Source organism: Streptococcus atopicus, from assembly GCF_049166725.1.
GTDB lineage: Bacteria > Bacillota > Bacilli > Lactobacillales > Streptococcaceae > Streptococcus > Streptococcus hominis.
Map to the genome: position 1 here is coordinate 57,672 of NZ_JBMHFC010000001.1, position 115,343 is coordinate 173,014.

The window sequence follows — 115,343 nt, forward strand, 5'->3', positions numbered from 1 at the left end:
TTATTGGCGAGACCGATCGCACAGGAACAACTGTTCATTTTACACCAGACCCAGAAATCTTCACAGAAACGGTTGAATTTGATTTTGAAAAATTAAATAAACGGGTGCAAGAACTAGCATTTTTGAATCGTGGCCTGCGAATTTCTATTACCGATAAACGGGAAGGATTGGAACAAACAAAAGATTACCATTATGAGGGTGGGATTGCTAGCTATGTCCAGTATATCAATGAAAATAAAGATGTTATCTTTGAAAATCCGATTTATACAGACGGAGAAATGGATGATATTACTGTTGAAGTAGCTATGCAGTATACAACAGGCTATCACGAAACTGTCATGAGTTTTGCAAATAATATCCACACTCATGAAGGTGGGACGCATGAACAAGGTTTTCGTACAGCGCTCACACGTGTCATCAATGACTATGCCAAGAAAAATAAGCTTCTGAAAGAAAATGAAGACAACCTGACTGGTGAAGATGTCCGTGAAGGATTAACAGCTGTTATCTCTGTAAAACATCCTAACCCACAGTTTGAAGGACAAACAAAGACGAAGCTTGGAAATAGTGAAGTTGTTAAAATTACTAATCGTCTCTTTAGCGAAGCTTTCTCAGATTTCCTTTTGGAAAATCCTGCGGTTGCTAAGAAGATAGTAGAAAAGGGAATTTTGGCGTCCAAGGCTCGGATTGCAGCAAAGCGTGCACGTGAAGTGACCCGCAAGAAATCAGGCCTTGAAATTTCAAACTTACCAGGTAAATTGGCAGATTGCTCCTCTAATGATCCACACGAAACAGAATTGTTTATCGTGGAAGGAGATTCAGCTGGTGGTTCAGCCAAGTCTGGTCGAAATCGGGAGTTTCAGGCTATTTTGCCAATTCGCGGTAAGATTTTAAATGTTGAAAAAGCTAGCATGGATAAAATTTTAGCCAATGAAGAAATTCGTAGTCTCTTTACCGCAATGGGAACAGGCTTTGGAGCGGATTTTGATGTGAGCAAAGCTCGTTATCAAAAATTAGTCATTATGACCGATGCCGATGTTGATGGTGCGCATATCCGAACCCTTCTTTTGACGTTGATTTATCGTTATATGAAGCCTGTTTTGGAAGCAGGTTATGTCTATATTGCTCAACCGCCTATTTATGGTGTGAAAGTCGGTAGTGAAGTGAAAGAATACATCCAGCCCGGAGCCAATCAAGAAGAAGAGCTACAGTTGGCATTGGAGCGTTATTCTGAAGGGCGTTCTAAACCAAGTATTCAACGTTACAAAGGCTTGGGAGAAATGGACGACCACCAACTTTGGGAAACAACGATGAACCCAGAACATCGCTTAATGGCGCGTGTCTCAGTCGATGATGCAGCAGAAGCGGACAAGATTTTTGATATGCTAATGGGTGACCGTGTAGAACCTCGTCGTGAATTTATCGAAGAGAACGCCGTATATAGTACATTGGACGTTTAAAAAAATCTGAAAAAATTCACATTTACCAAGAAAATTATGATATAATAATCATGATTATTTTCAAGTAATATTTTGAAGGAGTTTTACATGTCTAACGGACTAATCATACTAATCATAGTGATAGCAGTTCTCTTGATTGTTGCTTACATAACTGCTGTCTTATTAAGAAAAAGAAATGATGCTTTACTTGCTAAGTTAGAAGATCGCAAAGAAGAACTTTATAATCTTCCTGTAAATGATGAAGTAGAAGCGGTTAAAAACATGCATTTGATTGGACAAAGTCAAGTGGCTTTTCGGGAATGGAATCAAAAATGGGTTGACCTTTCTTTAAATTCTTTTGCAGACATCGAAAACAACCTTTTTGAAACAGAAGGTTACAATAATTCGTTTCGGTTTCTAAAAGCAAAGCATGGTATTGATAAAATTGAGAGCCAAATTGACTTGATTGAAGAAGATATTACTGCTATTCGCAATGCACTTGCTGAATTAGAAAAACAAGAGTCTAAAAATAGCGGTCGTGTCTTGCATGCTTTGGATTTATTTGAAAAGTTACAAGTGTCTGTGGCAAATGATACAGAAAGTTATGGCTCAGCGCTTCCTGAGATTGAAAAGCAATTAGAAAAAATTCAATCTGAATTCTCTCAATTTGTAACTTTAAACTCATCAGGAGACCCTGTTGAAGCAGCGGAAATTTTGGATAAAACAGAAGATCACATCCTTGCTTTAACGCATATTGTTGAAAAAATCCCAGAGCTTGTATCAGAATTAGATCAAAAGTTACCAGAACAGTTGGAAGATTTGGAGTCTGGTCATCGCAAATTACTGGAATCCGGTTATCATTTTATTGAAACTGATATTGAATCTCGCTTCCAACAGCTGCATACTAGTTTGAAACGCAACAGTGAAAACATTGCCAGTTTAGAATTGGACAATGCACAATATGAAAATACGCAAATCCAAGAAGAAATGGATGCTTTATATGACATGTTTAATCGTGAAATCAAGTCACATAAAGTAGTTGTCAAATTAGTTAATAGTTTACCAGGTTATTTAGGTCATACAAAAGAAAACAATCAAAATCTTTTAACAGAGATTGCCCGCCTTTCAAAATTGTATCTCTTGACAGAAAGCGATACGAATCATGTTCGTCGACTTCAAAGTGAACTTTCTAGCTTAGATGATGTTGTTTTAGAAGCGATTGAAGATTCTTCAGAAAGAAAACAAGCTTATTCTGTTCTTCAAGAAAATCTTGAAACCATTCAAAAACGTGTGAAAGAAATTGAAGATGAGCAGTTAGTGTTGAGTGAAAAATTGGCTAAAATTGAAAAAGATGATGCCAATGCTCGGCAAAAAGTTAATATTTATATCAACAAATTGCATACGATTAAGCGTTATATGGAAAAACGCAATTTGCCGGGTATTCCACGGAGCTTCCTGACCACTTTCTTTACTGCAAGTGATAACACAGAAGCTTTAGTAGCAGAATTGGAACAGTATCGTGTCAATATTGAATCAGTAAATCGTATGTTAGAGATTTTGACAAATGATATGAATGAACTGGAAAATGAGACTTACCGGATTGTTGAAAATGCTACTTTGACAGAGCAATTGTTACAATATTCAAATCGCTATCGTTCATTTGATGAAGGAGTTCAAACTGCCTTCAACCGTGCACTAGAGATTTTTGAAAATGAGTTTGATTATCAAGCATCGTTTGAGGAGATCTCGCAAGCATTGGATGTAGTAGAACCTGGTGTAACCAATCGTTTTGTTACATCGTATGAAAAAACGCGAGAAAATATCCGATTTTAAATTAAAACAATAAAGAGACAAGGTTTCATTTCCTTGCCTCTTTTTATTATGTTCTTTTCGTCAGTATCGTGATGTTCGGTATAAAATTGGCGACTAAAGCAGACGGTCGTGCTCCCTAATACAATTACTTGCAAATGAATAGAATCTGGGAAGATGACATATAGACAACAAAAAATCCCAACCATAGGCGATTGGGATTAGTCTCTTAAGAAGAGATTAATGAGTAAAAGCAACACAAACACCTTCTGGAACAAAGAAATCATGTGAGATTTCTGTTAGTTTTCCTGTTTCTGGGTCGCGTTTGAGGACAGTGGCATTGTCTGAGTCCTGATGAACTGCAATAATATACTGTTGATCTGGTGTAATATTAAAATCTCGTGGATTTTTTCCGTTAGTTGGAACAATTTCTACAAGTTCAAGAGTTCCGTCTCCTACCACTTTGTAAACAGCAATTGAATTATGCCCACGATTAGAACCGTAAAGGAACCGACCATCTGTAGATAAACGAATAGCAGCTGTTCCATTAAATTCTGAAAAGTCTTCTGGTAAGGTTGAAATAGTTTGTAGGCGTTCAAATTGACCATCACCATCATAAATTAAAACTTCAATGGTAGAGTTTAATTCACAAATAAGATAAGCGATTTTGTAATGAGGATGAAATACGATATGACGTGGACCAGCACCAGATGTCGCGTGATAGGTATCTAATCGGATTAACCGACCATAATCACTAATGTCATATGTAATGACTTCGTCAGTCCCCAAATCACACGTAACCAGATAGTTATCTGGTGTCAAATCTGCAAAATGCACATGAGCAGCAGCTTGGTTTTCATGCGGACCATACCCAATGTGAACATCAGAGTCAACTAATTTTAAGCTGCCATTTTCTTGTCGTCTATAAACTAAGACTTGCCCCTTATGATAGTTTGCTCCGTAGACAAGACTTCTTGTTTCATCGACACTCACATAGCAGAGAGGAGCTCCCTCAGCTACAACATGGTTGAGTAATTGGAATGTTTTATTGTAAGCTGCAATACCTCCTTCCCCATATTCAGCTCCGACAGAGTACAGGTGATGCTGCTTGTCAAAAGCTAAATACGTAGGATTTGGCTCTTTTACAATAAGTGTTAAATTTGCCAGTTCTCCTGTGCTAGTATCAAAATCAGCTTTGTAAATTCCTTCTGAGCTACGACGTGTATAAGTTCCAAAATAAACTGTTTGTGTCATCATTCACCTCGAAATATTTGATACTTTTATTATAACACAAAAAGAAATGAAATGGTTTTCACAAATGAAAGCTGCTGTCAGTTTTATAATGAAAAAATAGATAAAAAATAGATTCGAGATAGGATGGGAACAGATAACTTTGATACAATAAAAATAGATTTGTGGGTGTTTGTGCTAACAATTATGGTTGTCTGTTTGACTTCTGAAAAATGTTTAGTTTTTTGGAAGAAAGTTTTTATCCTACATCACAGTTCAATCTTTGTAAGTTCACTATTTTGTTGTATAATAAAAGTAATCTTTACATTGATTAGCAGTCATTTAATTTTATATCTATATTTTAAGGAGTAAGAAATGCATAAGATTTTAGTAGTAGAAGATGACACTACGATTAATCAAGTGATTTGTGAATTTTTGAAAGAAAATCATTATGAGGTGACACCAGTTTTTGACGGGGCAGAAGCTCTACGTGAATTTGAGGAAAAATCGTTTGACCTCATCATTTTGGACGTTATGTTGCCCTCTATGAGCGGTCTGGATGTGTTGAAGGAAATCCGGAAGACGTCGCAGGTACCAGTTATGATGTTAACTGCACTAGATGATGAATATACTCAGCTGGTCAGCTTTAATCACCTTATCAGTGATTATGTTACCAAACCATTTTCGCCACTTATTTTGATGAAACGCATTGAAAATATTTTCCGGAGTACTGTGACAGAATCAGAGATTGTCGTTGGAGACTTGCGTGTTTCAATTGATGATTGTACCGTTTATTGGCAAGAAGAAAAAATGTCTCCTACTAAAAAAGAATATGAAATTATCCAAGCTTTAGCTAAAAGAAAAAATCATTTGGTAACGCGGGATCAATTGATGAATACAATTTGGGGTTATAGCGAACTGGATAGTCGTGTTTTGGATAACCATGTAAAAAATATTCGGAAAAAAATTCCTGGAATACCTCTTAAAACGATTACTGGTATGGGTTATCAACTTGGAGGAGAAGAAGAGTGAGAATTGCTAAAAAGCATTTTCTTTTGACAGGAACAATAATTTTTATTGTCGTGACAACGGTTTTAACAACACTCTATTTTGTGATGCCTGTTTATTATGAGCAAGTCAAGCATCGAGAAGCTAAAAGTGAGTTCTTTCAGATTGCTCAGCAAGTTCAAGGAAAACCGTCAGATGATATAGGAAAGCTTTTAAGTGACTACAATCGAAAGAATACACGCGTCTGGTTTAGTATATTAGATGCGAAAGGAAAACTTATTTATCCACATATTGATTTAGCTAATGAAAAGGGAGAATTCCAATTAACAATTTTACCTTCTGACATGAGTTTGAATAATCAAACTAAAAGTATGAGCAAGAAGATAAGAACGGCAGAAGGGACCACATTGACCTTACGTGGGGAATATTCGCTCCAACCAATATCGGATGCTACTTACGTGTTGTTAAGTCTTTATCCTTATATCTTATTCTTTTCGTTAACGTTAGGTGGTATAGTGGCTTTTCTTTATAGTCGATTTGCAACCAAACGCATTACAGATATTTCAGAGAGCACGCGAAAAATGGCAACTCTTTCTCCAGATGTGGCTTGTCCTGTCAAAGGGCGGGATGAAATTTCCACACTCGCTCAAGATATTAACAGTCTGTATAACAATCTTTTGACAAGTATTGAAGCGCTGCGATTGGAAAATGAGAAGGTTGCTGAAAGTGAACGGGAGAAAGCAGAATTTCTACGGATGACTTCTCATGAGCTGAAAACGCCGATTACCAGCATGATGGGAATTGTGGATGGTATGATTTATGGTGTTGGTGATTTCAAAGATAAAGATAAATACCTACATAAATGTCGTGAAATTTTGGAAGAGCAATCAAAACTTGTACAGTCTATCTTGGCAATTTCTAAAATTGAAATGCGGATAGAAGCGGAAGAGGAAGAATTTTCACTTAATCAGCTCTTGGAGGAAAACTTGAGCAGCTATAAGATGTTAGCTGATGTGAAAGGCTATCAATTTACTGTACAGTTAGAAGAGCTTCAAGTGCATGGCAACAAGACTTATTTGCTGAAAGCTATTAAAAATTTACTAGATAATGCTTTCCATTATACAGTAGCTGGCGGAGAGATTCTTTTAATGATTAAAGACAATCAGTTAATCATTGAAAATGATGCGGAACATGTGTTGGATGAACAGCAAATCCAGCAAATATTTCAGCCATTTTATCGTCCGGATTACAGTCGTAACCGCAAAGATGGTGGAACAGGTCTGGGACTCTTTATCGTGCAACAGATTTTGGAAAATCATCATTTGCACTATCTCTTTGAAGCTGTTGATGACAAACGAATGCGGTTTACAATTTTTTTCTCAGATAAAGAAAGTTAAAAGTGGGAATCCGTTCATGAATTGAATGGATGACCGCTTTTTGTGTTTGACTCGAGCGTAAGAAGGAAATTCATAAAGGACTACCCTTTCTTCAAGAATTTTTTGGTGAAAAATGCTACAATGAGATAAATAAAGAAAAGGATGTCTGTATGGAACACAAAAAGAAGGATTTCAGCCTATCATGGTTTTTTCGGTGGTTTTTAGACAATAAAGCAATCACTGTTTTTTTAGTGACCTTATTGTTGGGGTTGAATATTTTTGTATTAAGCAAAATTAGTTTCATTTTCATTCCTGTTTTAGAATTTATTGGGGTTATTATGCTGCCAGTTATTTTAGCAGGACTTTTGTATTATTTATTAAATCCGATTGTGGATTGGATGGAAAAACATAAAGTCAATCGTTTAGTTGCGATTACGATTGTTTTTATTTTGATTTCATTGCTTTTGATTTGGGGATTGGCTGTGGCAATTCCAAGTTTGCAACATCAGATAGTCAGCTTTGTTAAGAATTTACCAGCTAATTTGAAAAAATCAAATAAAATTATTCAAGATTTTTTAGAAAATCGAATTTCTGATGATGTTAAGCCTCAATTGGAAGAGATTGTGAATAATTTTTCAGATCAAGTGACAGCTTGGGCGAGTAATTTCTCATCTAAAGCGGTGAACTGGGTTAGTACATTAATTAGTACAGCTTCGCAAGTGATTGTGGCTATCATTATCATGCCATTTATCCTCTTTTATTTATTGCGAGATGGGAAAAATTTGAAATCTTATTTGACAAAATTCATGCCAACTAAGTTTCGTGAACCTGTTGGGCAAATTTTGACAGACGTCAATACACAGCTTGCTAACTATGTTCGTGGTCAAGTGACTGTTGCGATTATCGTAGCAATTATGTTTATTATTTTCTTTAAGATAATCGGTCTTCGTTATGCCGTAACGCTTGGGGTGACGGCAGGGATTTTAAATTTGGTTCCCTACTTAGGAAGTTTTCTCGCGATGTTACCGGCTCTTGTTCTGGGGTTAATTGCTGGACCGCTTATGCTCTTGAAAGTCATTGTTGTCTTTATTGTAGAGCAAACGATTGAAGGGCGGTTTGTGTCGCCATTAATTCTCGGTAGCCAATTGAACATTCATCCGATCAATGTTCTTTTTGTCCTCTTGACAGCTGGTTCTATGTTTGGTATCTGGGGCGTTTTGCTGGGAATTCCCGTTTATGCGTCTGCAAAAGTTGTGATTGCTGCTATTTTTAAATGGTATAAGAAAGTCAGCGGCTTGTATGAAGAAGAATCCGTAGATGAGACAGGAGAAGAAATTGAACAACAGTGAGAAAATGGTTGCTTCTTTGCAAAAGCAGGATTTGGCACATGCCAATAAATATTTTGAAAGAGCTCTAACAAATGATACAGAAGAAGAATTACTTGAATTAGCCGACTACTTAGAAAGTATCGGCTTTTTCCCTCAAGCTAAGCAAATTTATGAAAACTTAGCTCCCCACTATCCAGAATCCTATATTAGTTTAGCACAGATTGCTAGTGAAGATGGACAAGTGGAAGAGGCCTTTGCCTATCTGGAAGAAATTACTTCTGATAGTGACTGGTATGTGACAGCACTCTTGGTCAAAGCCGATTTATACCAAATGGAAGGGTTACCGGACGTTGCAAGAGAAAAATTAGCCGAGGCAAAGCAATTGTCTGACGAGCCGTTAGTGACTTTTGGCTTGGCTGAAATAGATTTTGAATTGGGAAACTTGAATCAGGCTATTAAAGAGTATGCTAGTTTAGACAATCGCCTGATTTATGAGCAGACGGGTGTTTCTACTTATCAGCGGATTGGCGTTTCCTATGCAAGTTTGGGGAAATTTGAAGTAGCGATTGAGTTTTTAGAAAAAGCTTTAGAGATTGAATACGATGATGCTGTAGCCTTTGAACTAGCGACTATTTTGTATGATCAGAAAGAATATCAAAAAGCCAATCTGTATTTTAAGCAAATTGATACGATTTCGCCGGAATTTGAAAGCTATGAGTATGGTTATGCTTTGTCGCTTCATGCAGAACATCAGACGGAAGAAGCATTGCGCCTTACACAACAAGGCTTGTCGAAAAATCCATTTGATACACGTCTTTTGTTGCTAGCTTCGCAGCTTTCTTATGAACTTCATGATGAGCAAAAGGCAGAAGATTATCTTTTGAAAGCAAAAGATAATGCGGAAGACTTGGAAGAAATTGCATTGCGTTTGTCTAATCTTTACTTAGAGCAAGAGCGTTTTGATGAAGTTTTGAAATTTGAGGAGCAAGACATAGACAATGTACTGACTAAGTGGAATATTGCGCGTGCCTATCAGGCTTTGGAACAGACAACAGCAGCTTTGGAGCGCTATCGTCTGTTGCTCTCGGATTTAAAAGAAAATCCAGAATTTTTAGAGCAGTATATTTATCTACTTCGTGAAATGGGGGATTTTGAAGAAGCAAAACACCAAGCAGAGTATTATCTTCACTTGGTTCCGGATGATATGGAGATGCAGGAATTGTACGATAGTTTGTAAAAAGAATAACAAGCACAATCCTATAAGACGCATGGGAATTATGATATAATGATGAGCGTGATATTCAGGAAGGACGAAGAAAATGACTGAAAAATTTGGTGCTGATCTAATTGTAGATAGTTTAATTAATCATAAAGTGGATTATGTGTTTGGGATTCCGGGTGCAAAGATTGACCGTGTGTTTGATACCTTAGAGGACAAAGGTCCACAACTGATCGTGGCTCGTCATGAACAAAATGCTGCTTTTATGGCACAAGGAATTGGGCGGATCACAGGAGAGCCAGGTGTCGTGATTGCAACCAGTGGACCAGGCGCTTCAAACTTGGCAACGGGCTTGGTTACGGCGACCGCAGAAGGGGATCCTGTACTAGCTTTAGCCGGTCAGGTCAAACGAGCTGATCTTCTCAAACGTGCACATCAGTCCATGGATAATGCTGCACTATTTAAGCCGATTACCAAGTATTCTGTCGAAGTGCAAGATGGCAATACTCTTTCAGAAATTATTGCCAATGCTTATCGTCATGCCAAATCAGGAATACCGGGGGCAAGTTTCATTTCCATTCCACAGGATGTGGTGGATAGTCAGGTGCAAGTGAAAGCAATTAAACCGCTGACGGATCCGCAGTTGGGTTCTAGTTCTGTGGCAGACATTAACTATCTAGCGCAAGCGATTAAAAATGCTGTGTTACCGGTTCTTCTCTTGGGGAATGGTGCTTCAAGTGCCAAAGTGACGGCTTCTATTCGTCAGTTATTGGAGCAAGTACAGTTACCTGTTGTGGAAACATTCCAAGGGGCTGGGATTGTGTCTCGTGAATTGGAAGAAGCTACGTTCTTTGGACGTGTCGGACTGTTTCGCAATCAGCCGGGTGATATGCTTCTGAAAAAATCTGACCTAGTCATCGCTATCGGCTATGATCCGATTGAGTATGAAGCACGCAACTGGAATGCTGAAATTTCTGCCCGCGTTATTGTGATTGACGTAGAGCCAGCAGAGATTGATACTTACTTTCAACCGGAGCGTGAGCTGATTGGAGATATTGCAAATACTTTGGATTTATTGCTGCCAGCGATTAACGGCTATCAATTACCAGAAGGCTCGCGGGAATATCTGCAAGTGCTGCGAAATAAAATGGACGGTGATGTGAAATTTGATCGCAGCCAAACTGAAACAGGACGACTACACCCGCTGGATATTGTCGAAGTCTTGCAGGAAAATACGACAGATGATATGACAGTTACAGTAGATGTGGGTACGCATTATATCTGGATGGCACGTTATTTCAAGAGCTATGAACCAAGGCATCTACTTTTTTCAAATGGGATGCAAACGTTAGGAGTGGCATTACCCTGGGCAATCTCAGCAGCCTTGGTTCGTCCCAACACAAAGATCATTTCTGTGTCTGGCGACGGCGGTTTTCTCTTTTCGGCCCAAGAGCTAGAGACAGCAGTTCGTCTACAATTACCAATTGTTCATCTTATTTGGAATGACGGTCATTATAATATGGTAGAATTCCAAGAAGAAATGAAATATGGACGTTCATCTGGAGTAGACTTCGGAGCTGTTGATTTCGTTAAATATGCAGAGAGTTTTGGTGCGAAAGGATTCCGAGCAACATCTCCAGCAGAATTAACACAGTTGCTCCAAAAAGCCTTAAAGGAAAATGGACCGGTTATCATTGATGTGCCAGTGGATTACAAGGACAGCAGCACGCTGGGAGAAACCATTCTGCCAGATGAGTTTTATTAAAGAAGAAATGGGAAAGAACCCGAAATTTTTAAAAGAGTTCGTTTTCCACTGTTTTTTCAAGGAAAGATAGTAAACATTGTCTAGGAGGAGAAATGGCAGAGCTTGTAACATTATTTCACTACAATACTTTGGGGGCTTTGATGGCGGGGCTTTACAAGGGGACGATGACGATTGAAGAATTGCTTCAACATGGCGATTTAGGGATTGGTACTTTAGACTCTATTGACGGAGAGCTGATTGTGCTTGACGGTAAGGCTTATCAAGCCAAGGGAATAGGAGCAAGTCCTGAAGTGATAGAAGTTTCAACAGATAGGACGGTTCCTTATGCTGCAGTGGCTTTCCACCGAGCAGAAGTGCGTTTTCGTCAGGACATTGAGCTGACTGATGAAGCGTTGAAGAAGCGCATAGAAGCTAGCTATGTCGGGGAAAATCTTTTTCACTCAATCAAGATTCATGGTGAATTTAGCAGCATACATGTGCGCATGGCTCCAAAAACCTCTCCGGGAAAGAAGTTCGCAGAAATCGCAGCTCATCAGCCTGAGTACCAGGTAGAACACATTTCGGGAACAATCGTTGGCTTTTGGACGCCAGAGCTGTTTCACGGTGTCAGCGTAGCTGGTTTTCATCTTCATTTTCTATCTGATGACCACCAATTCGGCGGACATGTCATGGATTTTGTCATGAAAAATGGAGAGGTTGAAATCGGAACGATTGCAGCATTGGAGCAGCGTTTTCCTGTTCAAGACCAAGAGTTTCTCTCTGCCAAATTGAATGTGGCAGAGCTAAAGGAAGATATTGAGAAATCGGAATAAAAAACAGTGGACAAAGTTAGACAAAAGCTTAAATTCCATTCAAAATTCAAAAGAATGATGCCAAAAAGGCTTAAAATCGTGTTGTTAAAAGCACTGATTTTAAGCCTTTTACTTTTCTAAGAAGTCCTTGTAATGAGAATAAGTTCGTAGCTGTCGCCTCGGTCGACAAAGTGAACGAGAACTGGTTTAAGCTGTCGTCCCGGTCGACGGAGTGAATGAGAACTAGTTTAAGCTGTCGCCCCGGTCGAAGAAGTGAACGAGAATTGGTTTGAGCTGTCATTCACATTGACGACCTGCTTGAGAACTGATTTACTCTGTCCGAGGGTCGGACAGAGTGCCTGAAAAGAGATTCATTCCGTCCGAGGGTCGGATAGCTTGCGTGAAAAGAGATTCATTCCGTCCGAGGGTCAGACAGCTTACCTGAAAAGAAATTCATTTCATCCGAGGGTCGGACATATAAAAAATAGTCAGAAAAAGGTACCAGTTAGTAGACACCTTACATCTTCATGGATTTAATTTTGGCTTCATCAGGAGTAACGCGTAGGGTCTTTTGCCCCGTGTAGGTTACAAAACCAGGTTTACCACCTGTTGGCTTGTTAAGTTTTTTGACTTCAATCATATCCACCTGAACGAGATTGGACAATCTCGCCTTAGAAAAGTATGCCGCCAATTCCGCAGCATCTGTCTTGACCTCATCACTTGGTTGCAGATTGCCTGTGATGACCACGTGACTGCCGGGAATATCCTTGGCATGAAACCAGAGTTCCTCTTTTTTCGCCATTTTAAAGGTCAACTCATCATTTTGCAGATTGTTTCGTCCAACCAGAATAACTGTCTGTCCATCAGTAGACAAATATTTCTCTGGTTTTTTCCGTTTTTGGATTTTTTCACGCTGACGTCGACGAATAAAGCCTGTCTGAATCAATTCTTCTCGGATTTCTGTAATTTCTGTGAGATTAGCTTGTGACAAAGCTGTTTCTACACTCTCCAAATATTGAATGGTTTCTTTAGTTTCTTCAATCAGTCCCGTTAAATGCTTGACTGCTTCTTTCAGCTTTTGGTATTTCTTAAAATAGCGCTGAGCATTTTGGTTAGGGGTCAAAGCTTTATCCAACACAATAGTAATTTTCTCACTTGTGTAGTAATTGTCCAGTTCTACTTGGTCTTGATTGTTGGGAACTTGGTGCAAAAAAGTAGTGAGGAGTTCTCCTTTTTGGCGAAATTCCTCCGCATTTTCAGTCGCGACTAATTCCTGCTCTTGTTTTTTTAATTTCTTGCGGTTTTTTTCTAATTCATTCTCTACTCGATGAATCAGTTCACTGGCTTGCTGATTAACGCGATCACGTTCCGCCTTGTCTTGATAGAAATCGTCTAGTAGCTGCGATAAGCTCGGAAATTCTTTCTGACTGTCCGAAAAAAGAATGGGGGCAAAGGATTTGGTTGTCAGATGAGCTTGTGTGGGACTGGCAAAGAAAGCACGGAAGGTTTTTAGTTTCTCACTCGTTAAGCGCTGACTGAGCTCGGTCGCTGTATCGCGCCCCAAGCCTTGGAACAGCTTTTGTAAAGAATGAGCTGATAAATCCTCTGTCTGGAGAATTTCAAATAACTTTTCATTAGAAATCGTAAATGGATTACGGTTACCTGTTTGAGGTGGAGCGACATAGGTCGAGCCCGGCAGAATCGTGCGGTAACTATTCTGCGAGAAGCCCACATGCTTAATGGCCTCAATGATATTACCACTTGCCTTGTCCATTAAGATGATATTGCTGTGTTTACCCATGATTTCGATGACTAGAGTTGCTGCCACGCTATCTCCAATTTCATTTTTATTAGAGACAGAGATTTCCAAAACTCGGTCATTGTCAATCTGTTCAATGCTTTCAATCGTAGCGCCTTGCAAGTATTTCCGCATGACCATAATGAATGTATTAGGCACTGCAGGATTTTCAAAGCTGGTATTGGTTAGTTGAATGCGACCAAAAACAGGGTGAGCGGATAAGAGCAATTTGTGATTTTGCCGATTGCTGCGGATTTGCAGCACTAATTCCTGCTCAAAAGGTTGGTTGATTTTTTGAATGCGACCATATAGCAACTGTTGCCGCAATTCCTCTGTCATGTGGTGTAAAAAAAATCCGTCAAAGGACATGGTTTTCTCTCCTTGAATGATACTAAAGAAGATTATAACAAAAAATAGCAAGAAAAGGTTGGAAAATTATTGTCAGAAAAGTTTGACAAAACACTTGACATTTGTTTCAGAAACCTCTAAAATAATATCAAATTAGAAAAGTAATAAAATAGTTGTTGACAGAGAGCTTGTGGTTGGTGAAAACAAGCAGCAGCGTTTTATGAAATTGGGCTAATGGATAGAAGTTGAATTTGAAACGATAAAAATTCGGTGAGCACACCTTACAGTGCAACTTGTTGTTAGACAAGATTGAGATGTGGGATAAGTCTATTATTTTTCCCATAATTGAGGTGGCACCGCGATTTACGCCCTCACACAGGATGAACTGTGTGTGGGTTTTTCTTTTATTGTTTCAGTCTCGTTAATGGAGGTAAAAATATGTTTAAACGATGGCGACTCTGGCTTTTACTTGAATAAAAATTAGAAAATACGAAATGGAGAACAGATATGAAAAACAAACGGTTAATGGGAATGATTGCTCTTTTGGTGGTATTAGTTGTCGGAGGCATTATTTATTCTAGTGTAAATGGCGAGAAAGCGACGAAGACAAGCAATACAACAAAAACAGTAAAAGTTGGTGTGCTGCAATATGTCAGTCATCCGTCACTTGATTTGATTTATAAAGGGATTCAAGAAGGATTGGCACAAGAAGGTTATAAAGGCAAGAAGATCAAGATTGACTTTATGAATGCAGAAGGTGATCAAAGTAAAGTGGCAACAATGAGCAAGCAATTAGTCGCAAATGACAACGACGTGCTGATTGGAATCGCAACGCCTGCGGCTCAAGGGTTGGCTAGTGCAACAAAAGACAAGCCAGTTGTTATGGGAGCAGTGACTGATCCAGTTGGGGCGAATTTAGTAAAGGATTTGAAAAAGCCGGGAGGCAACATTACAGGTGTGTCTGACCACAATCCAGCTAAGCAGCAATTGGAGCTCATCAGACAATTAACACCGAATGTGAAAACAATTGGCGTTCTTTATTCAAGCAGTGAAGACAATTCAAAAACGCAGGTAGAAGAATTTACAGCTTTGGCTGAAAAAGCAGGTTATAAAGTGCTTCCTTATGCTGTACCTTCTACAAATGAGATTGCTTCAACCATGAATGTGATGACAGGAAAGGTAGATGCTATTTGGATTCCAATTGACAACACCATTGCTTCAGCTTTTTCAACAGTTGTTTCCAGCAATCAAACGGCTAAAAAACCTATCTATCCAAGTGCGACAGCTATGGTAGAAGAAGGCGGTCTGGGCTCGGTTGTTGTCGATCAAAAAGATCTTGGAGTGGCGACTGGAAAAATGACAGCGAAAATTTTGAAAGGTGCCAAACCAGCAGACACAGCTGTTGAAATCTTTGCTACTGGCAAATCAGTTGTGAACAAAAAAATGGCTGCTCAGCTAGGAATAACGATTCCAGATGATGTTCTGAAAAAAGCAGGACAAGTCATTGAGTAATCCGATTGATAAGAAACGATATTTTTAAAAGTTAGGACAACAGTATGATTATTTCAATTGTCTCACAAGGACTTGTTTGGGCTATTTTAGGCTTGGGGATTTTTATGACTTTCCGCATTTTAAATTTCCCTGATATGACTACAGAAGGATCTTTTCCATTGGGCGGAGCAGTGGCAGTTACGCTAATTAGTAAGGGAATCAATCCTTTTCTAGCAACTGCTGCTGCCATTCTAGCTGGCTGTCTGGCAGGCATGGTAACAGGGCTTCTCTATACTAAGGGGAAAATTCCTACTCTCCTTTCAGGGATTTTGGTCATGACTTCCTGCCACTCCATTATGCTCATGCTAATGGGGCGGGCTAATCTTGGACTTCTCGGAACGAAGCAAATTCAGGACTTTTTGCCATTTTCTGTCGAATTAAACAATCTTCTGACAGGATTGATTTTTGTTAGCTTGGTAATTGCAGCATTGCTCTTTTTCTTAGATACAAAATTGGGTCAAGCCTATATTGCCACGGGTGATAATCCGGATATGGCAAGGAGTTTTGGCATTCACACAGGACGAATGGAGTTAATGGGGTTGGTGCTGTCTAATGGCGTCATTGCCCTAGCTGGTGCTCTTATTGCCCAGCAAGAAGGTTATGCGGATGTCTCGCGTGGGATTGGTGTCATCGTTGTGGGGCTTGCCAGTCTCATTATCGGAGAGGTGCTTTTTACCAGCCTGACATTGGCAGAACGTCTATTGACGATTGTTGTCGGGTCTATTTTCTATCAATTCCTGATTTGGGGCGTGATTGCGCTTGGCTTTAATACCAGCTATCTTCGCCTTTACAGTGCGGTTATCTTGGCAATTTGTCTCATGATTCCGACTTTCAAAAATAAATTCTTTAAAGGAGTCAAGTTAAGCAAATGACAGCAATTGTAGAATTAAAAAACGCGACAAAAATTGTCAACACAGGTATTGAGGAAGAAAAAGTTATTTTAAATGATGTTTCACTGGATATTTTTGAGCATGACTTCATTACCATTTTAGGTGGAAATGGGGCAGGGAAATCCACGCTTTTCAATGTCATCGCAGGAACATTGCCATTGACGAGTGGCAGCATTTATATTCTAGGTGAAAATGTGACCAGTTATTCGCCAGAAAAACGGGCTAAGTATCTATCGCGCGTTTTTCAAGACCCAAAGATGGGAACAGCTCCGCGCATGACGGTGGCAGAAAACCTATTGATTGCTAAATTTCGTGGTGAAAAACGCCGTCTAGTGCCACGCCGTCTGAGCCATTATCGCAAAGAATTTCAGGAGACGATAGACAAAATCGGCAATGGTTTAGAAAAACACTTAGATACGCCGATTGAATTTCTCTCTGGCGGACAAAGACAGGCATTGAGTCTTTTAATGGCGACTCTCAAACGCCCTGAGCTGTTGCTTTTGGATGAGCATACAGCAGCGCTTGACCCCAAAACCAGTGTGGCATTGATGAGTCTGACAGATGAATTTGTGAATCGTGACCAACTGACTGCTCTCATGATTACTCACCACATGGAAGATGCTCTTAAATACGGCAATCGCTTGATTGTCATGAAAGACGGACAAATTATCCAAGACTTACATCAAGAAGAGAAAGCGAAAATGACAATCGCGGATTATTACAGCTTATTTGAATAAAAAAATTCCAATCTCCTAGTTGAGGTTGGAATTTCTTTTTTGCGCTTCTCTGATAGTGTTGGGAACCAGACGAATCCGCTTAATATCTGAAATACGAATAATCGTTGACATACTTTTCTGGAAGTTTTTAACAATCAATTGCTGACGCTCTTTGTCATATTTGACAATATCACCAGTAAAACTTTTATCTGAAAAAATGACATGTACACCCGATTTTTTTTGCAAAGCTGTTTCAATCGTTTGCAAAATATTGGCATTGTCTTCCTCTACCTCTTGCGTATCCTTTTTGTAATTGATAAATTCACTTGCTCGCTCTAAAATCATTTCGAGAAATTTTTTCATAGCTAAATTCTCCATAACTTGTTACAATATATTATATAACAAACTCGCTAAAAAAGTAAATTTTTTACGAATAAATCAAGAAAGAAGAAAAAGGAGACAAAAATGTCAGAATTCAAATTTGAGATAGAAGAAAAGTTATTGGTGTTATCAGAAAATGATAAAGGCTGGACGAAAGAGCTGAATCGAGTGAGTTTCAATGGTGCGCCAGCTAAATATGATATTCGTAGTTGGAGTCCTGACCATACAAAAATGGGGAAAGGGATTACGCTCTCCAATGAAGAATTTCAAGTATTAGTGGATGCTTTTAAAGCTTAGTAAAGCGCAAATAGAATCAAGGCAAGAGAGTGAGAGGCAGTCGCACTGTGGGCAATTGTTGATGGCTCTCTTTTTGCTGTAGAAAATAAGGGAATTTTACACAAAAACTTGAAAATGCGCTTTCAAAATGTTATACTATTAAATATAGAGATTGTATATATACATATAGTGAGCTTAGAATTTTAGGAGGTTTAGGATGCTTGAAATTCAGAAGTTAGAAAAAAGTTTTGGGCAAAAACAAGTGCTATTTGGTGTTGATTTCAGGGCTGAATCAGGACAAATCCTCGGTCTGATCGGAAAGAATGGTGCTGGAAAAACAACGATTTTCCACAGTATTCTGCATTTTTTAGAATACAGCGGAAACATTACATTTGATAAGCAACCGATTTCTCAGGAGACTTATCGGAAAATTGGTTATTTGCCAGAAGAGCGAAGTCTGATGCCTAAGTTAACCGTTTATGAGCAAGTGCGGTATTTGGCAAACTTAAAGGGAGTGCCAAATGCAGTTGTGAAAGAAAAATTGCCTCAGTGGATGGAGCGCTTGCAAGTCAAAGGCAAAGTGACTGATAAAATCAAGAGCTTGTCCAAAGGGAATCAACAAAAGGTTCAGCTGATTATCACACTCTTGCATGAACCAAACTTGATTATCCTAGACGAGCCATTTAGTGGTTTGGATCCTGTGAATACCGAGATTTTGAAACAAGTTATTATTGAGGAAAAAGAGCGAGGAGCAACCATTATTTTCTCTGACCATGTGATGACCAATGTGGAAGAATTGTGTGATGATGTTGTCATGATTCGTGATGGGAAAGTCATTTTAGATGGCAGCGTGCAAGAAGTTCGTAATCAATACGGCAAAACACGTCTGTTTGTGTCTAGCTCGCTGTCTCAAACGGAATTAGAAGCACTTCCTCACGTAAGTAAAGCCAATCTAACCAACCAAGGAACATGGCGATTGATATTAGATGACGAAGCAGCTGGTAAGGAATTGTTTGACTTGTTGACTAAAGGACAATATATTGAAACTTTTGACCAACAAGCTCCAACAATTGATGAAATCTTTAAGTTAGAATCAGGGGTGGAAGTATGAAACAGACTTTAATTGTTATCAAAGAAACCTATCTTCGTCATGTCAAGTCATGGAGTTTTGTCTTCATGGTTCTTTCTCCTTTCATCTTTATTGGTCTTAGTTTTGGAGTTGGGTATCTTTCTTCCATGTCAAGTAGCAATTCTAGTCGGGTCGCAGTTGTATCAAACAATGCTCAAGTGAAGGAAGTTTTGAAAGATACTAAGAATCTGGACATCAATTATAAAGATGAAGCAACAGCTAAGAAAGCTGTAAAAGATGGCGAGGTTGGCGGATATTTGCTAGTATCAGAAGAAGAGGGGCAAATCAAGGCAACTTATTTTGCAGATACGAGCATGAGTAGTGCTACAAAAATTGAAATTACACAGAAACTGATGCAGTTGCAACAGGTTGCAAATATTAGCCAAGCTAATTTATCAGCTAATCAAGTGAAGCTACTTTCAAGAGCTATTGATTTCAAAGAAAAGATTGATGAGAAGAAAGAAGCGAAGAAGGCCACTCAAACGATTGTCGCAACAGCAATTGGTCTTGTACTTTATATGATTCTCATTGTTTACACAAGCTCCACTGCTCAAGAAATTGCAAGCGAAAAAGGGACGAAGATTATGGAGGTTATTTTCTCCAGTATCAAGGCTTCTGAATATTTCTATGGTCGAATGGCAGGGATTTTTGCAGTTATCTTGACCCATGTCAGCATTTATGTAATCGGTGCAGTGCTGTTGCTTGCTTTTTCAGACCAGATTTCTTTTGTAAAAGAATTCTTAGATGCCAATCCAAATCTGATGAAGCATTTGGGAGAGGCAATTTCCTTTAATACTATTGCTTTTATCACCTTGAGTGTCTTTATGTTTGTGGTTTTATCTGCCTTTTTAGGCTCAATGGTAACGAGGATTGAAGACGTTGGGAAAGCTGTTCAGCCTGTTGTGATGCTGATTATTTTGGGATTTTTGGGAGTGACGGCTCTTGGAAACGCTGGTGACACAATTTTGCTTAAAGTTGGTTCTTTTATTCCATTCATTTCGACCTTCTTTATGCCCTTCCGTGCGATTAACGGTTATGCAAATGGGCTAGAAGCTTGGATTTCATTTGCCATTGCCTTTGTCTTTACCTTAGGAATGACAGTTTATATCGGTCGGATTTACTCCAGTTTAATTTTACAAACAGATGACATTGGCATTTGGAAGAGCTTCAAAAAAGCTTTAGCTTATCATTAAAAATCGTTCTCCACAAGTATTCTTGTGGGGATTTTTTTCTTGAAAAGGTATGTAGTCAATCGCTGTTGAAAAACTTTAAAAATGATATAATAGGACTATATTTTGACAAAAAGGATGCTCATGAAATTACTTTATACGGATATTCGCAATCCCTTAACAAACATTCTAACAGAAGAAGCAGAGCGTTTAGCACAAGCAGGCAAGCGCGTGTTTTATATTGCACCCAACTCTCTTTCATTTGAAAAGGAAAGAGCTGTTTTGCGTCTTTTAGAAAACCGTGCTTCATTTGCCATTACGGTGACACGTTTTGCGCAGATGGCGCGTTATTTTGTCCTCAATGATGTGCAGCAAGGCAGACCACTAGACGATATTGGTTTGGAAATGCTCTTTTATAAGGTCTTATCTGAAATGGAAGAGCATGATTTGCAGGTGTACGGCGGCATTCGGACGGATGCGCAGTTTATTCAGCAATTGGTTGAGCTTTATCATGAGTTGCAAGAAGCTCAAATGACTGTTGCAGACTTGGACTATCTGGATGAAGACGAGAAAAAAGCAGATTTAATCAAGATTTTACAAGCTGTTATGCATCAGCTGAATCAGAGTGAATTTACTTCTGAGTCAAATATCATGGCCTTTGCCAATCACATTATAGCAGCTGATGTAGATAAAGAATTGCAAGGATTGGCTTTGGTCATTGACGGTTTTACACGGTTTTCTGCTGAGGAAGCTTATTTGGTAGAGCTGCTACATCGTAAAGGTGTGGAAATCGTCATTGGTGCTTATGCAAGTGAAAAAGCTTATCGTGCGACTTTTCGAGAGGGCAATCTCTATCAGGCTAGCGTGGATTTCTTGCGCCATTTGGCAGATAAATATAAGGTAAAACCTGAATATAGACCGTCAATACAGCCAGATGATGCTTTTGGAAAGATTTCAAAACTGCTAGAAAGCCGCTATGATTTCTCAGATGTTGAGTTGGAATTGACGGAGCAAGACCGCTCGCATGTACAGATTTGGTCGACTGTCAATCAAAAAGAAGAACTGGAATATGTGGCAAAGAGCATTCGCCAGCGAGTTCATGACGGTGCTCGCTACAAGGATATTCGCGTTCTTTTGGGAGATGTAGAAGCCTATCGTTTGCAGTTAAAGACGATTTTTGATCAGTATCAGATTCCCTTTTATCTGGGGCGAAGCGAGTCTATGGCACATCACCCTTTGGTGCAATTTATCGAATCTTTAGTGCGTTTGAAACGCTATAATTTTCGGACGGAGGATTTGCTCAATCTTGTGAAGACAGGTCTTTATGGTCGTTTAACGCAAGAAGAGCTGGATTTGTTTGAGCAATATATTCGCTTTGCGGATGTAAAAGGGATTAGTAAATTTTCTAAAGATTTTACTCACAATCAGCATCAAAAATTTGACTTGATTCACATCAATCAATTAAGAAAAAAAATAGCCACTCCGCTCTTGGAATTTTTCAAATCTCGCAGTCAAACAGCGACAGGTCTGCTCCAGAAATTTCATCACTTTTTGACAGAGATTGCTTTTTCTCAGAATTTTGCTTCTTTAGTAGATTTTACGAACCCGCAAGACCAAGAAAGACAAGAAGAAGTCTGGAAGGCTTTTTGTCATGTTTTGGAACAATTTGCTAGTGTCTTTTCAGCTAACAAGGTCAAGCTAGATGATTTTTTGACTTTAGTGCAGTCAGGAATGCTGTTATCCAATTATCGGACTATTCCAGCAACGGTAGACGTTGTGACCGTTCAGTCTTATGATTTGATCGAGCCTTTGTCAAGTCCTTTTGTCTATGCTGTTGGTTTGACTCAAGACTATTTTCCAAAAATTGCGCAAAACAAGAGCCTCTTGTCAGATGAAGACCGATTACGATTAAATGAAGCAACTGATGAGCATTCGGAGTTGCTGATTGCTGCTCAGGAAAATCTCCAGAAAAATCGTTTTGTCGCCTTGTCACTTCTGAATGCTGCAACGGAGAGGTTGGTGCTCTCCACTCCTCAGATTGTCAATGAAATAGAGAACAACATTTCTCCATATTTGTTAGAATTGCATGAACGACCAATTGAGCTGCCGATTGAAGTGAAGCGTCCGCAGGCAACAAGTGATGATATTGGAACTTATCGAGCTCTGTTGGCGAGGGTTATTGAGTTGAATCAAGGGGATATTGATCGGGAGCGTTCTCTGACTGAGAAAGAACAGACTTTTTGGTCAGTCGTCGTACGGGTTTTGCGCAAAAAATTGGAAAGCGAAGGGATTTCGATTCCTAATGTAACGTCAAGTCTTGAAACAGAAACCTTGTCAACGCAGACATTACAAGTTCTTTATCCGCCTCAGCAAGCATTTCAGCTATCTACTTCAGCTTTGACAGAATTCTATCGCAATCAATATGCTTATTTTTTGAAGTACGTCTTGTCTTTGCAGGAAGAAATGACGATTCATCCAGATGCGCGTAGTCATGGAAATTTTCTGCATCGTGTGTTTGAAAAAGTTATGCAAGAGCAGTCTAGTGAGTCATTCGATCATCGTCTAGAAAAAGCCATTCAAGAAGCGAGTCAGGAAGCGGAATTTGAAGCTCTTTATACAGAAAATGCAGAAGCATTATTTGCTCATGAAGTTTTGCTGGACACCGTGCATGCGACAGGACAGGTTTTAGAGAGAAATGATTTAGTCGAAACCATTCAAGAAGAGGCTGTTTTCGGACAGGAAGAAACAAATGTTCTAACCTTGTCAGACGGACGCAATCTTCAAATTCGAGGGAAAGTTGACCGCATTGACCGATTGAGAAGTGACGGTAGTCTGGGAATTGTGGATTATAAATCAAGTGACACAAATTTTGATTTTCAAAAATTTTTCAATGGTCTAAATTCTCAATTGCCTACATATCTAATGGCGTTGAAGCAAGAAAAGTGGGCGAATGATGAAGTACAGACTTTTGGTGCCATGTATTTGCAGATGACCAATCCACTTGTGCCTTTAGCCAAGACGAAGTCGCAAGGCGACGCTGTCAAAGAAGCAATGAAGAACCTAGAATACAAAGGTCTGTTCTTGTCTGAGCAGGCTCGTCAGCTGAATGGTTTGTACGATAAAAAGAAAGTGAATCTGTTGAGTCAAGAGGAGCTGGAGACATTGTTGGCTTATAATGCACTCTTGTATCGCCGTGCTGCTGAGCAGATCTTGGCAGGGCATTTTTACATCAATCCTTATACGGAAAATGGCAGAAGTATTGCACCTTTTGTGGAGCAGTACAAGTCCATTACGGGATTTGAAGCTAACCTTCACCTCTCTAGCGCCCGCCATTTGGTTAAGTTAGATAGCCACCCGACAGGTGAAAAGAAGCGTCAAGCATGGATAGAAAAGATGAAGGAGGAGCTAGAAAAATGAGACAGATTCCATTTTTGAGTCAGGAAGAAATCTATACTTTGCAGGAACGAGAAGCTCAGTCTGACAAAGCTCAAAAACGTACACCAGAGCAAATCGAAGCTATTTACTCCTCCGGTCAAAATATTCTTGTGTCTGCTTCTGCAGGATCAGGAAAAACCTTTGTTATGGTGCAGCGGATTGTTGACCAAATTTTGCGGGGAGTTCGCATTGACCAGCTCTTCATTTCGACCTTTACCGTTAAAGCCGCAAGTGAGCTAAAAGAGCGCTTGGAAAAAGAGTTATCCAAGGTTTTGAAGGCAACAGATGATGAGGAGCTCAAACAGCACTTGGCGCAGCAATTAGCTGATATTCCGAATGCTGACATTGGTACCATGGACTCTTTCACCCAAAAAGTCCTAAATAAATATGGTTATCTCCTAGAATTGGCGCCGAATTTTCGCATTTTACAAAGCGCAAGTGAGCAGTTATTGCTGCAAAATGAAGTTTTCGAGCAAGTTTTTGAAGAATTCTATCAATCTGATCAGGCTGATTTATTTAAAAAATTAGTCAAAAACTTTATCGGTCAAAGAAAAGATTTGCTCGGTTTTCGAGAGCAGGTTTATAAGATTTATGCTTTTTTGCAATCCACCAGTAGTCCAATAGCATGGTTGGGAAAAGACTTTTTGAAAGGCTATGAGCGTGCGGATTTTCAAGAAGAAAAAGCGCGACTTTTAGCACAAATAAAAGAAGCTCTTTATGACCTAGAAGATTTTTTCCATTATCATTTGGCGAATGAAGCCAAGGAATTTCCAAAAGCAAAATACCTTGAAAATGTTCAGAGTGTGCTTGATTGTCTGGCAAGCTTACAAGGACAGTCCTCTGAGGAAGCTTATGTCACAGCACTTGATAGAATTGTAGAGATTTCACGCGCAAGCAATGGCAAAGCCTTGACAAACAGCGGACGCAAAGAAGAATTAAAAGAAATCATCAACACCTATAATGAAAAGCGCAAAGAAAAAATTCAAGTTTTACGAGATTTGGCAGATCAATTTTATCGCTTTGAATTTCAAGTGACCTATCATGAAGAAGCAAAGGAAATCCTGCTTGTCTTACAACGGTTTATGAAAGCATTTGTTGAAAGTTATTTGAACCGCAAAAAAGAAGAAAATGCGTTTGAGTTTGCAGACGTCAGTCATTTTGCTATTCAGATTTTGGAAGAATTTCCTGATGTGCGCCATTTTTATCGAAATAAATATCATGAAGTTATGGTGGATGAGTATCAAGACACCAATCATACGCAAGAACGTATGCTAGAACTGTTATCAAATGGACATAATCGCTTTATGGTGGGGGATATTAAGCAGTCTATTTATCGTTTTCGTCAGGCTGATCCACAGATTTTTAACGATAAGTTCAAGTTGTATCAAGACGATAGCCAGCAAGGGAAATTGATTGTTTTGAAAGAGAATTTCCGCAGTCATGTGGAAGTCTTGGAAGCCACGAATGACGTTTTCAAACGTCTCATGGATGAGGAAGTGGGAGAAATTGATTACAATGAGACGCATTATCTGGTAGCTGGAAATCCTGATAAGAAAGAGCCAAATCCACAATATCAGACGGAGTTTCTCATTTATGACGGAACACTTGAGACGAATAATGAGGAGAATGACAAGGATGTTTCTTCTGTTTCTGCAGGAGAAGTAGCGCTGGTCATTAAGGAAATTATCCGTCTGCACAATGAGGAAAATGTCCAATTTGAGGATATTACTTTGCTAACAGCTTCACGCACACGCAACGATATGATTCTAGCTGAGTTCGCTAAATATGGTATTCCTGTCGTTTCAGACGGTGGTGAGGACAATTACCTTCAGTCTGTTGAAGTCATGGTGATGTTAGACACCTTGCGTACAATTAACAACCCTCTCAATGATTACGCTTTGGTGGCACTTCTAAAGTCACCAATGTTCACCTTTACTGAGGATGAATTGGCTCGTTTGGCCTTGCAAAAAAAGGTGACTGAAGCTAATCACGTTGTTCATCAGGAAAATCTCTATGAGAAATTGAAAAACGCTTTGAGTGGACACGGCCAACATCCCGAACTCATTACACCTCCTATTTTAAAGAAAATCCAGCAGTTTCAAGAAATACTGCTGGATTGGCGAGAATTTGCAAAAATAAATTCGCTCTATGATTTGCTTTGGAAAATTTATCAAGATCGTTTTTATTACGATTATGTGGGAGCTTTACCAAATGGAGCGGGACGTCAGGCAAATCTCTACGCTCTTACTTTGCGAGCAAATGACTACGAAAAGATGAGTTTTAAAGGTCTATCTCGTTTTATTGGGATGATTGACAAAATATTGGAGACACAGAACGATTTGGCGAGTGTCGTCGTTGCGGCTCCGAAGCATGCAGTCCGCTTGATGACAGTTCATAAGAGCAAAGGTTTGGAATTTAAATATGTATTTTTGCTTAATACGGATAAAGCCTTCAATCGTAAGGATAGCAGCTCTGCCTTGATTCTCAGTCGTCAAAATGGCGTCGGTATCAAGTATGTCGCGGACGTAGCGGTAGATGTAACTGATAAGTTGGCGCCTAATCATGTTCGTTTGTCTATCGATACTCTTCCTTATGTGCAAAATGAGCGTGAGATTCATTTGGAAAGTATTTCTGAGCAAATGCGTCTGCTCTATGTTGCTATGACGCGGGCAGAAAGAAAGCTATATCTGGTTGGCAAAGGTCGTCAAGAAAGCTTGGAGAAAAAGACCTTCCCTGCTCCTGAAAAAGGTCGTTTAGCAGCCTCCATTAGGCAAACTATGACAAGTTTTCAAGACTGGATTTGGGCTTTGCAAACCGTCTTTAAGAATGATGACTTAACCTTTTCAACCCGATTTGTGACGGATAGCGATTTAACAAGTGAGAAAATAGGTCAGCTAAAGCTAAAGGAACGGATTGTCGAGGAGAACTTAGCGCACAATCGCCAGTCTGAGGATATTCGCAGGGCTTTGGATATTTTGGAAAATGTGGACAGGCTAAATACTCAGTATCGAGCAGCCATCCATTTGCCAAGTGTTCGGACACCGAGCCAAATCAAGAAATTTTATGAGCCGGTCATGGACACAGACGGCGTTGAAATTATGGAGAAAAAAACTCCAGATTTTATTGGAAAAACTTCTTTTGAACTACCAGACTTTGCTAAAAAAGCCCCTGTTACAGGAGCGCAAATCGGTAGTGCTATCCATGAACTGATGCAGCGTATTCCTTTGGATCAAGCCCCTACGATAGTTATTTTGAGAAAAGTTTTAAAACAGGTTCAGGCAGAAGAAAGTGTTAAAAAGAAGATTGATTTGCAAAAGATAGCTAGTTTCTTTGGGACTGAACTTGGACAGCTGCTTTTGAAGCATACAGATAGAGTATATCGTGAAGCTCCTTTTGCTATGTTAAAGCAAGATCAAGCGAGCGGACAGGATTTTGTAGTTCGTGGAATTTTGGACGGTTATCTCCGACTGGCTGATCGTATCGTTCTCTTTGATTATAAGACAGATCAATATACAAATCCAAGTGAATTAGTGGAGCGCTACCAAGCACAATTATCACTTTATGCTGAAGCCCTTCGTCGTTCGTATGGTATTGAAAAAATAGAAAAATATCTAGTGCTGCTAGGCGGAGTTCAACTTCAAGTAGTAAAAGTAGACTAGATAAGATTTTTAGAGAATTGGGCTGATGAATGCTCCCAATTCTTTTTTACAAAAATAGAATCCTCTATTTCCGAATATTTGAGTTGTAAAAAACAAAAAAAGTTTACAAATTAGCTGATTTTTTAGAGAAAGTTATTGAAAATTTCAGAAAAATACGGTAAACTAGTATGTAACCAGACGATGGAGGAATGATATTTGAAATTATATCCTGTTGTTGCGATTTAATCTTATAAACTAAATCAAAAGGCGGCTTTGTGCGGCTTTTTTTGTAAAGCTGTCTAGACCTTTATGAAAATTTTCATTTAAAAAAGTTTACTCTTTTATCGACTATTTAGTAGGAATGGAATGAAAAGTTTAAAATTTTAACAAAATCTAGTTATTTTTGCTAATAGTGGGCATTATTTGAAGAAATGTTCGGTTTTGAGAATTTTTTGTAATAATAATGGAAATTTACTTGAAAAGCAATAGGAAAAATAGTAAAATAGAATCATAGAAAACGCTTACAAAACGAGGTGAAAAAATGGATAGACAAGAAGCATTGAGAACTTTTACCACAGGTGAAAATTTCCATTTGCAGCACTATTTGGGGGCTCATCAAGATGAAGTAGATGGGCAAAGTGGCTATACATTTCGTGTATGGGCACCGAATGCTCAGAGTGTGCATCTGATTGGAGACTTTACCGACTGGTATGAAAATCAAATCCCTATGGCACGTAATGAAGGTGGCGTATGGGAAGTGTTTACGGATTTACCTAAGGAAGGAGACATTTACAAATACAACATCAAACGAAGTAGCGGGCAAGAAATTTTGAAAATTGATCCGCTGGCAGTTTATTTTGAAAAACGTCCTGGCACAGGAGCTGTTGTTCGAACAATTCCTGAAAAGAAATGGAAAGACGGTCTGTGGTTGGCTCGCAGAAAACGTTGGGGATTTTTCTCTAGACCGGTGAATATTTACGAAGCTCATGCAGGATCTTGGAAGAAAAACGAGGATGGGACTCCGTATTCATTTGCCCAATTAAAAGATGAACTCATTCCGTATCTTGTCAAAATGAATTACACACATGTGGAATTCATGCCTCTTATGGCGCATCCACTTGGGTTGAGTTGGGGCTATCAGTTGATGGGGTACTTTGCTCTTGAACATACTTACGGTACGCCAGAAGAATTCCGTGATTTTGTTGAAGAATGTCATATCAATAATATCGGAGTAATCGTAGACTGGGTGCCAGGACATTTCACTATCAATGATGATGCTTTGGCTTATTATGACGGTACGCCTACATTTGAGTATCAAGATCATGACCGTGCCCATAATTACGGCTGGGGCGCTCTCAATTTTGACTTAGGAAAGAATGAAGTGCAGTCTTTCTTGATTTCTAGTATCAAGTTTTGGATTGATTTTTATCACTTAGACGGAATCCGTGTGGATGCCGTCAGCAACATGCTCTACCTAGATTATGATAGTGGTCCATGGCAACCAAATATTGATGGTGGCAATCGCAACTACGAGGGCTATTACTTCCTTCAACGCTTGAACACGGTTATCAAACTGGCTCATCCAGATGTCATGATGATTGCAGAGGAAAGCACGAGTGATACAAAGATTACAGGTATGGCAGAAATGGGTGGTCTTGGATTTGACTACAAGTGGAACATGGGCTGGATGAATGATATTCTGCGCTTCTACGAAGAAGACCCAATTTACCGCAAGTATGATTTTAATCTAGTAACCTTTAGTTTCATGTACGCCTTCTCTGAAAATTTCTTACTGCCGTTCTCTCATGATGAAGTGGTACATGGTAAGAAGAGCCTCATGCATAAGATGTGGGGAGACCGCTACAATCAATTTGCTGGTCTGCGAAATCTCTATACATATCAAATGTGTCACCCAGGGAAGAAGCTTCTTTTCATGGGTAGTGAATGGGGACAATTCTTAGAGTGGAAATGCGAAGAATCTTTGGAATGGCGTGATTTGGCTGATGATATGAATGCCAAGATGCAGCATTTCACTTCTCAGCTCAATCAGCTTTATAAAGAAAATCGTGTTTTATGGGAAAATGACTTGAGTTGGGACGGTTTAGAGATTATTGATGCGGATAATACAGATCAAAGTGTGCTTTCCTTTATTCGGAAAAATGACAAGGGAGATATGTTAGTTTGCGTCTTTAATATGGCTCCGGTAGAGCGCAAAGACTTTACTATTGGTGTTCCGGTAGCAGCCATATATGAAGAAATTTGGAATACGGAATTAGAAGAATGGGGAGGTGTGTGGAAAGAGCACAATCAAACGGTTCAGTCTCAAGAAGGCTTGTGGAAGGATTATCCTCAGACGTTGACCTTTACTTTGCCAGCATTAGGGGCAAGTATTTGGAAGATTAAACGTCGTGTGAAATCAGCAAATGTAAGTAAAAAGTCCAAAAAGGAGTAACAAATGAAGAATGAAATGCTAGCTTTGATTCTTGCCGGTGGGCAAGGAACGCGTCTTGGAAAACTCACTCAAAGTATTGCCAAACCAGCAGTACAATTTGGTGGACGTTACCGTATCATTGACTTTGCTTTGTCCAATTGTGCGAATTCAGGGATTCATAATGTTGGTGTCATTACTCAATATCAACCATTAGCTTTGAATAGTCATATTGGGAATGGCTCTAGTTGGGGACTTGACGGCATTAATACAGGAGTATCCATTCTCCAGCCTTACTCAGCAAGTGAAGGAAATCGTTGGTTTGAAGGAACGAGCCATGCGATTTATCAAAACATTGATTATATTGATACTATCAATCCTGAATATGTCTTGATTTTGTCTGGTGATCACATTTACAAAATGGATTATGATGATATGCTTCAGTCTCATAAAGATAACAATGCCAGCTTAACAGTGGCTGTTCTAGATGTCCCTCTGAAAGAAGCAAGTCGTTTTGGTATCATGAATACAGATGCCAATAATCGCATTGTCGAATTTGAAGAAAAACCAGCTGAACCTAAGTCTACTAAGGCTTCTATGGGGATTTATATCTTTGACTGGAAACGCCTGCGTACTATGCTGGTAGCTGCTGAAAAGAGCAATGTAGATATGTCTGACTTCGGTAAGAATGTTATTCCAAATTATCTTGAATCCGGCGAAAGTGTTTATGCTTATGAATTTAAGGGATATTGGAAAGATGTTGGAACGATTGAATCTCTCTGGGAAGCTAATATGGAATATATCGATCCCAATAATGCCTTAGATAGCCGTGATCGTCAATGGAAAATTTACTCACGGAACTTGATTTCCCCACCAAACTTCCTTGGGGAGAACGCTCATGTTGAAGATTCTTTGGTTGTAGACGGCTGTCTTGTGGATGGAACAGTTAAACATTCGATTCTTTCTACGGAAGCTCAGGTGCGTAAAGATGCAGTTGTAGAAGATTCTGTTGTTATGAGTGGAGCTATCATTGGTCAAGGAGCAAAAATCAAACGTGCTATTATCGGTGAAGGAGCTATCATTTCTGATGGTGTAGAAATTGATGGAACAGACGAAGTACAAGTTATCGGATACAATGAGAAAGTGGGGGTACCATCAGATGAAGATTGATAAATATTCAGCAATTTTAGGAAATACAGTTGGATTTCATGATATGTCTACTTTGACAAGTCATCGTCCAGTTGCCAGCTTGCCTTTTGGTGGGAAATATCGGTTGATTGACTTTCCATTATCCAGCTTAGCAAATGCAGGGATTCGGAGCGTCTTTTGCATTTTCCAACAAGATAATATTAGTTCTGTCTTTGACCATATCCGTTCTGGACGTGAATGGGGGCTGTCTACTCTTTTGAGTCACTACTATCTTGGTATTTATAATACGCGCGTAGAAAGTTCTACTGTTGGTAAAGAATACTACGAGCAATTATTGACCTACTTAAAACGTTCGGGCAGCGATCAAACGGTAGCATTGAACTGTGATGTTTTGGTGAACATCGACTTGAACCAAGTCTTCCACTTACATGGTACAACTGATCAACCGATCACAGTTGTCTATAAAAAATTACCAAAAGAAGAAATTTCCGAAGTCAACGCTGTTTTGGAAATTGATGAAACAGATCATGTGAAAAATCACCATCTTTTTGATGATAAAAAAGATCAGGATTTGTACAACATGTCAACGGATATCTTTGTTGTGGATACACCTTGGCTGATTGAAAAGTTAGAAATAGAAGCACAAAAAGAATTTCCTCAAAAATTACGTTATGTTTTACGTGATTTAGCTACTCAGGAAAAAGCGTTTGCTTATGAATATACGGGTTATTTAGCAAATATTCATTCTGTCACTTCGTACTTCAATGCCAATATTGATATGCTTGATTCGCAAAAATTCTATTCTCTTTTCTCCCCAAATCAAAAGATTTATACCAAAGTAAAAAATGAAGAGCCAACTTATTATGCAGTCGGTTCTAAGGTTTCAAATTCTCAATTCGCTTCTGGTAGTATCGTGGAAGGAGAAGTGATTGATTCTGTCATTTCTCGTAATACCCGCGTTAACAAAGGAAGTAGTGTTAAAAACAGCATTCTCTTCCCACGTGTCCTTATTGGTGAAAATGCAGTAGTTGAGTATGCAATCTTGGATAAGGGTGTTGAAATTGCAGAAAATATAACAATTCGTGGAACAGCTGATAACCCAGTTGTCATTAAAAAAGGTGAAAAAGTAACAGAGGATAGAATTCAATGAAAATTTTATTTGTAGCAGCAGAAGGGGCACCTTTTTCTAAAACAGGAGGTTTGGGAGACGTCATTGGCGCTCTCCCTAAATCTCTTGTGAAGGCAGGTCATGAAGTGGGCGTCATTCTTCCATACTATGATATGGTGGATAAAAAGTTTGGCGACCAAATGGAAGACTTGTTCCATTTTGAAGTGAAGGTTGGTTGGCGTGGTCAATATGTCGGTGTGAAACGTACCGTTTTAAATGGTGTGACCTTCTACTTTATAGACAATCAATACTATTTCTTCCGTGGACATGTTTATGGCGATTTTGATGATGGTGAGCGTTTTGCTTATTTCCAAATGGCTGCTGTTGAGTTGATGGAAAGAGTAGATTTCATTCCAGATGTATTACATGTGCATGATTATCATACAGCAATGATTCCATTTTTGGTGAAAGAAAAATACCATTGGATTCAGGCTTATCATGGTATTCGGACTGTTTTAACCATTCACAATTTAGAATTTCAAGGGCAATTTTCTGATGGGATGCTCTGGGATTTATTCGGAGTGGGTTATGAGCGCTATGCAGATGGAACATTGCGTTGGAATGACTGCCTCAACTGGATGAAAGCAGGGATACTGTATGCAGATCGTGTGACAACCGTGTCACCAAGTTATGCACATGAAATTATGACACCAGAGTTTGGTTGCGGTTTGGATCAAATTTTGCGGATGGAGTCGGGTAAAGTCTCAGGTATTGTCAATGGAATCGATACAGATATTTATAATCCAGAAACAGATGCGTTACTGGATCATCATTTTAATAAAGATGATTTATCTGGCAAACTTGCTAATAAGCGTGCGTTGCAAGAAAAAGTTGGTCTGCCTGTGCGAGATGATGTACCTCTAGTAGGGATTGTATCACGTTTGACTCGGCAAAAAGGTTTTGATTTAGTTGTGGATCAATTACACAATTTACTACAAGATGATGTACAAATTATCCTTTTAGGAACAGGAGACCCATCTTTTGAGCAATCATTTGCTTGGTTTGGTCAAGCCTATCCAGAAAAATTATCTGCCAATATCACTTTTGATGTGAAATTAGCGCAAGAAATTTATGCAGCTTGTGATATGTTCTTAATGCCAAGTCGCTTTGAGCCATGTGGATTGTCCCAAATGATGGCCATGCGTTATGGAACATTACCACTTGTACATGAAGTTGGTGGTCTTCGTGACACCGTTCAACCCTACAATGCTTATGAAGGAACAGGAACTGGATTTAGCTTTAATAATTTCTCAGGTTACTGGCTGAAATGGACATTTGACATGGCTATTGACGTATACCACAATGATAAAGATACATGGTATAACCTTCAAAGACAGGCTATGGAACGCGATTTTTCATGGGATACAGCTAGCCAAGCTTACAGTCATTTGTACCAATCTCTTTATTGATAGAAAGGAGTTTGCCGTTAAGAAATGAAACTAACAAAAGAGCAGTTTCTTCATGATTTTAAGGATATTTTGCATGAAGAACAATTGATTAAAGTAGAAGATGCCACTCCGGCAGAACTGTTTCAAACCTTAGCACGTACAATTCGCAAATACATCACTCCTATGTGGTTGGAGCGACGAAACAAATTAGTAGAAGACAAGCAAAAAATTGCTTATTACTTTTCGATTGAATTTCTACCTGGGCGGATGCTGGAAACTAATTTGCTAAATCTTGGAATCCTCGATGTTGTCAAAGAAGGTTTTGACGAATTAGGTATTGATTTTACAGCTGTAAAACGGGCTGAACACGATATGGCATTAGGGAATGGCGGTCTTGGTCGCCTTGCAGCAGCTTTTATGGATTCGCTTGCAACTACAGGCTATCCGGGATTTGGTAATGGAATCCGCTATCGCTACGGACTTTTCAAACAAAAAATTGTGGACGGTTACCAAGTCGAGTTGCCTGATGATTGGTTTGGTAGTCTAGGAAACGTCTGGGAAACGCGGAAAGATCACGATGTTGTAGATGTCAAAATTTTTGGGAATGTCTATCTTCAAGCCAACAAGGAAGGTCGGATCGTTCCTGTTTATGAAAATTCACAAACTCTTCGTGCAGTACCTTACGACGTGCCACAAATTGGTTTTGAAAATGATACTGTCAACAATCTTCGTTTATGGGATGTTGAAATTCCTGAAGAATATGAACTAGAATATCCAACGATTGAAGCACGCCGCAAAGTGCAAGATATTACGGCTATTTTGTATCCAGATGATTCAAGTTACGAAGGAAAAGAACTGCGCTTGATTCAAGAATATTTCATGACTAGTGCGGGTTTGCAGACTATTATCAAATCCTATCGGAAACAAGGTCTGCCTTTAGAGCAAATTCATGAAAAGGTATCGGTCCATATCAACGATACCCACCCAGCGGTTGCACCAGCAGAGTTTATGCGGCTTTTACTTGATGACTGCGGTCTTGAATGGGCAGACGCTTGGAATGCAACAGTAAAGACGATGAGTTATACCAATCACACCATTCTTTCGGAAGCCTTGGAAAAATGGGATGCGGAACTCTTTAAAAATGTTCTTCCTCGTGTTTACCAAATCATTCTTGAAATTGACAATCGCTATGTTTCTGATATGGCTACACGCGGTATTGATCCGCAAGTGATTGAAAATACTCGGATTGTCAAAGATAATCAAGTCCACATGGCGCATCTCGCAATTATTGGTGGACATTCAGTCAATGGAGTGGCAAAACTTCACACAGAGTTGCTCAAAGAAGATACGTTGCGTGATTTTTATGCCATTTATCCTGAAAAATTCAATAATAAAACAAATGGCATCATTCAACGTCGCTGGTTGCAAATTGCAGATGAACCATTGTCAAATGAAATTGACCGCTTGATTGGCAACGGCTGGCGGACGGATATTCATGAACTTCGCAGACTTTTAGACTACAAAGATGATCGGCAAGTTTTGAGTGAATTTTATAATGTCAAGCAAGAAGCTAAGGCGCGCTTAGCAGTTTTCATCAAAGAATCTACAGGAGTGGAAGTGTCAACGGAAGCTATTTTTGATGTACAAGTGAAACGGCTTCATGCTTATAAGCGTCAATTGCTCAATTTGCTCCATATTCTTAAACTATATTGGGATTTGAACGATAATCCTGATAAAGATATGGTGCCGCGTGTCTTCATTTTTGGTGCCAAGGCAGCGCCAGGTTATCATTTTGCCAAATCTGTTATCAAATTGATCAACGAAGTAGCTAATCTCATCAACAATGATGAAAGCTTGCAAGGTAAATTAAAAGTTATTTTCCTTGAAAATTATCGGGTCAGCTTGGCTGAACTCATCATTCCCGCTGCAGATGTGTCAGAACAAATCTCGCTTGCTTCTAAGGAAGCCTCTGGTACATCTAATATGAAATTTATGATGACAGGCGCTATTACTCTTGCAACCCTTGACGGAGCCAATATTGAAATCAAAGATGAAGTCGGAGATGACAATATTGTAATTTTCGGTATGGACAAAGATGAAGTCTATAACCATTATGCCCGTCATGATTACTACTCACGTGGTGTTTATGAAAGCAATCCTGTGGTTCGCCGTGTGGTGGATAGTTTTGTGAATGGAACCATTCCAAATGTCCGGAATGAAGGTTCTGAGATTTATGAAGCTTTGATTACGCACAATGACGAATACTTCCTTCTGGAAGATTTTACTTCGTACGTAGCGGCTCAAGAAAAGATTGACCAACTCTATCGCGACAAAGAAAAATGGGCGCGTATGAGCCTTATTAATATCGCAACATCTGATAAATTCACATCAGATGATACGATTGAACAATACGCCAAAGAAATTTGGAACCTGAAAAAGTAATAAGCTAGGGGCTGGAACTTAACCAGCCTCTTTGTTGAAAAAGTGAATTGTAGTTTTTGTCTATATTTAATCGATAAAGATTGCCTATAATATACATATATAGGGAAACAAAATTCGATAATTGGAAATAGCTATTTCCACATCAACAAACTGATAGTGGGATCAAGTTCGTTTTACTACTATTCTAAAACCATAATTGTTGCAGGATAGCCTACTTTTTTGGAAATTGAAAGAAATCCGTATAAAACGTTTCCAAAAGACAAAAACATTTGACAAAAAGAATTTTTAGGACTAAACTAAGTAAGTAAATTTTAAACATAAAGGAGAATTCATCATGAATTTAACATTTTTTGGATTATGTCTTGCCTGTATGGGTGTTTCACTCGCTGAAGGGTTTTTAATGGCAAATCTATTTAAATCAGCATCACGTCAACCAGAAATCATTGGTCAGTTGAGAACGCTCATGATTATGGGGATTGCCTTTATCGAAGGTACTTTCTTCGTAACACTTGCGATGTCATTCATCATCAAATAAGAAAAGAAAGTTATCCTTTAGAAAAGGGGGTGGAGTTCGTTGGAAGAAAGTATAAATCCAACTATCACTTTAGGTCCTGTGACTTTTGATTTGACTCTACTTGCTATGTCTCTTCTAACTGTATTTATCGTATTTGCCTTTGTTTATTGGGCTAGTCGGAAAATGACTCTGAAGCCTTCTGGCAAACAAAATGTTTTAGAATACCTCTATGATTTTGTTATTGGCTTTACAAAGGGAAATATTGGCGATAAATATATAAAGAATTATTCTCTATTTATCTTTTCCTTATTCCTTTTCGTTGCAGTAGCTAACAATCTTGGTTTGATGGCAAAAGTGCAGACAACAAATGGTTATAACCTATGGACATCTCCAACGGCCAATCTTGCCTTTGACTTAGGATTTTCATTTTTGATTACCTTAATTTGTCATGTTGAAGGGATTCGCCGACGGGGAGTGAAAGCTTATCTCAAGGCATTTGCGACACCTGCTGGAATGACTCCAATGAATATCTTGGAAGAATTCACCAATTTTGCTTCTTTGGCTTTGCGGATCTATGGTAATATCTATGCAGGGGAAGTTCTGTCTGGCTTGTTATTAACTTTGTCACAACAAGCTGCTGCTTGGTATCCAATAGCATTTGTCTTGAATCTCATTTGGACTGCTTTTTCAGTCTTTATTTCATGTATTCAAGCATACGTGTTTACCATGTTAACATCTATGTATCTGGGTAAGAAAATTAACGGTGAGGAATAGAAGGGAGAAAAGAGATGAATATTACTTTAGGTAGTCTTATTGGGGATTTTATCCTTGTTGCGGGCTCATTTCTTCTGTTAATCGTTTTAATTAAGAAATTTGCCTGGGATAATATTACAAGGACTTTTGAACAACGTGCCAAAAAGATTTCAGATGATATTGATGGCGCAGAGTCTGCTCGTCAAAAAGCAGAAGATTTAGCTCAAAAGAGAGAAACAGAATTAGCGGGTAGTCGTCAAGAAGCGACAACAATTATTGAAAATGCCAAAGAAACTGCTGAGAAAAACAAAGCAGGAATCTTGGCAGATGCAGCTGATGAAGCTGGACGTTTAAAAGAAAAGGCTAATCAAGAAATCGCTCAAACCAAAGCAGAAGCCATGAACAGTATCAAAGGTGATGTAGCCGATTTGACTGTAAATCTTGCTAGCAAAATTTTAGGTCAAAAATTGGATCAAGAAGCTCACAAAGAGCTCATTGACCGCTATATTGACAAGCTAGGAGATGCTTAATGGACAAAAAAAGATATGCGGTAATTGAAAAATATACCACACCTTTTGTCCAACTCGTGATTGAAAAAGGTCAGCAAAAAGATGTTTTTGAAAAACTTCAACAAATCAAAGACATTTTTGACAATACCCATTTAGCTGCTTTTTTGTCACATATTGGTGTTGATGATACAGAAAAAGAAAGAAGCCTTCGCTATTTTCAAGGATCTGATTCATCCTTGATTGACAATTTCATTGAAGTTATTATTCATAATCATCGTGAAGATCTTTTTTATGATATTTTAGTAGAAAGTCTTCACCAGCTTGAAAAGATTAGTAATGAATTTGAAGTGACAATCAAATCAGTTCAAGGTTTATCGGAGGAGCAAAAATCTAAAATTATTCCGATTATTGAACGAAAATTTGGATTGCAGGTTCGTTCTTTAAAAGAAGAACTGGATGCAAGCCTCATTGGTGGCTTTATCATCACAGCTAATAATAAGACAATTGATGCAAGTATTAAACGTCAATTACAAACAGTAAAAGAAAATTTGAAATAGAAAGTGGTGTGAATTTTGGCGATTAACGCACAAGAAATCAGCGCTTTAATTAAGCAACAAATTGAAAATTTCCAGCCAAATTTTGACGTCACAGAAACAGGGGTCGTCACATATATTGGTGATGGAATCGCCCGTGCTCATGGTCTTGACAATGCAATGAGTGGTGAGCTGTTGATTTTTGAAAATGGCTCATACGGTATGGCACAAAACTTAGAATCAACAGATGTAGGGATTATCATTTTAGGTGATTTCACAGATATTCGCGAAGGGGATACCATTCGTCGAACTGGTAAAATCATGGAAGTGCCTGTCGGAGATGCTTTGATTGGTCGGGTTGTTGATCCGCTTGGTCGTCCGGTTGATGGACTTGGCGAGATTAAGACAGATAAAACGCGGCCAGTTGAAACACCTGCTCCGGGAGTTATGCAACGGAAATCTGTATCAGAACCGCTTCAAACAGGTTTGAAAGCGATCGATGCTTTGGTGCCAATTGGTCGTGGGCAACGGGAATTGATTATCGGAGACCGTCAAACTGGTAAAACAAGTATTGCGATTGATGCAATTTTGAATCAAAAGGGACAAGATATGATTTGTATCTATGTTGCCATTGGTCAGAAAGAATCCACGGTTCGTACGCAAGTAGAAACGCTTCGTCAGTATGGAGCGTTGGATTACACAATCGTTGTCACAGCGTCAGCTTCGCAACCCTCACCATTGCTGTTTTTAGCACCTTATGCAGGTGTAGCAATGGCAGAGGAATTTATGTATAGTGGCAAACACGTTTTGATTGTCTATGATGATTTATCAAAACAAGCGGTTGCTTATCGTGAACTGTCACTCTTGCTTCGTCGTCCACCAGGTCGTGAAGCTTTCCCAGGAGACGTATTCTATCTTCATAGCCGTCTTTTGGAACGTTCTGCCAAAGTTTCGGATGAATTAGGTGGTGGTTCTATTACAGCGCTGCCGTTTATCGAAACGCAAGCAGGAGACATCTCCGCTTATATCGCAACCAATGTAATTTCAATTACAGACGGTCAAATCTTTTTAAGCGACAGTCTCTTTAATGCAGGTGTTCGACCTGCTATTGATGCCGGTTCATCTGTATCACGTGTAGGTGGTTCTGCACAGATAAAAGCGATGAAGAAGGTTGCCGGAACCTTGCGTATTGACCTTGCTTCTTATCGTGAACTGGAAGCATTTACCAAGTTTGGTAGTGATTTGGATGCGGCAACGCAAGCGAAATTGAATCGTGGCCGTCGGACGGTAGAAGTCTTGAAACAACCTGTTCATGAACCATTACCAGTTGAAAAACAAGTCGTTATTTTGTACGCCTTGACACATGGTTTCTTGGATAGTGTACCGGTTGATGATATTCTTCGTTTTCAAGCAGAACTGTTTGATTACTTTGATGCTCATCATGAAGACCTCTATGAAATCATTCGTACAACAAAAGACCTTCCAGAGGAAGCAGTCTTAGATGCTGCAATTACTGAATTTATCAATCAGTCTAGCTTCAAGTAAGAATAGAGGTGTCAGATGGCAGTTTCATTAAATGATATAAAAAATAAAATTGCATCCACAAAAAACACCAGTCAAATCACAAATGCTATGCAAATGGTATCTGCTGCTAAGCTAGGAAAGTCAGAAGAAGCGGCCAAGAATTTCCAAATCTATGCTTCTAAAGTCAGAAAGTTATTGACAGATTTGCTTCATGGGCATGAAGTGCAAAATTCCAAATACCACCCTATGTTGATTAGTCGTCCGGTGAAAAAAACAGCCTATATCGTTATTACATCGGATCGCGGCTTAGTGGGTGGTTATAATGCGATCATTCTCAAATCCATGATGGAACTTTTTGCAGAATACCATGATAAAGATGATTTCGTCATCATTTCAATCGGTGGTATGGGCTCGGACTTCTTTCGTGCGCGTGGTATTCAACCAATTTATGAACTACGTGGTTTAGCTGATCAACCAAGCTTTGATGAAGTTCGTAAAATCATTAACAAAACGGTTGAAATGTATCAAAACGAATTATTTGATGAATTATATGTTTGTTATAATCATCACGTCAATAGTTTGACCAGCCAAATGCGTGTTGAACAAATGCTTCCAATCGTGGATTTGGATCCAAATGAAGCAGATGAAGACTACGTTTTGAATTTGGAATTGGAATCTAGTCGCGATGTCATTTTGGATCAATTGTTGCCTCAGTTTGCTGAAAGTATGATCTACGGGGCGATTATTGATGCGAAAACGGCGGAAAATGCGGCTGGAATGACCGCGATGCAGACAGCAACAGATAACGCGAAAAAAGTTATCAATGATTTGACCATTCAGTATAATCGTGCTAGACAAGCAGCTATCACGCAAGAAATTACTGAAATTGTGGCGGGTGCAAGTGCACTAGAATAGTGTCACAGAAAATAAATATAAAGAGGAGAAAAGAATGAGCTCAGGCAAAATTGCTCAGGTTATCGGACCAGTCGTTGACGTTGCGTTTGCAGCTGGTGATAAATTACCTGAGATAAATAATGCACTTGTAGTCTATAAAAATGACGAAAATAAATCGAAAATCGTCCTTGAAGTAGCTCTTGAGCTTGGTGACGGAGTGGTTCGGACCATTGCTATGGAATCAACTGACGGGTTGACTCGTGGCATGGAAGTCCTAGATACTGGTCGTCCAATTTCTGTCCCCGTTGGGAAAGAAACACTCGGTCGCGTCTTTAACGTTTTAGGAGATACCATTGACTTGGAAGCTCCTTTTGGTGAAGATGCAGAACGTCAACCAATCCACAAAAAAGCTCCAACTTTTGATGAGTTGTCTACTTCATCAGAAATCTTAGAAACAGGAATCAAGGTAATTGACCTCCTTGCACCTTATCTAAAAGGTGGGAAAGTCGGGCTTTTCGGTGGTGCCGGAGTTGGAAAGACAGTCTTGATTCAAGAATTGATTCACAACATTGCCCAAGAACACGGTGGAATTTCTGTCTTTACTGGTGTTGGAGAACGAACACGTGAAGGGAACGACCTTTACTGGGAAATGAAAGAATCTGGCGTTATTGAAAAAACAGCCATGGTCTTCGGTCAAATGAATGAACCACCTGGAGCACGTATGCGTGTGGCTTTGACTGGTTTGACCATTGCCGAATATTTCCGTGATGTCGAAGGTCAAGATGTGTTGTTATTCATTGACAATATTTTCCGTTTCACGCAAGCAGGTTCTGAAGTATCTGCCCTTCTTGGACGCATGCCTTCAGCCGTTGGTTACCAACCAACACTTGCGACAGAAATGGGACAATTGCAAGAACGGATTACGTCAACCAAGAAAGGTTCTGTAACCTCTATCCAAGCTATCTATGTGCCAGCCGACGACTACACTGACCCTGCGCCAGCTACAGCGTTTGCTCACTTGGATTCTACAACCAACTTGGAGCGGAAATTGGTGCAATTAGGGATTTACCCAGCAGTTGACCCACTTGCTTCTAGCTCCCGTGCCCTTGCTCCTGAAATTGTCGGAGAAGAGCACTATGCTGTAGCAGCAGAAGTGAAACGCGTCCTTCAACGTTACCATGAATTGCAAGATATTATTGCAATCCTTGGTATGGATGAATTGTCAGACGAAGAAAAGACTTTGGTTGCGCGTGCACGTCGGATTCAATTCTTCTTGTCACAAAACTTTAATGTTGCTGAACAATTTACTGGGCAACCAGGTTCTTATGTACCAGTTGCTGATACAGTTCGTGGCTTTAAGGAAATCCTTGAAGGAAAATATGATCATCTTCCTGAAGATGCCTTCCGTGGTGTTGGTTCTATCGAAGATGTCGTTGCTAAAGCTGAAAAAATGGGATTTTAAGAGGTGACCTATGGCTCAAATGACAGTACAAATCGTGACACCTGATGGTCTAGTTTTTGACCACCATGCAACGTTTGTTTCCGTTAAAACTCTTGATGGAGAAATGGGGATTTTACCGCATCATGAAAATATGATTGCTGTTTTGGCTGTCGATGAGGTCAAAGTGAAGCGGATTGATGATGAAGATCATGTCAATTGGATTGCTGTGAATGGTGGAATTGTCGAAGTAGCTGATAATGTAATCACCATTGTTGCAGACTCTGCCGAACGTGCTCGCGATATTGACATCAGTCGTGCTGAAAGAGCAAAATTACGTGCTGAACGTGCTATTGAAGAAGCACATGAAAAGCATTTGATTGACCAAGAACGTCGTGCCAGAATCGCTCTTCAACGTGCCATTAACCGAATTAACGTTGGAACAAGATTATAAAAAAGGCCATTTGGCCTTTTTTATAATGGCTTTTTTGTTATCGGTACATGATTCGTGTCCGATAGTTTGCTCTCGTCTATTTTTTTGGTATAATGGGGATATGATTCAGTTAATTTTTACGCTTAGTAGCCATATGATCTTTATTTTTCTTTCATTTCACTTACTTTCTACTGTTGTGAATTGGGAAAAACTATTGAAAGTGAATGCTGACAATGCTTTTAGAATTCGTTTTTTGATTTTATTGCTTAGTATTGCATTAGGCTTTTTGCTCAGCTCTTTCTTCCTCAGTCTCTATACATTAGGACGTGATGTGTTTAATAGCAATTTATAAGATGAGAAAAGTAATAAAAGAAGTGTTTTGGAGAAAATATGGATAAAATTATTATACAAGGCAGTTCGAATCCATTAGTTGGTTCGGTTAAAATTGAAGGTGCCAAAAATGCTGTTTTGCCTTTGCTTGCAGCAACTATTCTAGCGACGACAGGGAAAACAACTCTAACCAATGTTCCGGTTCTATCAGATGTGTTTACGATGAACAATGTGGTTCGTGGATTGAATACAAAAGTGACTTTTGAGCAAGAAGAAAACCGGATTACGGTGGATGCTACACAGCCGTTGAGTGAAGAAGCGCCTTATAAATATGTGAGTAAAATGCGTGCTTCAATTGTTGTATTAGGACCTATTTTGGCGCGTAATGGTCACGCAAAAGTTTCCATGCCGGGTGGCTGTACGATTGGAAGCCGTCCTATTGACCTTCATTTGAAAGGTTTAGAGGCAATGGGAGCAGAAATTAAGCAGACGGCTGGATTTATCGAAGCAAAAGCTGACCAATTGCATGGAGCTCATATCTATATGGACTTTCCAAGTGTAGGGGCGACACAAAATATCATGATGGCAGCAACGTTAGCAGACGGTGTGACTGTTATTGAAAATGCAGCTCGGGAGCCTGAAATTGTGGATTTAGCTGTTTTGTTAAACAAAATGGGTGCTAAAGTCCGTGGTGCAGGTACGGAAACATTAACTATTACTGGGGTTAAGGAATTATCTGGGACAAGTCACAGCGTGGTCCAAGACCGTATCGAAGCCGGAACTTTTATGGTAGCAGCTGCTATGACAGGTGGCAATGTTCTTGTGCGAGATGCTATCTGGGAGCATAATCGTCCGCTTATCGCGAAATTGATGGAAATGGGTGTGTCTGTTACCGAAGAAGACGAAGGGATTCGGATTCGTTCAGATTTATCCAAGCTAAAAGCGGTCAATGTGAAGACTCTTCCGCATCCAGGTTTCCCAACAGATATGCAGGCACAATTTACAGCTTTGATGACGGTTGCCAAGGGTGAGTCTACCATGATTGAAACTGTTTTTGAGAATCGTTTCCAACATCTGGAAGAAATGCGTCGGATGGGTTTACATTCAGAAATTATGCGGGACACAGCTCGTATCGTCGGTGGTCAAGCCTTGCAAGGGGCAGAGGTGATGTCAACAGACTTGCGTGCGAGTGCCGCGTTGATTTTAACAGGCTTGGTTGCAGAAGGTGAAACAAAAGTAGGACAACTAACTCACTTGGACAGAGGCTATTACCAGTTCCATAAAAAGTTGTCTAACTTAGGTGCTTCTATTAAGCGAGTGAAGGAAGAAGACGATGAATAATGATTTGAAATACGTTGGAAAACAAGTTGGAATTGTTCTAGCAGTCTTGTTGCTTGGTTTGATTTTGTTTTCACTTGGCTTAGTTGTTGGCTACGGTGGAAAAAATCCATGGGCTATTTTATCGCCAGATAAGTGGCAGGAAATCATCAGCAAATTCACAGGACAATAGACAATAATATTGATAGGAAAAAGGGAGTGAGACAGAGGTAGTGATTTCGTAGAAATTGGCTTTGAGTCCCGCTTCCTATTTATTTAAAAGGGGGAGAAATGGCGAGAAAGAAATCCAATCAGAAAGTAGCACAAAGTGTAGCTGGTTTGGTTATAGCACTGGTTCTTGCGCTGGGAGGTTATTCTTTTAGCAATCATCATGGTAGTACGAAGCCTTCTGACAGCACTGCTATTAATCGAAGTATTCGGACGAATCATGCAGCACCCAGTCAAGAATTAGCACAGAGTGTTTTGACAGAGTCCGTTAAACGGCAACTCAAAGGAAAGATTGAATGGAATGGGGCAGGAGCCTTCACAATCAATGAAAATAAAACAACATTGGATGCTAAAGTTGCAAGCGTTCCTTATGCGGATAATAAGACTAAACTCGTCCAAGGTCAGACAGTTCCGACGGTTGCAAATGCTCTTTTATCCAAAACAACTCGCCAATATAGAAGTCGTGAAGAAACAGGAAATGGCTCCACGACTTGGACACCTGCTGGTTGGCATCAAGTCAAGCATTTATCAGGTGAATACAACCATGCAGTTGACCGAGGACATTTGTTGGGTTATGCTTTGATTGGTAACTTGAAAGGGTTTGATGCTTCGACCAGTAACCCGAAAAATATAGCTGTGCAAACAGCTTGGGCTAATCAAGCAAATACTAGTCATTCTACGGGTCAAAATTTCTATGAAACAAAGGTTCGCAAGGCACTAGACAAAAATAAACGAGTTCGGTATCGAGTGACTTTGATTTATGCCAATGAACAGGATTTAGTGCCAGTTGGTTCGCATATTGAAGCTAAATCAAGCGATAGTAGCTTGGAAATGAATGTCTTTGTTCCCAACGTACAGACAGGACTTCGGCTAAATTATCAAACAGGAGAAGTGACCGTTACCAACTAGATTATTGCTAGTGTTGCATTTATATCATCCTTTTGTTATACTATTGTTACATGAGGTCGGACAAAAAGTATCTCAGCCTCTATCTAATTTAGTGATAAGCGAATGACGCAGTAGGTGATTGGACTCTTTATTCGCTTTTCAAGCTCGAAAGAGCACCTAATCACCCTCGCGGGGGTGGGACCACGAACTTAAATTTTTCAAGATAAGTTCTGTCCCACTCCCATTTTGTCTAAAAAGTACGTTGGTGCTTTTTTATTGTGGATTTGTTTTATGAGGAGAAAGGAGAAACATGAAGTATATTTGGTCTTATTTGAAAAAATATCCCAAATGGTTGATGTTGGATTTCTTTGGTGCTGTCTTCTTTGTTGTGGTAAATCTCGGTTTGCCGACTGTTTTGGCACGAATGATTGATGAAGGGATTAATCGAGGAGATAGCAATCGTTTATATTATTGGGCGATTGTGATGCTCATTGTCATTTTGCTAGGAGTCTTTGGACGGATTGTCCTTGCCTATGCTGCTGGTAAGTTGACAACGAGTATGGTGCGTGATATGCGTAATGACATCTACGACAAATTGCAAGAGTATTCGCATCATGAATATGAGCAAATTGGCGTTTCGTCTTTGGTGACACGGATTACCAGTGATGCCTTTGTTCTCATGCAGTTCGCAGAGCAATCCCTAAAAATGGGTGTCATTACACCAATGATGATGATGTCTAGCGTGATGATGATTTTTTTCACTAGTCCTTCTTTGGCTTGGATTGTCGCAATTTCTGTTCCTTTCCTCGGCATTGTCGTTTGGTATATAGCAGTCAAGACTCGTCCTTTATCAGAAAAACAACAAAAAACGTTAGATAAAATCAATCAATACGCACGTGAGAATTTAATGGGGCTGCGCGTTATTCGTGCTTTTGCTCGAGAAGAATTTCAAGAAGAGCGTTTTGCTTCACAAAATGACATTTATGCGAATAATTCGAATCGTCTGTTCAAGTTAACTGGTTTGACAGAACCTCTTTTTGTTCAAATTATCATCGCGATGATTATTGCCATTGTCTGCTTTGCTTTAAAACCACTAGGTACAGGAGATTTGCAAATTGGCGATTTAGTTGCTTTTATCGAATACAGTTTTCATGCATTGCTGTCATTTCTGTTGCTGTCTAGCTTGTTTACTATGTATCCTCGTACAGCTGTTTCGAGTGAACGGTTGAAAGAAGTAATGGAAATGCCCATTTCAATCAATCCAAACGAAGATGGTGTGACTGAGACAGACAGTCATGGTTATTTAGAGTTTGACAATGTTACCTTTGCATATCCTGGTGAAACAGAGAGTCCAGTCTTGCATAATATTTCCTTCAAAGCAAAACCTGGTGAAACGATTGCTTTTATCGGCTCGACCGGCTCAGGGAAGTCCTCATTGGTGCAATTGATTCCGCGCTTTTATGATGTGACTTTAGGAAAGATTTTAGTGGACGGAGTGGATGTGCGTTCTTATAATCTAAAAGCACTGCGGCAGAAGATAGGTTTCATTCCACAAAAAGCTCTGCTCTTTACCGGAACAATCGCAGAAAACCTCCGCTATGGGAAAGAAAATGCTAGTCGTGAGGAATTGGTGCAAGCGGCAGATGTAGCACAAGCAAGGGACTTCATTGAAAGCAAGGAAGAACGCTTTGAGACGCATTTGGCAGAAGGTGGAAGCAATCTCTCAGGTGGGCAAAAGCAACGCCTTTCTATCGCACGTGCTGTCGTGAAAGAACCAGATATTTATATCTTTGATGATTCATTTTCTGCGTTGGACTATAAGACCGATGCCATTCTTCGAAGTCGGCTCAAAGAAGTTACGCAAAATGCCACTGTATTGATTGTAGCACAACGCGTGGGAACCATAATGGATGCAGATCAGATTATTGTTCTGGATAAGGGAGAAATCGTCGGGCGCGGAACACATGAAGAATTGTTGCAACAAAACGACATCTATCGCGAAATTGCTAATTCTCAGCTTAATAGTCAATCACTAACAGAAGAATAGGAGGGAAAGATGAAACAACATAGTTTTATGCGCTTGTGGAGTTACTTAAAAGTTTATAAACTCTCAGTAATCCTTGCTATCTTTTTGAAGGTGGTGAGTATTGTGATGAGCGTGCTAGAGCCTTTTGTACTTGGTCTTGCTATTACAGAATTGACACGAAATGTGCTGGACATAGCAAAAGGAGTCGAAGGCGCCAGTATAAATACAACATATGTCTTTTGGGTAATGGCACTTTACCTTTTGCGTGGTTTGTTCTATGAAATTGGGTCTTACTATTCTAATTATTTTATGACCAATGCAGTGCAAAATACAGTACGTGACATGCGCAATGAGTTGAGTTCTAAAATTAATCAAATTCCAGTTTCTTACTTTGATAAGCATCAATTTGGAGATTTGCTAGGGCGCTTTACCAGTGATGTAGAGACTGTTTCAAATGCGCTTCAACAATCATTCTTACAAGTTGTAAATGCGGTTTTGACCATTACCTTAGTTATCGGAATGGTCTTGTATCTTAATTTTCAACTGGCTTTGATAGTGATTGCTAGCATTCCGTTGACCTATTTTGGGGCGAACTTTATTTTGAAAAAATCACAGCCGTATTTTAAAAAGCAAGCAGATACGCTAGGTGTCATGAATGGATTTGTTCAAGAAAATCTAACTGGTTTTAATGTGCTGAAACTCTATGGCCGTGAAGAAACATCTTCAGACGATTTTCGAGAAATCACGCAAAACCTCCAAGAAGTCGGATTCAAAGCTAGTTTTATTTCTGGCTTGATGATGCCAATTTTGAACGCAATTTCAGATTTGACTTATCTGCTTGTAGCAGTTGTTGGTGGTCTGCAAGTCATTTCTGGACAATTAACGATTGGGAACATGCAAGCATTCGTACAATATGTGTGGCAAGTAAACCAGCCAATCCAAAACTTAACGCAATTGGCTGGGCAATTGCAGAGTGCTAAGTCTTCGCTGGATCGTATTTTCCAAGTCTTAGATGAACCAGACGAAGTAACTGATGCGAAAGAGCGGCTGGAACATAATTTGACAGGTCAGGTCAGCTTCAAGCATGTTGACTTTCAATACGTGGAAAACAAACCGCTCATTCGAGACTTCAACTTAGAGGTTAAGCCGGGCGAAATGGTGGCGATTGTCGGTCCAACAGGTGCCGGAAAGACCACCCTTATCAATTTGCTCATGCGTTTTTATGATGTAACATCTGGTTCGATTTCTGTTGATGGTCACGATATTCGCAACTTATCACGACAAGAATACCGCAAACAATTTGGTATGGTCTTGCAAGACGCTTGGCTTTATGAAGGAACAGTCAAAGAAAACTTGCGCTTTGGAAATCTGAATGCGACAGATGAAGAGATTGTGGAAGCCGCCAAAGCAGCTAATGTCGATCATTTCATTCGGACGCTTCCAGGTGGCTATAATATGGAAATGAATCAGGAATCCAGCAATATTTCGCTAGGACAAAAACAATTGCTGACCATCGCGCGAGCACTATTAGCCGATCCAAAAATCTTGATTTTGGATGAAGCGACTTCGTCCGTTGATACGCGCCTAGAGCTCTTGATTCAAAAAGCGATGAAGAACCTCATGCAAGGACGAACAAGCTTTGTCATTGCTCACCGCTTATCGACGATTCAAGAGGCAGATAAGATTTTGGTTCTCAAAGATGGACAAATCATTGAGCAAGGAACTCACGAATCGCTTCTAGCTGATAAAGGTTTCTATTACGACTTATATACAAGTCAATTTGCAAAGAAAGAAGCCTAACGAATAAAGGAGCAAAACAAAACTCCAACGAAACAATAAAAACACGAACTCTGTCTTGACTAGTTGCTAGCTAATCTGGACGAGTTCGTGTTTTTCTATCCTTAGCGGCACAAAGCTAAAATGCAATTGCTCTGTTCCACAACTATTTTTTGCTAAATCTTCAAAATTGCATCATATTTCTTCCGTCCGCCCCGCGGACGAAGTGAACTAGTTTTGATTTATATTGTCAGCCGAGCGGATGGGGTGGATTAGCTTTGATTTATACTGTCAGCCCGGCGGACGAAGTGAACTAGTTTTGGTTTATTGTGTCAGCTGGGCGGACGAAGTGAATGAGTTTGGGTTTATAGTGTCAGCCGAGCGGACGAGGCGAATGAGTTTTAGTTTCCTCCGTCGCCCTGGTCGACAGCACAAATCAGTTTGGTTTTGCTTTATCGTCCCGGTCGACAGTAAGAATCAGTTTTAGTTTACTTTGTCGCCCCAGTCGACAGCTTCAATCGTTTGCTCCGAATCGTTCATTCCGTTAAGTGAAATTACGCCTTATCGAAAGAGGTTAGTAAGCCAAACAATGAAATACAATCCAAGAAAAATAGCGTGCCATTTCCAATAGAGTACAATCAGTCCGATTGTTTCACGTATCCAAGCCGACGGGAGAAAATAAAGTGCTGTTCGGGAACCTATACTACGTCCTTTCAAACCAAGCTTTCGCATGTAAATACCCGCTCGCAAAGAGTGGAAAGAGTTGGTGACGACCAAGCAATAGTAATTTTCCTTACTTTTTTCGTCTAAAATAGTTTTGCTAAACTGCAAATTTTCTAAGGTGTTGGTTGACTGCCGTTCAATTATAATATCTTCTTGTGGAATACCTACTTGCCTTAAATATTGCGCCATTGCTTCTGCTTCGGTTATTGGTTCATCGACACCTTGTCCTCCAGAAACGACAATTTTGGGATGGTTATGAAATTTTTCATACATCGTCTTCCCCTTTTCGAGCCGTTGAGCGAGAAGAGGTGAAACCTTGTCTCCTATCAAACCAGACCCTAAGATGATGATGTAGTCTGGATGTTTTATGACGGGCAATACATTATAAACAAAACCGTAAAGGATATAGGTCACATAAAGATAGCTACCATAAATTAGAAGTCCATTTGTAAGAGATAGGATTTTATGAAGAAAGATAAAATGAGGAAAGAAAAAAGTAAGCGCTAGGGAAAGAGCAATAGCGAGTCCATAAAAGAGGGAGAGAAGGTTTGCTAAACGCCTGCCTTCAAAGGTCATCATCTGTCTGCCATTAAAAATGAGATAAATGGTTGAAATTATAACACTCAAAGGAATGAAAAGTGCTAAGATGAGCAAAGAAAGCATTGCCAGATTTCTATTGACAAGTTGTTCCATATGCATCACAAACAAACCAGAAACGATAGCGGCAAATAAAATTAGAACGACACTAAGCAGATAAGCATTGAAAAGTCGTCTGGGTTCGAAACAAAATAAGATGACAAAAAGAAAAGCAGGGATAAACAAAATCAAATGAAGCAGCATAAATGATAGAAATCCTTTCAACCAATTTCCTTTTTAGTATAGCATAAAAGTTCCTGTAAAAAAGTAAATTTAAAAAACAATGGACTTAAAAATTGAAATATTATTAAAAAATATGGTATAATATTTTTATGTCTTGGGGTCGTTACGGATTCGACAGGCATTATGAGGCACATTTTGCGACTCATCGAGCGGATGTAAAGCGCCAGTTAAATATAACTGCAAAAAATAATAATTCTTACGCTTTAGCTGCCTAAAAAACAGCCAGCGTGACCAGATTCGGATCGCTCGTGTTCGATGACTGGTCTTAATAATAGCGAGATACGATTAAGCCCTGTCTAGGGGCTTGATAAGAGACTGATAGACTCGCTTGGCTTTGGCTTGAGTTATGTGTCAAAGCGAAGTTAAATCCAATACATAACCTATGGTTGTAGACAAATGTGTTGGCAGGTGTTTGGACGTGGGTTCGATTCCCACCGGCTCCATTGTTAAATATGGAAGATTACTCAAGAGGCTTAAGAGGCTGTGTTGGAAACGCAGTAGGCGTGTGAAAGCGTGCGTGGGTTCGAATCCCATGTCTTCCGTTTTGTTACAAAACGCTCGTTAGTGACGTTTTTTTTCTTACTAGAAGATAAAATGAGTGAAGAGAACGGATTCACTCATTTATTTTTTGAAAAATATTGAAATTTTTCTGAAAAGTAGTAGACTGTTACTAGAAAGTTTGGAGGATTCTCGTGAAATTATACGTACAATTGATGATTATTTTTTCAATTTCTTTGATAGGAGAAGGGATTTCCTATCTTTTTCATTTGCCTATTCCGGGGAGTATTATTGGGCTTATTCTTCTTTTTTTGGCTTTGCAATTTAAAATTCTCAGATTGCGGCATGTGAGTATGGTGGGAAATTTTTTATTAGCCAATATGACCATTTTATTTTTGCCGCCAGCAGTCGGAATTATGGATAAATTTCATGTCATTGCGCCTTATTTGCTGCCGATTGTTTTGATTATTGTTGGAGCGATTGTGATCAATGTGGTTGTCATCGCCGTGGTTGTTCATTTTATCAAAAATCGCTTTGAAGGAGATTACGGAGAAGGAGAAACAAGAAATGTCTAATTTGTGGGGCAATCCTTTATTTGGTTTGGCTTTATCGATCTTTGCTTATCTGGTAGGAATGTTGATTTTTCGCAGATTTCCGCATCCTTTGACAACACCTTTGCTTCTATCCACCATATTTGTCATTGTATTTTTAAAATTGACAGGAATTTCTTATAAACATTACTACATAGGTGGAACGTATTTGAATAATCTCATTGTGCCGTCAACGGTTGCACTGGGAATTCCTTTGTATAAAACATTTCATCTCATGAAACACCATGCCAGAAGCATTTTGATTGGTACTTTTATAGCGGTAGTAGTGAATACTAGTTTTACGGCCCTGGTCGCCAAGGCTTTTGGAATGGATTTTTTCTTAGCAATTTCACTCTTTCCCAAATCAGTAACAACAGCTATGGCGGTTGGAATTACAGATAAAATGCAAGGGCTGACGACAGTGACGTTGGTAGTTGTAGTTGCAACGGGAATCTTGACAAGTGTGATCGGTCCGACTGTTTTAAAAATCTTAAAAATCAAAGATCCTGTTGCAGTAGGCTTAGCTCTTGGAGGAACGGGACATGCTGTTGGGACAGGGACAGCTTTTAAATACGGACAAGTTGCAGGAGCTATGGCTGGTCTAGCTATTGGGGTGACAGGGATTATGTATGTGATTGTCAGTCCAATTGTTGCAAGTATTATTTTAAAATAGCAAAAGACGAGAATGACTGTGCTGTGACTATTTTTTGAAAGCAAGTATGTTTTCTGCCCCATTTCCTAAAAAACATGATATAATAGAGAGTAAAAACTTTTTGATAGAAAGACAGTTATGGATTTAAAAGATTATATTGCAACCATTGAAAATTACCCGCAAGAAGGGATTTTATTTCGTGACATTAGCCCATTGATGGCAGATGGAAATGCCTATAGCTATGCTATTCGTGAAATTGTCCAATATGCTACGGACAAGAAAATTGATATGATTGTCGGTCCAGAAGCGCGTGGATTTATTGTTGGATGTCCGGTAGCTTATGAGCTTGGGGTTGGTTTTGCTCCAGTACGTAAGCCTGGGAAATTGCCTCGTGAGGTTATCTCAGCTAGTTATGAAAAAGAGTATGGTGTAGATACCTTAACAATGCACGCAGACTCTATCAAGCCTGGACAGCGTGTACTGATTGTTGATGACCTTCTTGCAACGGGAGGAACGGTTAAAGCAACAATTGAAATGGTTGAACGTTTAGGTGGTATCGTTGCAGGTTGCGCTTTCCTTATTGAATTGGATGAATTGAAGGGACGCGAAGCTATTGGTAACTACGATTACAAAGTTCTCATGCATTATTAAGGTATAACTAAAAGCTATATCTTGTTGTAGAAAAAGTATAATTGAAAACTATATCTCCTTTCAGTATAATAAAAGCAGAAAGCAAAAGGAGATATTTTCATGCCTATTAAAATTGATAAGAAATTACCAGCTGTTGACATTTTAAGATCTGAGAATATCTTTGTCATGGATGATGAGCGTGCAGAACACCAAGATATTCGTCCTCTGAATATCTTGATTTTGAATTTAATGCCGCAAAAAACAGTGACGGAAACACAGTTGTTGCGTCATTTAGCAAATACGCCATTGCAACTTCGGATTGAATTTCTTTACATGACTTCTCATACCTTCAAAACGATGCATGCGAACTATATGGAGGCGTTTTATAAGACTTTTGACGAGATCAAAGGTCGTTATTTTGACGGTTTGATTGTCACTGGAGCGCCAGTCGAGCATTTGCCTTTTGAAGCAGTAGATTATTGGGAAGAATTGCGACAAGTTATTGACTGGTCCAAATCGCATGTTTACTCAACGTTGCATATTTGTTGGGGAGCGCAAGCAGCTCTTTATGCTCGTTATGGCATTGCCAAACACCAGATGAAGCGCAAGTTGTCCGGTATTTATAGTCAATCCACACCAGAAAAACCAAATTTGCTGTTCCGCGGCTTTGATGATGAATATGCAGCTCCTCATTCGCGTTATACAGAAGTTCGCAAAGAGGATATTTTAAATAAGAGTAATTTGGAAATTTTAGCTTGTGGAGAAGAAGTCGGTACCTCCGTTGCGGCAAGTCGTGATCTTCGCGAAGTGTATAGCTTTGGTCATTTGGAATATGACCGCGAGACCTTGGCAAAAGAATATTCGCGTGATGTAGACGCAGGGCTGAATCCGCATATTCCAGAAAATTATTTCAAAAATGATGATGTTACTTCAGTCCCCTGTTTACGATGGAATCTGGCTGCGGTGCTGTTTTTCAACAATTGGATTAATTATGCTGTTTATCAGGAAACGCCATTTGACTGGGCAAATGCAGCAAATGACGCTTCCTTGTTTGCTCATTTATAAGAGGTGTTATGACTTATTTATCAGCGTATAAGACGGGCAATTTAGTATTGCCAACTGAGCTTTTTTTCCATTTTCATGAAATATTTGATAATAGTGATGACTTTTTGGTCTGGCAATTTTTTTATTTGCAAAATACAACGTCGCTAGAAGAGATTTCTCCTGTTCAGATTGCAGAAAGTATCGGGAAATCCGTTGCAGAGGTCAATCGCTCTATGTCAAATTTGACAGAAAAAGGATTGTTGCAGTATAAAACAATTGCACTCAATGGTGAAATTGAAGCAGTTTTTGATGCGCTGCCAGCGCTTGAACGATTAGATGAAATTGTAGAAAGTCGCTCAAGCGTTGCGCAAACTGTTTCTCAAAATGTTTTAAAAGACTTGGTCGAGACTTTCCAGCAAGAATTAGGTCGCCTCTTGACACCGTTTGAAATTGAAGATTTAACAAAAACGATTCAAGATGACAAGATCAATCCTGAACTTGTTACTGCTGCTCTTCGTGAAGCTGTTTTTAATGGAAAGGCAAACTGGAGATACATCCAAGCTATTTTACGGAATTGGCGTCGTGAAGGCATTACAACAGTAGCACAGGTAGAAGCGAAGCGAGAAGAACGTGAGGCGACAAATCCACAAAATATCACTGTCTCGGATGATTTTTTGAAGGCTATGGATTTGTGGCGAGATTAAGAAATCGGAGTTTATTCTCTTGGAATAGACTCTTTTTTTAGTTCCTTAAAAATGATATACTAAGTGAAACGATTATTTTAGAAATGAGTTATCATGCAAGTAAAGAATATCTCAAAACGTTTGAGAAAAGTGGCTGGTTTTGTACCACAGGATGCCAAAATCTTGGATGTAGGAAGTGACCACGCTTATTTACCGATTTATCTAATTCAGCAGGGGAGAATTTCCTCAGCCATTGCTGGTGAAGTTGTTGAGGGACCTTATCAGTCTGCGGTGACGAATGTAGCCGATAACCAGATGTCCGATAAAATTTCTGTTCGTTTGGCAAATGGTTTGGCAGCTTTTGATGCAGAAGATCAGATTGATGTTATCGTTATTGCAGGAATGGGAGGAGGATTGATAGCAGATATTTTAGACAATGGCAGTGCAAAATTGGCATCTGTTAAGCGCCTGATTCTTCAGCCTAACAATCGGGAAGATGAACTTCGCAGGTGGTTGTGTAGTCATAATTTTCAAATTATAGAAGAAGCTATTGTGGAAGAAAATGGGAAATTTTACGAGATAATGATAGCTGAACAGGGGCATCAAGTGTTGAATGCTGAACAAGAACGCTTCGGATCTTATCTAATGAGGGAGCAATCAGCTGTTTTTCAAGATAGATGGCAGCGGGAAGTAGACAAACTGGAAAAAGCTCTGGCTAAAATCCCAGAGAAAAATCTAACGGAACGCTCTGCTATGTCCAAAAAAATCAAGCAAATCAAGGAGGTACTGCATGCTGGCAAGTGATTTTATTAACCATTATGAAGCATACTGTCCTAAGGAGCTGTCCATGACGGGAGATGTCTGCGGACTGCAAATTGGAACTTTGAATAAAGAAGTCAAACGAGTGCTGGTGACTTTGGATATCCGCGAACAGACGGTTGCAGAGGCGATTGAAAAAGATGTAGATTTGATTTTGGTCAAGCACGCACCAATCTTTCGTCCTATTAAAGATTTAGTGGCAGACCGATCTCAGAATCAGATTTACATCGATCTGATTAAACACGATATTGCAGTTTATGTTAGCCATACCAATATTGATATTGTGGATGACGGTCTTAATGACTGGTTTTGTGATCTACTAGAAATCACTGACACGGATTATCTTAGCGAAACGGCTCTTGGACACGGCATTGGTCGTATTGGCAAGATTGCGCCTCAGACTTTTGGAGACTTTGCAGGCAAGGTTAAGGAAACTTTTGGTCTGGATAGTTTGCGTTTGGTGACTTATTCGGATGTGGATCTGGATCGAATGATTGAGAAAGTGGCGATCTGTGGTGGCAGTGGTCAGTCCTTTTACAAGGAGGCTTTAGCACAGGGCGCTCAGCTTTATATTACAGGTGATATTTACTACCATACAGCACAAGATATGCTGAGCGAGGGGCTTCTAGCTTTGGATCCGGGTCACCATATAGAAGTGCTCTTTGTAGAAAAATTGGTTGAAAAGTTTCAAGATTGGAAAGTAGAAGAGAGTTGGGAAGTTGAATTTTTAGCCAGTCAGGTTTCTACAAATCCTTTTAAACATATCTAAGTAGGAAATTGTATGAAAAAAGTAGCGATTATTGGAGCAGGGATTGTCGGATCAACTGCTGCCTATTATCTATCGAAAAATCCTGCTTATCAGGTGACAGTTTTTGACTATGGTCAAGGTCAGGCAACCAAGGCAGCGGCTGGTATTATTAGTCCGTGGTTTTCTAAGCGGCGCAATAAAGCATGGTATCGCATGGCGCGACTGGGAGCAGATTTTTATCTGGATTTGATAGTTGATTTACAGAAGGACGGTTTTGCAACGGAGTTTTACCAACAGACCGGCGTCTTTTTGCTGAAGAAAAAGGAGGAAAGTTTGGAAATACTCTATGACTTGGCAAACCAACGGCGAAAAGAGTCACCGCTCATTGGCGACTTGCGGCTGCTTTTACGAGCGGAAGCGGCAGAGTATTTTCCGAGGCTTCAAGGGTTTGACCGGCTACTCTATGCTTCTGGAGGAGCACGCGTGGAAGGCTCATTATTGACTCAGGCTTTGCTTGCGGCTAGAGGTGCAGAAGTAATTCAAAAGAAAGTAAGTTTGGACATTCGAGATGGGGCTTTCTGGGTTGATAGTTGTTGTTTTGACCAAGTTATATTGGCAACAGGAGCTTGGTTGCCTGAGCTTCTGAAACCATTAGGTTATCAGGTGGATGTTCGTCCACAAAAAGGTCAACTGCGAGATTATCAGACTGCTCTGGTGACAGATGATTATCCAGTTGTCATGCCAGAAGGAGAGCTAGATATTATTCCTTTTCAAAATGGCAAAATCAGTATGGGAGCTACTCACGAAAATGAAATGGGCTATGACCTCAAAGTAAATCAGGCTATGCTGGATGAAATGGAGCAGGAAGCACTTTACTATTTTCCTAGCTTGTCTCAGGCAAAAGTGGTGAGCGAACGGGTCGGAATTCGAGCCTATACTAGTGACTTTTCTCCTTTCTTTGGTCAGGTGCCAAATCTTCCGCAGGTACTTGCAGCCGGTGGCTTAGGTTCTTCTGGCTTGACGACAGGTCCTCTCATCGGATATCATTTAGCTCAGATGGTTCAGGGAAAAAGTGGTAGTTTAAATCCAGCGGATTATCCCATTGAAAGATATATTAAGAAAGAGAAATAGATGACAGAGAATATTTTAAATTGGGTCAATGTTTGTGTGAAAAAAGGGAATCAAGTTCTCTTGCTCAATCGACAGCATGATGATTTTAAAGGTTGGATTCAGCCAGGTGGAAAAGTTGAGTTTCCAGAATCTTTTTTTGAAGCAGCAGCTCGTGAGTTGAAAGAGGAAACAGGACTGATAGCTTTGAATTTACAGCTTAAAGGCATTTCGGGTTTTACCAATCAAACAAAAGCAGAGCGCTATGTCTATTATGATTTTCTCTGCGAGGAATTTGACGGGGAACTACTAACGGAATCACGGTAAGGTCAGCCCAAATGGTGGTCAATTGATGAGTTGGATTCACTACCCATGCAGGATGACATCAGAGATAGGCTTCCTTTGTACTGGCGAAAAGGCTCCTTTGAGCGGATTCACTATTGGAATGAAGAGAACCATTGCATCAAAGAAACCAAGACGATATTGTATGATGAAAGATAATGAGGAGATGAAGTTGTTATGAACTGGTTGCAGGAGCAGCCTGTGGTGCTACAGGCTTTTTTGGCGGGGCTCTTTACATGGGGCTGTACCATTGTAGGCTCTGCGGTTGTCTTTTTCTTTAAAACAGTCAGTCGTAAGCTGCTGGATATTATGATGGGATTTGCAGCTGGTGTCATGATTGCAGCTTCATTTTGGTCGCTCTTGCAGCCTTCAATTGAGTATGCAAAAGGTAACTATGGAGTCTGGTCTTGGATGCCAGCCGCCCTTGGTTTTCTGTTGGGTGGTTTCTTCTTGCGCTTTATTGATGCGGTAGTACCCCATTTACACCTTAGCAAGAAGGATGTATCTGAGGCAGAAGTCTGCCGGAGCACAGCCGGAATAAACTGTCCAAAACGGCCCTGCTTTTTCTGGCTATTACCATACACAATTTTCCAGAAGGCTTGGCAGTAGGAGTGGCTTTTGGTGCCTTATCCAGCAATTCCAGTCCGGAAGTTTTTATCGGAGCTGTAGGTCTGGCTCTGGGAATCGGTCTCCAAAATGTGCCGGAAGGGGCAGCCTTGTCCATTCCTATACGGACAGACGGGGAATCGCGTCTTAAAGCTTTTTACTGGGGTTCAATGTCGGCTATTGTTGAGCCTATCGGAGCTATCCTTGGTGCTTATGCGGTTATGGCAATGACGGCTATTCTACCCTATGCCCTGTCTTTTGCGGCGGGAGCCATGATTTTCGTCGTCGTGGAGGAGCTGATACCAGACTCTCAAACTAATGGCAATACAGATGTTGCGACTTTAGGTCTCATGGTGGGCTTTGTGTTGATGATGGTATTGGATGTGGCTTTAGGATAGCAGATACTTTTTTGAGACCAATCGTATATTTTATCAGCCTATTTAGATAACAGCAGTTCTACTTTGACTGATTTTTTGTTTCGTTTTGGATTTTCATTAAGTATGAGAGACTTTAAATGAAAGCACTCTCTTTCTTGAGGGATGACATCCGCTTTCAAAAATGGTAAAATAAAGAGAATACATTAAGAGAGGAAACTCATTATGAAAGGTATTATTCTTGCAGGCGGCTCGGGTACACGTTTATATCCTTTAACTAGAGCCGCGTCTAAACAACTCATGCCGGTTTATGATAAACCCATGATTTATTATCCGCTATCAACCCTCATGCTGGCTGGTATCAAGGACATCTTGATTATCTCAACACCAACAGATCTTCCTCGCTTTGAAGATTTGTTGGGTGATGGCTCGGAGTTTGGTATCAAACTTTCTTACGCTGAGCAACCAAGTCCAGATGGCTTGGCGCAAGCCTTTATCATCGGTGCTGATTTTATCGGAGATGACCATGTGGCTTTGATTTTAGGTGATAATATTTATCATGGCCCAGGTCTTAGTAAAATGCTGCAAAAAGCTGCTTCAAAGGAAAATGGAGCTACTGTTTTTGGTTATCAAGTGAAAGATCCAGAGCGTTTCGGTGTGGTTGAATTTGATGAAAATATGAATGCCATCTCTATCGAAGAAAAACCAGAACAGCCACGTTCTAACTATGCAGTTACAGGCCTTTATTTCTATGACAATGACGTAGTAGAAATTGCTAAAAATATCAAGCCTAGTCCACGTGGAGAGCTGGAAATCACTGATGTCAATAAGGCTTACTTAGACCGCGGCGATTTGTCTGTTGAGCTTATGGGACGTGGTTTTGCTTGGTTGGACACCGGTACACATGAGAGCTTGTTAGAAGCTGCTCAATACATTGAAACCGTCCAACGTATGCAAAATGTTCAAGTAGCAAACTTAGAGGAAATTGCTTACCGTATGGGTTATATTACCAAAGAACAAGTACATAATTTGGCACAATCACTTAAAAAGAACGAATACGGTCATTACTTATTGCGCTTGATTGGAGAAGAATAAAACATGTCTGAACAATTTTTTGAAAAAAAATTAGCAGCCCGTAAGATTGAAGCCATTCCTGGCATGCTGGAATTTGATATTCCAGTTCATGGGGACAATCGTGGCTGGTTCAAGGAAAACTTTCAAAAAGAAAAAATGGTACCCCTTGGTTTTCCAGAAAGCTTTTTTGCAGAAGGTAAGCTTCAAAACAATGTCAGCTTTTCCCGCAAAAATGTGCTCCGTGGTCTTCATGCAGAACCTTGGGATAAGTACATTTCTGTCGCAGATGGCGGAAAAGTTCTCGGTTCTTGGGTTGATTTGCGTGAAGGGGAAACATTCGGAAATACCTACCAAACGGTCATTGATGCCAGCAAAGGGATTTTCGTTCCTCGCGGTGTAGCAAATGGCTTTCAAGTATTGTCAGATACGGTTTCTTATAGCTATTTGGTCAATGACTACTGGGCATTGGAATTGAAACCTAAGTATGCCTTTGTCAACTATGCAGACCCAGCTTTAGGCATCCAGTGGGAAAACCTAGAAGCAGCAGAAGTCTCAGAAGCAGATAAGAATCATCCAATGCTTAAGGATGTTAAACCTTTGACCAAAGATATGTTATAATACCCTCAGAAAATAGGAGAAAATCTTTTCATGACTGAATATAAAAATATTGTAGTGACAGGTGGTGCTGGTTTTATCGGCTCTAACTTTGTCCATTATGTGTACAATAACTTTCCAGATGTGCATATTACCGTTCTGGATAAACTGACTTATGCTGGTAACCGTGCCAATATTGAAGAAATTCTAGGCGACCGCGTGGAGTTGGTTGTTGGAGACATTGCAGACGCAGCGATTGTTGACCAAGTGGCTAAGAATGCGGATGCTATTGTTCACTATGCGGCAGAAAGCCATAATGACAACTCACTTAATGACCCACGTCCGTTTATTGATACGAACTTTGTCGGAACTTATACGCTTCTTGAAGCGGCTCGTAAATACGATCTTCGTTTCCACCATGTATCTACTGACGAAGTTTATGGTGACCTTCCTCTTCGTGAAGATCTTCCGGGGCATGGTGAAGGACCAGGTGAAAAATTCACCCCAGAAACCAAATACAATCCAAGCTCACCTTATTCTTCAACTAAGGCAGCTTCTGATTTGATTGTCAAGGCTTGGGTGCGCTCTTTCGGTGTTAAGGCAACCATTTCTAACTGTTCAAACAACTACGGACCATATCAACACATCGAAAAATTTATTCCGCGTCAGATTACCAATATCCTTTCAGGCATTCGTCCAAAACTTTATGGGGAAGGAAAGAATGTTCGTGACTGGATTCATACCAATGACCATTCATCAGGGGTTTGGACCATTCTCACAAAAGGGAAGATTGGGGAAACCTACCTAATTGGTGCAGATGGTGAGAAGAATAACAAAGAAGTGCTAGAGCTCATTCTTAAAGAAATGGGACAACCAGCTGACGCTTACGACCATGTAACAGACCGTGCTGGACATGATTTGCGCTATGCTATTGATGCTAGCAAGTTGCGTAATGAACTGGGCTGGAAGCCAGAATTTACCAACTTTGAGGCTGGATTGAAAGAAACTATAAAATGGTATACAGACCACCAAGATTGGTGGAAAGCTGAAAAAGAAGCTGTCGAAGCTAACTATGCTAAGACTCAAAAAGTGTTGAAATAAACTAGTATTGAATCTTTGTCTTTAAAGGAGAATCATGAAACATAAAATTTTAGTAACAGGTGGAGCGGGATTTATCGGAACTCACACCGTTATTGAGTTAGTTAATGCTGGACACGAAGTTGTTATTGTTGATAATCTAGTGAACAGCAGTAAAAAAAGTGTAGAAGTTGTAGAACGAATTGTTGGTCAAAAAATTCCATTTTATCAAGTGGACATTCGTGATAAGAAAGCCTTACTTGAAATCTTTAAATCAGAACAACCAACGGGTGTGATTCATTTTGCGGCGTTGAAAGCAGTCGGTGAATCAACACAAATTCCGCTGACTTATTACGAAAATAACATTACAGGAACGTTGACATTGCTACGTGTTATGGAAGAAGTTAATTGTAAAAATATCATTTTCAGCTCTTCTGCAACTGTCTATGGCGATCCTCATACCGTTCCAATTTTAGAAGATTTTCCTCTGTCAGTCACCAATCCTTACGGACGTACAAAACTGATGATTGAAGAAATGCTGACGGATATTTACAAAGCTGATGCAAACTGGAATGTTGTCTTGCTTCGGTATTTTAATCCAATTGGTGCTCATGAAAGTGGTGATTTGGGTGAAAATCCAAATGGCATTCCAAATAATCTCTTGCCATATGTGACGCAGGTTGCTGTTGGAAAATTAAAAGAAGTGCAAGTATTTGGTAATGACTATCCAACAGTTGATGGTACCGGCGTTCGTGACTATATTCACGTAGTGGATTTGGCAAAAGGACATGTGGCTGCTCTGCAAAAAATTGAAGGAACTGCTGGTCTAAATATCTATAACCTTGGTACCGGTAAAGGATACTCTGTTTTAGAAATTATCCAAAATATGGAAAGAGCAGTCGGAAAACCAATTCCTTACAAGATTGTTGACCGCCGCCCTGGTGACATTGCAACTTGCTATGCCGACTCTACAAAAGCAAAAGAGGAATTAGGCTGGGAAGCACAATTTGATATTACACGCATGTGCCAAGACGCTTGGCATTGGCAAAGCAAACACCCAAATGGATTTGATGACTAAATAAAAAATATATCAAATAGTAGACGAGGCTGGGATAGTAGTTTCTCAGCTTCGCTTTTTAAATAGAAATAAGCTTGATGCACAGTAGTTGATTACTCAAAACATTGCGTTGAAGTTGCGAATAATGCTTGCGAGGTATTTTCTATTCAAGCTTGTGAGAAGTATCTAATCAACCTTGTGGAAGTTGACCAGAACTCGCTGTTCTGAAGTTTTTGCATGATGACTTGAAAGTAAATTTACTAAAAAATTAGAAAACCAGTTAAGCATTTTTCTAGTGGAATAATGTTCTTTGTGTTAAACTAAAAATATGGAACATCATTTTAATCATAAAGCAGGATCATTCGATTCTCCAAAAAATATATTTATTGCCAATCTTATTCGCCAAGAAGTGGAGAAACAAATTGTAGATTTCTCTGACAAGTGCATTTTAGATTTTGGCGGTGGTACAGGATTGGTGAGCCTGCCATTGGCAACTCAATCCAAGTCAGTCATGCTTGTTGATATTTCTGAAAAAATGCTTGAGCAAGCTCGCCTAAAAGTGGAAAAACAAGCTATTGAGAATGTTTATTTGTTACAGCAGGATTTGTTGACAAAACCATTAAACCAATTATTTGACATCATCGTGGTTAGTCGTGTTCTTCATCATATGCCAAATATTGAGAAGACTCTAGCGATGTTTAGAAATCATCTTGTAGAAGACGGACAACTTTTTATTGCAGATTTTGTTAAAACAGACGTAAATTATCATGGCTTTCATCTTGATGAATTGGAAGAAAACTTATCTCAGAATGGTTTTCTGCCTGTCAAATCTCAGATAATTTATAGTGCAGAGGAACTCTTTTTAGGAAATTATGCAGAGCTTTTCTTGACATTAGCACAAAATCACTCGTTTGCATGACGAGTGATTTTGGTTTGTATTTATAGTGAATTTCTTGATTTTTTTATGGAAATAGTAGAAAACGGCGCGTGGATATAGTATAATGGGGTTATATAATTTTGAAGGAGAATGAGATTAAGTGAAATCTTCGGATTTATTGATTATTATCCCTGCCTACAATGAAGAAGGCTCTATTGAGAATGTTGTCAATAATATCATCAGGAATTATTCACAATATGATTATGTGATTATCAATGATGGTTCTAAAGATAAGACATCATCTATTTGCCATCAGAAAAATTTTAATATTGTTGATTTGCCGGTTAACTTAGGTCTTGCTGGTGCTTTTCAAACAGGGTTAAGATATGCTTATGAAAACGGATATAAAAAAGCAGTTCAGTTTGACGCTGATGGTCAGCACTTAGCAGAATACATTCGTGTTTTGGAAGAAAAGGCGGATGAGGGATTTGAATTGGTAATTGGGTCACGTTTTGTGACTGAAAAGAGAGATTCCTCACTTCGTATGTTAGGAAATACCTTGATTAGTGCAGCAATAAAATTAACAACTGGAAAAACGATAAATGATCCAACTTCAGGGATGAGATTATTTACAGAAGGTTTAATAAAAGAGTTTGCTCTAAATGTTAACTACAGTCCAGAGCCTGATACAGTATCATATCTGTTGAACAATGGTGTAAAAGTTGCAGAAGTTCAAGTTCTTATGCAGGAACGACAAGCAGGAGAAAGCTATTTAACTTTGTCTCGTTCTATAAAATATATGGTTCACATGTTTGTTTCGATTTTAATTATTCAAAACTTTAGGAAAAGAGGATAAAAATGACAATTTGGTTTCAATTTGTATTGATCGTAGTGTCTATTTCAACATGCCTATTTATTCTGCAAAACATTAGAAAATCTCAAGTACAGATTAATGACACAATTTTTTGGGTATTTTTCTCTATAATATTATTGATTTTTAGTCTATTCCCAAGTTTGGCGGAAACAATTGCTGCTTCTTTAGGAATTGCGTCCGCTGTTAATTTTATCTTTCTTTTTATGATTTTTCTTTTGTTAGTAAATCAATTTCAATTAACTGTTCGTTTATCAAAATTAGATACGAAGTTCAAAAATTTAGTGCAAATTCTTGCATTGAAAGGCATAAAGAACGATGATAGAAAATAGGTCTACCAAGAAAAAAATTTACTTTTGGAACTTATTAGGTAATCTTGCAGCTGCAGCAGTTTCTGTAGTTTATTTATTAATTGTGACTCGCTTACAGCCTGCTGAAGTTGCAGATCATTATAGTTTAGCAACCTCAGTTGGGAATTTATGGGTAATTATTGGTCTTTTTCAAGTCAGAAATTATCAGTCCACCGATATAAATCAGACACACAGCTTTACAGCCTATTTCTCGACTCGTCTATTGACAATCTCTTTTATGTTATTGACGATAGTCCCTTATCTGCTAATGATTGATTACGATCTATCTGTTTTATCATTTGCTATTGTAATTTTGTTAATTTTTTATCGAGTATCTGATGCATTATCCGATGTTTTCCAAGGGTTATTTCAGCAGGTTGATCGGCTTGATATAGCTGGTAAATCAATGTTTTACAGATACGGGCTAAGTGTTATAATATTGTTTTCTTCCTTACTTATAACAAAGTCTATCATTTTAGCCTTATCCCTTGTAGCTCTTTTCAATCTCTTCTTTGTCGTTTTTTATGACTATTCCCATTCTTTAAAAATCACAACAATTAATTGGTCTTCCATATTTTCTAAAGATAATTTCCTAGAGTGTAGAAAAATTTTAGAATTATGTTTGCCACTATTTTTTTATGGTTTCCTTTTAACTCAGATTTTTAATGAACCTAGATTAGTTATTGCTTCTGAGATGAAAAAAGGTATTTTAGCTGAAGGCTTGCAACGTGATTACAACATTTTATTTATGCCAGTCTTTTTTATGAATTTGTGCTTTATGGTTATCAGGCCATTGATTACTGACTTAGCCAAGCTTTGGTCAATCAGGAAATTTAAAAAATTTGATCGAATTCTACTAAAAGTACTTTTGGTATTATTGGGTGGAGGTTTACTTATCACGGCTCTAGCCTATTTATGTGGTATTCCTGTGCTAGAAATGGTATTTGGGGTTGATTTATCAAATTATACCTTAACTTTAACTTTACTTGTGTTTTCAGGAATCCTGTATGCTATTGCTACATTTTTTGAGAATATATTAACAATATTTAGAAAACATTTTTATCTAGCTATTGTATATATTGCTATGTTTGCAATTTCAAAACTTATTACTAGCGAACAAGTTCAGAGTCGAGGTTTATTAGGTGCGGCAATTAGTTTTTTTATTGTCATGCTTACTTATGTTATCGGAAATGGATTAATGTATCTGTTTGCTAGATATAGAAAGAGAATGAAAAATGAATAGAGACATTATTTTTGTTACCCATCATCTTGGAGGCCTTGGTGGTGTACAAAGAGTTGTAGATCAACTGGCTGAAAGTTTTGCAACTGACGGAAATAGAGTAACTGTATTTGGTTGTGGTGTTCAAGCAGGTGAAAGTTATCAGAAAACATCAAAAAATTATGAAGAAGTATTGTTATACTCTCAAGACATCTTCTTTCAAAAACCTTGGATTTTTTTTCAAGAAAAATTTATTAATAAAAAATTAGAAAAGAATTTGATTCAAGTCTTAGATAGGGCTAAAAATCCTATTGTTATTCTTGCTAATCCAATTGTTTATTTATTGATGGAGAAAGTGATAAAATCTTACTCAAGCAAGGCTATATTTATTGGACAAATGCATAGTTCTGCTGATTTTGTTTTTGATTCAAAGGGTCTATACTCTGTTTACCCTTATTTAATAAAAAACAAGTATCCCAAACTAGATAAGATACTTTTTCTATCAACTGCCTATTCGAAACAGATTAGTGAAGTATATCAAATACCTATTAAGAAAATGGGAGCAATTGCAAATCCCTTACCTCGCTATATTAATATTTCTAACAGTGAAACTAGTTTTAATAAATCGATTATTTCATTTGTTGGACGCCTGGATCCAGTTAAGCAAATTGATCATACTATTTTAGCTTTTTCTAAAATCCAACAATATTTCCCCGATATCACTTTGGAAATCTACGGCGAGGGGATTGAGAGACAAAAGTTAGAAGCTTTAATCCAATCACTTTCTTTAGAAGAGTTTGTTAAACTGAAAGGGAGAACGAATAAAGTTTTAGAAGTTTATCAAAAATCATTCTTTACTCTATTGACATCAAAATCTGAGGCTTTTGGCATGTCAGTGGTTGAATCTTTTATGGCTGGAACTCCGGCAATAACCTATAATTGTAGTCAAGGGGTTGAGGAGATTCAATCGGCTACTCCAGAACTTCTAGTAAACAATTCTATTGAAGAGTTAGCTAATAAAATGAAATTTTATCTACAAAATCCTCATCTATTAGAAGGACTTGCCGTTAAGGGAAGGAATCATATTATTAATTCTTATTCAGAGGATAAAATTTTAAATCAATGGTATCGTCTGTTTGAAGAACTAGACAAGGAAAAATAGAAAACGATGGAAAAAAGATTATCTAAATTTTCACATTCTTTTCTTAAAGAATTATATGAAAAGAAATATTATTTAATTGCTATTTGGGTAACATTGATTGTAACTTATGTATACTTTGATGGCCATTTAGAGGTCCTTCCAAAGAGAACTTTTCTGTTGCTGGGGATTTCTTTAAGCACTCTTTTATTTATAAAAGGAAAAGTGTATAACAAGGTTTTCTCTATTATAATGCTGACTGGAGTTTTCTTTTGTTTTTATACTCCTGTAATGGATTCACCAGATGAAAATTTTCATTATTCAAGATCCTTATATATCAGTGAAGGTCATCTCTATTTACCGAGTAATAAACAAGAATTATTAGTCTCATCGGATATTTCAGATGTTGAAACAGTTTTTAAAAAACCTCTGGTGAATACTGATCTAGGGAGAAAAGAAGTGTCTTCTAAAAAAGTTCAGTATAATAATTTAGCTAATACAAATGGATATTCTTTTGTAAGTTATTTGCCACAAACCTTGGGGATATTAATAGCAAAGGTATTTCATTTAAGTATTTTTGCCTCAATTTTACTAGGTAGATTTTTTAACCTATTAACTTTTGCTCTCCTATGTAGATTTGCTATTAAGAAATCCGGTCCACGTCAACAAATCTTTGGTATTTTAGCAATTGTACCAATTAATGTTTATATTGCTGCTTCCTTTAATCAGGATGCAGTGGCAAATGGCCTTATATTTTTAGCAATTAGCCTGTTTTATTCCTTCTTAGATAAGGATAAGGTTAGCTATAAAGATTTATTTATTTATTTCCTATTATCTGTATTAATAGCCTTGTCTAAATTACCGTATGTGTTATTAATTGGCTTACTTTTATTCATTCCTAAAGAGAAGATGTCTCGGAAGAAGTATTTAACGGTAGTATTATTGATAGGAACGGCAGCCTTGTGTAGTTTACTGTGGTTAAAAATAACAAGTGGACTAAACTTAAATGTTATTCATGTAAATCCACAGATAAATCCAATAGAAAAAATTAAGTATACGATTGAAAATATGCCTGAGTTTATTCGAATGATGGTAAAAGAGGGTGTAAACTTTATTCCTTTTAAACTTCAGTCTCTCTTTACTTTTGGTTGGCTTGCATATGATGTCAAATCTTTTATTTGGTTCTATTTAGTTTTCATTAGTATTGTGATTTTAATTTCTCCTAAAGCGCCTAAAATGAAAAAAATTAGTAAATTGGGTGTCTGGTTAGTTGCATTGGGCATTATCTTTGGCATTCTCATGACTGCCTATTTAATGTGGGGAGAAATAACGGATATGTCTATCAAAGGAATACAAGGAAGGTACTTTTCAGGTGTCTTTGTCTTACTTGCATTGGCTGTCAATGTTTCTGCTCAGCTAATGATTCAAGATAACAATCTCTCCATAAAAGAATACCAAAAAGAAAAGGTTGAAAATTTTTTGTTCTTTGTAGCAACATTATTCATAATGGTGAGTCTGCTAACGACGATCATTCAATATTATCTTTGATATGAGAATACAAATTAGGAAAAACTTTTGCTCTAAGGCGGAAGTTTTTTTAAAAATATAATTATAGAGTATTGATTTAATATGTAATAGGAAAATCTTAATTTTTCACTTGGGGATAATACCTATTGGCATTATAATTTGACTTTTCAATAGTGAGACTATACAATAGAACGATAAAGGAGTAACTATGACAATTTCAATCATCGTTCCTTGTTTTAACGAGGAAGAGTCGCTTCCGTTGTTTTATGCGGAAATGGAAAAAATTAAACCACAGATAAATGATCATTTTGAATACATCTTTGTCAATGACGGCTCAAAAGATAGAACTTTAGCTATTTTACGAGAACTCAGTCAGAAAAATAATAGTGTTCGTTATCTTTCTTTTTCGAGAAATTTTGGAAAAGAAGCAGCTCTGTATGCAGGTCTCAAACATGCAACTGGTGATTTAGTGACTGTCATGGATGCGGATTTGCAAGATCCTCCGGAACTTTTACTCACAATGAAATCTATGTTGGAGAAGAATCTAGATTTGGATTGTGTAGGAACGCGAAGAACAACGCGTGATGGGGAACCACCAATTCGTAGTTTTTTTGCTAAGATGTTTTATAAATTGATCAATAAAATTAGTCAAGTTGAAATGGTGGATGGTGCGCGTGATTTCCGTCTCATGCGCAGACAAATGGTAGAGGCCATTTTAGAAGTTTCTGAGTACAATCGTTTTTCCAAGGGAATATTCGCATGGGTTGGATTTAAAACAGAATATTTGGAGTATAAGAATGTGGAACGAGTTGCAGGAAAAACCAGTTGGAGTTTCTGGCAATTATTGAATTATTCTTTAGAAGGGATTATCAACTTTTCAGATGCCCCTTTGACAATAGCTTTTTTGGGAGGTGTTGCTGCCTGTTTATTGGCATTCTTCCTTATCATGATTGTCATTGTTCGTACGTTGATTTTTGGCGATCCAACATCTGGCTGGCCTTCTATGGTGTCGATTATTCTTTTTCTAGGTGGTTTTCAGTTGTTGACAATTGGCATTCTTGGTAAATACATTGGGAAAATTTTCATGGAAACCAAAAAAAGACCAATTTACGTGATTAAAGAGAAGAGCGAGTAGAAAGCAGATTTTTTCTGCTTTTTTTGATATAATGGATTCGTTGAATGTTTATTATTCAGAAAGGAATTTCAAATGATTTTAATTACAGGAGCTAACGGACAGCTTGGGACAGAACTTCGTTATCTTTTAGATGAACGCAACGAAGAGTATGTGGCAGTTGACGTGGCAGAAATGGATATTACAAATGCCGAAATGGTTGAGAAGGTTTTTGCAGAAGTGAAGCCAAGTCTTGTCTACCACTGTGCTGCCTATACAGCTGTGGACGCAGCAGAAGATGAAGGTAAAGAACTGGATTATGCAATCAATGTCACAGGAACTGAAAATGTTGCTAAAGCAGCAGAAAAGCATGGTGCAACACTTGTTTACATTTCTACAGACTATGTTTTTGCTGGAGATAAGCCAGTTGGGCAGGAATGGGAGGTAGACGATCAACCAGACCCTCAGACAGAATATGGTCGCACGAAGCGCATGGGAGAGGAATTGGTTGAGAAATATTCTAGCCGTTTCTACATTATCCGCACAGCTTGGGTCTTTGGAAATTATGGAAAGAACTTTGTTTTCACTATGCAAAATTTAGCGAAAACACATAAAACTCTGACTGTTGTCAACGATCAACACGGTCGTCCGACTTGGACGCGTACGTTGGCTGAATTTATGACGTACTTAGCAGAAAATCAAAAAGAATTTGGCTATTATCATTTGTCAAATGATGCCACAGAAGATACGACTTGGTATGACTTTGCAGTGAAAATCTTAAAAGATACAGATGTCGAAGTTTTGCCAGTAGACTCTAGTAAGTTTCCAGCGAAAGCGAAGCGACCACTCAACTCTACCATGAGTATAGCTAAAGCTAAGGCAACCGGCTTTGTCATCCCAACTTGGCAAGATGCCCTCAAAGAATTTTATAAACAAGGAAAGAAATAAGGTAGAAGCAGCCGAAAGGTTGCTTTTCTATTTTATGTTACACAAACGATTTATAAAGTGATATAATAGGTTAGATTGCAAAATCTTGAATTGAGGGAAATCATGAAACATGTATTCATCATCGGAAGTCGTGGCCTTCCTGCTAAATATGGTGGATTTGAAACCTTTGTTGAGAAATTAGTGGAGAACCGCATATCTCCTCAAATCCAATACCATGTAGCTTGTTTATCAGATGATGAAGCTTATCATCATTTTGATTACAAAGGCGTAGACTGTTTTACGATTAAAGCACCAAAACTTGGTCCAGCTCGTGTTATTGCTTATGATATGATGGCAATCAACTATGCACTTACGTTAGTCAAGCAGCAACAGATTGAGCATCCTATTTTCTATATCTTAGGGAATACTATTGGAGCTTTTATCGCACCTTTTGCACGAAAAATTCGCAATGCTGGCGGTCTCTTTTACATCAATCCCGATGGACTTGAGTGGAAGCGCGCTAAGTGGTCTAAGCCTGTTCAAAATTATCTCAAATATTCTGAGAAAGTGATGACCAAGCATGCCGATTTGGTGATTTCGGACAATCAAGGAATTGAAAGCTATATCCAGAAAGCTTATCCGTGGGCTAAAACCACTTTTATTGCCTATGGAACCGATTTGCGCTTGTCATCTTTAACTTCTCAGGATGAAAAAGTCCGACACTTTTTTGACACGTGGGCAAGTAAAGAAAAAAATTATTATTTGATTGTTGGGCGTTTTGTTCCTGAAAATAACTATGAAATTATCATTCGTGAGTTTATGAAGTCGCAGACGCAACGAGACTTGCTGATTGTATGCAATCAGCAAGGCAATGCTTATTTTGAAGAACTACGACAACAAACAAATTTTGACCAAGATAAGCGGATTAAGTTTGTCGGGACTGTTTATGATCAAGAATTATTGAAGTATATTCGCAATCAAGCGTTTGCTTATATTCATGGTCATGAGGTCGGCGGTACCAATCCTGGACTGCTGGAGGCGCTAGCTCAGACAGATTTGAATTTAGTGCTGGGTGTGGACTTTAACCGACAAGTGGCAAAAAAAACAGCCTTTTACTGGGATAAGAAAGAAGATAGCCTAGTTGATCTCCTTCATCAGGTGGATAAACAGTCTGACTTTTCAAATCTAGGTCAAGCTGCCAAAGAAAATATGAAAGAACACTACACTTGGGAAAAAATTGTGGGTGAGTACGAGGAATTATTTTTATTATGAAAGTGACGATTCTCATGTCCACCTACAATGGTGAGCGGTTTTTAGCAGAACAGATTGAAAGTATTCGGCAGCAGACCTATACAGACTGGCGGCTGTTAATCCGAGATGATGGTTCTAAAGACAGGACACGTGAGATTATTCAAGATTTTTGTCACAAAGATAATCGCATTCATTTTGTCAATCCTGATAGCGTTGAAAATCTTGGTGTTATCAAAAGTTTCTTTCATCTTTTGAAACATCAAATGTCAGATGTCTACTTTTTTAGTGACCAGGATGATGTTTGGTTGCCTGAGAAAGTAGAAATGCAGCTAGAAGAAGCGATTAAACACGATACCAGTCAGCCCTTGCTGGTTTACACGGATTTAAAAGTTGTAGATCAAGAGTTAAATGTTGTACATGAAAGTATGATTCGTACACAGTCTGACCATGCAAACACGGAACTGCTTCAAGAATTAACAGAAAATACTGTTACAGGCGGCGTTTCGATGATTAACCAAGCTCTGGCTGACTTATGGACAGGTCAAGAAGTTCATGACCTTCTCATGCATGACTGGTATTTGGCTTTGCTGGCAGCAGCTTTTGGTCATTTAGTCTATATAGACCAACCAAGTGAATTATATCGGCAACATTCCAATAATGTTTTAGGTGCAAGAACCCTCAGAAAAAGAATGCAGAATTGGATTCGCCCGCATATTCTCTTCGCAAAATATTGGAAATTGATTCAAGATAGCCAAGAACAAGCAAGGAATTTATTGGCCTTGTCTCTAACTGCTCAAAATAAAGAACTGATTGAAAATTTTGTGACAATCATGGAAGTCCCGTTTATGGATCGCTTGCGTCGTCTTCAAAAATATGGCTATCGAAAGAATCGTGCCTTCCATACTTTTGTCTTTACAACCCTAATTCTTACAAAATTTGCTTATAAGGAGTAATGATGGACTTATTTAGTCGAAAAAATATGATTCTCTTACGTGAGATGATTAAAACAGATTTTAAATTACGGTATCAAGGGAGCTTGATTGGCTATCTTTGGTCAATTTTAAAGCCCCTTCTAATGTTTACAATTATGTATTTTGTTTTTATTAGATTTCTTCGTTTAGGTGGGAATGTACCTCATTTTGCAGTGGCCCTTCTTTTAGCTAATGTTATCTGGTCTTTTTTTTCAGAAGCGACTTCAATGGGCATGGTTTCAATTGTTACCCGTGGAGATTTACTTCGGAAGTTGAACTTTTCTAAACATATTGTTGTTATTTCAGCAGTCGCAGGAGCAGCTATCAATTTTTCAATTAACCTTATAGTTGTTTTGATTTTTGCGCTTGCTAATGGGGTTCGCTTTACCATTTCTGCTTTATGGCTTCTTCCATTATTTGTAGAACTATTTCTCATTGCAAGTGGTTTAGCCTTTGTCTTAGCGACTCTTTTTGTTCGTTTTCGTGATTTATCTCAAATTTGGGAAGTCATGCTACAAGCTGGATTATATGCAACCCCCATTATTTATCCAATTAGTTTTATTGCAGATAAAAATCCTACGGCTGCAAAGCTTGTTATGATGAATCCATTAGCCCAAATCATTCAAGATATGCGCTATTTTCTGATTGATAAGGCAAATACTCCTATTTGGCAAATGATAAATAATAAGTTTATTGTAGCTATTCCATATTTATTACCATTTCTTATTTTTATAGTCGGTTTTTTGATATTTAATAAAAATGCTAAAAAATTTGCGGAGATTTTATAATGTCAGATAAAAAAATTGCAGTAAAAGTTGATCATGTTAGCAAATATTTTAAATTACCTACAGAAGCAACCAATAGTCTTCGTACAACGTTAGTGAATCGCTTTAGAGGAATTAAGGGATATAAAGAGCAGCATGTTTTAAAAGATATTAACTTTGAAGTTGAAGAAGGGGACTTCTTTGGGATTGTTGGTCGTAACGGTTCTGGGAAATCAACACTTTTGAAAATTATTTCTCAAATTTATGTTCCTGAAAAGGGGACAGTCACGGTAAACGGGAAAATGGTTTCCTTTATTGAACTCGGTGTCGGCTTTAACCCAGAATTAACTGGACGTGAAAATGTTTATATGAATGGTGCACTTCTTGGTTTTAGTACCAGTGAAATTGATAATATGTATGATGGTATTGTTGAATTTGCAGAGCTCGAAGAATTCATGAACCAAAAATTAAAAAACTACTCTAGTGGTATGCAAGTCCGCTTAGCCTTTTCAGTTGCTATTAAGGCACAAGGTGACGTCTTGATTTTGGATGAGGTTCTGGCAGTGGGTGATGAAGCTTTCCAACGCAAGTGCAATGATTACTTCATGGAACGTAAAAAATCAGGCAAGACGACCATTCTGGTGACCCATGACATGGGGGCCGTTAAGAAATATTGTAACCGTGCGGTGCTGATTGAAGACGGTTTAGTTAAAGCCTACGGGGAACCCTTTAATGTTGCCAATCAATACAGTTACGACAATACTGAACAAGTCATTGAAGACTCTGAAACTGATGATAAGGTGGAAGAAAAGGCGGTTCAAGTTGAAAATGTTAATGTTGAGCTTCACTCTCCAACTCGTATGACACCAAAAGAGAAAGTATCTTTCACCGTTTCTTATGATGTTCTTGAAGACGTTCAAACCTACATTGCTCTGTCTTTGACTGACATTGACCACAATATTTGGATTTATAATGATAATTCAATGAATTTTCCAACATCTGGAGCAGGGCACAAGCAAGTAACTTATGAGTGTTCGTTGCCAAATGTTAATAATTTGAAAATGAAATTAGAGGTTACTGTGCGTGATAAAGCAGGACAAATGCTTGGTTTTGCTGATAGTATACAGACACCGATTATTTGGATTAACCGTGATGATATTGCGCCAGATGACAAATCTGCCTTGGATTCCGCTAGTGGTTTAATTCAGCGAAACGGGAATTGGACATTTAATGATTAAAAGTTGAGGATATAACCATGCCAAAAGTGTCTGTTATTTGTACAAATTACAATAAGGGAAAGTGGATAGCAGATGCTATTGATAGTTTTTTGCGGCAAAAAACAAGTTTTGAATTTGAAATTATTTTAGTTGACGACTGTTCAACTGATGAGTCAATTGATATTATCCGCAATTATGGTCAGCGCTATCCTGATAAAATTCGTACTTTTTTCAATTCTGAAAATCAAGGGATTGCCAAAACTTGGGTTGCTATTTGTAAGGAAGCTCGTGGTCAGTATATTGCCCGTTGTGATGGGGATGATTACTGGATAGATGATGAGAAGTTGCAAAAACAGGTTGACTTGTTGGAAACTACACCAAATTCTAAATGGTCTAATACAGAGTTTGATATGGTGGATTCTTTTGGTAGAACAACACAGGCAGATGTCTTTAAAAACCAAGTTATTCCATTATTGACTTCTTACGAAGAGATGCTTGTTTTGAAAGGAATGACCATGGCTTCAACTTGGCTGGTTGACACTGAGTTGATGCATGAAGTTAATGACCTCATTGATATTAACACTGCGGACGATACTTTTAACATCCAGCTAGAATTATTTCGACGAACGACCCTGAGTTTTTTGCCAGACTCGACTACGGTCTATCGAATGGATCCAGAGTCGGATTCACGTACTCAGGATGATGCCAGGCTTCAACGGCGTTTTGAGCGTTTATTACAAACACAGTTGGAATATTTAGAAAAATATCCTTGTGATTACCAGCGTGCGCTTGAGCTATTACTTAAACAAGATAATCGTTTTGAAATTGCCCTGTCTCAAAAAAGTAATCTGGTATCACAGGTTGATAAGCAGTATGTGACGATTTATTTTTCAGGTGATGATGAAGAGTTTAGCCAAGAGCGAGTGCTGGAAATCCCTATGAAGTATCAGGATAGTTTTTCGTTTGATTTGCCAGAAGATACAGTGCGGCTGCGAATTGACCTTTCTGAAATTGAAAGCTTTTATAAACGTGTTTCCTTGGTTGCTAATGATTACCAAACAGAAATCCTTCCAAGTTTAACTAATGGCAAGTTAGTTGGTGACTATGTCTTTTTCAATCAACCTGATCCACAATTGATTTATGATATTTCGAAAATTAGAAAGAAAGATTTTACATTAAACTATTCAATGTTTAATGTAGATAATATTACTTCAAATGACTTTGTGGCAAAACTCCTAGCTAAGGATCTTTTTAAAGTATCGCAAGAACTAAAAGAACTTAGTTCTTATAAAGTTCAGTTTGAAATAGCTAGCCAAGAGCGTCTGCACTACAAGCAAGCTCTAGAAGAAATGGTCGTTCGTTACAATTTGGTTACCCATTCACGTCGTTGGACGATTCCAACAAAAATTATCAACTTTTTTAGGAGAAGAAAATGAAGCGTCTGCTTTTATATGTGCACTTTAATAAATATAATCGTGTGAGTTCGCATGTTTATTATCAACTGACACAGATGCGGCCTCTGTTTTCAAAGGTTATCTTTATCTCAAATAGCCAAGTTAGTGAGCGTGACCACCAGAAATTAGTTAATTTGCGTTTGATGGATAATTTTATCCAACGTGAAAATATTGGTTTTGATTTTGCAGCTTGGCGTGATGGTATGACTCATGTCAGCTTTGATGATATTACGACCTACGATGTTGTTACTATCATGAATGATACTTGTTTTGGTCCGCTTTGGGAGATCAAGGATTATTACCTCAAATATGAAGCTGATGACCAAGTTGATTTCTGGGGATTGACTAATAATCGTAGGACAAAAAAATCTCGTCAGACGCAGGGCTTTCCTGAGCATATCCAAAGTTACTTTATCACTTTTAAAAAGCCAGTTATTGTGTCTTTGGCTTTTAGAAAGTTTTGGGAAAATGTGAAAAATCATACTGATGTCCAAAAAGTTATCAATGATTATGAAACTAAGGTAACAACTACCTTCTTGGCTGCTGGTTTCCGCTATCAGACAGTCTTTGATACGGTTAATGAAGATACAACAGACATGCTTCACCCTGACTTTTCTTACTATAATCCAACGGCTATTTTAAAGCACAAGGTTCCTTTTATTAAGGTAAAAGCCATAGATGCTCACCAAGGTATTACACCTTATATTTTGGATGAGATTGCAGATAAAACCAACTATCCGATTGACTTGATTATTTCCCATATGTCAGAGGTTAATTTTCCAGACTTTAAGTACTTGTTAGGGCACAAGTTGGTTAAACAAGTTGCTCCTGCGGATTTATCTCGTAAGAAAATTGCAGTGCATCTGCATACTTTTTACGTTGACTTACTTGAAGAGTTTCTGAATGCTTTTGAGAAATCCTTTGATTTTGATTATGATCTTTTCATCACAACAGATATTGAGGAGAAGCACAAAGAAATTCAGGAAATCTTAGATCAACACAAGCGTCCAGCAGACATTCGTGTGACAGGAAATATTGGACGTGATGTGCTACCGATGCTCAAGCTCAAAGAAGACTTATCTCAGTATGACTACATCGGACATTTTCATACTAAAAAATCAAAAGAAGCGGATTTTTGGGCTGGGGAGTCTTGGCGTAAGGAACTCATTCAAATGTTGGTTTGTCCAGCCAATAACATTTTGTCAAATTTTGATAATGAGAAGTTGGGGATTATTATTGCAGACATTCCTACCTTCTTCCGTTACAACAAGATTGTGGATGCATGGAATGAGCATTTAATTGCTCCTGAGATGAATAATCTATGGGAACGTATGGGATTGACTAAAGTGATTGATTTTAATGATTTTCACAGTTTTGTCATGAGTTATGGAACTTTTGTTTGGTTCAAATATGACGCCCTCAAACCCTTATTTGAACTTGGTTTGACAGATGATGACGTGCCTGTGGAGCCATTGCCGCAAAATTCGATTCTACATGCCATTGAACGTTTATTGATTTACATCGCTTGGAATGAGCATTATGATTTTCGAATTTCTAAAAATCCAGCTCAGATCACAGCTTTTGTTGATAATAAATTGTTAAATGAGCGTGGAAATAGTGCTCCTAATACTTATGTTGACTTTACCTACATGGGTGGGATTAAAGGAGCTCTTAAATATATCTTTATCGGACCAGCTAGAGCAATTAAGTATATCGCTAAAAGAATTTTAAACAAAAAGAGATGAGAGTCGTATGAAAAAAATTAAAACAGATTATATTTATTTAGTAATTATGTTTTTCCTTTTTTACATTTTAGGAAATTGTGTTTTACTAAGCAATAATCAAGGAAATTTAATTATAAAAAAAATAGCAATATTTCCTGAAATTTTATATTATCTTACTCTTTTGATATTAAGTCTTTGCGCATTCCTTTGTAAATTTCGTAAAGAATTTTATTTCAAATTAGTACTTATTCATATTATCTATTGTATATTCTCTTATCTTGTTACCATATCAATGAATATCAATAATCCAAACTTTAATATTTGGAGCTTTAACAAAAATCATTTATTACAATTTAAAGGTCTAGTCCCTGTTCTTTTAATTTTAAGTATTTCTATTTTAAGTACATTTATTTATAAGTTAATAAATCCAGGTAAAAGGGGTAAGAAAATAATTGATGTTGATAAACTTACATCTTTATTTTCCCCTAATTCACTCTATGAGAATTTTTTTCTTTCTCAATTTTTTCTTTTATTTTGTATTTATGATAGTAAAATAACTTGGGTTATTTCAAATGATGGCATTTTTAATCATTTTGGGACGATTTCTTATTTTTTTGAAACAATCTTAGTTATGGTTATTGCTTTTTTTATTATATATTCTAGTATTCGTGGTGTTGAAGATATTGTAAATAACAGAGGGACAGTTTATTCATCAATTGTGGTTAGTATTTTCTTGGGCTTATTGTTTAATGTATTGATACAAATGAGTATGGGATTGGGTTTTGGTGATTATTGGGGACTTTATACATTGCCAGGTTCGACTAGTTTTCAAATAGCAGCAATAGCACTATTATCTTTATTTATTTTTGGGAACTATATAGCAGTTTACACCAATTACAATATGTAGTATTTTAAAACAAGATTTTGTAAATTTGAAAACTATACTTTGCGGTTGTGTAAACAGGCACATAATTCCCAAATATTAAATATGAAAATGAAGGTTATCATCCAAGTGATGCATCAACTTATCAGTTTGTTTTAAATAATATGAATGATAACGGCCAATTCTTTTCTGTTATTTCAATGCAAAATCATTCGCCATGGGCTGAACAAGAACCGAGTGAATTAAAGGCAAGCAACGATAGTTTCTCTAGTGATGTAAACGATCAATTAACTAACTATACTCGTTTATTATACTACACAGATGTAGCCACAAAGGATTTTCTTGATCAACTTTCAAAAATAAATAAAAAAATTACAGTTGTTTTTTATGGAGATCATTTACCAGGGCTTTATCCACAGTCAGCTTTCAAAAATAATCCAGAGAGTCAATATTTAACAGACTATTTTGTGTGGAGTAATTATGAAACACCTAAATTGGACTATCCGATTGTAAATTCAAGTGACTTCACAGCTCTATTGTTAGAACAAACCAATTCAAAAGTATCACCTTATTATGCTTTATTAACAGAAGTTTTGCATAAGGCAAGTGTTGATAAAAAAGATTTGGATGCAGAAGGGCGGCAAATTGCAGAAGACCTGAAACTTATTCAATATGATATGGTGGCGGGTAAGGGCTATTTGTCAAAAGATTTTTTTAAAGTACATAGTGAGTAAAAAGCTATAATAAGTAGCTCTACAAATCTCTATAGTTGGCTAAAAATTCAACTATGGAGTTTTTTCTTATGAAATGAGTTATGAATAGAATATAACAATATGTAAAATTGATTTTGTCATTATTTTTTGTCGAAAAGAATTCTTCATCTTTTTATGACATGAAAAGAAATTGGCATCAAGAACAATAAAATTTTCTTTGGTATGTTAAAAGTTAAGATGCTTTATAGATTTAAAAACAGATTTAATTACTAAACGAGTTAATTAGTTAATTCGATGATTACAACAAAGTTAGAGTTCAAAATAAAAAGGACTAAATCCAATACAGGCTTCAGTCCTTAAATCAACTATTTTAGCTTTTTTTAGTTTTTAATCAAAATAGAGCAGATCTTTACTTGTACTTGTAAAGACTTCAAAGCCATCTTTTGTGACATGACCGCAATCTTCGATACGAACGCCAACTTTTCCTGGAATATAAATTCCAGGCTCGACAGAGAAGCACATACCTTCTTCGATAACCATATCGTTTCCTTCCATGATAGATGGAAATTCGTGAACACTCATGCCGATACCATGCCCCAAACGATGATTGAAGTATTCACCATAACCGGCTTTTTCGATGACTTCGCGTGCTGCGCGATCTACTTCATGAGCTGTTACTCCGGGCTTGATGAAGTCAAGAGCTGCCCATTGAGCTTCAAGCGTTAGATTGTAAATGTCTTTTTTAAACTGATCTGGTTTTCCAACAGCAACTGTCCGTGTCATATCGCTGGCATAACCATTGACCATACAGCCAAGGTCAAATAGAAGCAGGGCATTGTTTTCGACTTTGTTTGCACCAGGAATGCCATGTGGATTAGCAGCATTATCACCTGTCAAAACCATAGTTTCAAAGCTCATCTCATAGCCGAGTTGTTTGATACCAAAGTCAATTTGAGCAATAATATCTGTTTCTGTTTTATCGAGAGAAATAGTATCAAAACCAATCTTAACAGCTTTATCTGCGTATTCTCCTGCGACAAACATTTTCTTGATTTCATCGGCCGATTTGATGAGGCGCATACGATTGATACATGGGGTTAAGTTTGTAAATTCAGCTTGTTCAAAAACGGTCCGCAATCCATTGTATTTGGTCAAAATCAAGTTATCAAATTCAACAGCAGTTTTGCGGGCGCTGTCCGCTGGTAAGGCTGCTTTGATTTTTATCCAAGGATTCTCAGAGTCAACATAACCCACAACTTTAAAATTGACAATCGCACTAGCACGTTCTACTTCAAGAGCAGGCACAAAGAGTAGTGGTTCATGATTTGTAAAAATAAAAAGAAACATCTGACGTTCGTGAGGGTCGCTATAAAATCCTGTTAAATAATTGATTGTAACAGGATCAGAAACTACGGCAACATCTGCTTTTTCTGTTTCCAGATAAGAAATAATTTGATTTATTTTGGTCATTCTAGTACCTTCTTTCTACCCCTCTATTTTTGCAAAAAAATAGGTAAAAATCAAGAGGACAGTAAGAACTTTTTTTCACTTCAGAAATTTTACAGATTGGGTACATTTTTCTTGTAAAATCATTGGTAAAATTGCTAAAAATTTGCCTAAAAAACAAGATTTTTCAAAAAGTTATCAAAATGCTTGAAAGTGTTTCCAATAAGTGATAAAATGAGTTTGGTAGGAATGTGAAAACGATATTTTCAATATAGAAAGGAAGAAGCATGAACACAGACGATACAGTAACCATTTATGATGTCGCGCGTGAAGCGGGAGTTTCAATGGCAACCGTTAGCCGTGTGGTAAATGGAAATAAAAATGTAAAGGAAAATACAAGAAAAAAAGTCTTGGAAGTGATTGACCGCCTTGACTACCGCCCAAATGCGGTAGCGCGTGGTCTTGCTAGCAAAAAGACGACGACTGTTGGAGTTGTCATTCCAAATATTACAAGCAGTTATTTTGCAACGCTTGCAAAAGGGATTGACGACATTGCGGAGATGTATAAATACAATATTGTTTTAGCAAATAGCGACGAAGACGATGACAAGGAAGTTTCGGTTGTCAATACGCTGTTCTCAAAACAAGTAGATGGTATCATTTTTATGGGCTATCATTTAACAGAAAAGATTCGCTCCGAGTTTTCTCGTTCGCGGACGCCAGTTGTGCTTGCAGGCACAGTTGATGTGGAGCATCAATTACCAAGTGTGAATATTGACTATAAGCAAGCAACCATGGATGCAGTTGAATGTCTTACGAAAAATAATCAAAAAATTGCTTTTGTAAGCGGACCTTTGGTGGATGATATCAATGGTAAGATTCGTTTAGCTGGTTACAAAGAAGCTTTGAAGAAAGCTAAACTTACCTATAGTGAAGGATTGGTTTTTGAGTCAAAATACAGCTATGATGATGGTTATCAATTAGCAGAACGGGTCATTGCTTCTAAAGCTACAGCAGCCTTTGTGACTGGTGATGAGCTGGCGGCTGGGCTGTTAAATGGTTTATCAGACAAGGGTGTAAATGTACCAGAAGATTTTGAAATCATCACTAGCGATGATTCGCAGGTAGCACGCTTCACTCGTCCAAATTTGACAACTATTGGTCAACCTTTGTATGACCTTGGTGCAATTAGTATGCGCATGCTGACTAAGATTATGCACAAGGAAGAGCTGGAAGAACGCGAAGTAGTATTAGCTCATGGTCTTATTGAGCGCCGTTCAACAAGAAAGTAAGTAGAGTTAGACAGAACTTGAAATTTTCAATTTTAAGTTTGTTGTCCAATCATTTTGCTACTCGTTTATTATGAGAGTAGTTTATGTCTGAGATACTAGTGTCTCGGACTTTTTTGTTTTCAAGAGGCTCTATACCTTTGTGGTTTTATTTTTTCTATCTTTTGGGTATAATAGAAGACATGAAAGTATTACTGTATTTAGAAGGTAAAGCGGTTTTGGAAAAATCAGGCATTGGACGAGCTTTGCAACATCAGATGAAAGCTCTAGATTTGGCTGGAATTCCCTACACGACCGATCCTTCAGGAGATTATGATGTGGTTCATATCAATACTTATGGGCCTAGAAGTTTGCGACTTTTGCACAAAGCAAAAAAACAAGGGAAAAAAGTGATTATGCATGGGCATTCGACTAAAGAAGATTTTCGCAATTCCTTTATCGGGTCAAACTTTTTTGCGGCAGCCTTTGGAAAATATTTAGCTCACATGTACCAAATGGCGGATTTTATCATTACACCGTCTGAGTATTCCAAAAAGTTGATTCAGGGCTATGGCGTGACAACACCAATTGTGGTGGTTTCTAATGGGATTGACCTTCAGAAATATAAAAAAGATCCACATAAAGAAGAAGTATTTAGAAAACATTTTCATATCCAAGAAGGAGATAAGGTGGTTGTTTGTGCGGGACTTTATTTCAGACGCAAGGGAATAGAAGACTTTGTAGAAGTAGCACGCAGGATGTCAGATGTACGCTTTATCTGGCTGGGCAGCATTAACAAGTGGATCATTCCACGGAAAATCAGAAATCTTGTACTTTTTAATCATCCTAAAAATGTTGAATTTCCGGGTTATTTTAAAGGTGCTGTTTTTGAAGGAGCTATGAGCGGTAGCAGTCTCTTCTTTTTCCCCAGTTATGAAGAAACAGAAGGGATTGTGGTGCTAGAGGCGTTGGCTAGTCATCAACATGTCGTTTTACGTGATATTCCTGTATATGAAGGTTGGATTGATGAACAATCAGCTGAATTGGGACACAATGTAGATGAGTTTGTAGATTCTATTCAAAAGATTTTGGATGGAAAGGTGGATAAGCGGGAAGCTGGCTATAAGGTAGCGCAGAGTCGTTCAATTGATGATGTGGCTTATAAGCTTGTGGATGCTTATCGAGAAGTATTGGAGATGTAGCATGCGAATTGGTCTTTTTACGGATACGTATTTCCCTCAGGTTTCAGGGGTGGCAACTAGTATTCGCACTTTAAAAACAGAATTAGAAAAGCTTGGACATACTGTTTTTATTTTTACAACGACAGATAAGGATGTCAATCGTTATGAGGATTGGCAGATTATTCGGATTCCCAGCGTGCCGTTTTTTGCCTTTAAAGATCGGCGAATTGCTTATCGCGGTTTTTCAACGGCTTTAGAGATTGCTCGCCAATATCAATTGGATATTATTCATACCCAGACTGAATTTTCTTTGGGTTTGTTGGGTGTTTGGATTGCGAAAGAGCTGCGGATTCCAGTTGTTCATACCTATCATACACAGTATGAAGATTATGTACGTTATATTGCTAAAGGTATGGTCATTCGTCCTAGTATGGTCAAATACATTGTTCGTGGATTTATGAGTGATTTGGACGGTGTGATTTGTCCGAGCGAGATTGTCTATGATTTACTCATGAAATACAAAGTAAAAGTAGAAAAACGGGTTATCCCGACTGGAATTGAGTTGGCCAAATTTGAACGTCCAGAAATTACTGCTGAGAATATTGCTGATTTACGAGAAAAATTAGGCATTTCAAATCAAGAAACCATGTTGCTTAGCCTATCACGCATTTCTTATGAAAAAAACATTCAGGCAGTTTTAGCTGCTCTGCCAGCTGTTTTGGAAGAAAATCCAGATGTGAAGTTGGTAGTGGCGGGAGACGGTCCTTATTTGTCTGACTTAAAATCACAAGCCAAACGGTTGAACATTACAGATGCAGTGATTTTCACAGGAATGATTGCACCAAGTGAAACCGCATTGTATTATAAAGCAGCGGATTTCTTTATTTCTGCTTCAACGAGTGAGACACAGGGCTTGACATATTTAGAAAGCCTAGCGAGTGGCACTCCGATTATTGCGCATGGAAACCCTTATCTGGACAACGTTATCAATGACAAGATGTTTGGAACGCTTTATTATGAAGAACGTAATTTGGCAGGAGCGATTTTGGAAGCTGTTATTGCAACACCGGATTTGGATGAGAAAAGTCTCGCTGCAAAATTATACGAAATCTCTGCTGAAAACTTCGGCCGTCGTGTCTATGAATTTTATTTGGATTTAACCATTTCAAAAGATTTCAACAATGATTTATATCCGGAGGAGTCTGTTAGTAAGCGATTAGCGAAATCTATCATTTATCTTCCCCAAAAAGCGATTGCCCTTCCTGTAAATGGATCAGCGCGAATGTTTAAAGCATCTAAACGACAAATCAAAAATATACAGAAATACCTGAAATAAAATTCCAAAACTAGCGAGGTGGGAAAATGAAACGCGATCTTCCTTTTTTAGCTGTACTACTCTTTTTCTATTCGTTATTTTATGGAATTGTCCAAATGATACCAATGGACGAATTGTTACGAAAGGGCTTGGTGGTGAATAATGTTTTGATATATTCACCGCTGGCAACATTCCTTGTAGCAGTTGTCTATGCTGGACTAAATGGTTTTTCTCGCCGTTTTTTGCTTTTAGCGACACTCATGTTCCTTGTGACGATTCTGCCCTTCGGTGAATGGATTTTCCTGTATCATGCAGTCTATTTTATCTGTTTATTGGTGGGGACGCTTTTAGGTTATGGGATATTTCGCTGGAGAAAGACAAGTAAATGAACATCTAGCAGTTCAGAGCATTTGCTTCTTTAGGAAATTACTACAGTAGCAGTGAAAAGTTAAGACAGGTGTATTGCGTTTCATAGTTTTTCCTAAAAATTCAATGAATGGTCTAAGACGCTTTTGTCTGGACTATTTTTTGATATGAAAACCTGTCTTTGCTGTCATATTTTTAACATATTTGTTTTAAATTTGTAAAGTAAAGAAATGATGTGTTATGAGTTGAATTGGTAAATTTTAAGGAAAATTTGGTATAATGAAAAGATAGAAAAAGGTGAATAGAATGAAAAAAATATTAGTTGTAGATGATGAGAAACCAATCTCAGATATTATAAAGTTTAACATGGTAAAAGAAGGTTATGAAGTAGTGACAGCCTTCGACGGTCGCGAAGCGTTAGAGATGTTTGAAGCAGAACGTCCAGATATTTTGATTTTGGACTTGATGTTGCCCGAAATGGATGGTTTAGAGGTGGCGCGAACGATTCGGAAAACGAGTAATGTGCCAATCATCGTTCTTTCTGCCAAAGACAGTGAATTTGACAAAGTTATTGGTCTTGAAATCGGTGCGGATGACTATATGACAAAGCCTTTCTCTAATCGTGAGTTGCAGGCGCGTGTTAAAGCCATTTTGCGGCGGACAGATTTGACAATTGAAAATCAAGAAGCAGAAGCTGCTCTGACAGAAATTGTGATTGGAGATTTGCAGATTTTGACTAATGCTTTTGTCGTGAAAAAGCATGGCGAAGAATTAGATTTAACACACCGTGAGTTTGAATTGCTCCACCATTTGGCAACGCATATCGGGCAAGTGATGACGCGTGAACATCTGCTAGAAACGGTGTGGGGTTATGATTATTTTGGAGATGTACGGACGGTCGATGTGACAATTCGCCGTTTGAGAGAAAAGATTGAGGATATTCCTAGCCGACCAGAGTATATTTTAACACGGCGCGGCGTTGGATATTACATGAGAAACAATGATTGATAATATTAGACAATTTGTTGTATCAAAAGATTTTGTATTTGTCTTACTCATTTTAGGATTTATTTTGGTTATTACCTTGCTTTCCTTGGAAAACCGACGTGATAATGTTCGTATTCGCCAATTGAATCAAAAAGTGAAAGACTTAATTGCAGGAGATTATTCAGAAGTTTTAGATATGCAAGGTGGCCCAGAAATTACGGATATTACCAATAGTATCAATGATTTATCTGAGGTAATCCGTCTAACGCATGAAAATTTAGAGCAAGAAACTAAGCGCCTGTCGAGTATTTTATCCTATATGACGGACGGCGTTCTTGCGACCAATCGTCGTGGGCAGATTATCATGATTAATGATATGGCGACCAAGCAGTTGGGAGTTAAAGAATCCGAAGCACGAAAGATGAATATCTTAAAACTGCTGGATATCGAAGACGAATATGACTTACGAGACTTGATTACGAAAGTTCCAGAGCTGACCATTGATTCGCAGGATGAAAATGGAGAGTTTTTAAGTTTACGTGTTCGATTTGCCTTGATTCGGCGAGAATCAGGCTTTATTTCAGGGCTGGTTGCAGTGCTGCATGATACAACGGAGCAGGAAAAAGAGGAACGTGAGCGGAGACTATTTGTTTCTAATGTCAGTCATGAATTGCGTACTCCCTTGACCAGTGTCAAGTCTTATCTGGAAGCATTAGATGAGGGCGCTTTGTCTGAGCCAGTTGCACCAGATTTTATTAAGGTTTCGTTAGATGAAACCAATCGGATGATGCGAATGGTTTCGGACTTGCTGAGTTTGTCACGTATTGACAATGCGACTAGTCATTTGGATATTGAGCTGACGAATTTTACAGCTTTTATCACGTTTATTTTAAATCGTTTTGACAAAATCAGAAGTCAGAATGATGATAAGAAGTACGAAATTATTCGAGATTATCCTATTAACTCTATTTGGGTCGAAATTGATACAGATAAGATGACACAAGTGATTGATAATATTATCAACAATGCTATTAAATATTCTCCTGACGGCGGTAAGATCACAGTGAGTATGAAAACAACCGAGACCCAAATGATTTTGTCTATATCAGATGAGGGCTTAGGGATTCCTAAAAAAGATTTACCGAAAATTTTTGACCGCTTCTATCGTGTAGACAAAGCAAGAAGTCGTGCACAAGGTGGATCCGGATTAGGTTTAGCTATTGCTAAGGAAATTATTAAGCAACATCACGGATTTATCTGGGCAAAGAGCGAGTATGGCAAAGGCTCAACGTTTACAATCGTTCTGCCATATGACAAAGAAGCTGTCAAAGATGATGATTGGGAAGAAGATGAATTAGAAGGATAGCCATGAGCGAGAAAGGATTTAAGTATAGTATTTTAGCGTCAGGTTCTACCGGTAACTGTTTTTATTTAGAAACTCCAAAGAAGAAGTTGTTGATTGATGCGGGCTTGTCTGGGAAGAAAATTACCAGCTTATTGAGTGAAATTGACCGTAAACCAGAGGATTTGGATGCCATTTTGGTAACGCATGAGCATAAGGATCATATCCATGGTGTGGGCGTTTTGGCACGGAAATATCATTTAGACATTTATGCCAATCAAGAAACATGGAATGCTATGGAAGTAGCGCTTGGGAAGATTGATGTTGGTCAGAAGCACATTTTTGAAATGGGAAAAACCAAGACATTTGGCGATATTGACATTGAAAGTTTTGGTGTTAGTCATGATGCGGTTGCACCGCAATTTTACCGACTGATGAAAGACGATAAAAGTTTTGTTCTACTGACGGATACTGGCTATGTTAGCGATCGTATGGCGGGGATTATTGAAAATGCGGACGGGTATTTGATCGAGTCCAACCATGATATTGAAATCCTTCGTAGCGGAGCTTATCCTTGGAGCCTGAAGCAGCGGATTTTATCTGACCAAGGACATTTGTCGAATGATGACGGGGCAGAAACCATGATTCGTACGTTGGGTTATCGCACTAAGAAAATCTATCTAGGGCATCTTAGCAAAGAAAATAATACCAAAGAATTGGCTCATATCACAATGATCAATCAATTAGCACAGGCTGATTTGGCGGTTGAGCATGATTTTCATATTTGTGATACATCGCCAGATACGGCGACACCTTTAACAAATATTTAGGAGAAAGAATGCGAATTTTTTACTTAATGATTGGTTTTATTTCAGTAGGATTAGCCCTTTTGGGAGTTGCTTTACCGCTATTACCGCCCCCCTTTTTTGCTGTTGGCGATTGCATGCTTTTCACGCTCTTCCAAACGATTTGAAAAATGGCTATACCATACTAAGTTGTATCAAATCTATGTGGCGGACTTTCGCGAAACAGGTGCTATTGCTCGGGAGCGTAAAAGAAAAATTCTTATTTCCATTTATATTCTAACGGGAATTTCTATCTTCTTTGCACCTCTTATCTGGGTGAAGTTTGCTTTAGCTGCCTTAACCCTTTTTATGACGTATTATTTATTCAAAGTCATTCCAGATAAAGAATGAAAATTCATTTCATCTCTGGTGAACTTTTCCTATCAAATTCTTGGTATCGTTGGAGTATCAAGGATTTTTTTGATATAATAATAGAGAATTTGTTTTCTTTTTATACTCTGTGAAGATCTCTTCAAACTTCGTCGGATTTCACAGTCCGGATGACTGTGAGAGGTGGCAGAGAAGGAAAGCGAAGCATTTGTCAACCTTGCTGTACTCTTTGTTACTGACTTCGTTGATTACACCTGCGACCTCAAAAGCTCAAGTAGAGTTTTTACCCCACCCGCAGCTTGCTTTCTAGTTCCAATTGTCTGGGAGACAGCTGGAGGTGATTGTTAAGTTTTTTGAGTATTAAAAGAAAAAGTTCTTCTTGAAAGGAGAAAAAATGAGAGATTTACATAAAGTTTTGAGTAAGCAATTTGGAATTGTCTTCCAAGATGAAAAGTTGCTGGAGACAGCTTTTACACACACTAGCTATGCCAATGAGCACCGCCTCTTAAACATTTCACACAATGAGCGCTTGGAATTTTTAGGAGACGCTGTTCTGCAATTATTGATTTCGGAATATCTGTATAAAAAATATCCGAAAAAACCAGAAGGGGACTTGTCAAAACTTCGCTCAACCATTGTACGTGAAGAGAGTTTGGCTGGTTTTAGTCGAGATTGTCAGTTTGATCAATTTATCAAATTAGGTCGTGGCGAAGAAAAGTCAGGTGGTCGCAATCGTGACACCATTCTCGGCGATTTATTTGAAGCCTTTTTAGGAGCTTTGTTGTTAGATAAAGGAGTGGAAGCGGTCAAAAATTTCCTGTATCAAGTCATGATTCCAAAGGTAGAAGTTGGAGACTTTGAGCAGGTGGTTGATTACAAGACCAAGCTACAAGAACTGCTCCAAGTCAATGGTGATGTCGAGATTGTTTATCAAGTCATCTCTGAGTCTGGTCCAGCTCATGCCAAAGAATTTGCTGTAGCGGTATCTGTTGATGGCAGAACGGTTGGACAAGGGCAAGGACGTTCGAAAAAATTAGCAGAGCAGGAAGCTGCTAAAAATGCATTTGAAAAGGAAAGTCATTCATGTATTTAAAAGAAATTGAAATTCAAGGTTTCAAATCTTTTGCAGATAAGACCAAGGTAATATTTGATCAGGGAGTGACAGCAGTCGTTGGACCAAATGGCTCAGGAAAGAGTAACATTACTGAAAGCCTGCGTTGGGCACTGGGGGAGTCCAGTGTTAAAAGTCTCCGTGGCGGGAAAATGCCAGATGTCATTTTTGCGGGAACTGAGACTCGCAAACCACTGAATTATGCTTCTGTTATTGTCGTTTTGGATAATAAAGACCGTTTTATCCAGCAAGCTGCAGATGAGATTCGTGTGGAGCGTCATATTTATCGCAGCGGGGATAGCGAGTATAAAATAGATGGCAAGAAGGTACGTTTGCGAGATATTCATGATTTGTTTATGGATACAGGGCTTGGGCGAGATAGTTTTTCCATTATTTCTCAAGGAAAGGTGGAAGAAATTTTCAATAGCAAGCCAGAGGAGCGCCGTGCCATTTTTGAAGAAGCGGCTGGCGTACTGAAATACAAGACGCGGCGCAAGGAGACTGAAAGCAAGCTCAGTCAAACACAAGATAATCTAGATCGGCTGGAAGATATTATTTATGAGCTCGATAGTCAAGTGAAGCCTCTTGAAAAGCAAGCTACGACTGCTAAGCAGTTTTTGAAATTGGATGAGGAACGCCGTGCTCTTTATTTAGATGTATTGATTGCTCAAATAAAGGGAAATAAAACACAGCTGAATGATACTGAAGAACGGCTTGTGGGGATTCAGCAATCTTTGTCTGCTTATTACAGCAAACGTGACCAGCTAGAGCAAGAAAATGTTCTTCTGAAAGAAAAACGCCATGATTTGCAGAAACAAATGGCAGATGACCAAGCGAGTTTGCTTGAATTAACACGCCTCATCAGTGATTTAGAACGCCAAATCGAAGTTTCCAAATTAGAATCTAGTCAAGCTGCCAACAGTCGGAAGGAAAACGAGGAACGCCTGCAAGGATTGACAGAAAAATTAGAGGCAGTCCAAACAGAATGGCAAGGAAAAGATGAGCAGTTGACTGATTTTGCTGTAAAATTGGAACAAAATCAACAAGCGATTCATAAATTAGAAGCTGAAATTGAGGCATTTTCGGATGATCCTGACCAGATGATTGAAAAGTTACGTGCTGAATTTGTCCAATTGATGCAAGAAGAAGCGGACTTGTCCAATGACTTAACTGCTTTGGAAAGTCGCTTAGCCAACGAGTTACAATTATCTGAAAGCAAACAAGCAGAATTTGCTAAGTTAAAAGAAAATTTAAAGAATCTTCAAATCAACGAGCAAAGTCAACTGGAAGATTTAGAAACAGCTCGGCAGTCGGTTCAGCAGTTACTGACAGATTATCAAGCACAGCTAAAGCAAGTTCAAGCTGTAAAAACGAATTATCAGCAAAACCAAACGGCAATGTTTGATTTAATGGATGATGTAAAAAATAAAAAGGCGCGTGTTGGTAGTTTAGAAGCTATTCTGAAAAATCACAGTCATTTCTATGCTGGGGTGAAAAGTGTTCTTCAAGAAGCAGAGCGCCTGGGCGGTATTATCGGTGCTGTTAGTGAAAAATTGAGCTTTGATTCGCATTATCAGACAGCACTTGAAATTGCACTTGGAGCAAGTAGCCAACATATTATCGTAGAGGACGAACAAGCTGCGACACGAGCAATTGAATTTCTGAAACGCAATCGAACAGGACGGGCAACTTTTCTGCCACTGACAACGATTAAAGCGCGGCATTTACCAGATCATCATCAAGGAAGCATTGAAAAGAGTAATGGTTTTCTTGGTTTGGCTTCGTCTTTGGTGCGCTATGATAAGAGTTTAGAGCATATTTTCCAAAATTTGCTAGGTACAACAGCCATTTTTGATACGGTAGAAAATGCGCGAGCAGCTGCTCGCAAAGTTCGGTATCAAGTACGAATTGTCACGCTGGATGGAACAGAATTACGGACAGGCGGTTCTTATGCAGGTGGCGCTAATCGAAATAACAATACAATTTTCATCAAGCCGGAGTTGGATGCTTTGCAAAAGGAACTTTCTGAGAAGAATGTAACATTAGCCGAGCAAGAAAAGCAAGTGGAGGATTTGCACACACAGCTAAGCCAAGCCAACAGTCTGTTAGAAGAAATAAAAGCAAGTGGTGAGGAAGCTCGATTAGCAGAGCAAAAGGCTCAAATGGCTTATGAGCAAACACATAAACAGGTTGAAGACTTATCCGAGCTCTTAGCGCTGCAAGAAAGAGAGCTATCTCGTGAAGTTCTTCCTGATATGGCGGAGCAAAAGGAACGATTGGTTAATCGCCTTGCAGAAATTGAGCAAGAGAAAACCGAAACAGAAGCAGAGATTGAGCAGATTAAGTCAGATAAAGATGCTGTTCAGGCACGTTTAGACAAGCTAACAGCCCACTTATCTGAGCTTCGATTGGTCCGTACCGAGCTGACGGGGCATCAGCGTTACGTTCAGACGGATCTCACACGTTTGTCCAATGAAAAATCTGAATTGGGCAAAGAGATTTCAACTTTACAATTTCTAATGGAGCAAAAGGAAGAGACAGCTTCAAAAGTGGATATTGCTGTTTTAGAAGAGCAATTAACACAGGCTATACAGGAAAAGACAGCTTTGAACCAAGCCAATATTCGGTATCAGTTTGAACTGGACGATTTGGAAGGGCAAGCAGAAGATCTTACCAGTCATCTGGAACAAGCCCGTCAGAAAAATGAGGATTTGATTCGCAGTCAAGCCAAGGCAGAAGCTGAAAAAGATAAGATTGCAGATGTCCTTCGACGCCTTTTGACGAATTTGACAGATGACTATCAAATATCTTTTGATGAAGCTAGTAAACAGGCTCGTCCACTAGAAAATCTTGCGGTTTCTGAAATTAAGGTCAAGGACTTAGAAAAGGCTATTCGGGCTTTAGGACCAGTCAATCTTGATGCGGTAGAGCAATTTGAAGAAGTCAGTCAACGACTGCATTTCCTCAATACTCAAAGAGATGACGTACTCTCTGCGAAAAATTTGCTTTTGGGAACCATCGAAGAAATGAATGACGAAGTAAAAGACCGCTTCAAATCAACCTTTGAAGCTATTCGTGAGAGCTTCAAAGTGACTTTCAGACAGATGTTTGGCGGTGGTTCAGCGGACTTGATTTTGACCGAAGGTGACCTGCTGATTGCGGGGGTAGAAATTTCAGTACAACCACCTGGTAAGAAAATTCAGTCGCTCAATCTGATGAGCGGAGGAGAAAAAGCTCTGTCAGCTTTGGCATTACTCTTCTCCATTATCCGTGTCAAGACGATACCATTTGTCATTTTGGACGAGGTGGAAGCTGCACTTGACGAAGCTAATGTCAAACGTTTCGGAGACTATCTCAATCGCTTTGACAAGGACAGCCAGTTTATCGTGGTAACACACCGTAAAGGAACGATGTCCGCAGCAGACTCTATCTATGGAGTAACCATGCAAGAGTCCGGTGTGTCAAAGATTGTCTCCGTAAAATTAAAAGATTTAGAAAGTATGTAAAATGAATATAAAATTAGTTGCGACAGATATGGACGGCACCTTTTTAGATGACAAAGGGCAGTTTGATATGGTTCGACTGAAGCAGTTGTTGCTCCGTTTTAAAGAAAAAGGCATCTATTTTGCAGTAGCCAGTGGGCGTGGTTTGCTGTCATTAGAAAAGCTATTTGAGGATGTGCGAGATGAGATAATTTTTATTGCTGAAAATGGCAGTCTGGTAGAATTTCACGGAGAAGATCTCTACGAAGCAACCATGTCTAAAGATTTTTATCTGTCAGCTTTTGAGAAATTGAAGACATCTCCTTTCATCAATACCAGTGAATTGCTTCTAACAGGTAAAAAAGGTTGTTATGTTTTGGAAACAGTTGATCCAGCTTATTTAGCTTTTAGTGCGCATTATAATGAAAATATCCAAAAAGTAGCTCGCTTGGAGGATATTACAGATGAAATTTTCAAATTTACAGCCAATTTTTCTGAAGAAACAGTAGCTGCAGGTGAGGCCTGGGTTAATCAACACGTTCCCGGTGTCAAAGCTATGACAACAGGCTATAAGTCAATTGATATTGTCCTAGACTATGTGGATAAGGGCGTTGCCATTGTCGAATTGGCGAAGAAATTAAATCTTGAGATGGATCAGGTCATGACATTTGGTGACAATTTGAATGATCTACACATGATGCAAGTGTCTGGTTATCCCATTGCCCCTGAAAATGCTCGTCCAGAGATTTTGGAAGTAGCCAAAGAGGTCATCGGACACCATGCAGCGCATTCAGTCATGACTTATATGGAGGGCTTATAATGGCAGATATAACATTGATTGCCTTAGATTTAGATGGGACTTTACTAACTTCTGAGAAAAAAATTTCTGCTCGAAATTTAGCGGCGCTTAAAGCAGCTCAAGAGCAGGGAATCAAGATTGTTTTGACGACCGGTCGCCCTCTAAAGGCAATGGAGCTTTTCTTAAACGAACTAGGTGTAGCCAATCAAGAGGACGAATACACCATTACTTTTAATGGTGGTTTGGTGCAACGTAACACAGGTGAAATTCTTGATAAAACAGTCTTTGCTTATGACGATGTGGCTCGTATTTTTGAGGAAACAGAAAAGTTAGGCTTGCCACTAGATGCGATTTGCGAAGGAACTGTCTACCAAATCCAGTCAGACCATGAATCGCTTTATCAAACTTGCAATCCTGCTTTAACATTTGAGTCGGTTTCATTTGCAGACTTATCTAGCCAACAGACTTATAATAAATGTGTAACAGCTTATACACCAGATCCGCTTGATCGTGGTATTGCTCAACTTTCGTCCGATTTATTTGACAAATATGAAATTTTTAAGTCGCGCGATATGCTGTTAGAATGGTCTCCGAAGAATGTCCATAAAGCAAATGGTTTAGAAAAATTGATTGCTCATTTAGGAATTGAGCAAAGTCAAGTCATGACTTGTGGAGATGAAGCAAATGACCTGTCTATGATAAAATGGGCAGGACTTGGTGTAGCTATGCAAAATGCAGTAGCAGCAGTCAAAGAAGTTGCCAATGTGGTGACGCCGATGACCAATGATGAAGATGCTGTTGCTTGGGCTATAGAAAAATATGTACTGAAATAAAGGAGGAATTGAATGGGTTTATTTGATCGCCTTTTTGGTCGCCAAAAAGAAGAAAAACCAGTTGAAAGTATTCCTGAAGAAGCTGTAGAAACAGTATCAGAGGATGATCAAGGAAAGAATCTAGAAAAAGTAGAAACAGCTCCTGTAGAGAATACGCAATCTGAGAATCTAGATGAACAAACATTCCAAACAGAGCTGAAAGAACGTCTTGCTGAGGATGAAGTACGTCTTGAAACCATTCAAGAAAAAGTAGAAGAAATGGAGCCGGAAACGGCTACTACAGGATCAAGTCTAGAGTTTGCTGAAAATGATTTGCAAGCTCCAGAAAATCATACATTACAGAATGAAATGGGAACTCCACAACCTGACGAGACAGCAGCCTTTTCGCAACATACGACTCATCCAGCTACCACAGATTTACAGGCACGTTTAGCAGAAGCTAGAAGACAGCAGGCAGAACAAGAAAATATGAGGCAGTTGAACGAAGCGAACGCAGGGTCAAGTTCAGCAGAGTCAACTACGGCAGAGAAGACTATTAGCGAGCCAGTTGAAGCGAATTCATCTATTCAAGAAGAAACGGTTCAGGAAAAGTATGACCGTAGTCTTAAAAAGACACGGACAGGATTTGGAGCGCGGCTTAATGCCTTCTTTGCAAATTTTCGCTCGGTAGATGAGGAATTTTTTGAAGAGTTAGAAGAACTCTTGATTACGAGTGACGTGGGAGTGCAAGTCGCTTCTAATCTGACAGAAGCCTTACGCCAAGAAGCTCGCCTTGAAAATGCCAAAAAGCCAGATGTCCTTCGTCGGGTCATCATTGAAAAGTTAGTAGACATCTATGAGAAAGATGGCCAATTTAACGAAAAAATCAATTTACAAGACGGTTTGACAGTCATGCTTTTTGTTGGTGTAAACGGAGTTGGGAAAACCACTTCGATAGGGAAATTGGCTTATAAATATAAGCAGGCTGGTAAGACAGTCATGTTAGTTGCAGCAGATACTTTTAGGGCAGGAGCTGTTGCTCAGTTGGTGGAATGGGGACGTCGAGTAGATGTTCCTGTTGTGACAGGTCCAGAAAAGAGTGACCCAGCTAGCGTTGTTTATGACGGTATGGAGCGTGCAAAAGCTGAAAATGTGGATATTCTCATGATTGATACAGCCGGACGCTTGCAAAACAAAGATAATCTAATGGCAGAATTAGAAAAAATTGGACGGATTATCAAACGGGTAGATCCAGCTGCGCCGCATGAAACGTTCTTGGCACTAGATGCCTCAACCGGTCAAAATGCCCTTGTTCAAGCTAAGGAATTTTCAAAAATTACGCCAGTAACAGGAATTGTCTTGACGAAAATTGATGGAACAGCGCGTGGTGGTGTCGTTCTTGCAATCCGTCAAGAGCTGGATATTCCAGTTAAACTGATTGGATTCGGAGAAAAAATTGACGATATTGGAGTATTTAACTCTGAAAACTTTATGAAAGGGCTCTTAGAGGGCTTGGTATAAGAAAAAAGACTTGCAATTCATTCATTTTGCAAGTCTTTTGTATATATTTACTTTACCCCAATCGTCCTTCTTTGCGATAGGCTTCGTCTGGACGCCAATTCCAATCAGCTTCAAATTGGTTAAGGAGCTCAAAGCTGGCTTCGGGTCCCATAGTACCTGATTTGTAATGATGAAGGGGAACTTCGTTATTTGCCCACAAGGTTTCAATACGGTCAATCAATTCCCAACTAGAGCGAACTTCGTCCCAGTGGCTAAAATTGGTTGAGTCATTGTTTAGCACATCGTAGATGAGCTTCTCATAGGGTTCTGGTGACGCACCAGAAGCTGTTGCATCTGTACGATAATCAAGTGTCAATGGAGCTAAGTTAAATTGCTCGCCCACTTCTTTGCCATTCATGCTAAGAGAAAATCCTTCAGTTGGCTGAATGTAAATCGTCAGCACATTTGGTTGAAGCGAGGAGCCGAAAATGGATTCCATTTGCTTGAAGACAATGTTGACATGGGTTCCTTTGGCAGTAAGACGTTTTCCAGTACGGAAGAAAAATGGCACCCCGCGAAATCGGTCACTATCTACAAAGAATGCACCAGAAGCAAAGGTTTCTGTGGTAGATTCTGGGTCAACATTTGGTTCGCTGCAATAGGAAATATACTTTTTCCCGTCTACTTTACCAGAAGTATATTGACCACGAATGAAGAGTTTTTTCAGATCATTATCAGTAGGTTTATGCAAGTGCTTGAAAACCTTAATTTTTTCAGCACGAATATCATCTTTGGTGAAAGTTTTGGGTTTGTCCATAGCAAGTAAAGACAGGAGTTGAAGTGTGTGATTTTGCACCATATCGCGCAGTGCACCTGAATGGTCATAATAACCACCGCGCTCCTCCACACCTAACTTTTCAGCAAAAGTAATTTGCACATTGTCAATATAATCGCGATTCCAGACATTTTCAAAAAGAAGATTGGCAAAGCGAATGGCAAAAATACTTTGAATCATTTCTTTTCCGAGGTAATGGTCAATACGGAAAATCTGCTCTTCGTCAAATGTTGCCAGCAAATCATCGTTCAATCTGCTAGCAGAGGCAAGGTCTGTGCCAAACGGTTTTTCTACAATTAAGCGTTCAAATCCTTTCCCGTCTACAATTTGCTCGGATTTGAGGTGTTTAGCAATGGTTCCGAAAAACTGAGGAGCCATGGACAGGAAGAAAAGTTTGTTATGTTCTGCTTGATATTGCTCGTCAAGGCTGTTTTGTAGTTTCCTTAATTCAATATAATGCTCAGTATCTTGGACGTCGTGACTTTGATAATAGAAATGGCTAGCAAATTCTTGCGCTTGCTCAGGGCTATCTGCGAGGTCTGTGATAGACTCGACCACAACAGATTCAAAATATTCCTTGCTCCAAGGTCTGCGAGCTGTGCCGATAACGGCAAAATGCTTAGACAGATTGCCAGATTTATACAATCTAAAAAGAGAGGGATAGAGTTTTCTTTTTGCCAAATCTCCACTGGCACCAAAAATTGTAATAATCACTTTTGAAGACATTTTGAACACCCATTTTCTAATATTTTATTTATTTTACCATAAATTGATTAAAATTTCTGATTTTTGATAGCTCGAAATAAAGAGTAAAAAAGATAAAAAATAAGGATAACAAGGACAAATAGAAGAAGAAAGACAAGATGTACACCTGTTGTAGTATCAGGAGCTTGATTGACCATGATAGCAGCAATCGCCGTTCCTAAAGCTCCAGCAAATGTTTGAGCCATTTGAAAGAGAGCAGTGGCGTCTGGTGACTTTTCACGACTAATTTGTGAAACAGATAAGGCCATCGTGTTGTTGAAAGCCAGATTGCGCCCAATCGTAAAGAAAATATAAAAAAGGATGATGAGCGGTAATGTTAAGGCTTTTGTAAAGAATGCAAAAACGGAAACGGCTAAGAAAAAGAGGAGATTCCCACCATATAGAGAAAATTTGGGTCCCTTGGTGTCATATAATTTTCCCAAGAAAGGTGCCGAAAAAGCTCCTAACATTGTTCCAGGTAGCAGTGCAAAGCCAGCAGCAGAAGTAGCCTCGTGTTTCACTAAAACCAAGAAATTAGGAATCAGAAAATTGGCTGATAAATTTGAAAATTGGTAGAGAAAGAAAGGAATAATCCCTAGTAAAATAACTGGATTTTTCAAAATACGAATATCTAAAAAAGGATGTTCAACGGTTAGACTTCTCCAAATGAAAAGGATAAGTGATAATAAAAAGATGATAACAAAGCTCCAATTAAAGCTGCCTGCTTCTAAACTAGAAATCGCCATAATAGAAAAAGTAAGTGCGAGTGCAAGGAGCAAGAAAGAAACCCATTCAAAGGGCCGTTTCTTTCTATTGGGGGTATTTTCTAAAAAGAAAAATCCTAAAATGAAGGAGATAATCGGAACCGGCATGATGAATGTGTAAATCATGTGCCAATCGAATGAACCAATCATCAAGCCGCCATAGGTGGGACCAATCGCAGGAGCTAGGCTTATAACAAGTCCAGACAATCCCATGTAAAAACCAATTTGGCTACGCGGAATACGTTCTACGATAAGATTAAACATAAGGGGGGTAGCAATTCCAGTTGCTGAACCTTGCAAAATGCGTCCTAACATGAGTAAGGCAAAATTAGGCGCAAGCATTGCAACATCATTTCCTAACGTAAAAATAGCTAGGCTGGTGAAGAGAATTCTCCGTTCAGACCAGTTGTGTGCTAGCGTAGCTCCGAGTGTAATTGTGATGGCGACAGCCAGCAGATAACCTGTCGTAATCCATTGCAATGTGCCAAGGTCTGTATGAAAAACTTTCATAAGATGTGGAAAAGTGACATTCATACTGGTTTCAGAAAGAATTCCAGCAAAAGTAATTAGAGCAGTGGCGAAAATAGATAGCAAGGTTTTCCTTGAAACAGGTTGATTTTGATGTGACATAGTACCTCCTAAAAATACAAATTTCTCTTATTTTATCATAATTGCTCACAAAAGAGCATAATAGGAGACCTAGAGAAATACTTCTCAGGTCTTCTTTTATTTATTCAATGTAGGTTAAAAGACACGATAGACATAAGGATTGCTAGGTTTTTCAACTTTCTTGAAACTATCCACTTCAAGCGTTGGCAAGCTTTGTCCTAGTTGCTTATGATAGCGAATCGTAATTTTCCCGCTTGCTCTTATCCAGGTATTATTTTCAAAATACTCCGTATTACCAGTTGTCAGAAGTCCATAAACTCCCGAATCGGCAATACAATGAATAATACCAAAGCGGAAAAGAAACTGGCTGTTTTTATTGCTTGGGTCATTATAGACAAACCCAGTAAATTCTAGCCGTTTTCCCGCAAATTCATCTGGATAATCATAGAGGACTTCCATGATTTCCATATAATTTTCAGTCGTAACGGGAATGACGTCTTTTTTCAGATATTTTTTTGCAGCTGCCCGCATTTCTTTCTCGTAAGCACTTTTAGTAAAATAGGTACTGGTATCAGGTTTTAGGTACTGATTGGTAGTGCCCTCATCAGCCTGAATGTTCTTAGAACTACCGTCAGCCAGCGGGAAATGGTAGCCCTTAGCAGAAACGGTTGTAGAGTCCAAATTGACCGTTGGAAAGAAGAGAGCAACGACAAGTGGTACAACAAGAAAAACAATACTAGCAAATTTTGCAGAACGACTCGTCAAATGGCTGTGCACTTTCATTTTTTTCATCCAGACAATGAGCTGGACAATGGCTAGCACGAAAGAAAGAATCATTGAAATATATGCCAAATAAGAAAAATGCATATTGATGTATTGATTGAGCTTGCCGGAAAGTTGCAAATACATGGTGATTTCAAAGTAACCAGCTAAAATTAGAAAACGAATCATAGCACCACCCCCACAAGCCAAGAGTAAATGACAACAACTAAACTAACAATTCCAATGAATTGCCAGATGAATCGTCCTTTGAGGTAATTTTTCATCATGAGGATATTTTTCACATCTAACATTGGTCCAATGACGAGAAAAGCCAGGACTGGCGCTAAGCCAAAACTAGAAATGAGCGAACTGCCGATAAAGGCGTCTGCTTCACTGCAAAGTGAGAGGAGAAACGCAAGCGCCATCAATAGTAAAATAGCTATAAGCGGTGTTGCACTAATGGAAGTCAGAATGCGTGTAGGTACGTAGACTTGCACTAGACTGGCAAAGAGACAACCAAAGACTAAGTAACGACCTGTATCAAAAAATTCGTCAATAGACTGTACAAACACTTGAAATACTTTCTTTGGCTGACTTAAATGTGAGAAGTCGTGTTCATGCTGAATAACTCGATTCTCTTTTTGAATAGTTGCCGTGTTGAGAAAGCCAAAGAAAATTCCTAAGATGATTGCAACAACAATAGAGCCAAGGGCTCTGAGTAAAGCCATTTTAAATGAATTCCCAAAGGCAGAATAGGTCGCAAAAAGAACAATAGGATTGATAACAGGTGCTGTCACCATAAAAGGAACAGCTGTGTAACTTGGTACTTTCTTTTCCAAAAAGCGATTGATAATAGGCACAATTCCACATTCGCAAGAAGGGAAAATAAAGCCAATAAAAGTACCAAAGAAAATCTTACCCCATTTATTTTTAGGCAGATAGCGATAAACTTTGTCTGGTGTGATATAAACCTCTATAAAACCTGAAATAATGCTCCCAATCAGCACAAAAGGTAGTGCTTCGATAATAATGGAGAGGAAAATCGCACCAGCTTGTAGCACACTAGGTGGCAGTTGATTAAAAAAGCTCATGACTTTTTAGCCTTTTGCTCTTTCTTGGTCTTTTTTTCTTTTTCATCAGGAAATTCTACCTTTTCGATTTTAGGTAACGTTGCAAATTCTTCAAACATTTTGTCCAAATCATCTGAACGCGTAAATTTAATAGCCATAACAGCCTCCTTTTCCTTTTTAACTATTATACTATCATTTTGAAAATTATGGTGAAATAAAGTCAGCAGAATAGTAATTAGCTTGTGAAAGAAGGAGATGAATGTGGTATAATAAATAGACTATATGTGCAAAGGAAGGATCATGTCTCCAGATAATAATATAAAATTAAAATACTATAATCTTCAACCATTTACCAAATGGACGGGCGGAAAGCGGCAACTTTTGAGTGTATTGAGGAGCTATATGCCTGAGAAGTATGAGTGTTATTTTGAGCCTTTTGTAACTCCTTCGTCAAAAAGAATTTTAGCGAATTACGAAGATTTGATGCATAAATGAAAATGCAGAGGAACTATATATGAAACTAGAGTTACCCACTCATCTTGCAGAGAGTTACAAGAGTAAGTCTCAAATCGTAAGGGTGATAACAGAATCATGGGTTGCGGAAAATGCTTATTGTCCCAATTGTGGGCAGATTTACTTATCACATTTTGAAAATAATCGTCCTGTTGCAGATTTCTTTTGTGCTAATTGTAGAGAAGAATTTGAGTTGAAAAGTAAGCAAACTAATTTTTCCACAATTATTAACGACGGTGCTTATGATACGATGATTCGTCGTCTGGAAAGTGAGAATAACCCTAACTTTTTCTTTTTGAACTATTCTAAAGAAATGACGGTAATAAATTTTATTTTAATTCCGAAACATTTTTTTACACCTAAAATTATTATTAAAAGAAAACCCTTGTCATCCAGCGCTCAAAGAGCAGGTTGGATAGGCTGCAATATTGATATTTCGCACGTTCCAGAGATTGGAAAAATATTTTTAGTCAGAGATGGACAGATTGCAAAACAGAGACAAGTACAAGAAAATTTTCAAAAAACACTTTTTTTACGAAATAAGACGAAAGATGCAAGAGGGTGGACATTAGATATTCTGAATTGTATTGATAGAATCCCGAAGAAAAACTTTACTTTGAGTGATGTATATGCATTTGAAAAAGAGTTGCAGGAACAATATCCAAATAATCACTTTGTTAAAGACAAAATTAGGCAGCAGTTACAAGTGCTGAGAGATAAAAATATCATTGAATTTATTGGACGAGGTCAGTATAGAAAGTTGGATAGGTAAGGATGAAGATTGAGATAATAGAAACTTTGTCAAAAATTGTAACAATTGACGCTTCAACTGTTGAAGAGGGGATAAATCAAGTTGATCAATTGTATCGAAATGAAGAAATTATCCTAGATACCAATGATTATCTATCAACAGAGTATGTACCTTTAGATATGGTAAACGTAAATAGTTCAAAGGACAAAGTAGCGCCATCCGAAGTATATGAATTTGTAAAATTATTTTGGCCTAATTGGGACAATGAAGAAGACGCCGAATCTCTCTCCGTTATGATTTATACTTTGTCAGATCCCGACTGTATTCGATGGATGAGTGAAAAACTAGAATTTTTTGATCAAGATTTATTTGAATATGATTATCATCCAGAATGGTTGGACTCTATTGAACACCGTTTATTACTTATACAAGAATTATTGAGTAATCGTACAAATTAGATGGAGCCTCACAGAACTAAGCTAATTTGTCGAGAGTTCAGCAGATGACGTGAATTTTGTCTGGGTGACAGATGGACAGGGCTGGAAAACGGCACACTTACCTCTTGCGGAAGCTTTTGCTCATATTCCAAATGTATTTAATCTAGAGATGATGAAGCGAGGGTATTTAACTGAGTTGTTACAATGATTGAGTACATAATCTGAGGAATAATTCATCTTTATCAGTGTTTTTAGAGTCCTGCTTGAGGACTCTTTTACTATTTAGAATGATAAATTGCACTTATTCTTGCAATTCATCAAATGAATAAAATAATGGCGAAAGAAGAAAGTAGCCAGAGAGACAATTGTATTTGGACTGCTGGATAAGGTATGGTATAATATTCTTTATGGAAACAAATATTATCGAACTATCGCAAAATTTAAAGATTAGTCAGAAGCAAGTGGAAAAAGTTCTTGAATTGACAGCTGAAGGCAACACAATTCCCTTTATCGCTCGTTATCGGAAAGAAATGACAGGGAATTTGGATGAGGTAGAGATTAAGGCTATTCTTGATCTGGATAAAAGTCTGACGAACCTCAGAGAGCGCAAGGCAACGGTGCTCGTGAAGATTGAAGAGCAAGGAAAGCTGACGGAAAAACTACGTGCAGCTATTGAAGCAGCTGAAAAATTAGCTGATGTGGAGGAACTCTATCTTCCTTATAAAGAAAAGCGTCGGACAAAAGCCACGATTGCACGTGAAGCAGGACTTTTTCCTTTGGCACGACTCATATTACAAAATGCTGCCAATCTTCAAGAGGAAGCAACTGCCTTAACTAGCGAAACATTTCCGACAGCAGAAGTAGCTCTAGCTGGAGCTGTAGATATTTTAGTGGAAGCCATTTCAGAAGATGTGCAGCTGCGTGCTTGGACCTATCATGAAATGCTGACAAATTCAAGCATTATTTCAACTTTGAAAGACGCCGATTTGGACGAAAAGCAAGTGTTTCAAATCTATTATGACTTTTCCGAAAAAATCGCGGATATGCAGGGGTATCGCACTTTAGCACTTAATCGTGGTGAAAAGTTAGGTGTGCTCAAAGTTGGCTTTGAGCACAATGTAGATAAAATTATCCGATTTTTTGAAGTGCGCTTTAAGCTCAAAAATGACTACATTCATGAAGCAATCCAGCAAGCAGTGAAAAAGAAAATCATTCCAGCTATGGAACGTCGGATTAGGGCAGAATTGACCGAGACTGCAGAAGACGGTGCGATTCAGCTTTTTTCAGATAATCTGCGAAATCTGCTCTTGATTGCACCGCTCAAGGGACGTGTGGTACTAGGATTTGACCCAGCTTTCCGGACAGGAGCAAAATTAGCAGTCGTAGATGCGACTGGGAAAATGCTGACAACGCAGGTCATCTATCCTGTACCACCGGCAAAAGCAGCACAAATTGAAGCTTCTAAGCAAGATTTATCAGATTTGATTGACCAATTTGGCGTTGAAATCATTGCTATTGGAAATGGAACAGCTAGTCGCGAAAGCGAAGCGTTTGTTGCGGAGGTGCTAAAGACTCATCCAAACGTCAGCTATGTTATTGTCAATGAAAGTGGCGCATCTGTTTATTCTGCTAGCGAGTTGGCGCGACACGAATTTCCAGACTTGACGGTCGAAAAACGTTCGGCTATCTCTATCGCACGTCGACTGCAAGACCCTCTTGCAGAGCTAGTTAAAATTGACCCAAAATCAATCGGTGTCGGTCAATACCAACATGATGTTAGCCAGAAGAAATTATCTGAAAGCTTGGATTTCGTCGTAGATACCGTTGTTAACCAAGTCGGCGTTAATATCAATACCGCAAGTCCATCTCTTCTATCGCATGTGGCAGGGTTAAACAAAACTATTTCTGAAAATATTGTCAAATATCGTGAAGAAGAAGGCATGATTCGCTCGCGCGATGCCATTAAAAAAGTTCCTCGTCTGGGTGCTAAAGCATTTGAACAGGCGGCAGGGTTCCTACGGATTCCCGAAAGTGATAATGTTTTGGATAATACAGGTGTTCACCCAGAGAGTTATCCAGCTGTTGAGAAATTGTTCCAAATGCTTGCAATTACGGACTTAGATCAAGCCGCTCAGGAAAAATTGCAGTCTTTAGATGTCAAAAAAGTTGCTGTAGATTTGGACTTGGGAGAAGCTACTCTTAAGGATATCATTGCAGACTTGCTCAAGCCAGGTCGTGATATGCGTGATTCATTTGATGCACCGGTTCTGCGTCAAGATGTCCTTGATATAAAGGACTTACAAATTGGGCAAAAGTTAGAAGGCGTTGTTCGCAATGTCGTTGATTTTGGTGCTTTTGTGGATATTGGCATTCATGAGGACGGCTTGATTCATATTTCTAAGCTCAGTAACAGCTATGTCAAACATCCGAGTCAAGTAGTTTCTGTTGGTGACTTGGTAACCGTGTGGGTAGACAAATTGGATATAGAAAGAGAAAAGGTCAATCTTTCCTTGGTGGCACCTCGTGAATCTAACTAACTATGTCAGACAAGTCTCTTTGGAAGATTTTGACAAAGAATTTCGACATACGGCTTCTTGGAATAAGCGTCTTCGCTCAACAGGTGGACGCTTTTTTCCAAAGGATGGTCATCTTGATTTTAATCCTAGAATCTATGAACAGTTTGGTTTAGAAACCTTCCGAAAAATTGTGCGGCACGAGTTGTGTCACTATCATCTTTACTTTGAAAAGAAGGGCTATCGGCATAAGGATCGAGATTTCAAGCAATTATTGAAAGCCGTGGACGGTTTGCGCTATGCCCCTACTTTATCAAGCCAATCAACTTCAAAAACGCTTGTTTATCAATGCCGGCATTGTCGTGCACAATATCATAGAAAAAGACGAATCAATACTGAGCGGTATTGCTGCGGACGCTGCCAAGGGAAACTCATTTTTGTCAGACAGTTGCAGTCTTAATGATTATTTTGACGAAACAATCAGAAATCCGCCTAAGGACGGATGGCATGATGACTGAAATGTGCTACACTAGATTCAGTATCAATGAAAGAGGCTTACTGATTATGAAAACAACATTTTATAAATTACGTCGAAATAGAGCTGTATCGGGAGTGTTAGCAGGTTTATCTGATAAATTTGGTCTAGATGTAGGTCTTGTTCGTTTTTTATTCGTTTTATTTACCATTTCTAATTTGGGTTTAGGGATTATCATCTACATCATCTTATCATCTGTGATGCCTTACAAGGAAGACGTAGAAGAAGAAATGTATGGGACAGGACCTCGTAAGCGCAAAGAAGCAGAAGCAATCAAAGAAGAAGACGGCTGGTTTTGGTGAGTGTGATGGAGCAAGCGCTTGGTTATATATGCTAGAAAGGAGTTCATGCAATGGACTCTCTTATTTTTGAAGGAGAAGAGATGGAATATTGGGATGCTTACGATGAGTATCGGGAAAAAGTTGGATATAAATTGCTCAGAGGAGAAGAGATTCCAGAAGGTCAGTATCACCTTTGTGTCAATGTCTTCGTTCGTCATATAGATGGGGAATTTCTCCTGATGCATCGTAGTCCAAAAAAAGAAATTCATCCTAATTATTATGAGTTTGGTGCAGGAGGAAGTGTGTTGGCTGGTGAAGATAGCATGACCGCAGCTTATCGTGAATTGCAGGAAGAAACTGGGCTGATTCCTAGAGAAATACAACTAATTGAGCAGACGACTTCACCTAAAGAACACTGTCATTTTGATTTTTATGAGGCAATTGTCACAGAGAAAGACGTGAAATATCAAGAGGGTGAAACGGATAGTCACATCTGGCTGAAACCTAGTGAATTACGATATTTTGTGAACCGTTATCCTTTATTTCAAGATCAAAAACAAATTGTAGAAAGAATGCTCCAGTCAGAGAAGTAGTAAATGCTATGTATGTTTATCCATTTTCTTTAAAAACAAGGATGAAACTCTCCTTTAATCTGAAAATTTGCTATAATAGAAAAAGAAACTATCAAAGGGGAAGAATATGACTGTAAAGATCAAAGATCTATTAAAAAAAGTCAGATTAAATGTGGTTTATGGCGACGAGAAAATGTTGGAAAGAGAAATTACGACCTCTGATATTTCCCGTCCAGGACTTGAAATGACAGGTTATTTTGACTATTACACACCAGAGCGTATCCAACTAATGGGCATGAAAGAATGGTCTTACTTGATGAAGATGACGTCACATAATCGCTATCAGGTTTTACGGAAAATGTTTGAACGAGACACTGTTATGATTGTGGCGCGTGATTTGAAAATTCCCGATGAGATGTTAAAGGCTGCAAAGGAAAATGAAATTGTTGTTCTCAGCAGTCACACACCAACTAGTCGTTTATCCGGTGAGATTTCAAGTTATTTGGATTCGCGTTTGGCTGAGCGAACCAGTATTCATGGGGTTTTAATGGACATTTACGGGATGGGTGTCTTGATTCAAGGAGATAGTGGAATCGGGAAAAGCGAGACTGGATTGGAGCTGGTGAAGAGAGGACATCGTTTGGTTGCAGATGACCGCGTGGATATCTATGCAAAAGATGAAATGACTCTTTGGGGCGAGCCAGCTGAAATTTTGCGCCATTTGCTTGAGATTCGCGGTGTCGGAATTATCGATGTCATGAGTCTTTATGGAGCTAGTGCTGTCAAAGATTCATCACAAGTGCAGATTGCCGTTTATTTGGAAAATTATGATGTCAATAAAACATTTGACCGTTTAGGAAATAATGGTGAAGAGTTTGAAGTATCAGGTGTTTCCATTCCAAGAATCCGTATTCCTGTGAAAACGGGCCGCAATATTTCGGTAGTGATTGAAGCAGCAGCAATGAATTACCGTGCAAAAGAAATGGGCTTTGATGCCACGAAGACTTTTGAGGAACGCTTGACCAATCTCATTAGTGAAAATGAGGTGTCTCATGATTGATCCAATTGCATTTAAGATAGGGCCTCTTAGTATTCGTTGGTATGCGATTTGTATTGTAACAGGTTTAGTTTTAGCTGTTTATCTGGCTATGCGTGAAGCGCCGCGGAAGAAAATCATTCCAGATGATATTCTTGATTTTATCCTCATTGCGTTTCCTTTGGCAATCGTTGGAGCTCGCATTTATTATGTTATTTTTGATTGGGGCTATTATGCTAAAAATCCTGGTGAGATTTTTGCCATTTGGCACGGAGGAATTGCTATCTATGGCGGTTTAATCACCGGAGCGATTGTCTTGTATTTTTTCTCACAGAGAAAGCTTATCAATACGCTAGACTTTTTAGATATTGCGGTTCCGGGTGTAATGATTGCCCAAAGTCTTGGACGTTGGGGAAATTTCTTCAACCAAGAGGCTTACGGAGCGGTCGTAAAAAGTTTAAATTACTTACCAAGTTTTATTCGCAATCAAATGTACATTGATGGTCATTATCGACAACCAACTTTCCTTTATGAGTCGGTTTGGAATTTGCTTGGATTTGCTCTGGTGATGATTGTACGAAGAAAGGAAAACTTCCTCAAACGTGGTGAAATTACAGGGTTTTATCTGATTTGGTACGGAATGGGGCGCATGGTCATTGAAGGGATGCGGACAGACAGTCTCATGTTTGCTGGCTTGCGTGTGTCACAATGGTTGTCTGCTGTTCTAGTGGTTGCCGGAATCATTCTCGTCATTTACCAACGCAGAAAAAAAGATACCCCTTATTATTAAAAAGTTAGGAGAAGAAAAATGCTTGAGATTGCTTATAGTTTAGTTGCCCTCGCTTTGGTTGCCTTGATTGTTTATACGATTTTTTTGGTTAGGAAAATCTCAAATGTCGTTGACGAAACAGAAAAAACAATTCAGGTGTTGACGACAGATGTCAATGTGACACTCTATCAAACCAATGAATTGTTAACGAAAGTGAATGTTTTAGCAGATGATATTAATGGAAAAATGACAACCATTGACCCGCTTTTCACTGCAGTTGCAGATTTATCTGAGTCCGTTTCAGATTTGAATGATTCTGCTCGTCATTTGAGTAAAAAAGCCGCTGCAGCAGGAAAAAATAGTGTCAAAGCTGGTGCAACTTTATCAGCTTTGCGCATGATTACAAAACTATTTAAAAAATAAGAAAGAAGGCTTATTATGGGTAAATTTTCATCAATCCTTTTAGGAACAATCTCTGGAGCGGCTGTAGCTGTATTTCTTACTAGCAAAAAAGGAAAAGAAGTGACTGCTAAGGTTTCTGATTTTATGAATGACGTCAAAGAAAATCCAGATGATTTTAAAGATCAAGTAGTACAAAAAGCCAATCAATTCTCTAACCAAGCTGTAGAAGCAGTCAATCAAGCCAAAGAAAAGGTTGAAAGCGGAGAAATTACAGGCGAAACTGTTCTTGACTCTGTGAAAGAAGCAACGAAACAAGTAGTTGACTTTTCACAAGAGAAAATGCAAGAATGGAAAGAAAAAATGACACCAGAAGGTATCTCTCCAGAAGATTTCAAAAAAACTGAGCAAGAACCAGTTGATAAAGAAACCACATCGGAGGATATTGTCATTGATTTGACAGAAAACCAAGAATCGGAAAATGAAGACAAAAAAATTGAGGACTAGCACCTCAATTTTTTTAACTAAATCGATTTTACATCACAATGAATCACAACAAAAACAGTGCCTTGCAAATAGGCACTTTAATTTCAAAACTATTTATTTCTTTTCCGACGAATAAATGCTTGCTGCATTTTAATGCAGACTAAACTAACACCAATTGCTAAAGCAAAAGCTAAGAAAGTGTTTACTTTAATAGACAGGAATAAAAAGCTAAATAAAGCTGTCAAGATACAAAATGTAGCAATATTCACGAAAAATAGTAATTCTTTCAGGTTTGGATTCGTTTTTGCTTCAGGAATGTAATCTTGATAAAGGGGATATTGTTCTTGTTCTAATTCTGGATAGGTGTAGTCCTCTTGATAGGACTGATATTTTCTTGCGGTCATGTTCTCTCTCCTTACAGTACTCTCTTATTTTATCATGATTTTAATTAGATAAATATTACATAACAGTTACAAAAAGGCTAAAAATGCTTTTCAAATTAAAAAATAGAAGAGAAATCAAAAATATGTTATAATTTTGCTATGAAAAAGATTATCATTACAGCGACAGCTGAGAGCGTTGAACAAGTAAAAGAGCTTTTAGAAGCAGGTGTGGATCGCATTTATGTAGGTGAAAAAGAGTATGGTCTTCGATTACCCCGTACTTTTTCTTATGACGAATTGCGACAGATTGCAGCCCTTGTACATGAGGTAGGCAAAAAGTTGACAATTGCTGTCAATGCTTTGATGCATCAGGAAATGATGAATAAAATCAAGCCATTTCTTGATTTTTTAGTGGATATTCAGGCGGATTATATTACTGTAGGAGATGCTGGAGTTTTTTATGTGTTAAAACGTGATGGTTATCCGTTTAAGACGATTTATGATGCCTCGACTATGGTTGCTAGCAGTCGTCAAGTGAACTTCTGGGGGCAAAAAGCTGGCGCTTCTGAGGCTGTTTTAGCACGGGAAATTCCATCGGCAGAATTGTTTAAAATGCAGGAAGTGTTAGAAATTCCTGTTGAGATTTTGGCTTATGGTGCTAGCGTCATTCATCACTCTAAGCGTCCGCTTTTGCAAAATTATTATAATTTCACTCATATTGATGACGAAAAGAGTCGTGAGCGTGATTTATTCCTTGCAGAGCCGAGTGACCCAGATAGCCATTATTCTATTTTTGAGGACAATCATGGGACGCATATTTTTGCAAATAATGATTTGGATATGATGACGAAACTTGGAGAGTTGGTAGAACATGGCTTTACACATTGGAAATTAGAAGGGATTTATACGCCAGGACACAATTTTGTTGAAATTGCCAAACTCTTTGTGCAAGCGCGTGAGCTGATTGAGACCAATCAATTTACACATGATCAGGCTTTCCTTTTGGATGAGCAGATTCATCAATTGCATCCCAAAAATCGTTTCTTGGATACTGGATTTTATGAATATGATCCAGACCAGGTGAAATAAGGAATACAGGTGGTCGCGAGTTGTGACTGCTTGTTTAACATTCACAATCTGCTACCTTTAGTTTGCTTTCAAGCCCTTTTTGCTATAAAATAAAAAGGCTAAGTATTAGAATATGGAAAAGAGCGAGAATATGACAAAAACTTTGAAAAGACCAGAAGTTCTGGCGCCTGCTGGAACGTTGGAAAAATTAAAAGTCGCCATTCGCTATGGAGCGGATGCTGTCTACATTGGCGGACAAGCCTATGGTTTGCGCAGTCGTGCTGGAAATTTTACGTTTGAAGAAATGGAAGAGGGCGTTCAATTTGCTCGTGAACATGGCGCAAAAGTCTATGTGGCTGCGAACATGGTAACCCACGAAGGAAATGAAGAAGGAGCTGGGGAATGGTTCCGCACTTTGCGAGATATTGGCATTTCTGCCGTTATCGTATCTGACCCAGCATTGATTGCCATTGCTTGTACAGAAGCGCCAGGTTTGGAAGTACACTTGTCAACACAAGCTAGCGCAACAAACTATGAAACCTTAGAATTTTGGAAAGATTTGGGGTTGACACGTGTCGTTTTGGCGCGTGAGGTTTCTATGGAAGAACTAGCAGAAATCCGCAAACACACCGATGTGGAGATTGAAGCTTTTGTTCATGGGGCTATGTGCATTTCTTACTCAGGGCGCTGTACTTTATCTAATCACATGAGTATGCGGGATGCCAATCGTGGGGGCTGCTCTCAATCTTGCCGCTGGAAATATGATCTCTACGATATGCCTTTTGGACAAGAGCGCAAGAGCTTAAAAGGAGAAATTCCAGAAGAATTTTCTATGTCAGCTGTTGATATGTCCATGATTGACCATATTCCAGATATGATTGAAAATGGAGTAGACAGCTTGAAAATTGAAGGACGCATGAAGTCTATTCACTACGTATCTACTGTTTCAAATTGTTACAAGGCGGCAGTAGATGCTTATCTTGAAAGCCCTGAGAAGTTTGAAGCAATCAAGCAAGATTTAGTAGATGAAATGTGGAAAGTTGCGCAGCGTGAATTGGCGACAGGATTTTATTATCATACACCGACTGAAAATGAGCAGCTTTTTGGAGCACGCCGCAAAATTCCGCAATATAAATTTGTGGCAGAAGTGGTGGCTTATGACCCTGATACGCAAACAGCGACTATTCGACAACGAAATGTCATCAATGAGGGCGACCCAGTTGAATTTTATGGCCCTGGTTTCCGTCATTTTAACGCAGTCATTACAGATTTACATGATTCAGATGGAAATAAAATTGATCGGGCTCCAAATCCGATGGAACTGTTGACGATTTCCTTGCCACATCCGGTTTATCCAGGTGATATGGTACGCAGTCGTAAAGAAGGTTTGATAAATCTTTATAAAGAAGACGGCACAAGTGTCACAGTACGGGCATAAAAATCCACATTGAGAAGAGGTTTGAATGGTTAATTCTGCCTCTTTTCATTTGATAAATTGTAAAATGTAGTGCAACAAAAAAACTCATAGTGTTTCATTGGTGTAAACTGTAAGTAACCACACAAACAGAACCCGAGGAAAAACTATGAGCTACTACCATCTTACCATAACTGACTGAATAAAGATAGAAACCTACTTGGAATTCGGTTTGAAACCTTGCCAAATTGCAAGTAAACTTGGTGTCCATAAGTCTACCATTTCAAGAGAGTTAGGGCGATGTCAAAATGGTTATTCTGCAGTCTTAGCACAGGAAGAGTACGACCGCAGGGCTAAGCAAAAAGGTCGGAAGTCTCGTTTGACACCAAAGTTGAAAAAGGAAATTGAGGACGGTTTAAAATCCTCCTGGTCGCCTGAACAGATTTGTGGTCGCTATCAGCTTGAACAAAGGCCGATGGTCGCTTTTAAAACCATCTATAACTGGCTCTATGCTGGTTTGATTGATTTGGATTTGAGTGTCCTTCGTCGTAAAGGAAAAACTCGACAACCTAAAGAAACACGTGGGACATTTAGGATTGGCACGTCGATTGCCAAACGTCCTAAAGAGGTCAGGAATCGTAAAACTTTTGGTCACTGGGAGCTTGATACTGTGGTGTCTTCCAGAGGCAAAAGCAAGGGCTGTTTAGCTACTTTTCTAGAGCGAAAAACGCGCTTTTACTTAGCTTTCAAGATACCAGATAGAACAGCCAAAGCCATGTTTTCAGCCATTGAACAACTTTGTGAGCTATTTCCAAAAGAGGCTCTTAAAAGCTTCACTTCAGACAGGGGAAAAGAGTTTGCCTGCTATCCTCTGGTAGAAAACTTAGGAATTTCCTTTTTCTTTGCGGACGCCTATTCATCCTGGCAGAGAGGAAGCAATGAAAATGCAAATGGCTTACTAAGAGAATATTTCCCCAAGAAAACAGATTTAGCCGCTATCTCTGATGAGGATTTGAACAAGGCTTTATATGATATCAATCACCGACCACGAAAATGTTTAGGTTACAGAACGGCTTGTGAAGCTCTAGAGGATGAGTTCGAATAAATGTTGCACTTATTCTTGCAATTTATCATTTGTAAAAAATATTTTAAAAAAATGAATGTAAACGCTTGCTTTTTTAAAAAAGAAGGTGTACAATATAATTAAAGAAAGATAAGAAAGGGCTGATTCCAATGGGTATCGGAACATTCATATTTTAAATCGTTTATGATGTATTAGTTTCTATTTGCTAATTGTTTTTCTTAATTGGAGGTATTTGATAAATATTTCTGAAGATGTCATGTAGTGGTTTGTAGAATTGCATCGCGTATAAAGAACGCAAAGTAAGAATAAATAAGAATGTTATTTGATGCAGTCGGTAGAAGCTTTTTAATGATTTTCACGCTTTGGTATAAAACCGCTATTGTTTTAGATGAAAAAACTTGTTTTTGATATATTGTGGACAAGAAAATCATTCTTTAATAAAATAACGATGGAATCATCATAAGAATCTCTTTTCAGATAATTACTTTCTGAAAGTCTATCTATCACTTATTAGCAAATAGAGACGGCTCCTAGCTTTCTGTAGATATACAGTAACTAGGAGTTTTTTGTATGCTCTGTTCTTTGAAAAAAATCATGAAAAGTAGTATAATAAATTAGATATGCAAAAGATTTGCAAAACTGTAATTCGACTTGGGATTCCAAGGACCGTTAGTAAAAAAATTTGAAAAGGAGAATCAATGAGCAATATTAAATTGATTGCTTTGGGCGGTGTACGTGAAAATGGGAAAAATCTTTACATCGCTGAAGTGGATGAATCTATTTTTGTCCTGGATGTCGGATTAAAATATCCAGAAAATGAACAGCTTGGTGTGGATTTTGTTATTCCCAATATGGACTATTTGTTTGAAAATAAGGACCGTATTGCAGGGGTCTTTTTGACACACGGGCATGCGGATGCAATTGGTGCCTTGCCTTATTTACTTGCTGAAACGAAAGTCCCTGTATTTGGCTCAGAATTGACGATTGAGTTGGCTAAGTTATTTGTCAAAGGAAATGATACGGTCAAAAAGTTCAATGATTTTCATGTGATTGATGAAGACACAGAGATTGATTTTGGAGGTACAGTTGTATCTTTCTTTAAAACAACGCACTCTATTCCAGAGAGTTTAGGGATTGTTTTGAAAACGTCTGAAGGGAATATTGTTTACACAGGTGATTTCAAGTTTGACCAAACGGCTAGTCAGTCTTACGCAACAGATTTTGCTCGCTTGGCGGAAATTGGTCGTGAAGGTGTTCTAGCTCTTCTTAGTGATTCTGCAAATGCGGATAGTACGATTCAAGTGGCAAGTGAGAGCGAAGTTGCAAAGGAAATTAGCGATACAATTGGAGACTGGGAAGGACGCGTGATTGTTGCGGCGGTTGCAAGCAATCTTTCTCGGATTCAACAAGTCTTTGAAGCTGCTGCTAGGACAGGGCGTCGTGTTGTGTTGACTGGATTTGACATTGAAAATATCGTTCGGACAGCTATTCGCTTGAAGAAATTATCACTTGTGGACGAACGTTTGCTAATCAAACCAAAAGAAATGTCCAAGTTTGAAGATCATGAGTTGATTATTTTGGAAACTGGGCGTATGGGTGAGCCAATCAATGGCTTGCGCAAGATGTCTATTGGTCGTCACCGTTATGTAGAAATCAAAGAAGGTGATTTGGTTTATATTGTTACAACACCGTCTATCGCAAAAGAAGCCTTGGTGGCACGTGTAGAAAACATGATCTACCAAGCAGGTGGTGTTGTCAAACTAATTACGCAAGATTTGCGAGTGTCTGGACATGGAAATGAGCGCGATTTGCAATTGATGTTAAACCTCTTGCAGCCAAAATTCTTGTTCCCAATTCAAGGAGAATATCGTGAATTGGCAGCACATGCTAAAGCTGCCATGGCAATTGGTATGTTGCCAGAGAACATTTTTATTCCAAAGCGTGGTAGCATTATGGAATATGAAAAGGGTGATTTTGTACCTGCTGGTGCGGTATCTTCTGGTGAT

General features: G+C 38.7%; 99 protein-coding genes, 1 tRNA gene, 1 other RNA gene, 6 pseudogenes and 1 other annotated feature (2 of these 108 cut by a window edge). Of the genes and pseudogenes, 96 read left to right on the forward strand and 11 right to left on the reverse strand.

Going from position 1 to position 115,343, the window contains the following annotated elements; translation table 11 throughout:
• Positions 1-1,460, forward strand: partial view of a DNA topoisomerase (ATP-hydrolyzing) subunit B gene (gyrB, locus tag ACOMA9_RS00270; protein WP_003028091.1) — the 3' portion only. It extends 487 nt beyond the left edge of the window; 1,460 of the gene's 1,947 nt are visible here — the last part of the coding sequence; its start codon lies off the left edge, out of view; the stop codon is at positions 1,458-1,460.
• An 87-nt stretch (positions 1,461-1,547) separates the two neighbouring features.
• Positions 1,548-3,272, forward strand: a complete 1,725-nt coding sequence (ezrA, locus tag ACOMA9_RS00275; protein ID WP_143876517.1) for a septation ring formation regulator EzrA — start codon at positions 1,548-1,550, stop codon at positions 3,270-3,272.
• 216 nt (positions 3,273-3,488) lie between these two features.
• On the opposite strand, the gene ACOMA9_RS00280 is transcribed toward ezrA, so the two are convergent.
• A complete protein-coding gene (locus tag ACOMA9_RS00280) occupies positions 3,489-4,502 on the reverse strand; it encodes a lactonase family protein (protein WP_049517303.1) in 1,014 nt (337 codons plus the stop codon).
• Between the two features lie 351 nt (positions 4,503-4,853).
• Between ACOMA9_RS00280 and ACOMA9_RS00285 the strand changes: the two genes are divergently transcribed.
• From ACOMA9_RS00285 to budA, 6 genes are all read left to right on the forward strand, one after another.
• Entirely contained in the window at positions 4,854-5,510 is a 657-nt protein-coding gene (locus ACOMA9_RS00285) for a response regulator transcription factor (protein ID WP_003025323.1), read from the forward strand.
• Positions 5,507-6,883, forward strand: a complete 1,377-nt coding sequence (locus tag ACOMA9_RS00290; RefSeq protein WP_151379882.1) for a sensor histidine kinase — start codon at positions 5,507-5,509, stop codon at positions 6,881-6,883. Before ACOMA9_RS00285 ends, ACOMA9_RS00290 begins: the two co-directional genes overlap by 4 nt.
• A 149-nt stretch (positions 6,884-7,032) precedes the next feature.
• The gene (locus ACOMA9_RS00295; protein ID WP_151379883.1) at positions 7,033-8,211 is read left to right on the forward strand and encodes an AI-2E family transporter; all 1,179 of its coding nucleotides are present in this window, start codon (positions 7,033-7,035) and stop codon (positions 8,209-8,211) included.
• Positions 8,198-9,427, forward strand: a complete 1,230-nt coding sequence (locus ACOMA9_RS00300; protein WP_151379884.1) for a tetratricopeptide repeat protein — start codon at positions 8,198-8,200, stop codon at positions 9,425-9,427. Before ACOMA9_RS00295 ends, ACOMA9_RS00300 begins: the two co-directional genes overlap by 14 nt.
• Positions 9,428-9,509: 82 nt before the next feature.
• Positions 9,510-11,174 carry an acetolactate synthase AlsS gene (alsS, locus tag ACOMA9_RS00305; protein ID WP_247906354.1) on the forward strand — a complete coding sequence of 555 codons (1,665 nt, stop codon included), beginning with the start codon at positions 9,510-9,512 and terminating at the stop codon, positions 11,172-11,174.
• 92 nt (positions 11,175-11,266) lie between these two features.
• Complete coding sequence (gene budA / locus ACOMA9_RS00310) at positions 11,267-11,986, forward strand: acetolactate decarboxylase (RefSeq protein ID WP_330945015.1); 720 nt, start codon at positions 11,267-11,269, stop codon at positions 11,984-11,986.
• 496 nt (positions 11,987-12,482) lie between these two features.
• Here the strand turns inward: budA and fbp62 are convergent, their stop codons facing one another.
• On the reverse strand, positions 12,483-14,132 hold the full coding sequence (gene fbp62 / locus ACOMA9_RS00315; protein ID WP_330945016.1) for an Rqc2 family fibronectin-binding protein Fbp62: 1,650 nt from the start codon (positions 14,130-14,132) through the stop codon (positions 12,483-12,485).
• Positions 14,133-14,250: 118 nt separating this feature from the next.
• Positions 14,251-14,487: a binding site (T-box leader), on the forward strand.
• 131 nt (positions 14,488-14,618) lie between these two features.
• On the opposite strand from fbp62, the gene trpX reads away from it, so the two are divergent.
• Genes trpX through ACOMA9_RS00330 form a run of 3 tightly spaced genes read left to right on the forward strand, consistent with a single transcriptional unit; the run spans position 14,619 to position 17,289 of the window.
• Complete coding sequence (gene trpX, locus ACOMA9_RS00320) at positions 14,619-15,623, forward strand: tryptophan ABC transporter substrate-binding protein (RefSeq protein WP_394468102.1); 1,005 nt, start codon at positions 14,619-14,621, stop codon at positions 15,621-15,623.
• A 44-nt stretch (positions 15,624-15,667) separates the two neighbouring features.
• Positions 15,668-16,534, forward strand: a complete 867-nt coding sequence (locus ACOMA9_RS00325; RefSeq protein WP_144207958.1) for an ABC transporter permease — start codon at positions 15,668-15,670, stop codon at positions 16,532-16,534.
• On the forward strand, positions 16,531-17,289 hold the full coding sequence (locus tag ACOMA9_RS00330; protein ID WP_049494093.1) for an ABC transporter ATP-binding protein: 759 nt from the start codon (positions 16,531-16,533) through the stop codon (positions 17,287-17,289). Before ACOMA9_RS00325 ends, ACOMA9_RS00330 begins: the two co-directional genes overlap by 4 nt.
• 15 nt (positions 17,290-17,304) lie before the next feature.
• On the opposite strand, the gene ACOMA9_RS00335 is transcribed toward ACOMA9_RS00330, so the two are convergent.
• Entirely contained in the window at positions 17,305-17,646 is a 342-nt protein-coding gene (locus ACOMA9_RS00335; RefSeq protein WP_049513661.1) for a hypothetical protein, read from the reverse strand.
• An 87-nt stretch (positions 17,647-17,733) separates the two neighbouring features.
• Between ACOMA9_RS00335 and ACOMA9_RS00340 the strand changes: the two genes are divergently transcribed.
• The 24 genes from ACOMA9_RS00340 to ACOMA9_RS00455 all read left to right on the forward strand — a co-directional run bounded on the left by ACOMA9_RS00340 (position 17,734) and on the right by ACOMA9_RS00455 (position 49,058).
• A complete protein-coding gene (locus ACOMA9_RS00340; RefSeq protein WP_003025304.1) occupies positions 17,734-17,946 on the forward strand; it encodes a YdbC family protein in 213 nt (70 codons plus the stop codon).
• A 196-nt stretch (positions 17,947-18,142) separates the two neighbouring features.
• Complete coding sequence (locus ACOMA9_RS00345; RefSeq protein WP_247905730.1) at positions 18,143-19,036, forward strand: ABC transporter ATP-binding protein; 894 nt, start codon at positions 18,143-18,145, stop codon at positions 19,034-19,036.
• Positions 19,033-20,247 carry an ABC transporter permease gene (locus ACOMA9_RS00350; protein WP_330945019.1) on the forward strand — a complete coding sequence of 405 codons (1,215 nt, stop codon included), beginning with the start codon at positions 19,033-19,035 and terminating at the stop codon, positions 20,245-20,247. Before ACOMA9_RS00345 ends, ACOMA9_RS00350 begins: the two co-directional genes overlap by 4 nt.
• Positions 20,248-20,367: 120 nt before the next feature.
• On the forward strand, positions 20,368-23,640 hold the full coding sequence (gene rexB, locus ACOMA9_RS00355; RefSeq protein ID WP_421424313.1) for an ATP-dependent nuclease subunit B: 3,273 nt from the start codon (positions 20,368-20,370) through the stop codon (positions 23,638-23,640).
• Complete coding sequence (gene addA / locus ACOMA9_RS00360) at positions 23,637-27,317, forward strand: helicase-exonuclease AddAB subunit AddA (protein ID WP_330945049.1); 3,681 nt, start codon at positions 23,637-23,639, stop codon at positions 27,315-27,317. The genes rexB and addA overlap by 4 nt, the downstream gene beginning before the upstream one ends.
• A 520-nt stretch (positions 27,318-27,837) precedes the next feature.
• Entirely contained in the window at positions 27,838-29,748 is a 1,911-nt protein-coding gene (gene glgB / locus ACOMA9_RS00365) for a 1,4-alpha-glucan branching protein GlgB (protein WP_003040079.1), read from the forward strand.
• 3 nt (positions 29,749-29,751) lie between these two features.
• Positions 29,752-30,894: a glucose-1-phosphate adenylyltransferase gene (locus ACOMA9_RS00370; RefSeq protein ID WP_057489607.1), complete on the forward strand. Its 1,143-nt coding sequence runs from the start codon at positions 29,752-29,754 to the stop codon at positions 30,892-30,894.
• Positions 30,884-32,023, forward strand: a complete 1,140-nt coding sequence (gene glgD / locus ACOMA9_RS00375) for a glucose-1-phosphate adenylyltransferase subunit GlgD (RefSeq protein WP_049533578.1) — start codon at positions 30,884-30,886, stop codon at positions 32,021-32,023. Before ACOMA9_RS00370 ends, glgD begins: the two co-directional genes overlap by 11 nt.
• Positions 32,020-33,450: a glycogen synthase GlgA gene (gene glgA, locus ACOMA9_RS00380; protein WP_049533577.1), complete on the forward strand. Its 1,431-nt coding sequence runs from the start codon at positions 32,020-32,022 to the stop codon at positions 33,448-33,450. Before glgD ends, glgA begins: the two co-directional genes overlap by 4 nt.
• A gap of 24 nt (positions 33,451-33,474) precedes the next feature.
• The gene (locus tag ACOMA9_RS00385) at positions 33,475-35,871 is read left to right on the forward strand and encodes a glycogen/starch/alpha-glucan phosphorylase (RefSeq protein WP_421424314.1); all 2,397 of its coding nucleotides are present in this window, start codon (positions 33,475-33,477) and stop codon (positions 35,869-35,871) included.
• A 334-nt stretch (positions 35,872-36,205) separates the two neighbouring features.
• Positions 36,206-36,406 carry a F0F1 ATP synthase subunit C gene (locus ACOMA9_RS00390; protein ID WP_003025282.1) on the forward strand — a complete coding sequence of 67 codons (201 nt, stop codon included), beginning with the start codon at positions 36,206-36,208 and terminating at the stop codon, positions 36,404-36,406.
• Positions 36,407-36,445: 39 nt separating this feature from the next.
• Positions 36,446-37,159: a F0F1 ATP synthase subunit A gene (gene atpB / locus ACOMA9_RS00395; protein WP_151380135.1), complete on the forward strand. Its 714-nt coding sequence runs from the start codon at positions 36,446-36,448 to the stop codon at positions 37,157-37,159.
• A gap of 14 nt (positions 37,160-37,173) precedes the next feature.
• On the forward strand, positions 37,174-37,668 hold the full coding sequence (atpF, locus tag ACOMA9_RS00400; protein WP_022526687.1) for a F0F1 ATP synthase subunit B: 495 nt from the start codon (positions 37,174-37,176) through the stop codon (positions 37,666-37,668).
• Positions 37,668-38,204, forward strand: coding sequence for a F0F1 ATP synthase subunit delta (locus ACOMA9_RS00405; protein ID WP_049513640.1), 537 nt, complete (start codon positions 37,668-37,670; stop codon positions 38,202-38,204). Before atpF ends, ACOMA9_RS00405 begins: the two co-directional genes overlap by 1 nt.
• A gap of 15 nt (positions 38,205-38,219) precedes the next feature.
• Complete coding sequence (atpA, locus tag ACOMA9_RS00410; RefSeq protein WP_195672922.1) at positions 38,220-39,725, forward strand: F0F1 ATP synthase subunit alpha; 1,506 nt, start codon at positions 38,220-38,222, stop codon at positions 39,723-39,725.
• Between the two features lie 15 nt (positions 39,726-39,740).
• The gene (locus ACOMA9_RS00415) at positions 39,741-40,619 is read left to right on the forward strand and encodes a F0F1 ATP synthase subunit gamma (protein WP_106083249.1); all 879 of its coding nucleotides are present in this window, start codon (positions 39,741-39,743) and stop codon (positions 40,617-40,619) included.
• Between the two features lie 34 nt (positions 40,620-40,653).
• Positions 40,654-42,060 (forward strand): F0F1 ATP synthase subunit beta, encoded by a 1,407-nt coding sequence (atpD, locus tag ACOMA9_RS00420; RefSeq protein ID WP_003030503.1) that lies wholly within the window; start codon positions 40,654-40,656, stop codon positions 42,058-42,060.
• A gap of 10 nt (positions 42,061-42,070) precedes the next feature.
• Positions 42,071-42,490 (forward strand): F0F1 ATP synthase subunit epsilon, encoded by a 420-nt coding sequence (locus tag ACOMA9_RS00425; protein ID WP_003028068.1) that lies wholly within the window; start codon positions 42,071-42,073, stop codon positions 42,488-42,490.
• Positions 42,491-42,590: 100 nt separating this feature from the next.
• Positions 42,591-42,821: a DUF1146 family protein gene (locus tag ACOMA9_RS00430; RefSeq protein ID WP_018543445.1), complete on the forward strand. Its 231-nt coding sequence runs from the start codon at positions 42,591-42,593 to the stop codon at positions 42,819-42,821.
• Between the two features lie 38 nt (positions 42,822-42,859).
• Positions 42,860-44,140 (forward strand): UDP-N-acetylglucosamine 1-carboxyvinyltransferase, encoded by a 1,281-nt coding sequence (murA, locus tag ACOMA9_RS00435; RefSeq protein ID WP_330945024.1) that lies wholly within the window; start codon positions 42,860-42,862, stop codon positions 44,138-44,140.
• Complete coding sequence (locus ACOMA9_RS00440; RefSeq protein WP_003030460.1) at positions 44,133-44,309, forward strand: DNA-directed RNA polymerase subunit beta; 177 nt, start codon at positions 44,133-44,135, stop codon at positions 44,307-44,309. The genes murA and ACOMA9_RS00440 overlap by 8 nt, the downstream gene beginning before the upstream one ends.
• A 98-nt stretch (positions 44,310-44,407) precedes the next feature.
• A complete protein-coding gene (locus ACOMA9_RS00445; RefSeq protein ID WP_330945025.1) occupies positions 44,408-45,253 on the forward strand; it encodes a DNA/RNA non-specific endonuclease in 846 nt (281 codons plus the stop codon).
• Positions 45,254-45,542: 289 nt separating this feature from the next.
• Entirely contained in the window at positions 45,543-47,279 is a 1,737-nt protein-coding gene (locus ACOMA9_RS00450; protein ID WP_330945026.1) for an ABC transporter ATP-binding protein, read from the forward strand.
• 9 nt (positions 47,280-47,288) lie between these two features.
• On the forward strand, positions 47,289-49,058 hold the full coding sequence (locus ACOMA9_RS00455; protein ID WP_330945027.1) for an ABC transporter ATP-binding protein: 1,770 nt from the start codon (positions 47,289-47,291) through the stop codon (positions 49,056-49,058).
• A 537-nt stretch (positions 49,059-49,595) separates the two neighbouring features.
• On the opposite strand, the gene ACOMA9_RS00460 is transcribed toward ACOMA9_RS00455, so the two are convergent.
• Positions 49,596-50,597: a YdcF family protein gene (locus ACOMA9_RS00460; protein WP_330945050.1), complete on the reverse strand. Its 1,002-nt coding sequence runs from the start codon at positions 50,595-50,597 to the stop codon at positions 49,596-49,598.
• Between the two features lie 135 nt (positions 50,598-50,732).
• On the opposite strand from ACOMA9_RS00460, the gene ssrA reads away from it, so the two are divergent.
• From ssrA to ACOMA9_RS00620, 32 genes and pseudogenes are all read left to right on the forward strand, one after another.
• Positions 50,733-51,082, forward strand: a transfer-messenger RNA (tmRNA) gene (ssrA, locus tag ACOMA9_RS00465).
• An 8-nt stretch (positions 51,083-51,090) separates the two neighbouring features.
• Positions 51,091-51,178, forward strand: a tRNA-Ser gene (locus tag ACOMA9_RS00470).
• Between the two features lie 150 nt (positions 51,179-51,328).
• Positions 51,329-51,709 (forward strand): CidA/LrgA family protein, encoded by a 381-nt coding sequence (locus tag ACOMA9_RS00475; protein WP_204982808.1) that lies wholly within the window; start codon positions 51,329-51,331, stop codon positions 51,707-51,709.
• Positions 51,702-52,397, forward strand: coding sequence for an LrgB family protein (locus tag ACOMA9_RS00480; protein ID WP_270206775.1), 696 nt, complete (start codon positions 51,702-51,704; stop codon positions 52,395-52,397). The genes ACOMA9_RS00475 and ACOMA9_RS00480 overlap by 8 nt, the downstream gene beginning before the upstream one ends.
• A gap of 117 nt (positions 52,398-52,514) precedes the next feature.
• Positions 52,515-53,027: an adenine phosphoribosyltransferase gene (locus ACOMA9_RS00485; RefSeq protein WP_003025236.1), complete on the forward strand. Its 513-nt coding sequence runs from the start codon at positions 52,515-52,517 to the stop codon at positions 53,025-53,027.
• Between the two features lie 99 nt (positions 53,028-53,126).
• The gene (gene metA / locus ACOMA9_RS00490) at positions 53,127-54,071 is read left to right on the forward strand and encodes a homoserine O-acetyltransferase MetA (protein WP_421424323.1); all 945 of its coding nucleotides are present in this window, start codon (positions 53,127-53,129) and stop codon (positions 54,069-54,071) included.
• An 8-nt stretch (positions 54,072-54,079) separates the two neighbouring features.
• Complete coding sequence (locus ACOMA9_RS00495) at positions 54,080-54,754, forward strand: DnaD domain-containing protein (RefSeq protein WP_330945029.1); 675 nt, start codon at positions 54,080-54,082, stop codon at positions 54,752-54,754.
• Between the two features lie 93 nt (positions 54,755-54,847).
• Positions 54,848-55,537 (forward strand): tRNA (adenine(22)-N(1))-methyltransferase, encoded by a 690-nt coding sequence (locus ACOMA9_RS00500; RefSeq protein WP_022526678.1) that lies wholly within the window; start codon positions 54,848-54,850, stop codon positions 55,535-55,537.
• Positions 55,524-56,321, forward strand: a complete 798-nt coding sequence (locus ACOMA9_RS00505; RefSeq protein WP_330945030.1) for a Nif3-like dinuclear metal center hexameric protein — start codon at positions 55,524-55,526, stop codon at positions 56,319-56,321. Before ACOMA9_RS00500 ends, ACOMA9_RS00505 begins: the two co-directional genes overlap by 14 nt.
• Before the next feature lie 12 nt (positions 56,322-56,333).
• Complete coding sequence (locus ACOMA9_RS00510) at positions 56,334-57,431, forward strand: NAD(P)/FAD-dependent oxidoreductase (protein ID WP_330945031.1); 1,098 nt, start codon at positions 56,334-56,336, stop codon at positions 57,429-57,431.
• A pseudogene (locus ACOMA9_RS00515) lies at positions 57,432-57,908 on the forward strand (NUDIX domain-containing protein). It begins immediately after the preceding gene.
• Positions 57,909-57,926: 18 nt separating this feature from the next.
• Positions 57,927-58,753: pseudogene (locus ACOMA9_RS00520) on the forward strand (ZIP family metal transporter).
• A gap of 201 nt (positions 58,754-58,954) precedes the next feature.
• Positions 58,955-59,824, forward strand: coding sequence for a glucose-1-phosphate thymidylyltransferase RfbA (gene rfbA / locus ACOMA9_RS00525; protein WP_270206767.1), 870 nt, complete (start codon positions 58,955-58,957; stop codon positions 59,822-59,824).
• Positions 59,825-59,827: 3 nt separating this feature from the next.
• Positions 59,828-60,421 (forward strand): dTDP-4-dehydrorhamnose 3,5-epimerase family protein, encoded by a 594-nt coding sequence (locus ACOMA9_RS00530; RefSeq protein WP_330945032.1) that lies wholly within the window; start codon positions 59,828-59,830, stop codon positions 60,419-60,421.
• A gap of 30 nt (positions 60,422-60,451) precedes the next feature.
• On the forward strand, positions 60,452-61,498 hold the full coding sequence (rfbB, locus tag ACOMA9_RS00535; RefSeq protein ID WP_003039992.1) for a dTDP-glucose 4,6-dehydratase: 1,047 nt from the start codon (positions 60,452-60,454) through the stop codon (positions 61,496-61,498).
• Positions 61,499-61,532: 34 nt separating this feature from the next.
• Positions 61,533-62,552 (forward strand): UDP-glucose 4-epimerase GalE, encoded by a 1,020-nt coding sequence (gene galE, locus ACOMA9_RS00540; protein ID WP_330945033.1) that lies wholly within the window; start codon positions 61,533-61,535, stop codon positions 62,550-62,552.
• A gap of 307 nt (positions 62,553-62,859) precedes the next feature.
• On the forward strand, positions 62,860-63,450 hold the full coding sequence (locus ACOMA9_RS00545; RefSeq protein WP_270736278.1) for a class I SAM-dependent methyltransferase: 591 nt from the start codon (positions 62,860-62,862) through the stop codon (positions 63,448-63,450).
• Positions 63,451-63,568: 118 nt separating this feature from the next.
• On the forward strand, positions 63,569-64,264 hold the full coding sequence (locus ACOMA9_RS00550; protein ID WP_270736276.1) for a glycosyltransferase family 2 protein: 696 nt from the start codon (positions 63,569-63,571) through the stop codon (positions 64,262-64,264).
• 2 nt (positions 64,265-64,266) lie between these two features.
• Positions 64,267-64,611: a DUF2304 domain-containing protein gene (locus ACOMA9_RS00555; RefSeq protein ID WP_270736275.1), complete on the forward strand. Its 345-nt coding sequence runs from the start codon at positions 64,267-64,269 to the stop codon at positions 64,609-64,611.
• Positions 64,598-65,872 (forward strand): lipopolysaccharide biosynthesis protein, encoded by a 1,275-nt coding sequence (locus ACOMA9_RS00560; RefSeq protein ID WP_270736274.1) that lies wholly within the window; start codon positions 64,598-64,600, stop codon positions 65,870-65,872. Before ACOMA9_RS00555 ends, ACOMA9_RS00560 begins: the two co-directional genes overlap by 14 nt.
• Positions 65,865-67,010, forward strand: a complete 1,146-nt coding sequence (locus tag ACOMA9_RS00565; RefSeq protein WP_330945034.1) for a glycosyltransferase — start codon at positions 65,865-65,867, stop codon at positions 67,008-67,010. The genes ACOMA9_RS00560 and ACOMA9_RS00565 overlap by 8 nt, the downstream gene beginning before the upstream one ends.
• A gap of 6 nt (positions 67,011-67,016) precedes the next feature.
• A complete protein-coding gene (locus ACOMA9_RS00570) occupies positions 67,017-68,534 on the forward strand; it encodes a DUF2142 domain-containing protein (RefSeq protein WP_330945035.1) in 1,518 nt (505 codons plus the stop codon).
• 187 nt (positions 68,535-68,721) lie between these two features.
• The gene (locus ACOMA9_RS00575) at positions 68,722-69,648 is read left to right on the forward strand and encodes a glycosyltransferase family 2 protein (RefSeq protein WP_330945036.1); all 927 of its coding nucleotides are present in this window, start codon (positions 68,722-68,724) and stop codon (positions 69,646-69,648) included.
• Positions 69,649-69,720: 72 nt separating this feature from the next.
• A complete protein-coding gene (rfbD, locus tag ACOMA9_RS00580) occupies positions 69,721-70,572 on the forward strand; it encodes a dTDP-4-dehydrorhamnose reductase (protein ID WP_421424331.1) in 852 nt (283 codons plus the stop codon).
• A gap of 102 nt (positions 70,573-70,674) precedes the next feature.
• Entirely contained in the window at positions 70,675-71,823 is a 1,149-nt protein-coding gene (gene cps2T, locus ACOMA9_RS00585) for a beta 1-4 rhamnosyltransferase Cps2T (RefSeq protein ID WP_151380552.1), read from the forward strand.
• Positions 71,820-72,755, forward strand: coding sequence for a glycosyltransferase family 2 protein (locus ACOMA9_RS00590; protein ID WP_330945037.1), 936 nt, complete (start codon positions 71,820-71,822; stop codon positions 72,753-72,755). Before cps2T ends, ACOMA9_RS00590 begins: the two co-directional genes overlap by 4 nt.
• 2 nt (positions 72,756-72,757) lie before the next feature.
• Positions 72,758-73,561, forward strand: coding sequence for an ABC transporter permease (locus tag ACOMA9_RS00595; RefSeq protein WP_247906828.1), 804 nt, complete (start codon positions 72,758-72,760; stop codon positions 73,559-73,561).
• Entirely contained in the window at positions 73,561-74,775 is a 1,215-nt protein-coding gene (locus ACOMA9_RS00600) for an ABC transporter ATP-binding protein (RefSeq protein WP_270206752.1), read from the forward strand. The genes ACOMA9_RS00595 and ACOMA9_RS00600 overlap by 1 nt, the downstream gene beginning before the upstream one ends.
• A gap of 17 nt (positions 74,776-74,792) precedes the next feature.
• Complete coding sequence (locus tag ACOMA9_RS00605) at positions 74,793-76,190, forward strand: glycosyltransferase family 2 protein (protein ID WP_270736263.1); 1,398 nt, start codon at positions 74,793-74,795, stop codon at positions 76,188-76,190.
• Entirely contained in the window at positions 76,187-77,953 is a 1,767-nt protein-coding gene (locus ACOMA9_RS00610) for a rhamnan synthesis F family protein (RefSeq protein WP_247905750.1), read from the forward strand. The genes ACOMA9_RS00605 and ACOMA9_RS00610 overlap by 4 nt, the downstream gene beginning before the upstream one ends.
• A gap of 7 nt (positions 77,954-77,960) precedes the next feature.
• Entirely contained in the window at positions 77,961-78,839 is an 879-nt protein-coding gene (locus ACOMA9_RS00615) for a hypothetical protein (protein ID WP_414079127.1), read from the forward strand.
• Between the two features lie 74 nt (positions 78,840-78,913).
• Positions 78,914-79,549 (forward strand): annotated as a pseudogene (locus ACOMA9_RS00620) (sulfatase-like hydrolase/transferase); the annotation flags it as partial.
• A 366-nt stretch (positions 79,550-79,915) separates the two neighbouring features.
• Here the strand turns inward: ACOMA9_RS00620 and ACOMA9_RS00625 are convergent.
• Positions 79,916-80,998, reverse strand: a complete 1,083-nt coding sequence (locus ACOMA9_RS00625; protein ID WP_151380274.1) for a M24 family metallopeptidase — start codon at positions 80,996-80,998, stop codon at positions 79,916-79,918.
• A 263-nt stretch (positions 80,999-81,261) separates the two neighbouring features.
• Here ACOMA9_RS00625 and ccpA point away from each other — a divergent pair, with 263 nt between their 5' ends.
• The 13 genes and pseudogenes from ccpA (at position 81,262) to ftsY (ending at position 96,333) form a co-directional block, all read left to right on the forward strand.
• The gene (gene ccpA / locus ACOMA9_RS00630; protein ID WP_247906824.1) at positions 81,262-82,266 is read left to right on the forward strand and encodes a catabolite control protein A; all 1,005 of its coding nucleotides are present in this window, start codon (positions 81,262-81,264) and stop codon (positions 82,264-82,266) included.
• A gap of 179 nt (positions 82,267-82,445) precedes the next feature.
• Complete coding sequence (locus ACOMA9_RS00635; protein ID WP_151380275.1) at positions 82,446-83,444, forward strand: LTA glycolipid anchor biosynthesis glycosyltransferase, IagA/BgsA family; 999 nt, start codon at positions 82,446-82,448, stop codon at positions 83,442-83,444.
• Position 83,445: 1 nt separating this feature from the next.
• The gene (locus ACOMA9_RS00640; RefSeq protein ID WP_330945039.1) at positions 83,446-84,759 is read left to right on the forward strand and encodes a glycosyltransferase family 4 protein; all 1,314 of its coding nucleotides are present in this window, start codon (positions 83,446-83,448) and stop codon (positions 84,757-84,759) included.
• Positions 84,760-84,785: 26 nt separating this feature from the next.
• Entirely contained in the window at positions 84,786-85,127 is a 342-nt protein-coding gene (locus ACOMA9_RS00645) for a hypothetical protein (protein ID WP_247906818.1), read from the forward strand.
• Between the two features lie 283 nt (positions 85,128-85,410).
• Positions 85,411-86,112: a response regulator YycF gene (gene yycF, locus ACOMA9_RS00650; protein ID WP_151380278.1), complete on the forward strand. Its 702-nt coding sequence runs from the start codon at positions 85,411-85,413 to the stop codon at positions 86,110-86,112.
• The gene (vicK, locus tag ACOMA9_RS00655; protein ID WP_126406807.1) at positions 86,105-87,457 is read left to right on the forward strand and encodes a cell wall metabolism sensor histidine kinase VicK; all 1,353 of its coding nucleotides are present in this window, start codon (positions 86,105-86,107) and stop codon (positions 87,455-87,457) included. Before yycF ends, vicK begins: the two co-directional genes overlap by 8 nt.
• 2 nt (positions 87,458-87,459) lie before the next feature.
• Complete coding sequence (locus tag ACOMA9_RS00660) at positions 87,460-88,263, forward strand: MBL fold metallo-hydrolase (RefSeq protein WP_151380279.1); 804 nt, start codon at positions 87,460-87,462, stop codon at positions 88,261-88,263.
• 8 nt (positions 88,264-88,271) lie between these two features.
• A pseudogene (locus ACOMA9_RS00665) lies at positions 88,272-88,629 on the forward strand (YbaN family protein).
• Positions 88,630-89,002: 373 nt separating this feature from the next.
• A complete protein-coding gene (gene rnc / locus ACOMA9_RS00670) occupies positions 89,003-89,701 on the forward strand; it encodes a ribonuclease III (RefSeq protein ID WP_151380280.1) in 699 nt (232 codons plus the stop codon).
• Positions 89,692-93,225: a chromosome segregation protein SMC gene (gene smc, locus ACOMA9_RS00675; protein WP_421424338.1), complete on the forward strand. Its 3,534-nt coding sequence runs from the start codon at positions 89,692-89,694 to the stop codon at positions 93,223-93,225. Before rnc ends, smc begins: the two co-directional genes overlap by 10 nt.
• Before the next feature lies 1 nt (position 93,226).
• The gene (locus ACOMA9_RS00680; protein WP_151380281.1) at positions 93,227-94,021 is read left to right on the forward strand and encodes a Cof-type HAD-IIB family hydrolase; all 795 of its coding nucleotides are present in this window, start codon (positions 93,227-93,229) and stop codon (positions 94,019-94,021) included.
• Positions 94,021-94,833, forward strand: a complete 813-nt coding sequence (locus ACOMA9_RS00685; protein ID WP_330945041.1) for a Cof-type HAD-IIB family hydrolase — start codon at positions 94,021-94,023, stop codon at positions 94,831-94,833. The genes ACOMA9_RS00680 and ACOMA9_RS00685 overlap by 1 nt, the downstream gene beginning before the upstream one ends.
• Before the next feature lie 12 nt (positions 94,834-94,845).
• Positions 94,846-96,333, forward strand: coding sequence for a signal recognition particle-docking protein FtsY (gene ftsY, locus ACOMA9_RS00690; RefSeq protein WP_330945042.1), 1,488 nt, complete (start codon positions 94,846-94,848; stop codon positions 96,331-96,333).
• A 52-nt stretch (positions 96,334-96,385) separates the two neighbouring features.
• Here the strand turns inward: ftsY and zwf are convergent, their stop codons facing one another.
• From zwf to ACOMA9_RS00715, 5 genes are all read right to left on the reverse strand, one after another.
• Complete coding sequence (gene zwf / locus ACOMA9_RS00695; protein WP_330945043.1) at positions 96,386-97,873, reverse strand: glucose-6-phosphate dehydrogenase; 1,488 nt, start codon at positions 97,871-97,873, stop codon at positions 96,386-96,388.
• Between the two features lie 47 nt (positions 97,874-97,920).
• The gene (locus ACOMA9_RS00700; RefSeq protein ID WP_330945044.1) at positions 97,921-99,285 is read right to left on the reverse strand and encodes an MFS transporter; all 1,365 of its coding nucleotides are present in this window, start codon (positions 99,283-99,285) and stop codon (positions 97,921-97,923) included.
• 114 nt (positions 99,286-99,399) lie between these two features.
• On the reverse strand, positions 99,400-100,215 hold the full coding sequence (locus ACOMA9_RS00705) for a TIGR03943 family putative permease subunit (RefSeq protein WP_330945045.1): 816 nt from the start codon (positions 100,213-100,215) through the stop codon (positions 99,400-99,402).
• Positions 100,212-101,117, reverse strand: a complete 906-nt coding sequence (locus ACOMA9_RS00710; protein ID WP_151380286.1) for a permease — start codon at positions 101,115-101,117, stop codon at positions 100,212-100,214. Before ACOMA9_RS00710 ends, ACOMA9_RS00705 begins: the two co-directional genes overlap by 4 nt.
• Positions 101,114-101,254, reverse strand: a complete 141-nt coding sequence (locus ACOMA9_RS00715; RefSeq protein WP_003027644.1) for an SPJ_0845 family protein — start codon at positions 101,252-101,254, stop codon at positions 101,114-101,116. Before ACOMA9_RS00715 ends, ACOMA9_RS00710 begins: the two co-directional genes overlap by 4 nt.
• 142 nt (positions 101,255-101,396) lie before the next feature.
• On the opposite strand from ACOMA9_RS00715, the pseudogene ACOMA9_RS00720 reads away from it, so the two are divergent.
• From ACOMA9_RS00720 to ACOMA9_RS00775, 12 genes and pseudogenes are all read left to right on the forward strand, one after another.
• A pseudogene (locus ACOMA9_RS00720) lies at positions 101,397-101,537 on the forward strand (DNA adenine methylase); the annotation flags it as partial.
• Positions 101,538-101,610: 73 nt separating this feature from the next.
• On the forward strand, positions 101,611-102,381 hold the full coding sequence (locus tag ACOMA9_RS00725) for a DpnI domain-containing protein (RefSeq protein ID WP_195322800.1): 771 nt from the start codon (positions 101,611-101,613) through the stop codon (positions 102,379-102,381).
• Positions 102,382-102,383: 2 nt separating this feature from the next.
• Entirely contained in the window at positions 102,384-102,818 is a 435-nt protein-coding gene (locus ACOMA9_RS00730; protein ID WP_151380289.1) for a DpnD/PcfM family protein, read from the forward strand.
• Between the two features lie 25 nt (positions 102,819-102,843).
• Positions 102,844-103,005, forward strand: a pseudogene (locus ACOMA9_RS00735) (DpnII family type II restriction endonuclease); the annotation flags it as partial.
• 199 nt (positions 103,006-103,204) lie between these two features.
• Entirely contained in the window at positions 103,205-105,334 is a 2,130-nt protein-coding gene (locus ACOMA9_RS00740; protein ID WP_330945046.1) for a Tex family protein, read from the forward strand.
• A complete protein-coding gene (locus tag ACOMA9_RS00745) occupies positions 105,321-105,770 on the forward strand; it encodes a SprT family protein (protein ID WP_151380290.1) in 450 nt (149 codons plus the stop codon). The genes ACOMA9_RS00740 and ACOMA9_RS00745 overlap by 14 nt, the downstream gene beginning before the upstream one ends.
• Before the next feature lie 104 nt (positions 105,771-105,874).
• The gene (locus ACOMA9_RS00750; RefSeq protein WP_049534177.1) at positions 105,875-106,147 is read left to right on the forward strand and encodes a PspC domain-containing protein; all 273 of its coding nucleotides are present in this window, start codon (positions 105,875-105,877) and stop codon (positions 106,145-106,147) included.
• A 50-nt stretch (positions 106,148-106,197) separates the two neighbouring features.
• Positions 106,198-106,719, forward strand: a complete 522-nt coding sequence (locus ACOMA9_RS00755) for an NUDIX hydrolase (RefSeq protein ID WP_151380291.1) — start codon at positions 106,198-106,200, stop codon at positions 106,717-106,719.
• Positions 106,720-106,825: 106 nt separating this feature from the next.
• Positions 106,826-107,758, forward strand: coding sequence for an HPr(Ser) kinase/phosphatase (gene hprK / locus ACOMA9_RS00760; protein ID WP_049534181.1), 933 nt, complete (start codon positions 106,826-106,828; stop codon positions 107,756-107,758).
• Positions 107,751-108,524 carry a prolipoprotein diacylglyceryl transferase gene (lgt, locus tag ACOMA9_RS00765; RefSeq protein WP_192876345.1) on the forward strand — a complete coding sequence of 258 codons (774 nt, stop codon included), beginning with the start codon at positions 107,751-107,753 and terminating at the stop codon, positions 108,522-108,524. Before hprK ends, lgt begins: the two co-directional genes overlap by 8 nt.
• Before the next feature lie 18 nt (positions 108,525-108,542).
• Positions 108,543-108,926 (forward strand): DUF948 domain-containing protein, encoded by a 384-nt coding sequence (locus ACOMA9_RS00770; RefSeq protein ID WP_106083292.1) that lies wholly within the window; start codon positions 108,543-108,545, stop codon positions 108,924-108,926.
• Positions 108,927-108,941: 15 nt separating this feature from the next.
• Positions 108,942-109,409 (forward strand): YtxH domain-containing protein, encoded by a 468-nt coding sequence (locus ACOMA9_RS00775; protein WP_151380293.1) that lies wholly within the window; start codon positions 108,942-108,944, stop codon positions 109,407-109,409.
• Positions 109,410-109,498: 89 nt separating this feature from the next.
• Here ACOMA9_RS00775 and ACOMA9_RS00780 read toward each other — a convergent pair whose 3' ends face one another.
• Positions 109,499-109,792 (reverse strand): DUF3270 domain-containing protein, encoded by a 294-nt coding sequence (locus ACOMA9_RS00780; RefSeq protein ID WP_003027603.1) that lies wholly within the window; start codon positions 109,790-109,792, stop codon positions 109,499-109,501.
• Between the two features lie 138 nt (positions 109,793-109,930).
• On the opposite strand from ACOMA9_RS00780, the gene ACOMA9_RS00785 reads away from it, so the two are divergent.
• From ACOMA9_RS00785 to ACOMA9_RS00800, 4 genes are all read left to right on the forward strand, one after another.
• On the forward strand, positions 109,931-110,860 hold the full coding sequence (locus tag ACOMA9_RS00785; RefSeq protein ID WP_421424347.1) for a peptidase U32 family protein: 930 nt from the start codon (positions 109,931-109,933) through the stop codon (positions 110,858-110,860).
• 130 nt (positions 110,861-110,990) lie between these two features.
• On the forward strand, positions 110,991-112,277 hold the full coding sequence (locus tag ACOMA9_RS00790; RefSeq protein ID WP_049534198.1) for a peptidase U32 family protein: 1,287 nt from the start codon (positions 110,991-110,993) through the stop codon (positions 112,275-112,277).
• Positions 112,278-112,455: 178 nt separating this feature from the next.
• Positions 112,456-113,358: an IS30 family transposase gene (locus tag ACOMA9_RS00795; protein WP_421424408.1), complete on the forward strand. Its 903-nt coding sequence runs from the start codon at positions 112,456-112,458 to the stop codon at positions 113,356-113,358.
• Positions 113,359-114,035: 677 nt separating this feature from the next.
• A protein-coding gene (locus ACOMA9_RS00800) for a ribonuclease J (protein ID WP_126406837.1) crosses the window boundary here: on the forward strand, positions 114,036-115,343 show its 5' portion. Its footprint extends 354 nt past the window's final position; only the first 1,308 of its 1,662 coding nucleotides appear in the window; its start codon is at positions 114,036-114,038; its stop codon lies beyond the right edge, outside the window.

Excerpts from the sequence above, each read along its gene's own strand:
- ACOMA9_RS00500 (WP_022526678.1), top strand. The coding sequence starts at position 54,848 with ATGCAAGTAAAGAATATCTCAAAACGTTTGAGAAAAGTGGCTGGTTTT.
- ccpA (WP_247906824.1), top strand. The coding sequence starts at position 81,262 with ATGAACACAGACGATACAGTAACCATTTATGATGTCGCGCGTGAAGCG.
- ACOMA9_RS00370 (WP_057489607.1), top strand. The coding sequence starts at position 29,752 with ATGAAGAATGAAATGCTAGCTTTGATTCTTGCCGGTGGGCAAGGAACG.
- fbp62 (WP_330945016.1), bottom strand. The coding sequence starts at position 14,132 with ATGTCCTTTGACGGATTTTTTTTACACCACATGACAGAGGAATTGCGG.
- alsS (WP_247906354.1), top strand. The coding sequence starts at position 9,510 with ATGACTGAAAAATTTGGTGCTGATCTAATTGTAGATAGTTTAATTAAT.
- ACOMA9_RS00660 (WP_151380279.1), top strand. The coding sequence starts at position 87,460 with ATGAGCGAGAAAGGATTTAAGTATAGTATTTTAGCGTCAGGTTCTACC.
- ACOMA9_RS00560 (WP_270736274.1), top strand. The coding sequence starts at position 64,598 with ATGATAGAAAATAGGTCTACCAAGAAAAAAATTTACTTTTGGAACTTA.
- zwf (WP_330945043.1), bottom strand. The coding sequence starts at position 97,873 with ATGTCTTCAAAAGTGATTATTACAATTTTTGGTGCCAGTGGAGATTTG.
- atpD (WP_003030503.1), top strand. The coding sequence starts at position 40,654 with ATGAGCTCAGGCAAAATTGCTCAGGTTATCGGACCAGTCGTTGACGTT.
- smc (WP_421424338.1), top strand. The coding sequence starts at position 89,692 with ATGTATTTAAAAGAAATTGAAATTCAAGGTTTCAAATCTTTTGCAGAT.
- ACOMA9_RS00280 (WP_049517303.1), bottom strand. The coding sequence starts at position 4,502 with ATGACACAAACAGTTTATTTTGGAACTTATACACGTCGTAGCTCAGAA.
- ACOMA9_RS00610 (WP_247905750.1), top strand. The coding sequence starts at position 76,187 with ATGAAGCGTCTGCTTTTATATGTGCACTTTAATAAATATAATCGTGTG.
- ACOMA9_RS00415 (WP_106083249.1), top strand. The coding sequence starts at position 39,741 with ATGGCAGTTTCATTAAATGATATAAAAAATAAAATTGCATCCACAAAA.
- ACOMA9_RS00565 (WP_330945034.1), top strand. The coding sequence starts at position 65,865 with ATGAATAGAGACATTATTTTTGTTACCCATCATCTTGGAGGCCTTGGT.
- ACOMA9_RS00725 (WP_195322800.1), top strand. The coding sequence starts at position 101,611 with ATGAAACTAGAGTTACCCACTCATCTTGCAGAGAGTTACAAGAGTAAG.
- ACOMA9_RS00530 (WP_330945032.1), top strand. The coding sequence starts at position 59,828 with ATGTCTGAACAATTTTTTGAAAAAAAATTAGCAGCCCGTAAGATTGAA.
- rnc (WP_151380280.1), top strand. The coding sequence starts at position 89,003 with ATGAGAGATTTACATAAAGTTTTGAGTAAGCAATTTGGAATTGTCTTC.
- ACOMA9_RS00775 (WP_151380293.1), top strand. The coding sequence starts at position 108,942 with ATGGGTAAATTTTCATCAATCCTTTTAGGAACAATCTCTGGAGCGGCT.
- ACOMA9_RS00625 (WP_151380274.1), bottom strand. The coding sequence starts at position 80,998 with ATGACCAAAATAAATCAAATTATTTCTTATCTGGAAACAGAAAAAGCA.
- ACOMA9_RS00340 (WP_003025304.1), top strand. The coding sequence starts at position 17,734 with ATGTCAGAATTCAAATTTGAGATAGAAGAAAAGTTATTGGTGTTATCA.
- ACOMA9_RS00405 (WP_049513640.1), top strand. The coding sequence starts at position 37,668 with ATGGACAAAAAAAGATATGCGGTAATTGAAAAATATACCACACCTTTT.
- ACOMA9_RS00285 (WP_003025323.1), top strand. The coding sequence starts at position 4,854 with ATGCATAAGATTTTAGTAGTAGAAGATGACACTACGATTAATCAAGTG.
- galE (WP_330945033.1), top strand. The coding sequence starts at position 61,533 with ATGAAACATAAAATTTTAGTAACAGGTGGAGCGGGATTTATCGGAACT.
- ACOMA9_RS00295 (WP_151379883.1), top strand. The coding sequence starts at position 7,033 with ATGGAACACAAAAAGAAGGATTTCAGCCTATCATGGTTTTTTCGGTGG.
- rfbD (WP_421424331.1), top strand. The coding sequence starts at position 69,721 with ATGATTTTAATTACAGGAGCTAACGGACAGCTTGGGACAGAACTTCGT.
- metA (WP_421424323.1), top strand. The coding sequence starts at position 53,127 with ATGCCTATTAAAATTGATAAGAAATTACCAGCTGTTGACATTTTAAGA.
- ACOMA9_RS00325 (WP_144207958.1), top strand. The coding sequence starts at position 15,668 with ATGATTATTTCAATTGTCTCACAAGGACTTGTTTGGGCTATTTTAGGC.
- ACOMA9_RS00605 (WP_270736263.1), top strand. The coding sequence starts at position 74,793 with ATGCCAAAAGTGTCTGTTATTTGTACAAATTACAATAAGGGAAAGTGG.
- ACOMA9_RS00450 (WP_330945026.1), top strand. The coding sequence starts at position 45,543 with ATGAAGTATATTTGGTCTTATTTGAAAAAATATCCCAAATGGTTGATG.
- glgA (WP_049533577.1), top strand. The coding sequence starts at position 32,020 with ATGAAAATTTTATTTGTAGCAGCAGAAGGGGCACCTTTTTCTAAAACA.
- rfbB (WP_003039992.1), top strand. The coding sequence starts at position 60,452 with ATGACTGAATATAAAAATATTGTAGTGACAGGTGGTGCTGGTTTTATC.
- ACOMA9_RS00615 (WP_414079127.1), top strand. The coding sequence starts at position 77,961 with ATGAAAAAAATTAAAACAGATTATATTTATTTAGTAATTATGTTTTTC.
- ACOMA9_RS00350 (WP_330945019.1), top strand. The coding sequence starts at position 19,033 with ATGAAACAGACTTTAATTGTTATCAAAGAAACCTATCTTCGTCATGTC.
- ACOMA9_RS00510 (WP_330945031.1), top strand. The coding sequence starts at position 56,334 with ATGAAAAAAGTAGCGATTATTGGAGCAGGGATTGTCGGATCAACTGCT.
- ACOMA9_RS00740 (WP_330945046.1), top strand. The coding sequence starts at position 103,205 with ATGGAAACAAATATTATCGAACTATCGCAAAATTTAAAGATTAGTCAG.
- ACOMA9_RS00780 (WP_003027603.1), bottom strand. The coding sequence starts at position 109,792 with ATGACCGCAAGAAAATATCAGTCCTATCAAGAGGACTACACCTATCCA.
- ACOMA9_RS00730 (WP_151380289.1), top strand. The coding sequence starts at position 102,384 with ATGAAGATTGAGATAATAGAAACTTTGTCAAAAATTGTAACAATTGAC.
- ACOMA9_RS00750 (WP_049534177.1), top strand. The coding sequence starts at position 105,875 with ATGAAAACAACATTTTATAAATTACGTCGAAATAGAGCTGTATCGGGA.
- ACOMA9_RS00575 (WP_330945036.1), top strand. The coding sequence starts at position 68,722 with ATGACAATTTCAATCATCGTTCCTTGTTTTAACGAGGAAGAGTCGCTT.
- ACOMA9_RS00385 (WP_421424314.1), top strand. The coding sequence starts at position 33,475 with ATGAAACTAACAAAAGAGCAGTTTCTTCATGATTTTAAGGATATTTTG.
- ACOMA9_RS00645 (WP_247906818.1), top strand. The coding sequence starts at position 84,786 with ATGAAACGCGATCTTCCTTTTTTAGCTGTACTACTCTTTTTCTATTCG.
- ACOMA9_RS00710 (WP_151380286.1), bottom strand. The coding sequence starts at position 101,117 with ATGAGCTTTTTTAATCAACTGCCACCTAGTGTGCTACAAGCTGGTGCG.
- ACOMA9_RS00770 (WP_106083292.1), top strand. The coding sequence starts at position 108,543 with ATGCTTGAGATTGCTTATAGTTTAGTTGCCCTCGCTTTGGTTGCCTTG.
- ACOMA9_RS00705 (WP_330945045.1), bottom strand. The coding sequence starts at position 100,215 with ATGATTCGTTTTCTAATTTTAGCTGGTTACTTTGAAATCACCATGTAT.
- ACOMA9_RS00485 (WP_003025236.1), top strand. The coding sequence starts at position 52,515 with ATGGATTTAAAAGATTATATTGCAACCATTGAAAATTACCCGCAAGAA.
- ACOMA9_RS00635 (WP_151380275.1), top strand. The coding sequence starts at position 82,446 with ATGAAAGTATTACTGTATTTAGAAGGTAAAGCGGTTTTGGAAAAATCA.
- rexB (WP_421424313.1), top strand. The coding sequence starts at position 20,368 with ATGAAATTACTTTATACGGATATTCGCAATCCCTTAACAAACATTCTA.
- ACOMA9_RS00790 (WP_049534198.1), top strand. The coding sequence starts at position 110,991 with ATGACAAAAACTTTGAAAAGACCAGAAGTTCTGGCGCCTGCTGGAACG.
- ftsY (WP_330945042.1), top strand. The coding sequence starts at position 94,846 with ATGGGTTTATTTGATCGCCTTTTTGGTCGCCAAAAAGAAGAAAAACCA.
- cps2T (WP_151380552.1), top strand. The coding sequence starts at position 70,675 with ATGAAACATGTATTCATCATCGGAAGTCGTGGCCTTCCTGCTAAATAT.
- ACOMA9_RS00685 (WP_330945041.1), top strand. The coding sequence starts at position 94,021 with ATGGCAGATATAACATTGATTGCCTTAGATTTAGATGGGACTTTACTA.
- ACOMA9_RS00425 (WP_003028068.1), top strand. The coding sequence starts at position 42,071 with ATGGCTCAAATGACAGTACAAATCGTGACACCTGATGGTCTAGTTTTT.
- addA (WP_330945049.1), top strand. The coding sequence starts at position 23,637 with ATGAGACAGATTCCATTTTTGAGTCAGGAAGAAATCTATACTTTGCAG.
- ACOMA9_RS00680 (WP_151380281.1), top strand. The coding sequence starts at position 93,227 with ATGAATATAAAATTAGTTGCGACAGATATGGACGGCACCTTTTTAGAT.
- ACOMA9_RS00600 (WP_270206752.1), top strand. The coding sequence starts at position 73,561 with ATGTCAGATAAAAAAATTGCAGTAAAAGTTGATCATGTTAGCAAATAT.
- ACOMA9_RS00590 (WP_330945037.1), top strand. The coding sequence starts at position 71,820 with ATGAAAGTGACGATTCTCATGTCCACCTACAATGGTGAGCGGTTTTTA.
- ACOMA9_RS00505 (WP_330945030.1), top strand. The coding sequence starts at position 55,524 with ATGCTGGCAAGTGATTTTATTAACCATTATGAAGCATACTGTCCTAAG.
- ACOMA9_RS00390 (WP_003025282.1), top strand. The coding sequence starts at position 36,206 with ATGAATTTAACATTTTTTGGATTATGTCTTGCCTGTATGGGTGTTTCA.
- ACOMA9_RS00445 (WP_330945025.1), top strand. The coding sequence starts at position 44,408 with ATGGCGAGAAAGAAATCCAATCAGAAAGTAGCACAAAGTGTAGCTGGT.
- ACOMA9_RS00755 (WP_151380291.1), top strand. The coding sequence starts at position 106,198 with ATGGACTCTCTTATTTTTGAAGGAGAAGAGATGGAATATTGGGATGCT.
- ACOMA9_RS00555 (WP_270736275.1), top strand. The coding sequence starts at position 64,267 with ATGACAATTTGGTTTCAATTTGTATTGATCGTAGTGTCTATTTCAACA.
- ACOMA9_RS00595 (WP_247906828.1), top strand. The coding sequence starts at position 72,758 with ATGGACTTATTTAGTCGAAAAAATATGATTCTCTTACGTGAGATGATT.
- ACOMA9_RS00460 (WP_330945050.1), bottom strand. The coding sequence starts at position 50,597 with ATGCTGCTTCATTTGATTTTGTTTATCCCTGCTTTTCTTTTTGTCATC.
- budA (WP_330945015.1), top strand. The coding sequence starts at position 11,267 with ATGGCAGAGCTTGTAACATTATTTCACTACAATACTTTGGGGGCTTTG.
- glgB (WP_003040079.1), top strand. The coding sequence starts at position 27,838 with ATGGATAGACAAGAAGCATTGAGAACTTTTACCACAGGTGAAAATTTC.
- ACOMA9_RS00345 (WP_247905730.1), top strand. The coding sequence starts at position 18,143 with ATGCTTGAAATTCAGAAGTTAGAAAAAAGTTTTGGGCAAAAACAAGTG.
- ACOMA9_RS00715 (WP_003027644.1), bottom strand. The coding sequence starts at position 101,254 with ATGGCTATTAAATTTACGCGTTCAGATGATTTGGACAAAATGTTTGAA.
- glgD (WP_049533578.1), top strand. The coding sequence starts at position 30,884 with ATGAAGATTGATAAATATTCAGCAATTTTAGGAAATACAGTTGGATTT.
- vicK (WP_126406807.1), top strand. The coding sequence starts at position 86,105 with ATGATTGATAATATTAGACAATTTGTTGTATCAAAAGATTTTGTATTT.
- ACOMA9_RS00480 (WP_270206775.1), top strand. The coding sequence starts at position 51,702 with ATGTCTAATTTGTGGGGCAATCCTTTATTTGGTTTGGCTTTATCGATC.
- ezrA (WP_143876517.1), top strand. The coding sequence starts at position 1,548 with ATGTCTAACGGACTAATCATACTAATCATAGTGATAGCAGTTCTCTTG.
- ACOMA9_RS00455 (WP_330945027.1), top strand. The coding sequence starts at position 47,289 with ATGAAACAACATAGTTTTATGCGCTTGTGGAGTTACTTAAAAGTTTAT.
- ACOMA9_RS00700 (WP_330945044.1), bottom strand. The coding sequence starts at position 99,285 with ATGTCACATCAAAATCAACCTGTTTCAAGGAAAACCTTGCTATCTATT.
- ACOMA9_RS00545 (WP_270736278.1), top strand. The coding sequence starts at position 62,860 with ATGGAACATCATTTTAATCATAAAGCAGGATCATTCGATTCTCCAAAA.
- ACOMA9_RS00440 (WP_003030460.1), top strand. The coding sequence starts at position 44,133 with ATGAATAATGATTTGAAATACGTTGGAAAACAAGTTGGAATTGTTCTA.
- ACOMA9_RS00330 (WP_049494093.1), top strand. The coding sequence starts at position 16,531 with ATGACAGCAATTGTAGAATTAAAAAACGCGACAAAAATTGTCAACACA.
- hprK (WP_049534181.1), top strand. The coding sequence starts at position 106,826 with ATGACTGTAAAGATCAAAGATCTATTAAAAAAAGTCAGATTAAATGTG.
- trpX (WP_394468102.1), top strand. The coding sequence starts at position 14,619 with ATGAAAAACAAACGGTTAATGGGAATGATTGCTCTTTTGGTGGTATTA.
- ACOMA9_RS00570 (WP_330945035.1), top strand. The coding sequence starts at position 67,017 with ATGGAAAAAAGATTATCTAAATTTTCACATTCTTTTCTTAAAGAATTA.
- ACOMA9_RS00640 (WP_330945039.1), top strand. The coding sequence starts at position 83,446 with ATGCGAATTGGTCTTTTTACGGATACGTATTTCCCTCAGGTTTCAGGG.
- rfbA (WP_270206767.1), top strand. The coding sequence starts at position 58,955 with ATGAAAGGTATTATTCTTGCAGGCGGCTCGGGTACACGTTTATATCCT.
- murA (WP_330945024.1), top strand. The coding sequence starts at position 42,860 with ATGGATAAAATTATTATACAAGGCAGTTCGAATCCATTAGTTGGTTCG.
- atpF (WP_022526687.1), top strand. The coding sequence starts at position 37,174 with ATGAATATTACTTTAGGTAGTCTTATTGGGGATTTTATCCTTGTTGCG.
- lgt (WP_192876345.1), top strand. The coding sequence starts at position 107,751 with ATGATTGATCCAATTGCATTTAAGATAGGGCCTCTTAGTATTCGTTGG.
- ACOMA9_RS00495 (WP_330945029.1), top strand. The coding sequence starts at position 54,080 with ATGACTTATTTATCAGCGTATAAGACGGGCAATTTAGTATTGCCAACT.
- ACOMA9_RS00785 (WP_421424347.1), top strand. The coding sequence starts at position 109,931 with ATGAAAAAGATTATCATTACAGCGACAGCTGAGAGCGTTGAACAAGTA.
- ACOMA9_RS00430 (WP_018543445.1), top strand. The coding sequence starts at position 42,591 with ATGATTCAGTTAATTTTTACGCTTAGTAGCCATATGATCTTTATTTTT.
- ACOMA9_RS00335 (WP_049513661.1), bottom strand. The coding sequence starts at position 17,646 with ATGGAGAATTTAGCTATGAAAAAATTTCTCGAAATGATTTTAGAGCGA.
- yycF (WP_151380278.1), top strand. The coding sequence starts at position 85,411 with ATGAAAAAAATATTAGTTGTAGATGATGAGAAACCAATCTCAGATATT.